This window comes from Pseudomonas putida, from assembly GCF_028682455.1.
Lineage (GTDB): Bacteria > Pseudomonadota > Gammaproteobacteria > Pseudomonadales > Pseudomonadaceae > Aquipseudomonas > Aquipseudomonas putida_AA.
This window is the reverse complement of record NZ_JANHLD010000002.1, coordinates 803377-918719: the sequence shown is the minus strand read 5'-3', so window position 1 is coordinate 918719 and position 115343 is coordinate 803377. Positions and strand designations below refer to the sequence as shown.

The 115343-nt window shown below is 64.0% G+C and carries 96 protein-coding genes and 1 pseudogene (2 of these 97 only partly in view); 80 read left to right on the top strand and 17 right to left on the bottom strand.

All coding sequences use genetic code 11. The features are described from left to right. The 3 genes from NPS58_RS14665 to NPS58_RS14655 form a co-directional block, all read left to right on the top strand. A protein-coding gene (locus NPS58_RS14665; protein ID WP_274116075.1) for an electron transfer flavoprotein subunit beta/FixA family protein crosses the window boundary here: on the top strand, window positions 1–215 show its end. It extends 535 nt beyond the left edge of the window; the window shows 215 of its 750 coding nt (coding positions 536–750); its start codon lies beyond the left edge, outside the window; the stop codon is at window positions 213–215. Next, entirely contained in the window at window positions 215–1162 is a 948-nt protein-coding gene (locus NPS58_RS14660) for an electron transfer flavoprotein subunit alpha/FixB family protein (protein WP_274116074.1), read from the top strand. Before NPS58_RS14665 ends, NPS58_RS14660 begins: the two co-directional genes overlap by 1 nt. Before the next feature lie 61 nt (window positions 1163–1223). Further along, complete coding sequence (locus NPS58_RS14655) at window positions 1224–2552, top strand: MFS transporter (protein WP_274116073.1); 1329 nt, start codon at window positions 1224–1226, stop codon at window positions 2550–2552. A 45-nt stretch (window positions 2553–2597) separates the two neighbouring features. Here the strand turns inward: NPS58_RS14655 and NPS58_RS14650 are convergent, their stop codons facing one another. Then, window positions 2598–5279, bottom strand: coding sequence for a LuxR C-terminal-related transcriptional regulator (locus NPS58_RS14650; RefSeq protein WP_274116072.1), 2682 nt, complete (start codon window positions 5277–5279; stop codon window positions 2598–2600). 294 nt (window positions 5280–5573) lie between these two features. Here NPS58_RS14650 and NPS58_RS14645 point away from each other — a divergent pair, with 294 nt between their 5' ends. From NPS58_RS14645 to NPS58_RS14625, 5 genes are all read left to right on the top strand, one after another. After that, entirely contained in the window at window positions 5574–6497 is a 924-nt protein-coding gene (locus NPS58_RS14645) for an acyl-CoA dehydrogenase family protein (RefSeq protein ID WP_274116071.1), read from the top strand. Continuing rightward, the gene (locus tag NPS58_RS14640) at window positions 6494–7681 is read left to right on the top strand and encodes a lipid-transfer protein (RefSeq protein ID WP_274116070.1); all 1188 of its coding nucleotides are present in this window, start codon (window positions 6494–6496) and stop codon (window positions 7679–7681) included. Before NPS58_RS14645 ends, NPS58_RS14640 begins: the two co-directional genes overlap by 4 nt. 88 nt (window positions 7682–7769) lie before the next feature. After that, window positions 7770–8339, top strand: a complete 570-nt coding sequence (locus NPS58_RS14635; RefSeq protein WP_274116069.1) for a DUF2889 domain-containing protein — start codon at window positions 7770–7772, stop codon at window positions 8337–8339. Between the two features lie 24 nt (window positions 8340–8363). After that, window positions 8364–9548 carry an acyl-CoA dehydrogenase family protein gene (locus NPS58_RS14630; protein ID WP_274116068.1) on the top strand — a complete coding sequence of 395 codons (1185 nt, stop codon included), beginning with the start codon at window positions 8364–8366 and terminating at the stop codon, window positions 9546–9548. A gap of 9 nt (window positions 9549–9557) precedes the next feature. Further along, complete coding sequence (locus NPS58_RS14625) at window positions 9558–10040, top strand: FAS1-like dehydratase domain-containing protein (protein ID WP_274116067.1); 483 nt, start codon at window positions 9558–9560, stop codon at window positions 10038–10040. Between the two features lie 40 nt (window positions 10041–10080). Here the strand turns inward: NPS58_RS14625 and NPS58_RS14620 are convergent, their stop codons facing one another. After that, on the bottom strand, window positions 10081–11235 hold the full coding sequence (locus NPS58_RS14620) for a CaiB/BaiF CoA transferase family protein (RefSeq protein ID WP_274116066.1): 1155 nt from the start codon (window positions 11233–11235) through the stop codon (window positions 10081–10083). A 118-nt stretch (window positions 11236–11353) separates the two neighbouring features. On the opposite strand from NPS58_RS14620, the gene NPS58_RS14615 reads away from it, so the two are divergent. After that, window positions 11354–12250 (top strand): LysR family transcriptional regulator, encoded by an 897-nt coding sequence (locus NPS58_RS14615; protein ID WP_274116065.1) that lies wholly within the window; start codon window positions 11354–11356, stop codon window positions 12248–12250. A 176-nt stretch (window positions 12251–12426) separates the two neighbouring features. Here the strand turns inward: NPS58_RS14615 and NPS58_RS14610 are convergent, their stop codons facing one another. After that, the gene (locus NPS58_RS14610; protein ID WP_274116064.1) at window positions 12427–13632 is read right to left on the bottom strand and encodes a CaiB/BaiF CoA transferase family protein; all 1206 of its coding nucleotides are present in this window, start codon (window positions 13630–13632) and stop codon (window positions 12427–12429) included. A gap of 184 nt (window positions 13633–13816) precedes the next feature. On the opposite strand from NPS58_RS14610, the gene NPS58_RS14605 reads away from it, so the two are divergent. Further along, on the top strand, window positions 13817–16555 hold the full coding sequence (locus NPS58_RS14605) for a LuxR C-terminal-related transcriptional regulator (RefSeq protein ID WP_274116063.1): 2739 nt from the start codon (window positions 13817–13819) through the stop codon (window positions 16553–16555). On the opposite strand, the gene NPS58_RS14600 is transcribed toward NPS58_RS14605, so the two are convergent. From NPS58_RS14600 to NPS58_RS14590, 3 genes are all read right to left on the bottom strand, one after another. Then, window positions 16556–17002, bottom strand: a complete 447-nt coding sequence (locus NPS58_RS14600) for a PaaI family thioesterase (protein WP_274116062.1) — start codon at window positions 17000–17002, stop codon at window positions 16556–16558. Further along, window positions 16999–17802, bottom strand: coding sequence for an enoyl-CoA hydratase/isomerase family protein (locus tag NPS58_RS14595; RefSeq protein ID WP_274116061.1), 804 nt, complete (start codon window positions 17800–17802; stop codon window positions 16999–17001). Before NPS58_RS14595 ends, NPS58_RS14600 begins: the two co-directional genes overlap by 4 nt. Window positions 17803–17865: 63 nt before the next feature. Beyond that, window positions 17866–19014, bottom strand: coding sequence for an acyl-CoA dehydrogenase family protein (locus NPS58_RS14590; protein WP_274116060.1), 1149 nt, complete (start codon window positions 19012–19014; stop codon window positions 17866–17868). Window positions 19015–19442: 428 nt separating this feature from the next. Between NPS58_RS14590 and NPS58_RS14585 the strand changes: the two genes are divergently transcribed. From NPS58_RS14585 to NPS58_RS14545, 9 genes are all read left to right on the top strand, one after another. Continuing rightward, entirely contained in the window at window positions 19443–20627 is a 1185-nt protein-coding gene (locus NPS58_RS14585) for a lipid-transfer protein (RefSeq protein WP_274116059.1), read from the top strand. Window positions 20628–20663: 36 nt separating this feature from the next. After that, entirely contained in the window at window positions 20664–21101 is a 438-nt protein-coding gene (locus NPS58_RS14580) for a MaoC family dehydratase N-terminal domain-containing protein (RefSeq protein WP_274116058.1), read from the top strand. 10 nt (window positions 21102–21111) lie between these two features. Further along, window positions 21112–21540: a MaoC family dehydratase gene (locus NPS58_RS14575; RefSeq protein ID WP_274116057.1), complete on the top strand. Its 429-nt coding sequence runs from the start codon at window positions 21112–21114 to the stop codon at window positions 21538–21540. Window positions 21541–21573: 33 nt separating this feature from the next. Continuing rightward, window positions 21574–22407, top strand: a complete 834-nt coding sequence (locus NPS58_RS14570) for an SDR family NAD(P)-dependent oxidoreductase (protein ID WP_274116056.1) — start codon at window positions 21574–21576, stop codon at window positions 22405–22407. 68 nt (window positions 22408–22475) lie between these two features. Continuing rightward, complete coding sequence (locus tag NPS58_RS14565) at window positions 22476–23618, top strand: acyl-CoA dehydrogenase family protein (RefSeq protein ID WP_274116055.1); 1143 nt, start codon at window positions 22476–22478, stop codon at window positions 23616–23618. 96 nt (window positions 23619–23714) lie between these two features. Further along, complete coding sequence (locus NPS58_RS14560; protein ID WP_274116054.1) at window positions 23715–25277, top strand: long-chain-fatty-acid--CoA ligase; 1563 nt, start codon at window positions 23715–23717, stop codon at window positions 25275–25277. A 117-nt stretch (window positions 25278–25394) separates the two neighbouring features. Next, window positions 25395–27443, top strand: coding sequence for a DUF1302 domain-containing protein (locus NPS58_RS14555; protein WP_274116053.1), 2049 nt, complete (start codon window positions 25395–25397; stop codon window positions 27441–27443). Further along, window positions 27361–28611 carry a DUF1329 domain-containing protein gene (locus NPS58_RS14550; protein ID WP_274116543.1) on the top strand — a complete coding sequence of 417 codons (1251 nt, stop codon included), beginning with the start codon at window positions 27361–27363 and terminating at the stop codon, window positions 28609–28611. Before NPS58_RS14555 ends, NPS58_RS14550 begins: the two co-directional genes overlap by 83 nt. An 84-nt stretch (window positions 28612–28695) precedes the next feature. After that, a complete protein-coding gene (locus tag NPS58_RS14545) occupies window positions 28696–29886 on the top strand; it encodes a lipid-transfer protein (protein ID WP_274116052.1) in 1191 nt (396 codons plus the stop codon). Between the two features lie 858 nt (window positions 29887–30744). On the opposite strand, the gene NPS58_RS14540 is transcribed toward NPS58_RS14545, so the two are convergent. Then, entirely contained in the window at window positions 30745–32466 is a 1722-nt protein-coding gene (locus tag NPS58_RS14540) for a hypothetical protein (RefSeq protein ID WP_274116051.1), read from the bottom strand. 161 nt (window positions 32467–32627) lie between these two features. Here NPS58_RS14540 and NPS58_RS14535 point away from each other — a divergent pair, with 161 nt between their 5' ends. Together NPS58_RS14535 and NPS58_RS14530 are read left to right on the top strand one after the other, a co-directional pair. Next, window positions 32628–33743, top strand: a complete 1116-nt coding sequence (locus tag NPS58_RS14535) for a CaiB/BaiF CoA transferase family protein (RefSeq protein WP_274116050.1) — start codon at window positions 32628–32630, stop codon at window positions 33741–33743. A gap of 42 nt (window positions 33744–33785) precedes the next feature. Next, window positions 33786–34619 carry an SDR family NAD(P)-dependent oxidoreductase gene (locus NPS58_RS14530; RefSeq protein ID WP_274116049.1) on the top strand — a complete coding sequence of 278 codons (834 nt, stop codon included), beginning with the start codon at window positions 33786–33788 and terminating at the stop codon, window positions 34617–34619. Between the two features lie 212 nt (window positions 34620–34831). Here NPS58_RS14530 and NPS58_RS14525 read toward each other — a convergent pair whose 3' ends face one another. Further along, a complete protein-coding gene (locus NPS58_RS14525) occupies window positions 34832–35677 on the bottom strand; it encodes an IclR family transcriptional regulator (protein WP_274116048.1) in 846 nt (281 codons plus the stop codon). A 152-nt stretch (window positions 35678–35829) separates the two neighbouring features. On the opposite strand from NPS58_RS14525, the gene NPS58_RS14520 reads away from it, so the two are divergent. The 5 genes from NPS58_RS14520 (at window position 35830) to NPS58_RS14500 (ending at window position 41257) form a co-directional block, all read left to right on the top strand. Further along, window positions 35830–36984 (top strand): acyl-CoA dehydrogenase family protein, encoded by a 1155-nt coding sequence (locus NPS58_RS14520; RefSeq protein WP_274116047.1) that lies wholly within the window; start codon window positions 35830–35832, stop codon window positions 36982–36984. Between the two features lie 40 nt (window positions 36985–37024). Beyond that, the gene (locus NPS58_RS14515; protein WP_274116046.1) at window positions 37025–39199 is read left to right on the top strand and encodes an acetate--CoA ligase family protein; all 2175 of its coding nucleotides are present in this window, start codon (window positions 37025–37027) and stop codon (window positions 39197–39199) included. 84 nt (window positions 39200–39283) lie between these two features. Further along, window positions 39284–40609 (top strand): MFS transporter, encoded by a 1326-nt coding sequence (locus tag NPS58_RS14510; RefSeq protein WP_274116045.1) that lies wholly within the window; start codon window positions 39284–39286, stop codon window positions 40607–40609. Further along, the gene (locus tag NPS58_RS14505) at window positions 40602–40961 is read left to right on the top strand and encodes a YidH family protein (protein ID WP_274116044.1); all 360 of its coding nucleotides are present in this window, start codon (window positions 40602–40604) and stop codon (window positions 40959–40961) included. Before NPS58_RS14510 ends, NPS58_RS14505 begins: the two co-directional genes overlap by 8 nt. After that, complete coding sequence (locus NPS58_RS14500) at window positions 40958–41257, top strand: DUF202 domain-containing protein (protein WP_274116043.1); 300 nt, start codon at window positions 40958–40960, stop codon at window positions 41255–41257. The genes NPS58_RS14505 and NPS58_RS14500 overlap by 4 nt, the downstream gene beginning before the upstream one ends. Before the next feature lie 62 nt (window positions 41258–41319). On the opposite strand, the gene NPS58_RS14495 is transcribed toward NPS58_RS14500, so the two are convergent. Beyond that, on the bottom strand, window positions 41320–41502 hold the full coding sequence (locus tag NPS58_RS14495) for a hypothetical protein (RefSeq protein WP_274116042.1): 183 nt from the start codon (window positions 41500–41502) through the stop codon (window positions 41320–41322). Between the two features lie 478 nt (window positions 41503–41980). Here NPS58_RS14495 and NPS58_RS14490 point away from each other — a divergent pair, with 478 nt between their 5' ends. Further along, window positions 41981–43312 carry an MFS transporter gene (locus NPS58_RS14490; RefSeq protein ID WP_274116041.1) on the top strand — a complete coding sequence of 444 codons (1332 nt, stop codon included), beginning with the start codon at window positions 41981–41983 and terminating at the stop codon, window positions 43310–43312. Here NPS58_RS14490 and NPS58_RS14485 read toward each other — a convergent pair. Beyond that, on the bottom strand, window positions 43309–44205 hold the full coding sequence (locus tag NPS58_RS14485; protein WP_274116040.1) for a LysR family transcriptional regulator: 897 nt from the start codon (window positions 44203–44205) through the stop codon (window positions 43309–43311). The genes NPS58_RS14490 and NPS58_RS14485 overlap by 4 nt on opposite strands. A gap of 126 nt (window positions 44206–44331) precedes the next feature. Between NPS58_RS14485 and mdlC the strand changes: the two genes are divergently transcribed. From mdlC to NPS58_RS14460, 5 genes are all read left to right on the top strand, one after another. Then, the gene (gene mdlC / locus NPS58_RS14480) at window positions 44332–45918 is read left to right on the top strand and encodes a benzoylformate decarboxylase (protein ID WP_274116039.1); all 1587 of its coding nucleotides are present in this window, start codon (window positions 44332–44334) and stop codon (window positions 45916–45918) included. Between the two features lie 77 nt (window positions 45919–45995). Next, window positions 45996–47336 carry an MFS transporter gene (locus NPS58_RS14475; protein ID WP_274116038.1) on the top strand — a complete coding sequence of 447 codons (1341 nt, stop codon included), beginning with the start codon at window positions 45996–45998 and terminating at the stop codon, window positions 47334–47336. Window positions 47337–47362: 26 nt separating this feature from the next. Further along, window positions 47363–48838, top strand: coding sequence for an aldehyde dehydrogenase family protein (locus NPS58_RS14470; protein WP_274116037.1), 1476 nt, complete (start codon window positions 47363–47365; stop codon window positions 48836–48838). A 119-nt stretch (window positions 48839–48957) separates the two neighbouring features. Then, on the top strand, window positions 48958–50211 hold the full coding sequence (locus NPS58_RS14465) for an OprD family porin (protein WP_274116036.1): 1254 nt from the start codon (window positions 48958–48960) through the stop codon (window positions 50209–50211). 223 nt (window positions 50212–50434) lie between these two features. After that, window positions 50435–51148 (top strand): GntR family transcriptional regulator, encoded by a 714-nt coding sequence (locus NPS58_RS14460; protein ID WP_274116035.1) that lies wholly within the window; start codon window positions 50435–50437, stop codon window positions 51146–51148. A gap of 7 nt (window positions 51149–51155) precedes the next feature. Here NPS58_RS14460 and NPS58_RS14455 read toward each other — a convergent pair whose 3' ends face one another. Then, window positions 51156–52106 carry a PDR/VanB family oxidoreductase gene (locus tag NPS58_RS14455; RefSeq protein WP_274116034.1) on the bottom strand — a complete coding sequence of 317 codons (951 nt, stop codon included), beginning with the start codon at window positions 52104–52106 and terminating at the stop codon, window positions 51156–51158. 23 nt (window positions 52107–52129) lie between these two features. Further along, a complete protein-coding gene (locus tag NPS58_RS14450) occupies window positions 52130–53197 on the bottom strand; it encodes an aromatic ring-hydroxylating oxygenase subunit alpha (protein ID WP_274116033.1) in 1068 nt (355 codons plus the stop codon). A gap of 136 nt (window positions 53198–53333) precedes the next feature. Between NPS58_RS14450 and NPS58_RS14445 the strand changes: the two genes are divergently transcribed. Continuing rightward, entirely contained in the window at window positions 53334–53513 is a 180-nt protein-coding gene (locus tag NPS58_RS14445; RefSeq protein ID WP_274116032.1) for a hypothetical protein, read from the top strand. 90 nt (window positions 53514–53603) lie between these two features. Here the strand turns inward: NPS58_RS14445 and nhaA are convergent, their stop codons facing one another. After that, window positions 53604–54812 (bottom strand): Na+/H+ antiporter NhaA, encoded by a 1209-nt coding sequence (gene nhaA, locus NPS58_RS14440; protein ID WP_274116031.1) that lies wholly within the window; start codon window positions 54810–54812, stop codon window positions 53604–53606. Window positions 54813–55241: 429 nt separating this feature from the next. Between nhaA and NPS58_RS14435 the strand changes: the two genes are divergently transcribed. The 20 genes from NPS58_RS14435 to gspM all read left to right on the top strand — a co-directional run bounded on the left by NPS58_RS14435 (window position 55242) and on the right by gspM (window position 77586). Continuing rightward, window positions 55242–55739, top strand: a complete 498-nt coding sequence (locus tag NPS58_RS14435; RefSeq protein WP_274116030.1) for a CS1 type fimbrial major subunit — start codon at window positions 55242–55244, stop codon at window positions 55737–55739. Window positions 55740–55826: 87 nt separating this feature from the next. Further along, window positions 55827–58373, top strand: a complete 2547-nt coding sequence (locus tag NPS58_RS14430; protein ID WP_274116029.1) for a TcfC E-set like domain-containing protein — start codon at window positions 55827–55829, stop codon at window positions 58371–58373. Window positions 58374–58375: 2 nt separating this feature from the next. Next, window positions 58376–59623 (top strand): hypothetical protein, encoded by a 1248-nt coding sequence (locus NPS58_RS14425; protein ID WP_274116028.1) that lies wholly within the window; start codon window positions 58376–58378, stop codon window positions 59621–59623. Window positions 59624–60717: 1094 nt separating this feature from the next. Then, entirely contained in the window at window positions 60718–61311 is a 594-nt protein-coding gene (locus NPS58_RS14420) for a hypothetical protein (protein ID WP_274116027.1), read from the top strand. A gap of 287 nt (window positions 61312–61598) precedes the next feature. Further along, window positions 61599–62342 (top strand): molecular chaperone, encoded by a 744-nt coding sequence (locus NPS58_RS14415; protein ID WP_274116026.1) that lies wholly within the window; start codon window positions 61599–61601, stop codon window positions 62340–62342. A gap of 218 nt (window positions 62343–62560) precedes the next feature. Further along, on the top strand, window positions 62561–63256 hold the full coding sequence (locus NPS58_RS14410; RefSeq protein ID WP_274116025.1) for a response regulator transcription factor: 696 nt from the start codon (window positions 62561–62563) through the stop codon (window positions 63254–63256). A 2-nt stretch (window positions 63257–63258) separates the two neighbouring features. After that, entirely contained in the window at window positions 63259–65619 is a 2361-nt protein-coding gene (locus tag NPS58_RS14405) for an ATP-binding protein (RefSeq protein ID WP_274116024.1), read from the top strand. A gap of 433 nt (window positions 65620–66052) precedes the next feature. Continuing rightward, on the top strand, window positions 66053–67519 hold the full coding sequence (gbpA, locus tag NPS58_RS14400; RefSeq protein WP_425313071.1) for an N-acetylglucosamine-binding protein GbpA: 1467 nt from the start codon (window positions 66053–66055) through the stop codon (window positions 67517–67519). A gap of 82 nt (window positions 67520–67601) precedes the next feature. After that, complete coding sequence (locus tag NPS58_RS14395) at window positions 67602–68126, top strand: cytochrome b (protein WP_274116022.1); 525 nt, start codon at window positions 67602–67604, stop codon at window positions 68124–68126. Continuing rightward, entirely contained in the window at window positions 68123–68665 is a 543-nt protein-coding gene (locus tag NPS58_RS14390) for a type II secretion system protein N (protein WP_274116021.1), read from the top strand. The genes NPS58_RS14395 and NPS58_RS14390 overlap by 4 nt, the downstream gene beginning before the upstream one ends. A 4-nt stretch (window positions 68666–68669) precedes the next feature. After that, on the top strand, window positions 68670–70607 hold the full coding sequence (gene gspD, locus NPS58_RS14385) for a type II secretion system secretin GspD (RefSeq protein WP_274116020.1): 1938 nt from the start codon (window positions 68670–68672) through the stop codon (window positions 70605–70607). After that, a complete protein-coding gene (gene gspE, locus NPS58_RS14380) occupies window positions 70604–72085 on the top strand; it encodes a type II secretion system ATPase GspE (RefSeq protein WP_274116019.1) in 1482 nt (493 codons plus the stop codon). The genes gspD and gspE overlap by 4 nt, the downstream gene beginning before the upstream one ends. Before the next feature lie 3 nt (window positions 72086–72088). Further along, window positions 72089–73315 carry a type II secretion system inner membrane protein GspF gene (gene gspF, locus NPS58_RS14375; protein WP_274116018.1) on the top strand — a complete coding sequence of 409 codons (1227 nt, stop codon included), beginning with the start codon at window positions 72089–72091 and terminating at the stop codon, window positions 73313–73315. A gap of 3 nt (window positions 73316–73318) precedes the next feature. Next, on the top strand, window positions 73319–73771 hold the full coding sequence (gene gspG, locus NPS58_RS14370; RefSeq protein WP_274116017.1) for a type II secretion system major pseudopilin GspG: 453 nt from the start codon (window positions 73319–73321) through the stop codon (window positions 73769–73771). 3 nt (window positions 73772–73774) lie between these two features. After that, window positions 73775–74242, top strand: a complete 468-nt coding sequence (gene gspH, locus NPS58_RS14365) for a type II secretion system minor pseudopilin GspH (protein ID WP_274116016.1) — start codon at window positions 73775–73777, stop codon at window positions 74240–74242. Next, window positions 74235–74612, top strand: coding sequence for a type II secretion system minor pseudopilin GspI (gene gspI / locus NPS58_RS14360; RefSeq protein WP_274116015.1), 378 nt, complete (start codon window positions 74235–74237; stop codon window positions 74610–74612). The genes gspH and gspI overlap by 8 nt, the downstream gene beginning before the upstream one ends. After that, on the top strand, window positions 74605–75144 hold the full coding sequence (locus tag NPS58_RS14355; RefSeq protein WP_274116014.1) for a type II secretion system protein GspJ: 540 nt from the start codon (window positions 74605–74607) through the stop codon (window positions 75142–75144). Before gspI ends, NPS58_RS14355 begins: the two co-directional genes overlap by 8 nt. Next, complete coding sequence (locus tag NPS58_RS14350; protein WP_274116013.1) at window positions 75141–76004, top strand: type II secretion system protein GspK; 864 nt, start codon at window positions 75141–75143, stop codon at window positions 76002–76004. The genes NPS58_RS14355 and NPS58_RS14350 overlap by 4 nt, the downstream gene beginning before the upstream one ends. Further along, on the top strand, window positions 76001–77092 hold the full coding sequence (gene gspL / locus NPS58_RS14345) for a type II secretion system protein GspL (RefSeq protein WP_274116012.1): 1092 nt from the start codon (window positions 76001–76003) through the stop codon (window positions 77090–77092). The genes NPS58_RS14350 and gspL overlap by 4 nt, the downstream gene beginning before the upstream one ends. Next, the gene (gene gspM / locus NPS58_RS14340; RefSeq protein ID WP_274116011.1) at window positions 77089–77586 is read left to right on the top strand and encodes a type II secretion system protein GspM; all 498 of its coding nucleotides are present in this window, start codon (window positions 77089–77091) and stop codon (window positions 77584–77586) included. The genes gspL and gspM overlap by 4 nt, the downstream gene beginning before the upstream one ends. Before the next feature lie 554 nt (window positions 77587–78140). Here gspM and NPS58_RS14335 read toward each other — a convergent pair. Then, entirely contained in the window at window positions 78141–78776 is a 636-nt protein-coding gene (locus tag NPS58_RS14335; RefSeq protein WP_274116010.1) for a hypothetical protein, read from the bottom strand. 249 nt (window positions 78777–79025) lie between these two features. Here NPS58_RS14335 and NPS58_RS14330 point away from each other — a divergent pair, with 249 nt between their 5' ends. From NPS58_RS14330 to NPS58_RS29640, 20 genes and pseudogenes are all read left to right on the top strand, one after another. Further along, window positions 79026–79946 (top strand): ADP-ribosyltransferase, encoded by a 921-nt coding sequence (locus NPS58_RS14330; RefSeq protein ID WP_274116009.1) that lies wholly within the window; start codon window positions 79026–79028, stop codon window positions 79944–79946. Window positions 79947–80058: 112 nt separating this feature from the next. After that, on the top strand, window positions 80059–81072 hold the full coding sequence (tssA, locus tag NPS58_RS14325; protein ID WP_274116008.1) for a type VI secretion system protein TssA: 1014 nt from the start codon (window positions 80059–80061) through the stop codon (window positions 81070–81072). Window positions 81073–81102: 30 nt separating this feature from the next. Next, window positions 81103–81618 carry a type VI secretion system contractile sheath small subunit gene (gene tssB / locus NPS58_RS14320; RefSeq protein ID WP_274116007.1) on the top strand — a complete coding sequence of 172 codons (516 nt, stop codon included), beginning with the start codon at window positions 81103–81105 and terminating at the stop codon, window positions 81616–81618. 11 nt (window positions 81619–81629) lie between these two features. Beyond that, window positions 81630–83120, top strand: coding sequence for a type VI secretion system contractile sheath large subunit (tssC, locus tag NPS58_RS14315; RefSeq protein WP_274116006.1), 1491 nt, complete (start codon window positions 81630–81632; stop codon window positions 83118–83120). A 70-nt stretch (window positions 83121–83190) separates the two neighbouring features. Beyond that, window positions 83191–83661, top strand: a complete 471-nt coding sequence (locus NPS58_RS14310; protein WP_274116005.1) for an Hcp family type VI secretion system effector — start codon at window positions 83191–83193, stop codon at window positions 83659–83661. Window positions 83662–83757: 96 nt separating this feature from the next. Next, complete coding sequence (tssE, locus tag NPS58_RS14305; RefSeq protein WP_274116004.1) at window positions 83758–84246, top strand: type VI secretion system baseplate subunit TssE; 489 nt, start codon at window positions 83758–83760, stop codon at window positions 84244–84246. Beyond that, window positions 84239–86116, top strand: coding sequence for a type VI secretion system baseplate subunit TssF (gene tssF / locus NPS58_RS14300; RefSeq protein ID WP_274116003.1), 1878 nt, complete (start codon window positions 84239–84241; stop codon window positions 86114–86116). Before tssE ends, tssF begins: the two co-directional genes overlap by 8 nt. Further along, on the top strand, window positions 86101–87099 hold the full coding sequence (gene tssG / locus NPS58_RS14295) for a type VI secretion system baseplate subunit TssG (RefSeq protein WP_274116002.1): 999 nt from the start codon (window positions 86101–86103) through the stop codon (window positions 87097–87099). Before tssF ends, tssG begins: the two co-directional genes overlap by 16 nt. After that, window positions 87089–87784: a hypothetical protein gene (locus NPS58_RS14290; RefSeq protein WP_274116001.1), complete on the top strand. Its 696-nt coding sequence runs from the start codon at window positions 87089–87091 to the stop codon at window positions 87782–87784. Before tssG ends, NPS58_RS14290 begins: the two co-directional genes overlap by 11 nt. 143 nt (window positions 87785–87927) lie before the next feature. Next, window positions 87928–88623 (top strand): hypothetical protein, encoded by a 696-nt coding sequence (locus NPS58_RS14285; RefSeq protein ID WP_274116000.1) that lies wholly within the window; start codon window positions 87928–87930, stop codon window positions 88621–88623. Between the two features lie 32 nt (window positions 88624–88655). Further along, window positions 88656–89351 carry a hypothetical protein gene (locus tag NPS58_RS14280; RefSeq protein WP_274115999.1) on the top strand — a complete coding sequence of 232 codons (696 nt, stop codon included), beginning with the start codon at window positions 88656–88658 and terminating at the stop codon, window positions 89349–89351. 144 nt (window positions 89352–89495) lie between these two features. Further along, a complete protein-coding gene (locus NPS58_RS14275; RefSeq protein WP_274115998.1) occupies window positions 89496–89885 on the top strand; it encodes a DUF4280 domain-containing protein in 390 nt (129 codons plus the stop codon). A gap of 15 nt (window positions 89886–89900) precedes the next feature. Beyond that, window positions 89901–91976, top strand: coding sequence for a type VI secretion system Vgr family protein (locus tag NPS58_RS14270; protein ID WP_274115997.1), 2076 nt, complete (start codon window positions 89901–89903; stop codon window positions 91974–91976). Further along, window positions 91963–92496 carry a type VI secretion system lipoprotein TssJ gene (gene tssJ, locus NPS58_RS14265; protein ID WP_274115996.1) on the top strand — a complete coding sequence of 178 codons (534 nt, stop codon included), beginning with the start codon at window positions 91963–91965 and terminating at the stop codon, window positions 92494–92496. Before NPS58_RS14270 ends, tssJ begins: the two co-directional genes overlap by 14 nt. Beyond that, a complete protein-coding gene (gene tssK / locus NPS58_RS14260) occupies window positions 92486–93826 on the top strand; it encodes a type VI secretion system baseplate subunit TssK (protein WP_274115995.1) in 1341 nt (446 codons plus the stop codon). Before tssJ ends, tssK begins: the two co-directional genes overlap by 11 nt. Further along, window positions 93823–94998: a type IVB secretion system protein IcmH/DotU gene (gene icmH, locus NPS58_RS14255; RefSeq protein ID WP_274115994.1), complete on the top strand. Its 1176-nt coding sequence runs from the start codon at window positions 93823–93825 to the stop codon at window positions 94996–94998. The genes tssK and icmH overlap by 4 nt, the downstream gene beginning before the upstream one ends. A gap of 40 nt (window positions 94999–95038) precedes the next feature. Next, window positions 95039–98278, top strand: a complete 3240-nt coding sequence (locus tag NPS58_RS14250; protein ID WP_274115993.1) for an ImcF-related family protein — start codon at window positions 95039–95041, stop codon at window positions 98276–98278. A 100-nt stretch (window positions 98279–98378) separates the two neighbouring features. Further along, on the top strand, window positions 98379–100544 hold the full coding sequence (locus NPS58_RS14245; protein ID WP_274115992.1) for a TonB-dependent receptor: 2166 nt from the start codon (window positions 98379–98381) through the stop codon (window positions 100542–100544). Between the two features lie 11 nt (window positions 100545–100555). Next, window positions 100556–102088: a PepSY domain-containing protein gene (locus NPS58_RS14240; RefSeq protein ID WP_274115991.1), complete on the top strand. Its 1533-nt coding sequence runs from the start codon at window positions 100556–100558 to the stop codon at window positions 102086–102088. 20 nt (window positions 102089–102108) lie between these two features. After that, window positions 102109–102216 (top strand): annotated as a pseudogene (locus NPS58_RS29640) (ferric siderophore receptor protein); the annotation flags it as partial. Between the two features lie 12 nt (window positions 102217–102228). Here NPS58_RS29640 and NPS58_RS14235 read toward each other — a convergent pair. After that, window positions 102229–103965, bottom strand: a complete 1737-nt coding sequence (locus NPS58_RS14235; RefSeq protein ID WP_274115990.1) for a hybrid sensor histidine kinase/response regulator — start codon at window positions 103963–103965, stop codon at window positions 102229–102231. Window positions 103966–103994: 29 nt separating this feature from the next. Between NPS58_RS14235 and NPS58_RS14230 the strand changes: the two genes are divergently transcribed. Both NPS58_RS14230 and NPS58_RS14225 read left to right on the top strand, forming a co-directional pair. After that, complete coding sequence (locus NPS58_RS14230) at window positions 103995–104648, top strand: response regulator (RefSeq protein ID WP_274115989.1); 654 nt, start codon at window positions 103995–103997, stop codon at window positions 104646–104648. 188 nt (window positions 104649–104836) lie between these two features. Next, a complete protein-coding gene (locus tag NPS58_RS14225; protein WP_274115988.1) occupies window positions 104837–105463 on the top strand; it encodes a LysE family translocator in 627 nt (208 codons plus the stop codon). A 52-nt stretch (window positions 105464–105515) separates the two neighbouring features. Here NPS58_RS14225 and NPS58_RS14220 read toward each other — a convergent pair whose 3' ends face one another. Together NPS58_RS14220 and NPS58_RS14215 are read right to left on the bottom strand one after the other, a co-directional pair. Beyond that, a complete protein-coding gene (locus NPS58_RS14220; protein ID WP_274115987.1) occupies window positions 105516–106475 on the bottom strand; it encodes an endonuclease in 960 nt (319 codons plus the stop codon). A 126-nt stretch (window positions 106476–106601) separates the two neighbouring features. Next, entirely contained in the window at window positions 106602–107120 is a 519-nt protein-coding gene (locus NPS58_RS14215; RefSeq protein WP_274115986.1) for an RNA polymerase factor sigma-70, read from the bottom strand. 218 nt (window positions 107121–107338) lie between these two features. Here NPS58_RS14215 and NPS58_RS14210 point away from each other — a divergent pair, with 218 nt between their 5' ends. The 5 genes in view from NPS58_RS14210 to NPS58_RS14190 are tightly spaced (at most 11 nt apart) and all read left to right on the top strand, a layout consistent with a single transcriptional unit that may run on beyond the window. Then, complete coding sequence (locus tag NPS58_RS14210) at window positions 107339–107554, top strand: MbtH family protein (protein ID WP_274115985.1); 216 nt, start codon at window positions 107339–107341, stop codon at window positions 107552–107554. Continuing rightward, a complete protein-coding gene (locus NPS58_RS14205) occupies window positions 107551–108330 on the top strand; it encodes a thioesterase II family protein (RefSeq protein WP_274115984.1) in 780 nt (259 codons plus the stop codon). The genes NPS58_RS14210 and NPS58_RS14205 overlap by 4 nt, the downstream gene beginning before the upstream one ends. Beyond that, a complete protein-coding gene (locus tag NPS58_RS14200; RefSeq protein WP_274115983.1) occupies window positions 108327–111752 on the top strand; it encodes a condensation domain-containing protein in 3426 nt (1141 codons plus the stop codon). Before NPS58_RS14205 ends, NPS58_RS14200 begins: the two co-directional genes overlap by 4 nt. Further along, complete coding sequence (locus tag NPS58_RS14195; RefSeq protein WP_274115982.1) at window positions 111752–112807, top strand: TauD/TfdA family dioxygenase; 1056 nt, start codon at window positions 111752–111754, stop codon at window positions 112805–112807. The genes NPS58_RS14200 and NPS58_RS14195 overlap by 1 nt, the downstream gene beginning before the upstream one ends. A gap of 11 nt (window positions 112808–112818) precedes the next feature. Next, window positions 112819–115343 carry the 5' portion of a non-ribosomal peptide synthetase gene (locus NPS58_RS14190; protein WP_274115981.1) on the top strand. It continues 523 nt past the right edge of the window, so 2525 of the gene's 3048 nt are visible here — the first part of the coding sequence; the start codon lies at window positions 112819–112821; its stop codon lies off the right edge, out of view.

Sequence of the window (115343 nt, the reverse complement as noted above, 5' to 3'; positions counted from 1 at the left end):
GCCTGAACGAGCCGCGCTATGCCTCGCTGCCCAACATCATGAAGGCCAAGAAGAAGCCCCTCGACACCACCACCCCCGAGGCGCTGAGCGTCAGCACCGCCTCCAGCAACACCGTTGTGAAGGTCGAGGCGCCTGCCAGCCGCAGTGCCGGAATCAAGGTGAAGTCGGTGGCCGAACTGGTCGAAAAACTCAAGAACGAGGCGAAGGTGATCTGATGGCGATCCTGGTTATTGCAGAACACGCAGGCGGCGCACTCGCCTCGGCAACCCTGAATACGGTCACCGCTGCAGCGCAGGTCGGTGGCGACATCCATGTGCTGGTCGCAGGGCACGGCGTAGGTACGGTGGCCGAAGTGGCCGCGAGCATCGACGGCGTCAGTCGCGTACTGGTCGCCGACGCTGGCGCCTACGCCCACCAGCTGCCGGAAAACATCGCCCCGCTGATCGCCAGCCTGGTGATCGACCAGACGGTGATCTACACCCACGTGCTGGCCCCGGCCACGGCCAACGGCAAGAACATCCTGCCCCGGGTGGCGGCGGTGCTCGATGTCGACCAGATCTCCGAGATCATTTCGGTGCAATCGCGCGATACTTTCAAGCGGCCGATCTATGCCGGCAATGCCATTGCCACCGTGCAGTCGAATGCCGCGATCAAGGTGATCACCGTCCGCGCCACCGGCTTTTGCGCGGCAGGCGTGGGCCTGCCCGGTGACCGCGCCGTCATCGACCCTGTAGCACCCCCCCATGACGCCGGCATTTCACGCTTCGTCAGTGAACAGCTGGCAACGTCCGACCGGCCCGAACTCACCGCCGCCAAGATCGTGGTCTCCGGCGGGCGCGGCATGCAGAACGGCGACAACTTCAAGCACCTCTACAGCCTGGCCGACACCCTCGGTGCAGGCGTCGGCGCCTCGCGCGCGGCGGTGGACGCAGGCTTTGTGCCCAACGACATGCAGGTTGGCCAGACCGGCAAGATCGTCGCCCCGCAGCTGTACATCGCGGTGGGCATCTCCGGGGCCATCCAGCACTTGGCCGGCATGAAGGACTCCAAGGTCATCGTCGCCATCAACAAGGATGAGGAGGCGCCGATCTTCCAGGTGGCCGACTACGGCCTGGTCGCCGACCTGTTCGAGGCGGTACCCGAACTGCAAGCAGCACTCTGATTCGCCACCGCGCCACCTGCAGGCCCGCCTGGCGGGCCTGTCAGCCTGCCAGGAGAACTCAATGAACGACGCCGTCGCACTGCCTGCTGTCACCGATACAGACGCCCTGGAAACCCGCGAGGTGTTTCGCAAAGTCATCCTGCGTTTGCTGCCTTACCTGTTCCTCGCCTATGCCCTCAATACCATCGACCGCCTCAACGTGTCGTTCGCCAAGCTGCGCATGGCCGAAGACATCGCCCTGACCGACGCTGCCTATGGCGTCGGCGCCGGTATTTTCTACCTCGGCTATATCCTCTTCGAAGTGCCGAGCAACATGTACCTGCAACGCATCGGGGCACGCGCCACGCTGACACGGATCATGGTGTTGTGGGGCATGGTCACGGTGGCGACGGCCTTCGTCACCACTGCCAACCAGTTGATCGTCGCGCGTTTCCTGCTGGGCGTCGCCGAGGCCGGGTTTTTCCCCGGCGTAATTCTCTACCTCACGTACTGGTTCCCGCCGGCCTTGCGCGCACGCATCACCGCCGTTTTCCTGATGGCGGCGATGATCGCCGGGATCGTCAGCGGGCCTCTGGCCGGCTGGATCATGTCCCACCTGCACGGCTGGATGGGCCTGCGCGACTGGCAGGTACTGTTTGTGGTCGAAGGCATCCCGGCCATGTTGCTGGGGCTGTTCGGCTGGTTCTGGCTGGTCGACAAACCGGCCGATGCGCGCTGGCTGACCGCGCGGCAAAAGCAGCTGCTGGCACAGGCCCTGGCGCAAGGGCAGGGGCCCGATACCGCCAGGGCGACCCTGGGCGAAGTACTGCGCAACCCACGGGTGTACATCGCAGGGCTGGTGTTTTTCTGCATCTACAGTGGTTCGAACACGGTGTCGTACTGGATGCCGACCTTGATCCGCGGCTTCGGCGTCGAAGACCTCAAGACCATCGGCTCACTGGCCAGCCTGCCGTACCTGGCGGCGCTGATCGGCATGTACCTGCTGGCGCGCAGTTCCGACAAACGCCTGGAGCGGCGCTGGCATGTCGCCATCCCGGTGCTGGTCAGTGCGTGCTGTTTTGCCCTGTTGGGCCCGGCCCAGGGGAGCCTGGCGTTCTCGGTGGTACTGATGACCGTGGGGGCAGCCTCGGCCATGGCCTCGTTGTCGATGTTCTGGACCATTCCGCCGGCGTTGCTCACGCCGGCGGCCGCTGCGGTGGGCATCGCCGTGATCAGTTGCATCGGTGGCATGGCCGGGATCATCAGCCAGGTCGTGGTGGGCGCGATCATGTCGGCGACCGGCAGCCTGTACCTGGCCTTCAATGTCATCGCCGCGGTGCTGGTGGTGGGGGCGGTGTTGCTGGTGGTGGCCATTCCGGCCTGGCAGTTGAAGGAGCGTTCCGGCCACTGAATGCCGCGCGGGGTGGCTCGAGCGAGCCGCCCCGCGTCATGGCGTTCAGGCGATCCAGCCCTTGGCCCGGGCGATGGCCAGGGTTTCGGTACGGCCCTTGGTGTCGAGCTTGGCGTAGATCTTCTGCAGGTGCGACTTGACCGTGAACTCGGACAAGAACACTTTCTCGGCGATGTCGCGGTTCTTCAGGCCAACGGCCAGTAGCTGGAGAATCTGGTACTCGCGGGCGGTCAGGACCTTCTGGGCGCCGTTGTCGTTCTGTAGCGATTCGCCGTCGCCGGTTTCGGCCCCCAGGTACTGCAGCAGTTCCTCGACGAAGTTGGGCTCGATCCCAAGCTCCCGGCAGCGCGGCCTGCCCGCCACGGCCCAGCGTTGCATCAGGCCGGCCAGGCGCTCGCCTTCTTCGATGAAAGTCCCCAGGAAGCCCTCGTGGCTGGCCAGGCGCAAGGCGTCGTTGAGGGCCTGGAACGCTTCCTGCGGTTGCTGCAGGCTATCCAGGGCCATGGCCAGGAGGATGTGCAGCTTCAGCTCACGGCGAACATGCTGCCAATGCCGGGCCTGCTCGATGGCCGTGCGCAAGGCCTGGGCCGCTTGTGCGCCGTCGCCCTGGGCAATGCGCAGGCGCTGGCGGGCAATGCTGGGGGTATCGACCTCATTGGCGAAGCGGATGAAGTCCGGCCGGTCCCAGTCGCCATGCTGGTCGGCGGCGTGCAGCGCCTGGCTGGCGACATCCAGGCGCTGCTCGAGAATCGCCACCCGCGCACGCTCGAGCCAGGCCGAGCACTGCAGGCGGTGCGAGCCGACCTGCTGGCCAATCTGTTCGAGCTCCACCAGGCAGCGCATCCAGGTATTGCGATCGCCCTTGTTGTAGGCGATGCGCGCAGTGAGCACGTGGGTAATGATCTGGTTTTCCGGCGAGATCACCTGCTTGGCGAAGAACAGGCAGCGCGACAGGGTTTTCCCGGCCTGATCGAAAGAGGCGATTTCGTACATCAGCAGGCCGTAGAAGATATCCAGCGACAGCTTGGCCTCGTGGGTCTTGCGCTGGCCAACGCCCAGGGGCGCATCGACGGTGCTCTGCATGCGCACCAGGGCATTGCTCAAGCGGCCCTGGATCAGGTCCAGGATGCTTTCGTTGACGCTGAAGGTATGGCGCAGAAAGCTGTTGGTTATGTACGGGGCGCGCTGCATCGCCTCGGACAGCAGGCTGCGGGCTTCGTCGTAGCGGCCGTTGGCGACCAGGTTCTGGGCCACGGAACTGGCCACCACCATGTACAGGTTCACCTCGTCGGCGGGCATCTGGGCCAGCAGCTCGAGCCCCAGGGTGCAGCAGGCCTCGGCTTGATCGGTGGCGCCCAGTTGCAGGCAATGCAGCACCTGCACCACGTAGGCGTAGTCGGGGCCGCAGACGCGCTCCAGGCGCTCGGCGACCAACATGGCATCCTTCATCCGGGTGGTGGTGGCCAGCAACCAGGCGTAGGTCTTGCTCAGGTAGGGATAGCCGTCGAGGGTTTGCTGGGCGATACGGTCGAACCAGCGCAACAGCAGGCGGGTACGGCCGCTGTTGATCAGCGTGCCCATGTGCTGGTTGAGGCGCCGGGCGGCTTCCTCGAGCAAGCCTGCACTGAACAGGTGCTCGATGGCCGGGATCGGCTGGTCGTTGTCGAAGAACCATTGTGCGGCGGTTTCGTGCAACGCCTTGGCCATCTGCGGATGCAGGCGGTCCAGGGCATGGCGCAGGAAGCTGGCGAACAGGTGATGGTAGCGGAACCATTGCTGTTGGCTGTCCACCGGTACCAGGAACAGGTTGGTGCGGTCCAGGTGCTCGAGCATCGCGCCGCTGTCGCTGCGACCGGTCACCGCCTGGCACAGCGGTACGCAGAACTGCTCGAGGATACTGGTCTGCATCAGGAACAGCCGACAATCCTCGCTCTGGCGCATGAGGATGTCTTCGGTGAGGTATTCGGCAAGCTCGAGGTTGGAGCCGGAAAACGACGCGATGAAGTCGGCGTGATCGTCGCGATCCTTGAGCGACAGGCTGGCCAGGTACAGGCCGGCAATCCAGCCTTCGGTACAGCGGTACAAGGTTGCCAGTTCGTTGTCGCGCAGCGGGATCTGGCGCTTGTCGCGAATGAACGCTATCGACTCCTCAGGGGTGAAGCGCAAGTCGCCAGGCTTGATCTCCATCAGCTGGCCACGAGCGCGGATGCGGCCCAGGCCAATGGCAGGGGAGGCGCGGGAAGCCATCGCCAGTACGCAACCGGCGGGCAGTTGCTCGACCCATTGCTGGAGAAAATCGAGCACCTCGACGTTCTGGATCACCTCGACTTCATCGAGCAACACGACAAACGGCACGCTGCAGGCGGCAACCTGCTCCAGCAGGGCCTCGACGCCGTCCGGGGCGGTGGCGTCGAAGCAGGCCGGCAGTTGGCAGGCCAGGCCTGTGCTCAGCACCCGGAGAAAGCGCGGCAGGTCGTTGTCGGCAGGCTCCAGGTTGACCCACAGCACCTGCTTGCCCGCTGCCTGGCAACGCTCGCGGTATTGCTGCAGCAAGGTGGTCTTGCCGAACCCCGCGGCAGCGCGGACCAGGATAAGGCGGGTGGTGGTGGCACTGGCCATCTGGTCGAGCAGCCGCAGGCGCGGCAAATGGCTCTCGGCGGATTTTGGGCTGGCGTACTTGGTAGAGGTGGTCTTGGGGATAGCAACCTCGTCCCGCTGAACTGGCATTTAGAACCTCCGCGCGTGCCGCCTGCCGCACGTGAGTGTCGGTGCAGGCGATCAGATTATTATTCTGCTGGGCCGCATTCTGCCACGGGTGGCAAGCCTGCGGTGCGGCACTCGACCATCGTCGGCGCCACAGGTCGACCCCGATTATTGTTCGCCGCGACCGAGCTTGGATACCGGCCCACCCGGTGAGGGTGGCTCTCGCCCCCCCAAGCCCCATGCAACGATTGCTGCAACACGTTGAAGCGCGATTGTGTCGCTTCGTTCTTGCACTCTTGTGGCGGGCAAAGGTTTCGTATGGATACACAGCGTACGCTCTACCGCGAGGATCACGAGCTGTTTCGTATCGCGGTGCGCCGCTTCCTGGAACGCGACTACCTGCCGCTGCAAGGACGCTGCCGGGGCACCGGTGCGCTGGACCGCCAACTGTGGTTGAAAGCCGGACGCCAGGGCTTGCTGTGCGTGACCTTGCCGGCCCAATACGGAGGGGGTGGCGATTTCGGCCATGCCGCCATCATCCGCGAAGAGTTCGCCCGTTTGAGCCTTCATGACCAGGCGCTGTTCCTGCACTCGGACATCGTCGCGCCGTGCATCTGCAGCCTGGCTAGCGATGAACAGAAGCAGCGCTGGTTGCCTGGCATCTGCAGCGGCGAGCTGATCCTCGCCCTGGCGTGGGCCGGGCCCGACAGCCCCGATGGCCAGGTACAGGCCCGCGCTCAACGCGAACAGGACCACTACCGCATTGACGGCAGTGCGTGCTCCATGGGCAATGTCGCCGATTGCGACCTGCTGTTGCTGGCCTGCCCGGTTGACGGCGAGGGCGGCGAGCCGGGGGTGAGCCTGTTCATCGTCGAGACCCAACGCCCGGGCGTCGCCCTTGCGAGCCGGGCCCGAGCGTCTTCCAGCGGCTGTCCTGGCGAAGGCGAACTCCGTTTCGACCAGGTATGCGTGCCCCACGCCAACCGGCTCGGCGCAGCGGGCACGGGCCAGGATTCTCTTGACCAGGCGCTGCAGCATCGCCAGTTGCTGGCGACCATTTTTGCGGCCAGCGAGCTTGAACAATTGCTCGGGCCGGCATTGGGGCAGGCACAGCAGGCCTGGGACCCGTACCCCGCACGCCAGGCCCTGGCCAGCATCAAGACCCGTGCCTTGAGCCTGGGTCATGACCTCGCTCGCGACGCCCAACCCGTTCTCCCTACCCGTCAGGACATACAACCATGAGTGAAAACGTAATCGTCGCCGGGGTCGGTATGATCCCGTTCAGCAAGCCAGGCGCCAGCCCCAGCTATATCGACATGGGCTCCCAGGCCGTGCGCCTGGCCCTGGCCGATGCCGGCCTGGACTACAACCTGGTGCAGATGGCCTTTGCCGGCTACGTGTACGGCGACACTACCTGCGGCCAGGCCGTGTTGTACCGGGTGGGGCGCACCGCGATACCAGTATTCAACGTCAACAACGCCTGCGCCACCGGCTCCAGTGCCCTGTACCTGGCCCGCGCCGCGGTACAGAGCGGCCAGGTCGAGTGCGCCCTGGCAGTGGGCTTCGAACAGATGCGCGCGGGCCCGACCCGTTCCAACTTCGACGACCGCCCGTTGCCACGCGGCGACTACCTGCCGATCCAGGACGAGCTGTGCGCGGACGCCGGTGAAATCCCGCGCAACCTGATCACCTTCGGCGGCGCCGGACGCGAGCACATGCGCAAGTACGGCACGCAAATGAGCACCTTCGCCGCGATCCGCGCCAAGGCCAGCCGCCATGCCGCCAACAATCCCCTGGCGCTGTTCAAGAAGGTGGTCAGCACCGAAGAGGTGATGAACGACCAACTGATGTGGGAAGGGGTGATGACTCGGATGATGGCCTGTCCGCCCACCTGCGGTGCCGCCGCGGCGATCATCTGTTCACCGGCGTTTGCCCGCAGGCACGGCCTGCGCCGCGACGTGGCGATTCTCGGCCAGTCGCTGGTGACTGACCCGGTGGAGTCCTTCGAGCCCAGGACCATGATCGGGTTTGTCGGTGCGCACATGACCGAGCGCGCCGCTGGCGCGGTATACGAGCAAGCCGGCGTCGGGCCGCAGGATATCCGCGTGGTCGAGCTGCACGACTGCTTCGCGCACAACGAGCTGCTCACCTACGAATCCCTTGGCCTGTGCCCCCAGGGCGGCGCCGAAAAATTCGTCCTCGACGGCGACAACACTTACGGCGGCCGCGTGGTCACCAACCCGTCGGGCGGCTTGCTGTGCAAGGGCCACCCGCTGGGCGCCACCGGTCTTGCCCAGTGCTTTGAACTGACCCACCAGTTGCGCGGCACCGCCGGGGCGCGCCAGGTCGAAGGCTTGCGCCACGGCCTGCAGCACAACCTTGGCCTGGGCGGCGCCTGCGCGGTCACCTTGTACGGCAAGCAATAGGCAATTGCCCCCCGTGCTTTAGCCCCGGGAACGAGCAGTCGTTCCCGGTACACCTCACCGTGCGACCCGGCCCAAAGAGAAGCAGTCCATGACGACTACCACGCCAGCACTCACCCGTACCCTGCTGCACACCCGTGAAATCATCTGCCGCGGCTACCAGCGCAGCGACGGCTTCCTCGAGATCGAAGGACGCCTGCAGGACCTGACCAACGCGCCCACCGACCTGCCGTTTCACAGGGTGGGCGAGGGCGGCACCATCCATGACATGCGCCTGGTCATGACCGTCGACACCGACATGGTCATCCAGCACATCGAGGCGACCACCGAGGTGGGGGCCAGCCCGTTCTGCGCTGAAATCAGCAGCGCCTACGCAGGCTTGCAGGGGCTGAAGATCGCCGCAGGCTTCAAGCGCAAGATGAAAGACATCGTCGGCGGTGCCAATGGGTGCACCCACCTGACCGAACTGCTCGAACGCATGGCCAACACCGCCATGCAAACCCTGTTTTCTACCTACCGGGCCCAGGCCAGCCTGCGCGCCGTCACTGGCGAGCAGCGCCCGGTCGCCGTGCGCCCGTGGGTGGTCGGCACCTGCCATGCCTATCGCGAAGAGGGCGATGCCGTGCGCTTGCTGTGGCCCCAGGGCCTGCCCAAGGCCTGACCTCGAACATTCTGGAGACTGTTTATGTTGCCCTTGCAATCCACTGCGTCAAGCCTGTCGGCGGAGCATCAGGAAATCCGTCAGGCGATCCTGAAAATCTGCGAGCGTTTCGACGCCGACTATTGGCTGGAAAAAGACAAGCACGGCGGCTTTCCCGCCGAGTTCCACCAGGCCCTGGCCCGGGACGGCTGGCTGGGTATCTGCATTCCCGAAGCCTACGGTGGTTCGGGGCTGGGCATTACCGAAGCCACCATCATGATGCAGGCCATTGCCGAATCGGGTGCCGGCATGAGCGGCGCCTCGGCGGTGCACATGAACATCTTCGGCCTCAACCCGGTGGTCGAGTTCGGCAGCGAGGAGCAGAAGCTGCGCATGCTGCCGCCGCTGATTGCCGGCGAGCACCGCACCTGCTTCATGGTCACCGAACCCAACACCGGGCTGAACACCACCCAACTCAAGACCCGCGCCGTGCGCGAGGGCGACCATTATGTGCTGCACGGGGTCAAGACCTTCATTTCCACCGCCAGCATCGCCGAGAAAATGCTGATCCTGGCGCGTACCACGCCGCTTGAAGAGGTGAAGAACAAGAGCGACGGCCTGAGCCTGTTCTATACCGACTTCGACCGCAGCTGCATCGAGGTGCATGAAATCGACAAGATGGGCCGCAAGGCCATCGACACCAACCAGGTATTCATCGATGGCCTGCGGGTGCCGGTGGCCGACCGGATCGGCGAGGAAGGCAAGGGCTTCAAGTACATCCTCCATGGCATGAACGCCGAACGTATCCTGGTGGCTGGCGAAGCGGTGGGCCTGGGCCGTGCCGCGCTGGCCCGGGCGGCGAACTACGCCCTGGAGCGCGAGGTGTTCAACCGGCCGATCGGTTTGAACCAGGGTATACAGCATCCGCTGGCCAAGTGCTGGATGGAGCTGGAAGCCGCCAGCCTGATGGCTTTTCATGCCGCCGGCCGCTTTGACCGCGGCGAAGAGTGCGGGGTGGAAGCCGGGGCGGCCAAATACCTGGGGGCCGAAGCCGGCTACCAGGCCTGCGAAACCGCAGTGATGACCCATGGTGGCTACGGCTATGCCAAGGAGTATCACGTGGAGCGCTACCTGCGTGAGTCGATGATCCCGCGCATCGCTCCGGTCAGCCGCGAAATGATCCTGTGCTTCATCGCCGAGAAAGTCCTCGGCATGCCCAAGTCGTATTGAGGTGCGCGCATGAGCAACGTTGAACCTGCGGTGCTGTCGCTGGAGGTCGGGATCTACTGCGACGACCTGCCGGTGGGTACCCGCTTCCACAGCAAAAAGCGCACGGTGACCGAAACCGACCTGGTCAACTTCGCCAACCTGACCTGGCTCACCGAAGAACTGTTCACCAACGCCGAGCCGGCCGACCGCGCGCAGATGGGCATCACCGGCAGGGTCGTGCCTGGCGGGCTGGTGTACACCTTCGCCGAAGGGCTGGTGGCGCCGTCGTTCCAGGCTTCGGGGATGGCGTTTCTCAATGCCGACCTGAACATGCAGGGCCCGACCTTTGTCGGTGACACCCTGCAGGTGCGCTGCGAGGTCATCGAGCAGCGCATCAGCTCCCGGCCCGACCGGGGCCTGGTGCGCACGCGCAACGAAGTCGTCAACCAGCGGGGTGAGACAGTGATGGTGTACACGCCGCTGCGCATGATGCGGGTGCGGCCCGCGCGGTGAGGTGAAGGCGCAGGCCCCGCAAGGCGGCCCGCGCCATCGTTTATTGCGGGTTGTCGCCCATCACGCCCTGCTCGGTCCAGTGGGCGATACGCGCGGCGGGCAGCCAGCCGCTCAGCGCTTCAGGGATCCCGGCAACGGTGGCGGCCCGAGGCGGGGTGGGGGGTGACGGCGGGGTTCGGCTGAAGCGCGGCGCCGGGGCGGGTTGGACCACACCGTCCACTTCGATAAAGGTGCCACGGGCCTTGAGGTGCGGATGCTCCGGCGCCTCGGCGAACGACAGTACCGGGGCAAAGCATACGTCGGTGCCCTCGAGCAATTCACACCACTGCGCCCGGGTACGGCGGGCGAAGGCCTCGGTGAACAACGTGCGGGCTGCGGGCCAGTTGCGCGGGTCGTTCTGTTCGCCGATCAGCTGCGGGTCGATGTCGAGGTGGCGCAACAGGTCGGTGTGAAAGCGCCCCTCGATGGGGCCGATGGAAATCAACTGGTTGTCGGCACAGGGGTACACATCATAGAAGTAGGCACCGGAATCAAGCAGATTGCTGCCGCGCCGTGGGTTCCAGCTACCGGCCGCGACCAGGCCGTAGAACAGCGTCGCCATGGAGGCTGTGCCATCGACGATGGCGGCGTCCACCACCTGGCCCAGGCCAGAACGACGGGCTTCGAAAATGCCCGCGAGCACGCCGATGGTCAGGTACAGGGCGCCGCCACTCATGTCGCCGAGCAGGGCCAGGGGTACGGCAGGCAAGTGGTCGTTGCGGCCGATGGCATTGAGCACGCCGGTCAGGGCGATGTAGTTGATGTCATGGCCGGCCGCCTTGGCCAACGGGCCACTTTGGCCCCAGCCGGTGATGCGCCCGTAGACGAGGCGCGGGTTGAGCGCCAGGCACTGCTCCGGGCCCAGGCCCAGGCGTTCGGTGACGCCGGGGCGAAAGCCTTCGATCAGCGCGTCGGCATCGGCCAGCAGCTCCTTGACCAACTCGACGGCCTGCGGGTCCTTGAGGTCCAGGGCAATGGCCTGGCGGTTGCGCAGCAGCAGGTTGAACTCGAGGGGTTTGCTGACCCCAAGTTGCACCGCCTCGCGCCGCTCGATGCGCAGCACCGTGGCGCCCAGGTCGGCGAGCATCATCGCTGCCATGGGGCCGGGGCCGATACCGGCCAGCTCGATAATTTTCACACCTGCAAGTGGGCCCATCTGCGTCTTCCATCCGGGTGGAGTAAGGGTCCAGGCATGATTCTCCAGCCGGCAGCGGGCGTCCAATACCTGATCCGGATCGACCGATACACGGGGCCTTTGCCCCGAGAGAGGCAGTATGGAATTACGTCAACTCAAGCAAGTCCTGGTGCTGGCCCAGACCCTCAACTTTCACCGTGCCGCCGAGCAATTGCACATGGCCCAGCCGCCGTTGTCGACCTCGATCAAAAAGCTCGAGGGCGAGCTGGGTGTGTTGCTGTTCGAGCGTTTGCCCTCGGGGTTGAAACTGACCGCGGCGGGCGAAGCGGTGCTGGGTCATGCCCGTCGCTCGCTGTTCTTCGCCGACGAAATACGCCGCGCCGCCCGCGAGGGCCAGCGCGGCGAGCAGGGGCGCTTGCGGGTCGGCTTTGTCGGTTCGGCCGCCTTTTCGCTCATGCCCGACCTCATCCGCAGCTATCGCAAGCGGTTCCCGGCGGTGGAGCTGCAGATCGAGGAGTCGACCACCAGCGACCTGCTGCGCAGGATCGGCGAGCACTCGCTGGATGTGGCGCTGGTGCGCTTTCCGGTGTTGGAGCCGACCGCGGCGAAAATCACCTTGCTGCAGCGCGAGCGCATGGTCCTGGCGGTGAGTGCCGGTTCGCCGCTGGTGGGGCGGGTGGGGTTGCGGCTTGGCGATCTGGGCGACGAGCCTTTCATCGTCCATTCGCGCAGCCTGGTGCCGGGCATGCATGCCTTGACCCAGTATGCCTTCCAGGCGGCCGGCATCCAGCCGCCGATTGCCCAGGAAGCGGTGCAGGTGCAGACCATCCTGGGGTTGGTCGAAGGAGGGTTGGGGGTGGCGTTGTTGCCGGATGCGGTGTGCCGTTGCAGCGGTCCGGGGGTGGTGTTCCTGCCGCTCGAAGAGCTGGACGAGCGTCTTGTGGTGGGGACCGCCCTGGCGGTGCTGGAAGATGCGCTGACGCCTACGGCACGACACTTCATCGAGCTTTGTGGGAGTGGGCTTGTTCCGCGATGAGGTCTTGTGTGTTGATCCGTACACCGCCCCACCAGGGGCCCTACGCTGGTTGACGGGGCCTGAAGTTCAAGATCAAGAGCACAATTCGCTACGCTCTTGCTGGCTTGCCCGGTACCTCTGGGAGGGGGCTTGCCCGCGATCGGCCGCAACGCGGCCATCGTTGGGCAAGCCCACTCCTACAGGCGGGTGATGCCGCGGGTGGCGAGGGTGTTGATTTGTTCGGGGGTGTAGCCTGCGGCGGCGAGGATTTGTGCGCTGTGCTCTCCCAGCCGCGGTGCATGGCGGGTAAGGGTCGGTTGTGTCGCCGACCAGGTGGAGGGGATGCCCAGGGAGCGGATGCGGCCTTCGCTGGGATGCTCCTGGTAGTCGAAGAAACCCACGGCCTGCAGGTGCGGGTCTTCCAGCAGGGATTCCACCGTGTGCATGGGCATCACGGGGATGTCCGCCGCCTCCAGCCGTTCGAGCCATTCGGCGCTGGTGCCGGTGGCGATGATCCCGGCCACCATGCGGTACAGCTCATGGATATGTTCGGTGCGCCGTCCGATGGAGCCCAGGCGTTCATCCGTATCGAACTCGTCACCCCGGCCGATCAGTTCGAAAAAGCTGCGCCACTGTTTGTCGCTGTAGATCATCACGCACAGAAACCCGTCAAGGGTGGGGTAGGGCTTGCGGTGCTCGTTGAGCAGGCGGGCATACCCCGACGGCCCCTGGGGCGGATCGAAGCTCAGCCCGCCCAGGTGATCGCCCAGCACGAACTGGGCCATGGTCTCGAACATGGGAATTTCGATCGACTGGCCCTCACCGCTGCACTGGCGATGATAGAGCGCAGCGGTGATCGCGCTGACCGCGCTCATGCCAACGATACGGTCCGCCATGGCACTGGGCACATAGCGCGGGGTGTCGGCACCGGCCGCCAGGGTCAGCGCCGGCAAGCCCACGGCGCCCTGGATCAGGTCATCGTAAGCCGGCTTGGCGGCGTAGGGGCCCGCCTGGCCGTAGCCGTAGACGCCCACGTAGATGATCGTCGGGTTGACCGCCGCCACCGCGGCATAGTCCAGGCCCAGGCGCGCCATGGCCTGTGGCCTCACGTTGTAGACCAGCACGTCGACGTCGGCGGCCAGGCGCAGCAGGGCTTCGCGACCCTCGGGCTGCTTGAGGTCGAGGACAATGCTGCGCTTGTTGCGGTTGGCCTGCAGGAAAATACCGGCCATGCCGTGGTTTCTGCGCGGGCCGATATCGCGCACGGTGTCGCCCTCGGGCGACTCGACCTTGATGACGTCGGCGCCCATGTCGCCGAGCATCTGGGTGGCATAGGGGCCCATCAGCACGGCGGTGATATCCAGTACCCGGACCCCGGCAAGCGGCCCCTTGCATGTGTTCATCGAAACCTCCATTGGCAGGGCTTCGATGGTAGGCAGGGGGCGGGCCCGGCGAACAATACTTTTGCGGTCTGGCCCGATACCGATTGTGTATCGGGCCCGCGGGGAGACAGCAAGCCCCCACAAGCGCTGCGTTAGCCCTTACACTGTGGTCCTGCGCTGTCCGCCATTCTGGATGTCTTCGCTCATGCCGCTATTGTCCGATGCAGAAACCGACACTGATCCCTCCAATGTCCAGACCAAAGTGCTGCCGCCCCGTGGGGCGCGCGTGCTGTTGGCCCGCGAGGGCCTGCTGGCGCGCTTGCTGGAGGCCCGCCGCCAGCGCTGCGTGGTGATCCAGGGGCCGGCCGGCAGCGGCAAGACCAGCACCCTGCTGGGCTGGCGCCGCGAGTTGCTGGCGCTGAATTACGATGTGGCCTGGCTGTCGCTGTCGGCCGAAGACGATGACCTGGAGCGCTTCTGCCATTGCCTGCAGGCAAGCCTGGCCGAAGTCGACCCCGCGCTGGTGCGCGAGGCCGGTTTCCTGCTCGGTCGCGACAACGGCGAAATGGCCCTGGAACACTGGGTCATCACCCTGGTGCAGAGCATCGACCGGCATGGCCGCGAGCTGGTGCTGATGCTGGACGACCTGCACCATGTGCAGGACCCGCACATCATCCAGGCGCTGCACTGGTTGCTCGACTACGCACCGGCCAGGTTGCACCTGGTGCTCTGCTCGCGGGTCGCCTTGCCGGTCGCCCTCGCACGTTTGCGCGGGCGTGGCCAGGTGAGTGATTTCGACCTGCGCGACCTGCGTTTCAGCGCCGAGGAATCGGAACGCTTCCTGCGTGAGCAGCTGGGCAGCATCGACCCGCGCGATGCGGCCGTGCTGCACGAGTTGACCGACGGCTGGGTGGCCGGCCTGCAGCTGTTTGCCGTCGACCTCAAGGCCAAGCAGGGCGGGCGCTTCGACCGGGTGCAGGTGCGCGATCCGGGTGCCTTTGCCAGCTATTTTGAACGGGAAGTGCTGGTACGCCTGGCGCCCGAAGACCTGCGCCTGCTCACCCGGGTGTCGATCTGCGAACGCTTTTGTGCCTCGCTCTGCGCAACCCTGATGGGCCAGCCCCATGCCATCGCCCGGATGTTCACCCAGCTCACCCGCCTGGACAGCGACAACCTGTTCATCACCCAGATCAAGAGCCACGACCAGGAAACCTGGTATCGCCTGCATCCGTTGCTGGGCAAGGTCCTGCACAGCCGCCTGGCGGCGCAGGCGGACGAAAGCCTGGCAAGCCTGCACGCCACGGCGCGAGGCTGGTTCAGCAGCCATGGTCATCTCGACGAAGCGGTGCGCCATGCAGTAAAGGCGGGCGATGCCGAAGCCGCCGCCGATATCGTCGAAGCCTGCGCCTACGACCTGCTGAACAAGGGCAACCTGAGCCAGGTATCGGGGCTGTTGCGCAGCCTGCCGGCGGAGCAGACCGCCAGCCGTATCGGCCTGCAACTGGTCATGGCGCACCTGTCGCTGTATGCCCGCAACTACCCTGCGGTGGAGCAGAGCCTGGCGCACTTGCGCCGCCAGTACGCCTTGCTCGACCGCAACCAGCAGCATGTGTTTACCGTGCTGCAGGGCAGCCTGGCGCTGTTTCGCGACGATACCGAGGCCTTGCTGGCAATGCGCCCGGCGCTGCTGGCCATTCCTGAGGATGCCGACGATTTTGCCTATGCCGGGCGTAGCAACACCCTGGCGTGGCTGTACATGTACCAGGGCGAATTCGAGCAGGCCCGGGCCGTGCTCAAGGACGGCGAGCGCCTGCAGGGGTCGCCGCGACGCAGCCTGGTGGGGCGATGCTTCAGCGGCATGAGCCTGGCGCTCGAGGGTCGCGTTGCGCAAGCCGAACACCTGTACCGCGAAGTACTCGAGCAGGCGCAAAGCCAGGGAGTGGCGTACCTGATCGTCAGCAGCATGGCCGCGGCCTTGTTGGGCGTGGCCCTGTACGAGCAGGGCGACTACGAGGCGGCGTGCCAACTGCTGGAGCCGCGCATGAAGCTGTTGCAGCGCGTGGCCCTTGCCGACAGTGTGCTGCAGGCGATGCAGACCCTGGCCACGGCCCATTGGCTGGCCGGTCGCCCTGTCGAAGCCTGGAGCTGGGTCGAGCGACTGGAGCAGTTTGCAAGCAGCTACAACCTGGACCGGCTGTTGGCCTCGGCGTTGATGCTGCGCATGCGCTGGGCACAGCAGGGCGGCGATGAACAGCAGGCCGATGCGGTGCTGCAGCGCATCGAGCAACTGGCGGCCGGCGATCAGCCACAAGGCCCGGGGACGGCCCTGGAGGTATGGGTCATCGCCCGCCGTGCTGCCTGTGAGCGGTATCTGCACAAGGGCAACCTGGGCGATGCTGCGCAGCAGCTGTATGAGCTGGTCGACACCTCACGCGCTCATCGACGCTGGCGCCGGGTGGTCCCCATGCTCCTGCAACTGGCGATCTGCGAGCAGGGCCAGCAACGACCACAGGTGGCCCGTGAACTCTTGGTCGAAGCGTTGCGCCAGGGCCATCGACTGGGCCTGGTGCGTACCCTGCTCGATGCATGGCCCGGGATGGCCGCACGATTGCAGGCGTTGCTGGAGCACGACAAGCCGGACCCGGTGCTGGAGTTCTACACCCGGCGTCTGCTGGACATCGCCCGCAGCACGGCGTCAACCCAGCAGCAGGCTGAAGCGGGCGACAGCCCCAAAGTGCTCAGTGCCCGCGAGCTCGAGGTACTGAGCCTGGTAGCTCGGACGCTGCCGAACAAGAAGATTGCGCGGGTATTGAACCTGTCACCGGAAACGGTGAAGTGGCACATGAAAAACATTTTCTACAAGCTTGCGGTCACCGGCCGCGACGAGGCCATTGCCAAGGCTCGCGACCTGGACCTGAAGCTGCCCGACAACACCGCGCTGTAGTCAGCGCGCCTTGACGGCATTGCCGATAAAGGTCGCCTTGCCACGGGCGACCAGGCGCTCGCCGTCGCGCAGGTCGAGGCTGGCGTGGTACAGGCTGCGCCCGATACGATGAACCTGCACATGGGCCTCGACCCATGCACCCAGCGGCGCCGGGCACAGGTAGTCCATGCTCAGGTTGATGGTGACCGGGGGCGTTTCGCTGCCGGCGGCGAGCTTGATCGCCCGGCCAAGGGCGGAGTCGGCCAGGGTCGCGAGCAACCCGCCATGGGCAATGCCCAGCGGGTTCAGGTGTTCAGGGCGGATCCGGGCCGCCAGCAGGGTGCTCTGCGGGTGGTAATAGAGGCCGGTGCACTGGGCGATGAAGCCACTCGCTTGCAGCGGTACAAAACCAGCCAAGGGCGCGTCCTCATCGGTGAGCGCCAGGTCATGCAGGGAGGTGCTGCTCATGGCTGCTCGCTCCTGGCTGGCCGCGGCCAGCGGTACGGCAACGGCTCCTTGCGCATGAAGCGCGCGGTCGCGTCCTTGAAATAGTCGCCCGACATGGCAATCGCCTGTGCCCAGGCTTCATCGTTCAGCTGGCTGCTCCAGTCGTTGTTCAACGATTGGGCCAGCAGGCGCTTGGTCATGGCGAATGCCGCCGGTGACAGATTGCTCAGGCTGCGCGCCAGCTCGTCGGCGCGGGCGTGCAGGCCGCCGTCTGCCACGACCTCCAGCAACAGGCCCATCTCCAGCGCCTGGGCGGCATTGAGTTCGCGGGCCGAGTAAATCAGCTCGCGGGCCTTTTGCAGGCCAACCAGCCGGGGCAGGATGTACGTGGCGCCCATGTCGGGCACCGCACCGATACGCGCGAATGCCATGCTGAACCGCGCGCGTTCCGAGGCCAGGGTGAAGTCTGCTGCCAGGGCCAGGCTGAAACCGGCGCCGGCGGCAACGCCATCCACCGCCGCGATCACCGGGCAGGGCAGTGCGACCAGCTCGGCAACCACCCGGTGGTTTGCCTCCATGCGCGTGCGCAGCTGCGCGGTCGAATAGTCCATGCTCGCCATGCTGCCGACATCGCCGCCGGCGCAAAAGTCTTCGCCGGCACCGGTGAGGATGACGGCGCGTATCTGCGGATCGCGGCGAATCTCGTCCAGCGCTTGCAGCATGGCCAGGCGCATTTCGCTGTTGTAGGCGTTCTTGACGCCTGGGCGTGACATCACCAGGGTGGCGATGTTGTCTTGCCGGGAAAACTCAAGTACCGACATCGGATTCTCCGATCCAGAGTAGCGCCCGCCCGGGGCCTTTGCGCCTGCGGGCGGGCCGGGGGGCTAGAAAGTGCGCGCGATCAGCTCTTTCATCACTTCGTTGGAGCCGCCGTAGATACGCATCGGGCGAGTGTTGATGTACAGGCGGGCGATCGGGTACTCGAGCATGTAGCCGTAGCCACCGTGCAACTGCAGGCACTCGTCGATGATCTGGCAGGCCTGGGTCGAGGCCCACCACTTGGCTTTCGCCGCGGTGGTTGCATCGAGTTGGTGATTGACCATCTTGGTCATGCACGCATCGATGAAGGTCTGGGCGATGGTCACCGTGGTCTGCATTTCGGCCAGCTTGAAGCGGGTGTTCTGCATGTCCATCAGCGGCTTGCCGAACAGCTTGCGGTCCTGGGTGTATTGAATGGTTTCTTCTACCGCCCGCTCCATTGCGCCCAGGGCGTTCATGGCGATGAACATGCGTTCTTCGGGCAGTTGCTGCATCAGCTGGTAGAAGCCCTGGCCCTCTTGCGGGCCGAGCAGGTTCTCCACCGGCACGCGCACGTCGTCGAAGAACAGCTCGGAGGTGTCCTGGCCTTTCTGGCCGAGTTTTTCGAGGATGCGACCGCGGCGAAAACCTGGCAGGTCCTTGGTTTCCAGCACGATGATCGACATGCCCTTGGCGCCCAGGGTCGGGTCGGTCTTGCACACCAGCAGCACCAGGTCGGCGTGGTAGCCGTTGGTGATGAACGTCTTGGAGCCGTTGATCACGTAGTGGTCGCCGTCACGGATGGCCTTGGTCTTGACGTTCTGCAGGTCGGTACCGGCGCCGGGTTCGGTCATGGCAATGGCGGCGACCAGCTCGCCGGTGGCCATGCGCGGCAGCCAGCGTTGCTTTTGCGCTTCGCTGGCGTAGCGCAGGATGTAGTGGGCCGTAATGGCGCTATGCACGTTGGTGCCAAGGCTGGTGGCAATGGCATGGGACAGCTCGTAGCCGATGATCGCGTTGTGGGCGTGGCTACCGCCGCCACCGCCGTACTCTTCGGGGATGCCGGGGCAGAGCATGCCCATTTCACCGGCCTTGAGCCAGGTCTGGCGGTCGACGTGCTGCTGCTTGGCCCAGCGTTCTTCGTTCGGCACCAGTTCTTCGGCGGCGAAGCGGCGGACTGATTGCTGGAAGATGGCCATGTCTTCGGTTAGCCAGGAGGGTTTATAGGCGCTCATTGCGGTCCTTCGTTTGGTGGGGGACTGTGCAGCCATGCTAGGTGGCTGGTCGCAGGGCCAGGGAGCGCCGAAGGGATGATGCTGTGGAGTATGCGTGGCGTCGTTCGAAGGGAGGGGGTGGGGTAGGGCTGCGCAACCCGGGGGGCGTGATCCGTCGACTCGGTGGCAGCGGGCTTGCCCCGCGACAAGGCCGGTACAGCCTGCACTTTCGAACGGCAGCTTCGCACTGGATCGCGGGACAAGCCGGCTGCCACAGGGTACTCACTACTCCCGTCCCTCGTTCCTTCGAACGCCTCCCGTGTTGATCCGCAACTTCATCCCTTCGACGGTCGTAGCACCACCCTTGCCACTCCTACGATGGGCACCAACAACCACCGGCCAGCCGGGCGGGTTCCCCTCTGAAAGTGCATGGCAAAGGATACGAATCGATGAACGACAAAGTGGTGGTAGCCGGGGTTGGCATGATCCCTTTCTCCAAGCCAGGTGCGAGCCCCAGCTACACCGACATGGGCGCCGAGGCCACCCGCCTGGCTCTCAAGGATGCGGGCATCGATTACGACAAGGTGCAGATGGCGTTCACCGGCTATGTCTACGGTGACTCCACCTGCGGCCAGACCGCCCTGTATGAAGTCGGCCGCACCGGTATCCCGATTGTCAACGTCAATAACAACTGCTCCACCGGCTCTACCGCGTTGTACCTGGCCCGTGCTGCCGTGCAGAGCGGCCAGGCCGATTGCGTGCTGGCCCTGGGCTTCGAGCAGATGCAGGCCGGTGCGCTGAAATCCCACTGGGACGACCGCCCGCAGACCCGCGCCAGTGTGGTCCATGTGCTGGAAGGCCTGACCCGCGATGTCGACCTGCCTCGTGCCCTGAAGACCTTCGGCGGCGCCGGCCGCGAGCACATGCAGAAGTACGGCACCCGCATGGAGACCTTCGCCGCCATCCGCGCCAAGGCCAGCCGCCACGCCGCCAACAACCCGCTGGCACTGTTCAAGAACATCGTCAGCACCGAAGACGTGATGAACGACAAGTTGCTGTGGCCCGGTGTCATGACGCGCCTGATGGCCTGCCCACCTACCTGCGGCGCGGCCGCGGCAGTGGTCTGCTCGCCAGCCTTCGCCAAGAAGCACGGCCTGCGCAGTGATGTGGTGATCCTGGCCCAGTCGATGGTCACCGACCCGGTGGAGTCGTTCGACCCGCCGTCGATGATCGCCTACGCCGGATTCTACATGGCCCAGCGCGCCGCCAACCTGGTCTACGAGCAGTCCGGTTTCGGGCCGCAGGATGTGCGCGCCGTGGAGCTGCACGACTGCTTCGCCCAGAACGAGTTGCTCACCTACGAAGCCCTGGGCCTGTGCCCGGTGGGCAGTGGCGAACAGTTCGTGCTCGATGGCGACAACACCTACGGCGGCCAAGTGGTGACCAACCCCTCCGGCGGCCTGCTTTCCAAGGGTCACCCCCTGGGCGCAACGGGCCTGGCCCAGTGCTACGAGCTGACCCATCAGCTGCGCGGCAGCGCCGATAAGCGCCAGGTCGAAGACCTCAACATTGCCTTGCAACACAACCTGGGCCTGGGCGGCGCCTGCGTGGTGACCATGTACGGTCGCAACTGAGCCCGACAGCCCCTTACAACAAGAGGAACGAGACACATGGCTGACAAGAACCTGATCGGGCACAAGCTCGATAGATTCCACACCGAAGTCGAGAAGGGCCGCTTGCGCTTCTTCGCCAAGGCAATCGGCGAAACCGACGCCGTCTACACCGACGAAGCCGTTGCCAAGGCCGCCGGCTACAAGTCGCTGCCGGTACCACCGACTTTCCTCAAGTGCCTGGAAGGCGAGGGTCGCGACCTGAACACCTTCCTCAAACTGGTGAACTTCGACCTGGGCCGCATCCTGCACGCCGAGCAGTCGTTCGTGTACCACAAGATGGCCTACGCCGGTGACGTGCTGACCTTCGACGGGCGCATTTCGGATGTCTACGAAAAGAAGGGCGGTGCCTTGCAGTTCGTGGTGATGGAAAGCCGCGTGACCAACCAGGATGGCGAGCACATCGCCGATATCCGCTCGTCTCTTGTCCAGCGCTGAGGAATTGCCGATGTCCCTTGCCAACCACGTTCAGTTTTCCGATATCCAGGTGGGCGACGACGTACCGCTGCTCAAGCTGCAGCCCGTCAACCGCACCACCCTGGCCCTGTATTGCGGGGCCTCGGGCGACCACAACCCGATCCATGTCGACATCGACTTTGCCCGCAAGGCGCGCATGCCCGACGTGTTTGCCCACGGCATGCTCTCGGCCGCCTACCTGGGCCGCCTGCTGACCCAGTGGGTGCCACAGCCGCAAGTGCGCAGCCTCTCGGTGCGCTTCACCGGCATCACCCAGTTGGGTCACGTGCCGAGCTGCAGCGGCAAGATCACCGAAAAATTCGAAGAAAACGGCGAAAAGCGCGTGCGTCTCGCCATTCGCTGCACCAACCAGTACGGCGAAGACAAGCTGCTCGGCGAAGCCGTTGTCGCCCTGGCCTGACTCCACACCCACAGCATTTTAAGGATCTGACTGATGAAAAAGCTTGAAGGCAAAGTAGCGCTGGTGACCGGTTCCGGTCGTGGCATTGGCCGTGAAGTGGCGCTGCAACTGGCTGCGTATGGCGCCAAGATCGTGGTCAACGACCTGGACGCCGAGCCTGCCGAAGAAGTGGTCGCGACCATCCGCAACGCCGGTGGCGAGGCCGTGGCGTGCGTCGGCAGCGTAACCGCCGCCGATTTCGCCGAGCGCCTGGTGAAGACCGCGGTCGACAACTACGGCGCCATCGACATCATCATCAACAACGCCGGCTACACCTGGGACAACGTGATCCAGAAGATGAGCGACGAGCAGTGGTACGCCATCATGGACTGCCACCTGACCGCGCCGTTCCGCATCCTGCGCGCCGCCCAGCCGGTGATCAGCGCCGCTGCCAAAAAAGAGGCCGCCGAAGGCCGTGAAGTGCTGCGCAAAGTGGTCAACATCTCCTCCGGCGCTGCCGGTGGCAACGTCGGCCAGAGCAACTACTCCTCGGCCAAGGCCGGCATGCTGGGCCTGACCAAGACCCTGGCCAAGGAGTGGGGCCGCCTGAAGGTCAACGTCAACTCCGTTGCCTTTGGCCTGATCGAGACCCGCCTGACCCAGGCGCTGGCCGGCGAAGACAGCAAGACCGTGAACATCGAAGGGCGTGAAATCAAGGTTGGCGTCCAGCAGTCGCGCCTGGACAACGCGGCCGTGACCATCCCCCTGGGCCGCCCTGGCAAACCCCAGGAGGCAGCAGGTGCCGTGGTGATGTTCTGCCTGCCCGAGTCGGACTTCTGCTCCGGCCAGGTCATCTACTGCGGTGGCGGCCCAGGCTCCAACTTCTGATCGCTTTATTGCCCTGCAGCCCCTGGCGTCGCTGACGCCAGGGGCGCTTCCTACTAGAGGTCCGTGCAATGCTGGAAAACTACCGCTCACCCTGGATGACCGAAGACCTGGAGCAGTTTAGCGACATGGTCCAGCGCTTTGCCAAGGAGTACATGGAGCCCAATGAGCTGCACTGGCGCGAGCAGCACTACGCCGACCGCGCGGCCTGGCTCAAGGCTGGCGAGCTTGGCCTGATCCTGCCGGACGTGGCTGAAGAGTACGGCGGCGCCGGTGGCACCATCGGCCATTACGCCTGTGTGGTGCAGACCATGAACGCCTTCGGTGGCGGCATCGGCCTGGGCCTTAGCCACATCGTGGCGCACTACATTCTGGAGTCCGGCACAGAGGCGCAGAAAAAGCACTGGCTGCCGAAAATCGGCTCCGGCGAGATCATCTGCGCCATTGCCATGACCGAACCGGGTGCCGGCTCCGACCTGCAGTCGGTGCGTACCCGCGCGGTGAAGCAGGGTGACAAGTACGTCATCAACGGCGCCAAGACCTTCATCAGCAATGGCCAGACCTGCGACATGGTCCTGGTGATCGCCAAGACCGATACCAGTCAGGGCGCCAAGGGCGTCTCGCTGTTCATGGTCGACACCAATACCCCGGGTTTCCGTCGCGGCAAGCTGCTGAGCAAGATCGGCATGCACGCCCAGGACACCTCCGAGATGTTCTTCGATGACGTCGAAGTGCCGGCCGATTGCCTGCTCGGCGAAGTGGAAGGGCGGGGCTTCTACACCCTGATGAGCCAGCTGCCGTACGAGCGCGCGCAGATCGGCGTCGGCGCCGTCGCGGTGATGGAGCGTGCATTGCGCCTGACCATCGAATACACCAAGGACCGCAAGGCCTTTGGCAAGCCGGTGATCGACTTCCAGAACAGCCGCTTCGTACTTGCCGACGTCAAGGCCACGGTGCTGGCCGCCAAGACCTTCGCCGACCTGATCGTGCAGCGCTGGATCGACGGCACCCTGGACACCACCCTGGCGTCGATGGGCAAGTTCTGGCTGACCGAACGCCAGGGCGAGGTACTTGACCGTTGCCTGCAGCTGTTTGGCGGCTACGGCTACATGAACGAGTACCCGATCGGCCGGATGTGGGCCGATGCCCGGGTCGCGCGCATCTACGGTGGTTCCAACGAAATCCAGCGCGAAGTGGTTGCCCGCTCGCTGTAACCCTGATGGCCGGCAGGGCCGACCTGGCGTCGGCCCGCCGCACAGCGCGACACGATCCAAATCAATCCAAAAATAAAAAGCAATTTGGAGTTCAGCATGTACATCACTCAAGGGCTGCATCGTCATATGCAGAGCCGACCGCATGCAGTGGCCATCCGTGCCGAGGGCCGCAGCACCACCTACGCCGAGTATGGCGACCGGGTGGCGCGGCTTGCCGGTGCACTGAAGGGTCTGGGCGTTGCCAGCGGCGATCGTGTGGCGATGCTTGCACTCAACTGCCAGCGATACCTGGAGTACTACCTGGCGGTGCCGTGGGCCGATGCGGTGGTCAACCCGGTGAACTTTCGCTGGAGCGTGGCCGAGATCGTCTACTCGCTGGACGACTCGGAAACCACGGTGCTGATCGTTGACGACCAGCACAAGGACATCGGCCGCACCATCCTCGAACAGGCCCAGACCCTGCGCCACGTGATCTACGCCGGCAACGGCCCGACCCCGGCCGGGATGCTCGACTACGAAACCCTGATTGCCAACAGCGCCGCGGTGGAAGATGCGCGGCGCGGTGGCGATGCCTTGCTGGGTATTTTCTATACCGGCGGTACCACGGGCTTCCCCAAGGGGGTCATGCTCAGCCACACCAATGTCGGCTTCTCGGCCATGAACTCGGTGTGTAGCGGCAGGTGCGGCGCCGATGCACGCTTCTTGCATTCGATGCCGATGTTCCACCTGGCCGACTTCGCCGCCATGGTGTCGCTGTTCATCACCGGCGGCACCCACATCATACTGCCCGGTTTCACGCCAAAGAGCGCGCTCGAGGCCATCGAGCAGGAGCAGGTCACCGAGGTGCTGCTGGCGCCGACCATGATCCAGATGCTGCTCGACTGCCAGCAGCGTGAATGCGCGCATATCGATCTCAGTGCCCTGAAGCGGGTCGGCTATGGCGCTTCGACCATTACCCCGTCGCTGCTCGACCGCGCCCGCACCATGTTCCCCAACGCCGAGTTCTCCCAGGGCTACGGCATGACCGAACTGGCACCGGTAGCCACCACCCTCGGCCCCGCCCACCACACCGCCGAGCACCAGGCCAGCGGCAAGATGTACTCGGCCGGCCTGCCCGGCGTTTGTGTGGAAGTGCGCATCGTCGACGCCCACGACAACGAAGTGCCACGTGGCACCGTGGGCGAGATCATCGTCCGTGGCCCGAACGTGATGCTCGGCTACTGGAAAAAGCCCGAGGCTACCGCCGAGGCCCTGCGCGGCGGCTGGATGCACACCGGCGACGGCGGCTACATGGACGACGACGGGTTTGTCTACGTCTGCGACCGGCTCAAGGACATGGTGGTCAGCGGCGGCGAAAACATCTACAGCGCCGAGGTCGAGACCGCCATTGCCAGCCACCCGGCGGTGGCGCAAAGCGCGGTGATCGGTATTCCCTGCAAGAAATGGGGCGAGAGCGTACACGCGGTGATCGTTCTCAAGCCGGGCATGACGGCCAGCGGCGAAGAAATCATCGGTCACTGCCGCGAGCGCATCGCCGGCTACAAGGTGCCGCGCAGCATCGAGTTTCGCGACGGGTTGCCGCTGACCAGTGTCGGCAAGGTCTTGAAGACCGAGCTGCGCAAGCCGTTCTGGAAAAACCAGACCCGCGGGATCGCTTGAGTTCCTGAGCACGGCGTGGCCAGGGAAGGCCACGCGCTTCTTGCGTTTTCGCAGAGACCAGAACCGCACCCCTGAGTGCGGCACGCCTTCCTCGCGCACCTAAATACCGGAGTCATCATGAACCTGACGAGACTATGTGGAGGCCGCGCCCCACACCTGCTGGCCGTCGCCGTTGCCATTGCCGTTCAATCACAGGCCAATGCCAAGGATTTCAGCATTGGCGAAATCCAGGGCAGCTTCGATTCGTCGCTGTCGATCGGCGCCAGCTGGGCAGTGCGCGGCCCCGACCCGGACTTCATCTCCAACTTCAACTCCCAAGGGGTGCGCGGCAACTCGGCCTCGCGCACCAGCGACGACAACCGCCTGAACTTCAAGAAGGGCGAAACTTTCTCGAAGATCTTCAAGGGCGTGCATGACCTGGAACTCAAGTACGGCCAGAGCGGCGCGTTCGTGCGCGGCAAATACTGGTACGACTTCGAGCTCAAGGATGAAAGCCGGCCGTTCTACGACATCGACGACAGCGGGCGTGACCGCGCGGCCAAATCGTCCGGGGCCATGTTCCTGGACAGCTTCGTCTACCACAACTACAACCTGGGCTCGCTGCCCGGCAACGTGCGGGTCGGCAAGCAGGTGGTGAGCTGGGGCGAGAGCACCTTCATCGGCAACTCGATCAACAGCATCAACCCCATCGACGTCGCTGCCTTGCGCCGCCCTGGCGCCGAGGTGAAGGAAGGCCTGATCCCGGTCAACATGTTCTACCTGTCCCAGGGACTGACCGACAGCCTGACCGCCGAGATGTTCTACCAGATCGAGTGGGAAAGCTCGGTAATCGACAACTGCGGCACCTTCTTCGGCAACGACGTCATCCCCGAAGGCTGTACCGACCGTGTCGTGCTGGCCGGCCTTGACCTGCCGCCGGGCGTGGCCAACAACACCGGCACCCCGGGTGTGACCGACAATGCCTACGTTCCACGTGCCAAGACCCGTGACGCCCGCGACAGCGGCCAGTACGGCCTGGCACTGCGCTGGTACGTGCCGGAGCTGAACGAAACCGAATTCGGCTTCTACGCCATGAACTACCACAGCCGTAACCCGAACCTGAACTTCACGCGCGCCACCGACACCAGCAACCAGGTCGCGGCCATCCGCAGCGCCAGCTACAACGCGGTCTACCCCGAAGACGTGCGCCTGTACGGGGTGAGCTTTGCCACCAACGTCGACGGCATCTCGGTGGGTGGCGAGGTCAGCTACCGGCCGAACATGCCGCTGAACCTCAACGGTGGCGACCTCAACCTCGCGGCCCTGGGCAACGTGGCCTCGCCGCTGTTCCTGAGCGGCAATTCGCAGAACGTCGCCGGTGCCGAGCTCCAAGGCTACAAGCGCATGCCGGTGCTGCAGGCGCAGGTCAGTGCCACGAAGTTCTTCGATCAGGTGCTGGGCAGTGACCGCCTGACCCTGGTGGGCGAGGTGGGCTACAACCACATCAACGGCCTGGGGTCCAGCGACGGCACCGACCTGCGCTTTGGCCGCAGCACCGTGTTCGGCGCCGGCCAGTTGGTCAACCAGGCGGTGTGCGTGGGCTCCATCCAGCCCGTGCCAGGCCAGCCTGGCGTGACTGCGGCCAGCAACCCGCAGCAGGAGTGCAACAGCCACGGTTTCTACACCAGCAGTTCCTGGGGCTATCGCCTGCGCGGCAAGTTCGACTACCCCAACGTGATTGCCGGCATCAACCTGTCGCCCAACATTGCCTGGTCCCATGACGTGGACGGTGTTGGCCCGAACTTCGAGGAAGGCACCAAGGCCGTGAGCCTGGGGCTGGATGCCGAATACCTGAACACTTACACCGCCAGTCTCAGCTACACCGACTACTTCGGCGGCAAGTGGAACACCAACACTGATCGCGACTACGTCGCCCTCAGCTTCGGCGTGAACTTCTGCCCCCCATCAGAGAGGAAAAACAACAATGAAACCTGCACGTCTTCTATTCACCGCTTGCACCCTGAGCCTGTCCCTGGTGGCCGCCAGTGTGATGGCTGCCGTTTCCCCGGAAGAAGCGGCCAGGCTTGGCACCAGCCTCACCCCGGTGGGCGCGGAAAAAGCCGGCAACGCCGACGGCAGCATCCCGGCCTGGACCGGCGGCCTCAAGGCCGATGCCGCCCCGGTTAAAAACGGCTTCATGGGCAACCCCTATGCCGATGAAAAGCCGCTGTTCGTCATCACCGCCGCCACGGCCGAGCAGTACAAGGACAAGCTGACCCCCGGCCAGCTCGCCCTGTTCAAACGCTATCCCGACACCTACAAGATGCCGGTGTACAAGACCCAGCGCAGCGCGGTCATGCCGCAATTGGCCTATGACGCAGCGAAGAAAAGCGCAGTGACCACCGAAGCGGCCAACGATGGCTACTCGCTGAAGAACTTCAACCAGATCCACTACTATGCCTTCCCGATCCCCAAGAATGGCCTGGAAGTGGTGTGGAACCACCTGACCCGCTACCGCGGCCACAACTACATCAACTCCCAGGTCCAGGCCACCCCGCAGGTCAACGGCAGCTTCACCCCGGTGCAGATCGAAATCGCCACCGGTTTCCCGTGGATCATGGCCGACGCCAAGCCCAAGGACATCGACAACATCCTGTTCTTCGCCAAGCAGACCGTAACGGCACCTGCACGCATGGCCGGCAACGTGACACTGATCCACGAGACCCTCGACCAGGTGGCCGAGCCGCGCATGGCCTGGGCCTACAACGCCGGCCAGCGCCGTGTGCGCCGGGCGCCACAGGTGGCCTACGACGGCCCGGGTACGGCCGCCGACGGCCTGCGTACCGCCGACAACGCCGACATGTACAACGGCGCGCCGGACCGCTACGACTGGAAGCTGGTGGGCAAGAAGGAGGTCTACATTCCCTACAACAGCTACCAGTTGCAGTCGCCGTCGCTCAAGTACAGCGACATCATCCAGCCGGGCCATATCAACCAGGACCTGACCCGCTATGAGCTGCATCGGGTCTGGGAAGTGGTGGGCACGCTCAAGGCTGGCTCCCGGCACATCTATGCCAAGCGCCACATGTTCTTCGACGAAGACACCTGGACCGCGGTCGAGATCGACCAGTACGACGGCCGTGGCCAACTGTGGCGGGTCAGCGAAGGGCATACCTACACCGACTATGTGCAGAAGCTGACCGCGTTTGCCGGCATCGGCACCTACGACCTGATCGCCGGGCGCTACGTGGTGTCGAACCTGGGCAACGAAAACAAGCAAGGCATCAATTACGCCTATCAGCCAAGCGTCAACGAGTTCACCCCGGCGGCGCTGCGTAACGCCGGTATTCGCTAAACCTGTTGGTATCGGCTGATCGTCCCGCCGGGGCGGTCAGCGCCGAAGTTCCCTTGAAGCTGTCTGAAATTCTGGAGATCCGTGATGTCGCAAAAACCTTACGTTGTGGGCGTCGGTATGATTCCGTTCGTCAAACCGGGCACCAGCGGTACCTATATCGAAATGGGTTCGCAAGCCATCCGCCTGGCCCTGGAAGATGCCGGCCTGGATTACGGCCTGGTGCAGCAAGCCTTTGCCGGTTATGTGTACGGTGACTCCACCTGCGGCCAGGCGGCGCTGTATGAAGTGGGCATGAGCGGTATCCCTGTGATCAACGTCAACAACAACTGCGCCACAGGCTCCAGCGCGCTGTTCCTGGCGCGCCAGGCGGTGGAGAGCGGGGCGGTCGAGTGTGCCCTGGCCTACGGCTTCGAGCAGATGCAGCCCGGTGCGCTGAAATCGGCGTGGGGCGACCGTCCTGGCGCGACCACGCACATGACCCAATCGGTGATCGACGAGCTGACGGCCGAAGTGGTCGGCATGCCAAGCGCATTGCGCATGTTCGGCGGCGCCGGTCGTGAGCACATGCAGAAGTACGGCACGCAGATGAGCACCTTTGCGGCCATTCGCGCCAAGGCCAGCCGCCACGCCGCCAACAACCCGTTGGCGCTGTTTCGCAAGGTCATCACCACCGAGGACGTAATGAACGACCAGGTGATCTGGCCGGGCGTCATGACCCGGCTGATGGCCTGCCCACCGACCTGCGGTGCGGCGGCGGCGATCATCTGCTCCGAAGCCTTCGCCAAGAAGCATGGCCTGAACACCGACGTGGTGATCCTGGCCCAGGCGTTGAGCACCGATACCGCGGTTTGCCACGAAAGCATGTCGATGATCGAAGTGGTTGGTTTCGACATGGCGCAGCGGGCGGCCAAGGCGGTGTACGAGAAGGCTGGTGTCGATCCGCAGGATATTCGTGTGGTCGAACTGCACGACTGCTTCGCCCATAACGAGTTGCTGACCTATGAATCGCTGGGGCTGTGCCCGGTGGGTGGGGCGGAGCGTTTTGTGCTCGATGGCGACAACAGTTATGGCGGGCAGGTGGTTACCAACCCGTCGGGTGGGTTGCTGTCGAAGGGGCATCCGCTGGGGGCGACGGGGCTGGCTCAATGCTATGAGCTGACGCATCAGTTGCGCGGTACTGCTGACAAGCGTCAGGTGGAAGGTACCAGTCTTGCACTGCAGCACAACCTGGGGCTGGGTGGTGCTTGTGTGGTGACGTTGTACGGTCGTGGCTGATATCGCGCTGTAGTGTTTGCCGGGCCTTGTGCCCGGCTTTTTTGTGGCTGCAGGTTGTATTGTGTGTTGATCCATTTTGGTTGGCCCAGCCCGAAGTAAGCTTGCGCGGTACCTGTGGGAGCGGGCTTGCCCGCGATCGGCCGCAAAGCGGTCGTAATCCAGGCCACACCTTTGTTTGGGTCTTAAGGGGGGTGAGCATATCCATTTGCCAAGGGGATGCCGATTCACCTTTGCGCCCTTACGGCGCCTTATTTTTTTCAGTCGAAAAAAAAGTAAGCTTGCGCGGTACCTGTGGGAGCCCGCGATCGGCCGCAAAGCGGTCGTAATCCAGGCCACACCTTTGTTTGGGTTTCAAGGGGGGGGAGCATATCCATTTGCCAAGGTGATGCCGGTTCACCTTTGCGCCCTTACGGCGCCTTCCTTTTTTTCAGTCGAAAAAAAAAGTAAGCAAAAAATTCTTGCCCCACCAGGGGCCCTACGCTGCGCTCCGGGTCCCCTCACTGCGGTGTCGCTACGGGGCATTGCGAGCTACGAGTTGCAAGCAACTCTACGCTTCGCATCTTCGGCATTCGCCGAAGGCGCTGCGCGCTAGCCCCTCCACGACACCTCCGTTCGGCCCTTCTGGTTAACGGGGCCTGAAGATCAAAAGCAAGGTCAAAAGCAAGATCAAGATCAAGAGCACAATTCGCTGCGCTCTTGCTGGCCTGCGCGGTATTTGTGGGAGCGGGCTTGCCCGCGATCGACCGCAAAGCGGTCGTAATCCAGGCACCACCGCCAGCAAGCCAGCACTCACCCCCCGCCAAAACGCAGAACGCCCAGTGCAAGGCACCGGGCGTTCTGTTTGTTGCTGTGTGGCGCTTACTGGCGCTTCGCAACCTGCTCGATTTTCTGCATGCGGTGGGTGTCCATCAGTACCAGGCCGAAGGCCATGCCATACATCAAGCGGCCCTGGGCATCGACTTTGATCGGGGCATACATGCCATTGAACACCGGGTCGCTGCCGGTGGCGATTTCCAGGACGGTCTTGCCAGTGTCCAGGTCCATGCCGATGTGGTACCCCTCGCCCTGGCGTGCGGTGTAGACGCCGTTGATCAAGGCCATGCGGCTGCCACCGCTGATCATTGGCACCACCGACACAGAGCCGACGTCAGTACGGGTCCACAGGGTGTTCCACTGGTCCTTGGCGCTGTCCCACTTGAGCATGGCCACGCCCTTGGCGGCCGGGCGGGTCATGCCGTTGAGCATGGTGACGTAGTAGCCCGACTTGTCCAGGGCCGGTTTGTCTTGCGCCGGGATGTTGTTGACCACGAAGGCATGGCCGTCATACACCGCCACCGATTGCTCCGATTGCACGACCGGAATCGCGTCCCCCAGGTCGACCGCACGCTGGTCGGCTACCCGTGGCGACAAGGTCCCAGGCTTCTGTTTCCAGCCAGCCGGGATCTTGTCGCGCCACATGGCCACCAGGTTCATCTTCTTCGAGCCGTCGGTGAACACCACCAGCTTGTCTTCGTCCGGCCCATAACCCATCAGGGTCGGGGTAGAGCCGGTGCCGTCGCCGACTTTGACCGAGGTGAAACGCAGGCCGCGCTCATACGGCGCTTTCCAGGCGCCGCTGGCGTCGTCGGCGTGGATCTTGCCGTGCTTGTCGACCACCAGCCGGTACATGTTCTGGTTGGAGGCGACGTACACCGCACCGCCATCCACTTCAGGACCGGTTGCGAAGGAGTTGAGGAACACTTCGTCGGTGCCTTCGATACGGTAGCTGTCGATCAGTTTCAGGGTGGTGCGGTCAAGGGTCGCCACGGTGCCGCCCATGGTGTTGACCACCAGGTAGCCGTTGAGGGTCATGCCCATGCCAAAGGCGGTGTCCACCGGGATGCGGACGCTGCGCTTGGTCTTCTCGTTGTCGAACAACGCGTCGGGCAGTTGTACTTCCTGGGTCAGTTTCATGCCCGAAGACGGGTCCCCGGGGTCGTTCTGGTCAATGCGGAACACCCGGCGGGCACTGGCGCCGATGAAGGCGTTGTCGCGGGTCAGCAGCGAGTAGATCGCGCCGCCCAGCAGCTGGTCGGAGGTGCCGGTCAGCATGCGGTTGGGTTGTGCCTGCATGTAGTCCAGCAGGCCTTTCTCATCCTTGGCATCGAGGAACTTGCGGGTCTGCGCGGCTTGCTCCAGGCGTTGCTCGGCGGTCACCGGCGTGTAGTTGGGCAGTTTGACCGGCAGGTCGACGCGGGCGATCTCGGTGATTTTGAAGTCATCGGCGATCTTGAGTTTGCGCAGCGAAAACCCGGCCCAGTACCAGTACACGTCGGTGCCGTTCACCTTGTCGGTGTACTGCATCAGGCTGCCCGATTCGTTGGGCACCACCCGGTAGGCATCCGGGGTCATCTTGTACGAACCCCGTGCCACGCTGAGGGCGGTGCTGTCCGAGGCGCCATCGTTCCAGTGGGTCTGGTTGTTGTAAGACTGGGCCAGGTACGGGTTGGGTGGCGCGACCTGGGGTTGCGCGGTGGCCACCGCTGGAGCGGCGAGGCAGCAGGTTGCCCACAGGGCCCAGTGGGGAGGTAACTCGAACATACGCTCATTCCTTCCTTTTGTTGTTATTGCCGACGGCGTTGCGGGCCCAGAGTAGCCCGCTGCCTGGGCAGCCATAGCCACCCGTGCCGGGGGGCAGAATTGCAGCGCGTTCCTCTGCTAGCGTGAAAACACAAAAACACGCTCAACAATGAGGAAACCACATGCTTTCAGGCATCAAAGTTGTCGAGATCTGCGGTATCGGCCCAGGGCCGTTCTGCGCCATGCACCTGGCAGATCTGGGGGCGGATGTGATTGCCGTGGAGCGGGGGGCGTCCACCTCGATCACCGGCGAGGCGAATGCCGCGACCAACCCGCTCAACCGTGGCAAGCGCTCGGTGGTGGCCGACCTTAAAACCGCCGAAGGCCGCGAGTTGGTGCTGCAACTGATCGAAAGCGCCGACGTGCTGATCGAAGGCATGCGCCCGGGTGTCATGGAACGCCTGGGCCTGGGCCCGGAGCAGTGCCAGGCGCGCAACCCCAAGCTTGTGTACGGGCGCATGACCGGCTGGGGCCAGCACGGGCCGATGGCCAATGCCGCCGGCCACGACAACAACTACATCGCCTTGTCGGGCGCCCTCTACCACAGCGGTACCGAGGGCGAAGCACCGTCTGCGCCCATCACCCTGATCGGTGATATCGGTGGGGGTGCCCTGTACCTGGCCATCGGTGTGCTGGCCGGGGTGCTCCAGGCGCGCCAGACCGGGCAGGGCAGTGTGGTGGACGCCGCCATCGTCGATGGCTCGGCGCACATGATGCAACTGATGATGACGCTCGGTAAAAGGGGCCTGCTCAACGAGCAGCGTGGCAAGAGTGTCCACGACGGTTCGCACTTCTACGGTACCTACCGCTGCGCCGATGACCATTATGTCGCCCTGGGTTCAATGGAACCGCAGTTCTACGCGCTGCTGCTGAACAAGCTCGGCCTGCAGGATGACCCGCGCTTTGCCCGTCAGTGGGACACCAAGCAGTGGCCTGCGCTGCGTGAAGCCTTTGTCGCGCTGTTCGCCACCCAGCCGCGCCAGCACTGGTGCGACCTGCTTGAAGGCACCGATGTCTGCTTTGCCCCGGTGCTCAGCCCCCGTGAGGCCTCCCGCCACCCGCACATGGTCGAGCGTGACGTGTACTTCGAGCGTGACGGCATGCTGCAGGCGCATCCGGCCCCGCGCTTCAATGGGCAAGTGGTCACGCCTGGGCCTATTCCCACCCGTGGAGCGCATACCGCGCAGGTGCTGGAGGCCATCGAGGCGCGTGACCTTGCCGGGCTCTGGGGCCAGTAAACCGATTATTCCCTGATAACAACAATGCAACAGGAAAACGCAATGAACATGCTTGAAGGCAAAGTCGCCCTGGTGACCGGCTCCGGTCGTGGTATCGGTCGTGAAGTGGCGCTGCAACTGGCCAGCTTCGGCGCCCGGTTGGTGGTCAATGACCTCGACGCCGAGCCCGCCGCGCAAGTGGTCGCGGCCATTCGCGAGGCGGGCGGTGAAGCGGTGGCCTGCGTCGGCAGCGTAACCGCCCCCGATTTCGCCGAGCGCCTGGTCAAGACGGCCGTGGACAACTACGGGTCCATCGACATCATCGTCAACAACGCCGGCTACACCTGGGACAACGTGATCCAGAAGATGACCGATGAGCAGTGGTACGCGATCATGGACTGTCACCTGACGGCGCCGTTTCGCATCCTGCGCGCGGCCCAGCCGGTAATCAGCGCCGCGGCCAAGAAAGAAGCCGCCGACGGCCGCGAAGTGTTTCGCAAGGTGGTCAATATCTCCTCGAGCTCCGCAGGCGGCAATGCCGGGCAAGCCAACTACGCCGCCGCCAAGGCCGGCATCCTCGGCCTGACCAAGACGCTGGCCAAGGAATGGGGTCGGTTGAAGGTCAACGTCAACGCCGTCGCCTTCGGCCACATCGAAACCCGCCTGACCGTGCCGTTCGCCGGCAAGGACAGCGCCACGGTGGACATCGAGGGCCGGCAGATCAAGGTTGGCATCAGTGAGCAATTGGTCGAGGCTTCGCGCTCGGCAATCCCCTTGGGCCGTCCTGGGCATGCGCGCGAGGCGGCGGGTGCGGTGGTGCTGCTGTGCCTGCCGCAGGCCGACTACCTGTCGGGGCAGACGCTGTACTGCGGCGGCGGGCCGGGCCCGGCGTTCTGACGACCGTTCATCCCCTGCGTGGCACTTGGGCATGGCGGCATTCTCCAACGGGAAACACCATCGAGGAATGCCGCCATGCCCCGGGGAAGCAAAGCCAGGTACACCGACAAACAGAAGCGCAAGGCCCTGCACGCCCATCGTTAGGTGGGTTCAAACCTTGCCTGGATGACGGCCGCCGGCAAGTCCGGTTCCCACATTGTTCGCCCAGCCGCTCAATAGATCCCCATCATCCCCTCGATGCTGCGCACCATCGACACCAGCCTTGGCCCGACATCCTTGACCAATTGCCCTTCGCCGAGCATGAACGAGGGAATGCCGCAGTTGAACACCAGGATCTCGCCGTCGCCCATCGCCCGCATGGGCACCGCCACGGCGTGGATTTCCTTGCGCAAGTCCCCGTAGGACACGCAAAACCCACGGGCCTGGAACTCCTGGATGCTTTCCTCGATGCGGGTGTGGAACGCGCTCCAGTCCTCGGGTGTCCTGACTTTTATCTCATTGAGCAACGCCGTGCGCTCGTCCCGCGAGGAGGCGGCGATGATCGCCCGGCCCATGGCCGTGCGCACGATGGGGTAGCTCAGGCCTACGTCCGGCGGATGGCTCATGGGCGCTGCGCTACGGCTGCTTTCCAGGTAGACAACGCTCAGGCGGTCACGCATGCCCAGCGATACAGAACCGCGAATGTAGTCGGCCAACTCCTTCATGAAGGGCCGGGCGATCTGGCGGATATTGAGGCTGGCGAGCAACGGATAGCCCAGCGAGAGCACAGCCGAGCCCAGCTGGTATTTGTTGTTCATGCGGTTGATGCGCAGGTAGCCCAGGCGCACCAGGGTGTAGGTAAAGCGCGAAATGGTTGCCTTGGGCATGCCGGTGCGGGCCACCAGCTCGGCGTTGCCCAACTGGGTATCGCGCGCGGTGAAACAGTGGAGGATCTCCAGGCCGCGGGCGAGGGTGGAGGCGAACTGTCGGTCATCGGCGAACTCGTCTGCCAGGTAGTGCCTGGAGGGTGTGTGCCAGTCGCCCGGCGAGGCCGGTGTGTGCTTGTCGTGCGTTTCCATTGCCGCTCCCGGTTTCAACTGCGCATGGGCAGATAGTGCGATGCTTGTTCCGACTATTCAAACGCTGTTCTGCATAGCGGAACAATTATTGTGAGCACGCTGATTTCTAGGCCATATGTTGCCCAACAACTATAAAAACGCGGGAGGCAACAATGGTACGCAATCAGCAGGCGCTCGACGCTTTCTTGAGTGACGTGCGCACATTCGTGCGTGATGAGGTATTTGCCCGGGAAGCCGAGATCGAGCGACTCGACGAAGTCCCGGCCGATCTGGTGCAAACCCTGCGCGAGAAAGGCTTTTTCGGCTGGAGCATCCCGCAGGCTTACGGCGGTGCAGGCTTGAGCACCGAGGAGCTGGTGCTCGGCGCGCTGGAGTTGTCCCAGGCCGCCGTGGCGGTACGCGCCCGGGTGGGCACCAACACCGGGATCGGCGCCGAAGGTATCGTGGTCGATGGCACCGAGGCGCAAAAGCAGCAGTACCTGCCACGCCTGGCCAGCGGCGAGTGGACCGGCTGCCTGGCGGTGACCGAGCCCGAGGCCGGCTCGGAGGCAACCAACGTACAGACCACGGCCCGGCGCGACGGTGACAGCTACATCCTCAATGGCAGCAAGTGCTATATCACCAACGCCCCGATAGCCGACGTGTTCACCGTGACCGCTCGTACCGAGCCCGGCAGCACGGGCGCCAGAGGCGTGTCGGCGTTTATCGTCGAGCGCGGCATGCCCGGGCTTGCCACCGGCGCGCCGTACCGCAAGATGGGCCAGGCCGGCTCACCGGTCGGCGAAGTCCACTTCAACGAGTGCCGGGTGCCGGCTGCCAACCTGATCGGCGGTGTCGAGGGCAATGGCTTCAAGACCGTGATGAAAACCCTCAACAAACAACGTATCCACTTGGCGGCCCTGTCCACGGGCCCGGCCATGCGGATGCTGGAGATGGCCGTCGCACACACCACCACGCGCGCCCAGTTCGGCCAGCCGGTGGCCAACTTCCAGTTGGTCCAGGCCTTGATCGCCGACTGCCAGACCGAAATCTTTGCCGCCCGCAGCATGATCCTCGAGACCGCCCGCAAGCGTGATCGCGGCGAGGACGTGGTGCTCGAAGCGTCGATGTGCAAGTACTTCGCTACCGAGATGTGCGGTCGGGTCGCCGACCGCTGCGTGCAGATGTTCGGTGGCGCAGGCTATGTGGCCGACCACAGCCAGATCGAACGCTGGTACCGCGATGTACGGCTGTTCCGCCTGTACGAGGGCACCAGCCAGATCCACCAGCTGAACATCGCCAAGCAAGTGCTTGCCGCCCACCGCTGAGGCGGGTACCGGCCATTCTCCTTTGTTGCAGGAAATCGTCATGTCTACGTTCGATCTGTTCTTCACGCCGCGCTCGGTTGCCGTGATCGGCGCCTCGCAAGACCTTGCATCCATCAGCGGCCAGCCCATCGCCCACCTCAAGGCCAAGGGCTACGCCGGCCAGGTACTGCCGGTCAACCCGCGCTATGACGAGGTCGCCGGGTATCGCTGCTACCCCGATGTCGCCTCGCTGCCGGTCACCCCGGACGTCGCGGTGATAGCCGTCGGCGCCAAGCGTGTGCCCGAGGCGCTCAGCGCCCTGGGCCACAAGGGGTGCCGGTTTGCGGTGATCCTGTCGTCCGGCTTCGCCGAGGCGGGCGAGCAGGGCGCCGCGGCGCAACGTGCCCTCACCGCCATCGCCCGCTCGTTCGGCATGCAGGTGATCGGCCCCAACTGCCAGGGCTACATGAACATCAGCGAGGGCATCCACGTGGGCTTCGGCGCGCCTTATGGGCTCAGCTACCCCAAGGGCCACCTGAGCCTCACCTCGCAAAGCGGTGCGTTCGGCAACTCGATCGTCATGCTGGCCAGCCAGGAGGGCATCGGTTTCAGGCACTACGTGTCGACCGGCAATGAGTCGGTGACCACCTCGCTGGACTTCATGGAGGCGATGATCGACGACCCCGAGACCCGGGTGATCGCCGGCTACGTGGAGGGCTTCCAGGACGCCCGGCGCTTGCTGGGGATCGGCCGGCGCGCCTTGGCCGCGGGCAAGCCGATGCTGATCTGGAAGGTCGGCACCTCGGAAGCCGGCGCCCGCGCTGCGGCCTCGCACACGGCCAACCTCGGTGGATCGATGGCGTTGTACCGCGCCGCCTTCCGGCAAAGCGGCATCATCGAAGTCAATGACGTGGGCGACCTGGCCGACTGCGCCAAGGCGCTGCTGCCGGGCCGGGTGCCCAAGGGCAATCGCCTGGCGGTGGTGACCATCTCGGGTGGCGCAGGCATTGCCATGGCCGACGGTGCGGCCCTCGGCGGCCTGGTGTTGCCCGAGCTGGCAGCGACCACGGTCAGCGCGCTCAGGGAGGTACTGCCGTCATTCGCGGCGGTCGCCAATCCGCTGGATGTCACCGCGAGCCTGCTCACCGATGCCAGCCTGCTGCGAGTGACCCTGGAGCGGCTGGCCGACGACCCGAACGTCGACATGATCGGCCTGGCCCTGGCGGCAGCCAGCGGCGCCCTGGCCCGCGAACTGGCCGACGAGATCGTACGCATCCGCGACGAGCGCGGCATACCCGTGCTGGTTGCCTGGAACGCTGACCCGGCCACTGTGCAGGCGGCGTACGACATTCTCGATAGCGCCGGCATCCCGCGTTACCAGTCGCCGGTACGCTGCGCGCGGGGCGCCAGTGCCTTGTGGGCCTTTGCCGAGGCCCGCGGGCGTGTGGCGCAGGTCATGGACGAGTCGCCCCTGCAATTGACGGCTGCACCGATGCGCGAGCTGCTCCGGGCAAGCCGCACGGACCTGACCGAGTTCGAGGCCAAGAAAGTGCTCGCAGCCTATGGCATTGAAGTGACCCAGGAGGCGCTGGCCGGCGATGCCGAGCAGGCCTCGCGCATCGCCCTGGCCATGCAGCGGCCGGTGGTGATGAAGATCCAGTCGGCCGACATTCCCCACAAGACCGAAGCCGGCGGCGTGCGCGTCGGCGTGCAGGGCAGTGCCCAGGTGAAGGCCGCATTCGAGGAAATCCTTGGCAATGCCCGCGCCTATGCCCCCCGGGCGCGCCTCGATGGCGTGCTGGTGCAGGAGATGGTCTGCGGGGGGACCGAACTGATCCTGGGGATCAACAATGACCCCTTGTTCGGGCCGGCGGTGATGGTAGGGTTTGGCGGCATTTTTGCCGAGGTGATGAAGGATGTCAGCTTCCGCCTGGCGCCGATCACCCGCAGTGAGGCGCAGGCGATGCTCCGCGAGTTGCGTTCGTTCCCGATCCTGGATGGCGCCCGTGGCCGACCCAAGGCTGATGTGCAGGCGGTGGTCGATACCTTGATGCGCCTGTCGGCCATGGCCGTGGACCTGGCTGACGAGCTGCAGGAGTTCGACATCAATCCGCTGTTCGTGCTCCAGCAGGGAGAGGGTGTGAGGGCAGGGGATGCGCTGGCCAAGCCGATTGCGGTCGAGGTCGGCACGGCTGCCCGGCACCTGCCGGACGGGGAAGCACTCGTCTACCCCTGACGGTGCGTTTTCTGCAATTCTGGCGGTCGGCGCAGTGCTGACCGCTCCTGGGTATCGACTTCACCTTTGAGTCACGAGGGTCACATGAATATCACTCAACCCGCTTTTGTAGAGACGTACTCGTCCGACGAGGTCGAGCGCACGTACCGCAAGATTGCCCTGCGGCTCATGCCGTTCCTGATCATCTGCTACATAGTGTCTTACCTGGACCGCGCCAACATCAGCTTTGCCAAGCTGCAGTTCATGAGCGACCTGGGGTTCTCGGAAACCGCCTATGGCCTGGGTGCCGGTTTGTTCTTCGTGGGTTATGTCCTGTTCGAAGTGCCGAGCAACCTGTGGATGCAGCGTATCGGCGCACGCCGTACCTTGCTGCGGATCATGATCCTGTGGGGGCTGATCTCCAGCGCCATGATGTTCGTCAACACACCCACCCAGTTCTACGTCATGCGCTTCTTCCTGGGCGCGGCCGAGGCGGGGTTCTTTCCGGGCGTGATCTTTTACCTCACCTACTGGTTCCCGGCCTCGCGCCGGGGCCGGGTGACCGGCTTCTTCATGATGGGCGCTGCCACCGCCGGGATCATCGGCGGGCCGTTGTCGACCTGGATCATGGTGCACATGGCCGACCTGCATGGCCTGCGCGGCTGGCAATGGCTGTTCCTGCTCGAAGGGCTGCCGGCGGTGTTCCTCGGGGTGGTGGCCTTCTACTACCTGTGCGACAAGCCCGGTGACGCCAAGTGGCTGAGCGCGCGTGAAAAAGCCATCGTGCTGGGCGACCTGGCCGCCGAGGAACAGGGGCAACCCAGGGGCCGTGGTCATGGCCTGGGCGAAGCCCTGCGCAACCCCAAGCTGTACGTCGGCATGGTGGGATACTTCTGTGTGCTGGTGACGTTCAACGCCATCGGCTTCTGGGCGCCCACCATCATCCGCGATGTCGGCGTGACGGACCTGGTCCAGGTCGGCCTGCTGTCGAGCGTGGTGTTCCTGGCCGGCGCAGCGGGGACCTATGTGGTCGGCTACAGCTCCGACATCAGGATGGAGCGACGCTGGCACCTGATGGCCTGCGGCGCGGTCATCGCCCTGTGCTTCGCCTTGCTGCCGCTGATCGCGCACAACATCGTCTATGCCATCACCTTGCTGTCGATTGCGGCGGCGGCCTCCTACGGCGGCTTCGTGGTGTTCTGGACCATCCCGGCGACCTTCCTCAGTGGCAACACCAAGGCCAGCGGCATTGCCTTGATCACCAGCCTTGGCGGCATCGGCGCGTTCGTGAGCCCGACCCTGGTGGGCTGGATGAAGTCCACCACCGGCAGCATTTACGCGGGGCTGGGGATTCTGGGGGTGATTACCTTGATCGGCGCGCTGGTCATTCTGCTGGCCATCCCGGCCAACAAAGGAGCCCGACATGGGTGAGCCGCACTGGCGCCAACAAGGTGAAGAGCCGGACTACCGGTTCTCGCTGGCCAACGAGCGCACCTTCCTGGCCTGGATCCGTACGGCGCTGGGGATGCTGGCGGGAGGGGTGGTGCTCGACCAGTTCTCTGGCAAGCTGGGGCCGCACGCAGTGGTGATCGGCCTCGCCGTCGCCTTTGGCGTGCTGGCGACAGTGTTGTGCGCATTGGCCTATTTGCGCTGGCGCGCCAATGAGATCGCCATGCGCCACGCGCGGCGCTTGCCGTCGACGCTGGCCATAGCCTTGATCGCCATGGCTACCGCCGGCATTGCCGCGGTCATGGTGCTGTTGTTCGTGGTCAAGCTGACGTGAGGGATCCAGGCCTGCAGGCCGAGCGTACCGCCCTGGCCTGGAGCCGCACGGGCTGGGCGGTGCTGGTCAATGCCCTGCTGGCATTGCGCTCGGGCTGGCTGCATCAGCAGTTGCTGGTCACGGTACTGGGGCTGGCCTTGTTGCTGGCCTCGGCGGTGACGTTCTACCTGGGCACCTGGCGCCGGCGGCAATTGCTCGATGGCCGGGGTGGCCTGGCGCCGTCTGCCCATGTGGTATCCGGGACAACGGCGGTGGCATTGACAGCCTGCTTCACCGCCGTGGTCTCGCTTCTGTAGGAGCGCCTTACCCCGCGATAACGACTTGTCTGTCACGTCGCTCTCGCGGGGCAAGCCCGCTCCTACCGGCGTTTCAGCCCTTGGGCCGGTTTAGCCGGGTCGTGCATCTGCATGACCCAGGCCAGGCTCCTGGCTTCTTCTTCCTCCTGCGCGGCCATCAGTGCTGCGCTGGCGTTCCTGGCGGTCATGTCACTTCGGCAGGCTTGGACAATCCTGTGCCAGATCACTCGAATTCGTGTGCCCATGTTGGCTCTCCTCGACCCGTGGCGTGATGAGCGCCATGGTCGGGGACGGGCAGGGTGCTGGGGTATCGGGAATGCACGAAAGCGCTGTAGGGGGAGCACTACAAAGTGGTGGTGGATACTTATGGATCCATTATCGGGCGATAATCGAACAGAATTAATAGCTTTAAGTTTATTATTCAAATCATTGAAATATAAGAATATTAACTATTAATGATCGACGAATGTAGTGGTGTGTATAGCGAAAGGCGCGTCATTTTCGAGAATCGTCTCGTTGTTTATGGATCCATTATCTGATTGATTAGCCCCTGGCAACGGCGGGAGCCCTCCCGACCGTAGGCGATAACAATTACAAAAAGGGTTCAGTCATGAATGGCTTACCAAGGGTGCGCAACTGCCAGGGTTCGCGCCGCTCGCTTTGCGTGTGCACACGTCTGTCTGTGATTTCGCCACGGGTCTCTTCCGGCCTGCAGGTGGCCCCATGAGCATCGATCTCAAGCATCGCGTCGACCATGGCCCGATGGGCAGCTTCCAGTGCCTGGCCATTGGCATTTGCATACTCCTGAACATGATCGACGGCTTCGATGTACTGGTGATGGCCTTCACGGCCGCGTCGGTTTCCGCCGAGTGGGGCCTGAACGGGGCGCAGATCGGGCTGCTGCTAAGTGCCGGGTTGTTCGGCATGGCCGCAGGCTCGCTGTTTATCGCGCCGTGGGCCGACCGTTTTGGCCGGCGACCGCTGATTCTGTTCTGCCTGGCGCTGTCGGGCGCGGGCATGTTGCTCTCGGCGCTGAGCCAGAGCCCGCTGCAACTGGCGCTGCTGCGCGGGCTCACCGGGCTCGGGATCGGCGGCATTCTTGCCAGCAGCAACGTGATCGCCAGTGAATATGCCAGCAAGCGCTGGCGTGGCCTGGCGGTCAGCCTGCAGTCCACCGGTTACGCCCTGGGCGCTACCCTGGGCGGCCTGCTGGCGGTGTGGCTGCTGGGGCAGTGGGGCTGGCGCTCGGTGTTTCTGTTTGGCGGCATCGTCACCTTGTTGGTGATCCCCCTGGTGCTGCTGTGGCTGCCCGAGTCGCTGGACTTCTTGCTGGCACGCCGCCCGGCCAATGCACTGGCGCGGGTCAATCGCCTGGCGTTGCGGCTGGGTCAGGCGGCACTCGCGCAGTTGCCAGCGCCGCAGGTAAAAGTCGCCGGTGCGGCCACCGGCTTCAGGCAGTTGCTGACCCCCGCCATGCGCCGCACCACCTTGCTGATCTGGTTGTTGTTCTTCCTGGTGATGTTCGGCTTCTACTTCGTCATGAGCTGGACCCCCAAGCTGCTGGTGGCCGCCGGCTTGTCGGCCCAGCAAGGCATTACCGGCGGCGTGTTGCTCAGCGTCGGCGGGATCCTCGGTGCCGCGCTGATCGGCGGCCTGTCTTCGCGCTGGCCGCTGGGGCGGGTGCTGTCGCTGTTCATGCTGATCACCGCCGGGCTGCTGGTGCTGTTTGTCGGCAGCGGTTCATCGGCCAGTGCGGCACTGGGCCTTGGCCTGCTGATCGGGCTGTTCTCCAACGGCTGCGTGGCCGGGCTCTATGCGCTGTCGCCGGTGGTCTACGACGCGTCGGTGCGCGCCACCGGCGTGGGTTGGGGCATCGGTATCGGGCGGATCGGCGCGATCCTCTCGCCGACGGTGGCCGGGGTGCTGCTCGATGGCGGCTGGCAACCGCTGCACCTGTATGGGGTGTTTGCCAGCGTGTTCGTGCTGGCCGCGGCTTGCCTGCTGTTGCTCAAGCCTGCGCACACGCCTGTGCAACCGATGATGGCCGGCGCCTAGGCCTGGCCGTCGATGATCGCTTCGGCGACGGTCGTGCAGAACCACTGCAAGGCGGCGGAGCTGTCGCTGTTGGGGTGCCAGTTCAGCGAGACGTTGAACTCGGCCACCTGGAACGGCAGCTCGAGCATCTTCAAGCCGCCTTCCTGGATGAACAAACGGGCGATCTGCGCCGGCAGCACCGCGAGCAGGTCGGTGCCGGGGATGATCTTGGGCAGCACCGAGAAATGCGGCACGTGCAGGCTGATCCGGCGCTGCACGTCCATGGCGGTCAGCACATCCTCGACGCTGCCGTGGCCGGTAGTGCGGGTGACGGTGATGTGGCGCTCGGCGATGAACTGCTCAAGGCTCAGGGCCTGGTCTATGCGCGGGTGATCGATGCTCAGCAGGCATACGTAGCGCTCGCGCATCAGCACCTGGCTGCGGGTGCCGGCCACTGGCGGGCGGCAGATGGCGGCGTCGATCTTGCCGCTGGCCAGCCATTCGCCGACCTGGTCGACCTGCAGGGGCAGCACTTCGACTTCAGCATGGGGCGCCTCGCGGTTAAGGCGCGCCAGGATCAGCGGCAGGAAGCCCATTTCGCCGAGGTCGGAGAGGGCGATACGAAACCTGCGTTCGGTGCTGCACGGGTCGAACTGGCGCGTGCTCTGCACGGCGCCTTCGATGCGGGTCAGCGAATCGCGCAGGGTGGCGTACAGCTGTTGGGCGACGAAGGTCGGCTGGATACCGTCGCGGGTCCGGCTGAACAACGGGTCGTCGAACAGTTCGCGCAGGCGCGCCAGGCCATAGCTGACCGAGGGTTGGGTGACGAATAGGCGCTCGGCGGCGAGGGTGACGCTGCGGGCCTCGAAGAGGGTGACGAAGGTGCGGATCAGGTTCAGGTCGATGTGGCTCATGGGGCCTCGGCGTACAGTCAGTGATATAGACCAGTTTTATTTTTTATAGAGATAGTATCAATTTGATCAATCTGGCGGTGACTGCAAAAGTAACCCAACTACAAAAAAACAGCTGCAAGGGTCTTTATGAAAACTGTTCACCGCGCCACCTACGACATTCTTCGCCAGCACGGCCTGACCACCATCTTTGGTAATCCCGGCTCCAACGAGCTGCCGTTTCTCAAAGGCTTCCCGGACGATTTTCGCTACATCCTCGGCCTGCACGAAGGCGCGGTGGTGGGCATGGCCGACGGTTACGCCCTGGCCACCGGCCAGCCGACCTTCGTCAACCTGCATGCCGCCGCCGGTACCGGCAATGGCATGGGCGCGCTGACCAATGCCTGGTACTCGCACAGCCCACTGGTGATCACCGCCGGCCAGCAGGTGCGCTCAATGATCGGCGTGGAGGCGATGCTCGCCAACGTCGATGCCGCGCAACTGCCCAAGCCGCTGGTCAAGTGGAGCCACGAGCCTGCCTCGGCGCAGGATGTGCCGCGCACCCTCAGCCAGGCTATCCACATGGCCAACCTGCCGCCGCGCGGCCCGGTGTACGTGTCGATTCCCTATGACGACTGGGCCTGCGAGGCGCCGGCCGGGGTCGAGCACCTGGCCCGTCGCCAGGTGGCCAGCGCCGGCCTGCCTTCGGCGACGCAACTGGAGCAGCTGTGCGAGCGCCTGGCGGCAGCACGCAACCCGGTGCTGGTGCTGGGGCCGGATGTGGATGGCAGTGGCGCCAACTCCCTTGCGGTGCAGCTTGCCGAGAAACTGCGCATGCCGGCCTGGGTGGCGCCATCGGCCTCGCGTTGCCCGTTCCCTACGCGGCATGCCTGTTTCCGTGGCGTGCTGCCGGCGGCAATTGCCGGCATCAGTCGCTGCCTGGCGGACCATGACCTGATCCTGGTGGTAGGGGCGCCGGTGTTCCGCTACCACCAGTACGCGCCGGGCGACTACTTGCCTGCCGGCTGCGAACTGCTGCACATCACCTGCGATGCCGGGGAGGCTGCGCGTGCGCCGATGGGCGATGCCCTGGTTGGCGACATTGCCCTGACCCTGGCGGCACTGGTCGACAGCGTGCCGCACGTCGACCGGCCCATGCCCACGGCCCTGCCCAAGGCGCAGCCGGTAGCCGAGGAAGGCGGCTTGCTGCGCCCCGAAACAGTGTTCGACCTGATCAACGCCCTGGCCCCCAGCGATGCCATTTATGTGAAGGAATCCACTTCCACCGTCGGTGCGTTCTGGCAGCGCGTGGAAATGCGCGAGCCGGGCAGCTACTTCTTCCCGGCCGCCGGCGGGCTTGGCTTCGGCTTGCCCGCGGCGGTGGGCGTGCAACTGGCGAAAACCGATCGACGGGTGATCGGCATCATCGGCGACGGTTCGGCGAACTACGGCATCACCGCGCTGTGGACCGCCGCCCAGTACAACATCCCGGTGGTGTTCATCATTCTGAAGAACGGCACCTACGGTGCCCTGCGCTGGTTCGCCGATGTGCTCAACGTCAGCGATGCGCCGGGGCTGGACGTGCCCGGCCTGGATTTTTGCGCCATCGCCCAGGGCTACGGGGTGCAGGCGGTGCAGGCGGCCACTGCCGAGGCATTTGCCAGCGCATTCAGCGAGGCCCTGGCGGGCAACCGCCCCGTGCTGATCGAGGTCCCCACCCAAACCATCGAGCCCTGAGCTGTCTGCGGGAGCGGGCCTGTGGGAGCGGGCTTGCCCCGCGAAAGCAATCACAATAAAAACAACAAGAGGTGGCTATGAAAACAACTTCCGTCAGTGAAGTGATCGACGCTGCACCCTTCAATCGCACCCATCTGCTGATCCTGATGTGGGGCTGCTTCATCATGCTGTTCGATGGCTACGACATGGTGATTTACGGCTCGGTGGTGCCGCGCCTGATGCAGGAGTGGCAACTCACTGCCATCGAGGCCGGAACCCTGGGCAGTTGCGCGCTGTTCGGCATGCTCTTTGGCGGTACCTTGCTGGCACCGCTGGCCGACCGCTTCGGCCGCCGCAAGCTGATCATCGTCACCACCTTGATGGCCAGCCTCGCCGCGTTCATGACCGGCCACGCCAGCACGCCCATCGAGCTGGGCGCCTGCCGCCTGGTGACCGGGCTGGCTCTGGGCGCACTGGTGCCCAGCGCCGTGAACCTGATCAGCGAGTTCGCCCCGCAAGGGCGGCGCAGCACCATGATCACTGTGATGTCGAGCTTCTACTCGGTGGGGGCGGTACTGTCGGCCTTGCTGGCGATCGCGGTGATCCCGCAGTGGGGCTGGCAGACGGTGTTCTACGTGGCGGTGCTGCCGGTCCTGGCGGTGCCGTTCATGCTGCGCTACCTGCCGGAGTCGGCCGCGTTCCTGGAACTCAAGGGCCGCCGCGCCGAACTCGATCAGTTGCTGGTCAAGGTTGACCCGGGCTTTCGTCCCGGCACCGAGCTGCGCCTGCCCCGCAACGACTCGCAGGTGCGTGCGGCACGCTTGCCGCAGTTGTTCAGCAAGGGCCAGGCCCTGGCGACCCTGCTGCTGTGGGTGGCGTTCGCCATGTGCATGCTGATGAGCTACGGCCTCAACACCTGGCTGCCCAAGCTGATGGCGCACGGGGGCTACCCGCTGGGGTCGAGCCTGGCCTTCCTGGTGACCCTGAACATCGGTGCCACGGTGGGCGCGCTGTTCGGCGGCTGGCTGGCCGACAAGCTGGGCGTGCAACGCACCCTGGCGCTGTTCTTCGTGCTCGCGGCGGTGTCGCTGGCGGCATTGGGCTTCAAGCCCGGCCCGCTGGTGCTCAACCTGCTGTTGCTGATTGCCGGCGCCACCACCATCGGCACCCTGGCGGTGATCCATGCCTATGCCTCGATTGCCTACCCTGCGCACATCCGCTCCACCGGGGTGGGTTGGGCCGCCGGTATCGGTCGCCTGGGCGCCATCGCGGGGCCGATGCTCGGCGGCAGCCTGCTGTCGCTGGAGCTGCCGTTCCAGCAGAACTTCCTCGCCTTCGCCCTGCCGGGGGTGATCGGCGCACTGGCCATCGTCTGTATTCAGGTGCGTGCGCCGCAGCAGGCTTGCGAGCCTGAAGCCGCCAGTAAACCCACTGTTTGACATTTACCCTGTCCAAGGAGCGTTTTATGTCTGATCTCTGCCCACGTTACAGCGACCTTCACCTGCAACCGCTTGCTGGCCAGTGGCGCACTGGCGGTGCCGGTAAAAACCTGCGCGTGACCAATCCGTTCAACGATGCGCTGCTGCTGGAGATTCCCCAGGCCAACCGCGACGACCTCGACGCCGCCTACCGCGAGGCCGCCCGGGTGCAGCCGCAGTGGGCCGCCCTGGGCCCGTCGGCCCGCGCGGCGGTGCTGCACGAGGTTGTGGCGGTGTTCGACCGGCGCCGTGATGAAATCATCGACTGGATCATCCGCGAGTCGGGCAGCACCCGGCTCAAGGCCCAGCTGGAATGGGGTGCGGCGCGGGCCATTGCCCTGGAGTCGGCGTCGTTTCCGTCGCGGGTCCACGGGCGGATCGTCGAGTCCAATGTGCCGGGCAAGGAAAGCCGGGTGTACCGCAGCGCGCTGGGCGTGGTGGGGGTCATCAGCCCGTGGAACTTCCCGCTGCACTTGACCCAGCGCTCGATTGCCCCGGCGCTGGCGCTGGGCAACGCCGTGGTGGTCAAGCCGGCCAGCGACACCCCGGTGTGCGGTGGCTTGTTGCTGGCGCGGATCTTCGAAGAGGCCGGCTTGCCGGCGGGCGTGCTCAGCGTGGTGGTGGGTGCGGGCAGCGAGATTGGCGACGCCTTCGTCGAGCATGAGCTGCCGTCGTTGATCACCTTTACCGGCTCGACCCCGGTAGGGCGTGGTATCGGTCGCATCGCCAGCGGCGGCGAGCACCTCAAGCACGTGGCCCTGGAACTGGGTGGCAACAGCCCGTTCGTGGTGCTGGACGATGCCGACCTCGAGCAAGCGGTGAACGCTGCGGTGTTCGGCAAGTTCCTGCATCAGGGGCAGATCTGCATGGCGGTCAACCGCATCATCGTCGACAACAGCCTGTACGACGCCTTTGCCCTGCGTTTTGTCGAGCGGGTCAAGGGCCTGGCGGTGGGCGATCCGAACCTGCAGGAGACCGTGATCGGCCCGGTGATCAATGCCCGCCAGTTGCAGGGCCTGCAGGAAAAAATCGCCCTGGCCCGCCGCGAAGGCGCCGAGCCGCTGTACGAGGGCGGGGTGGATGGCAACCTGCTGGCGCCGCATGTGTATGGCGAGGTGACCATCGACATGGACCTGGCCCGCAATGAAATCTTCGGGCCGCTGGTGGGGCTGATCCGCGCGCGCGATCAGGACCATGCCCTGGAGCTGGCCAACGCCAGCGAATTCGGGCTCTCCAGCGCCGTGTTCAGTACCAGCCTGGAGCGCGCGGTGCGCTTTGCCCGGCAGGTGCGGGCGGGTATGACGCACATCAACGACATTCCGGTGAACGATGAAGCCAATGCGCCGTTCGGCGGCGAGAAGAATTCGGGGCTGGGGCGTTTCAACGGCGATTGGGCTATTGACGAGTTCACCCGTGATCACTGGATCAGCGTGCAGCATTCACCGCGCCAGTATCCGTTCTGATGCCTTGAGTCACTGAGTGCCGCCCGGCGTTTGCCGGGCTTTTACGCAGCCTCTGATGGACGGGCCCTTGCGGCCTGTCGGGGAGCGGCTGCGCCCATGAAAAGCGGAGAACAATAATAATGATCCACACTCCTTGCAGCCTGGCGCGTTCGGTCGCCACCGCTACCTTGATCCTCGGCATGAGCCTGCCGGCCTGGGCGGAAGAGGGCGGCTTCTTCGAAGGTGCCAAGACCGACCTGCTGCTGCGCAACTACTACTTCAATCGCGATTTCCGCGACCCGGGTGCGGCCAAGAGCAAGGTCGACGAGTGGGCCCAGGGTTTCATCCTCAAGTTCACCTCGGGCTACACCCCGGGCGTCGTCGGCTTTGGCCTGGACGGCATCGCCATGTTTGGCGTGAAACTCGACAGCAGCCGGGACGTCAGCGGCTCGGAACTGTTGCCGGTGCATGACGATGGACGTGCGGCAGACGACTACGGCCGGGCTGGGGTGGCGGCCAAGATGCGTGTCTCGGCCACCGAGCTCAAGGTGGGTGAGCTGTTGCCCGACATTCCACTGCTGCGCTACGACGATGGCCGCTTGCTGCCGCAGACGTTTCGCGGCGGCATGCTCGATTCGCGCGAAATCGAAGGCCTGAGCCTGCAGGCTGGCCAGTACCGCGAGGTGAGCCTGCGCAATTCCTCCGACATGCAGGACCTGTCGGCCTGGGCGGCGCCCGGGGTGACGTCGGACGGGTTCAACTATGCCGGTGCCGAGTACCGTTTCAACCAGCAGCGCACGCTGGTGGGCGTGTGGCATTCACAGCTCGAAGACATCTACCAGCAGAGCTATTTCAACCTGCTGCACAAGCAGCCGGTGGGCAACTGGGTGCTGGGTGCCAACCTGGGCTACTTCATCGACCGGGACGATGGCCAGGCGCGCATTGGCGATATCCAGAGTCGAACCGGCTACGCCTTGCTGTCGGCCGCCACGGGTGGCCATACCTTGTACCTGGGGTTGCAGAAAGTCAGTGGCGACAGCCAGTGGATGTCGGTGTATGGCAGTAGCGGCCGGACCCTGGGCAACGACATGTTCAACGGCAACTTCAGCAACGCCGACGAGCGTTCCTGGCAGGTACGTTATGACTACAACTTCGCCGCCATGGGCGTGCCGGGGTTGTTGGCGATGGTGCGCTATGGCCACGGCGAGAACGCCACCACCAATGCGGGCAGCAACGGCAAGGAATGGGAGCGCGACACCGAAGTCGGCTACACCATCCAGAGCGGCACCTTCCAGCGCCTGAGCATCCGCGTGAACAACGCCACCAACCGACGCAGCTTCAACAGCGATTTCGACCAGACCCGGTTGATCGTGAGTTATCCATTGTCGTTCTAGGTAGCACCTGTGGGAGCTGGTCTTGGCAACGATCGGCCGCGAAGCGGCCGTGATTGGGGCGACACCGAAATTGCCAGCCGTACTGGCCTCATCGCTGGCAAGCCAGCTTCCACAGGTTCAGCGCAGCGAATTGTGCTTTTGATCTTCAGCTTGATGGCGGGGCAAGCCCGCTCCTGCAGGTTTGCGGTAGTATGACGGTCCATGTTTTCTGGAAGTTGCGTGGATGAGTAAGCCCGGTCAATTGGTTCTGGTCGCGTTGCGCAAGATGATCGCCTCGGGCGAGCTGGCCGCCGGCGCGCGGTTGATGGAAATTCCCACCGCCGAGCTGTTCGGCGTTTCACGCATGCCGGTGCGCATGGCGTTTCGTACCCTGGAGCAGGAAGGGCTGCTGGTGCGCTTTGGTGGGCGCGGGTTCCAGGTGCGCTCGGTGAGTGCCGACGATATCGCCGGGGCGGTCGAGGTGCGGGGGGTGCTCGAGGGCCTGGCCGCACGCCAGACCGCCGAGCGCGGGTTGTCGCAGCAGGCGCGGGAAACCCTGCAGCGCTGCCTGTACGAGGGCGATCAGTTGTTCGCGAAGGGCTTTGTCACCGAGGAAGACCTCGAGGCCTACCACGACCTCAACATGCGTTTTCACCAGGTGATCGTCGAAGGCAGTCACAACCCGGCGATTGCCGATGCCCTGGCCCGCAACGACCACCTGCCGTTCGCCTCGGTCACAGCGCTGGCGGTCGACCGTCATGACATGGCACGCGAATACCGCCGCTTCAACTACGCGCACATGCAGCACCATTCGGTGTTCGATGCACTGGTCAACGGCCAGGGCGCCCGCGCCGAAGCGATCATGCGCGAGCACGCCAATGCCACCTTGCGCTACGCCGAAACCTTCGGTGCGGCCACCACCGACGCGCGCATGAAGGTCATCCTGCCCGCGTCGTGACCCTTGTTCAGATATCGAGCACCAGCAGCGGTGTCTTCGACCGTGAGCAGCACGGCGTGAACTGATCGTTCAGCGCCTGTTCCGCTTCCGTCAAAAACAGATCGCGATGCTCCGGCACCCCCTCCAGCACCCGGGTCAGGCAGGTGCCGCAAATACCTTGCTCGCACGACATGGCGATCTCGATGCCATGGCGCTCCAGCACCTGCACCACGCTCTGGTCGGCCGGCACCTCGAACACCTGGCCCGTGCTGCCCACCTGTACCGAGAAGCTGCCATCGTTGCCGGTATCCACCGGCGCGGCGGCGAAGTATTCGCGGTGCAGGCAGTCTTCCTGCCAACCCTGCGCCCTGGCGCTGTCGAGCACATGCTGCATGAAGCCGCCTGGGCCGCACACATACAGATGGGCATCGGCCTGTGGGTTCGCCAGTACCCGGGCAGTATCCAGGGCGGTTTCGGGCTGTTCGTCGAAATGCAGGAACAGCCGATCGGCAAACGGCGCATTGCGCAGGCGCTCGACAAACGCTGCGCGCTCGCTGGAGCGGGCACAGTAATGCAGCTCGAAGTCCGCGCCGGTGTGGGCCAGGCGCTCGGCCATGCACAGGATCGGGGTGATGCCGATGCCGCCGGCAAACAGCAGGCTGCGCCGGGCACCGTGGACCAGCGGGAACAGGTTGCGCGGTTCGCTGATGCGCAGCCGGGCGCCGCCGTGGACCTGCTCGTGCAGGCTGCGCGAGCCGCCCCGCGAGGCGGGGTCGTCGAGCACGCCAATCAGGTAGCGATGGCGTTCCTCGGGGTGATTGCACAGCGAGTACTGGCGGATCAGCCCGTCGGGCAAATGCACATCAATGTGCGCGCCGGCACTGAACGCCGGCAGCGGGCTGCCATCGACCGCCGCCAGTTCAAAGCTGCAGATGCCTTGCGCTTCGTTGTTACGGGATACCACCACGACATCGATCATGTTCGGTCCTCGGAGTAGGTGGGTCAGGCCGGGGTGGCGGTGGTTGCGATCAGCTCGGGCTGGGGCGCGCGTTCCTTGGCGATCAGGCGCTCGAGGACCTTGCGCGACTGTACGCCGCCCGCATCGATGTTGAGCTTGAGCAGGTTGCGCTGCGGGTTGTCGAGCAGGTTCTGCTGCTGGCGCTCGAGCATCTCCAGGTCTTCGCTGAAGATCTGGCCCTGGCCCTCGCGAATGTTCGCGGTCAAGGCTTGGTCCTGCGGGGCGAAGTTGCGCGCCATGCCCCAGAAGTACCAGATCGAAGTTTCGGTCTGCGGGGTGATGAAGTCGACCACGATGCTCGATGCCTTGTGCTGCGCCTCAGCGTGGTAGCCGCCTTTGCCCGCATGGGCCACACCCACTTCGATCAATACATGGCTGGGGGGCGTGAAACGGCAGATCTGCCAGCGGTCCACCGGCACGTCGTCGGCCAGGCCGTTGCCGCGCAGGGCCATGCGCCAGAACGGCGGGGCCATGATGTTTTCCATATGGCGGGCGGTGACCACCTCGTCACCGTTGACGGTGGTCACCGGCGGCGCCTCGTCGATTTCCTTCTGGCCGATGCTGGAGGCATGCACGTAGGTTTCGTGGGTCAGGTCCATCAGGTTGTCGATCATCAGGCGGTAGTCGCAGCCGATGTCGAACAGCCCGCCGCCGTAGGCCCACTGGTCACTCACGGCCCACTCCAGGTGCGGGATCAGGCTCGGGTCGGCCAGCGCCTGGTCACCGGGCCAGACCCAGACAAAGCCATAGCGCTCTTGCACGGCGAACACCTTGTTGCACGGAAAACCGCGCACCCGTTGCCCGGGCATCTCTACCGTCTTGCCATCGCAGCCCATCACCAGGCCGTGGTAGCCGCACACCAGGTTGCCGTTCTCGACATAGCCCAGCGACAGCGGCGCGCCGCGGTGCGGGCAAAAGTCTTCTACCGCGGCGACGCGGTTTTCCTGGCCTCGGTAGAAAACCATACGCTCGCCGCAAATCTGCCGGCCCAAGGGCTTGGCAGCGATTTCGTCGGGGGTGCAGGCTACATACCAGGTGTTCTTGAGGTACATGGAGGCTCTCCGGTCAGCGATTGTTGTTATTTAATGGATCCATTAAATTCGCTTTGCGGAGCCTTAGTCAACGGCAATGCAGATCTTAGTATGGTTTTTCGGGCGGTAATCGAACGTCTTGGGTTTTAATGGATCCATGGGATGCCTGTCGCACTCGCCAGCACGACAGGCCGCCGAGCACGCCCAGGCCGAAGGCCCAGCCAACGAGTTGGCCCAACTGTTTTGCGACCTGCGCCACAGCGGCAAGTTGCGGGCAGACCTTGGCACCGACGCCGCCGCCTTTCTGTTCAGCGATTACGGGGGAATGGTGGAGTAGAAACCAGACCGGGTGAACATCGACGCTTGCAAGCGCCGATGTTCACCCGGTTTTTTCAGGCCTGTATTGATGCCTGGATTGTTCTCAGGTTCAGCTGGCGGCTTTTGTTCGCGCGGCCTTGAGCAGCACCGCGATACCCAGCAGGGCACACACGAACGAGCCCATCAGCACGCCCACCTTCACGGCATCGACCAGGTGCGGGGCAGCGGGGAAGGCCAGCGCGCCGATGAACAGGCTCATGGTAAAACCGATGCCGCACAGCAGGGCGACCCCATACAGCTGCATCCAGTTGCAGCCCTCGGGCAGCTTCGCCAGCCCCGTGCGAATCGCCAGTGCTGCCAGGCCGAACACACCCACCTGCTTGCCCAGCAACAGCCCCAGGGCCACGCCCAGCGGAACCGGTTCGATCAGGTTGCCGGGGGTGATGCCGGCCAGCGAGACGCCGGCATTGGCAAAGCCGAAAATCGGCACCACCGCGAAGGCCACCCACGGGTGCATCTTTTCTTCGAGGTAGAGCAGCGGCGAGCGCCGCGTGGTGTCGGCGTTGCCCAGCGGGATGCACAGCGCCAGGATCACCCCGGCCAGGGTTGCATGCACGCCCGATTGCAGCATGAAGAACCACAGCAGGCCGCCGGCCAGCAGGTACGGCAGCAGGCGTTTTACCCCGCAGCGGTTGAGCACCACCAGCAAGGCGATCACGGCCAGCGACGCAAGCAGCATGCCCACCGACAGGCCGCTGGTGTAGAACAGGGCGATGATCACCACCGCCCCCAGGTCATCGAGAATCGCCAGCGCCGACAGGAAGATCTTCAACGACAGCGGTACCCGCTTGCCCAGCAGCGCCAGCACCCCGAGGGCGAAGGCGATATCGGTGGCTGCCGGAATGGCCCAGCCGCCCAGGGTCTGGGCATCGCCCCAGTTGATGGCGACATAGATCAGGGCCGGTGCCAGCATGCCACCGAGCGCGGCGAAGCCGGGCAGGGCGCGCTGGCTCCAGGTCGACAACTGGCCGGCGAGCATTTCGCGCTTGATCTCCAGGCCCACCAGCATGAAGAAGATCGCCATCAGGCCATCGTTGATCCAGTGCTCGATCGAAAGCCCGGCGGCTTTCACCTGCAGGGTCGAGAAGTAGACATCGGCCCACGGCGAGTTGGCCACGATCAGGGCGGCCAGCGCCGCGACCATGAGGATCACGCCGCCGGCGGATTCAGCGGCAAAAAAACGGGTGAGAAAGGCCAAGGCGGCAGGCGACTGACGAAGCTCGTTGGCAGTGTGCGGGCGTGATGGGTCCAGGCTCATAGGCAAGGCTACTCCGCGCGGCGGCCCGACCTGCGCTGAATGAAACCTGCCCTGCCGCAGTATTGCGGTGGCACCCGGGCGGCATTCTACACAAAGTGAGGTTACAAAGTGAATGAAGTTTCAAATCGCGTTATCAACGCTCAATCGGTACTGCACTAAAGACAAATAACAAGTGCGGTCAATCGGAATCGTCCTAGAACCGCTTAGTTGCAGTGCGAGTCATTGACCGTTCGTCGTCGTAGTGACCATTTGGCGAAAAAGCCAGTACCTCATTTGTTTTTAGGAGCATTCCGATTCGTGGTGCTCAGGGGGTTCTATAAATTGCACGCATTCGCCGACGCTCATCATTATCGTCGCGGGGCGAATAAGGTGTATGCCGCAACATTGAGCGCTATACGAAACCACCAATAAAGCAAATGGATCTACAACATGAGTGCACTTAAGAAAATCATCCTCGCCCCTGTCGCCCTGGTAGCCCTGGCTGTTTCCGTCCAGGCAATGGCCCAGCAAGAACGTAAAACCATTCAACTGGAAGCCACCATTCCATCGCTCGAGTTCCACGTCGAGCCGGTGGACAACAGCTGGATCGGTACCCCTCAGGTACTGGGCTGGAACCCGATTGCCGGGAGCCTCGACACCCTGCGCAAGCAGTTCTTCGCCAAGCACACCGCGGGTTCCATCGAAGCCAGCCTGCTGAATACCGCTGAACTGCAGAGCATCGTCGGCAACGACAAGATCGATCTGGAAGTTTCGTTCAACAACAAGGCGCTGAGCACCACCGGCGTAGAAGTGCTGACTGAAGCAGAAGCCGAGCAGGGTTCCACTGTATGGCTGGAAATCAAGCCAACCACACCGGCCGGCGGCTATGTTGCCGGTAACTACGAGGGCAACGTCCAGTTGGCCTTCGATGCCGTTCTGGCACCGTAACTCAGCTATTTAGCAAGTGTACCGCTGAGCGTTCAGCGACTCCCTGGAGTCGCTGAATACTGTTTCACTATCAGGCCCGGTTTATTTATGTTTCGATCAGTCCTGCGTCCAGCTGTTATTGCATGGACATTGGTAGGCGTACTGCCGTCGTATGCAGCAAGTTCTCCTTCGTCAACTAATGTGAGCCTCCTGACCCAGGCCCAGGGGCTGCCCAAGGATTTCCACGAGCATTTTTTTGACGTTCCCCTGGTGGTCCGCATGACGTTGGACGGCGAGGCACTGGGCGAGGCTATCGTGGTCTTGAGCCGGGACGAGCGCATCGAGCTGATCGAGTTCACCGACATCCGCGACAGCCTTATCGATGCGAGCGAGCGCGATGCCTGGCATGCGCTGCTGCAAAAAGGCGTCCCGCTGGGGGCGTGCAACACCGCGTGCAACAACGGATTGGTGGCCGTGCACTACAGCCTGGCGAACTCCGAGGTCGCGATCCTGAGCAGCAACGCCGAGCGCGATCTTGCCGCCAAGCAGCATTTCGACCTGCCGGTGGGCGGCAGTACCGGCATCATCGTCGCCAACAACCTGAATATTTCCGGCGGCCAGGAGCAAGACTTCAATGGCCGCTATGCCCTGCAGGCCATGAGCAGCCTGGGGGACTGGACACAAACCGTCAACGGGCAACTGACCAAGACGGGTGGCCCCGACGGCCGCACCCTGCATTCGATCAACGAGCTGCACACCCAGACCGAATGGCACGATCATTTTTTTCGCCTGGGTTACTACGCGCCGAGCTCGCAAGGCCTGACCCGCCAGTTGCGCAACTTCGGCGCCAGCCCCGATACCGCCCTGGGCATGATGTTCGGCAGTTCCGACAGCCTCGCGATGGATGTGGCCCGGCCCTCGGTGTACCCGATCTACGTGACCGCCAACCGCGAGGCGGTGGTCGAGGTGTATCGCAATGGTTCGTTGATCAACACCCAGCAAGTGCAGGCCGGCCTGCATGCCCTCGACACCCGGCCGCTGCCCGGCGGCATCTACGAGATCGAGGTGCGCTTGCTGGAAGATGGCCAGGTGACCTCCACCACCGAGGAGCTGGTCTACAAGCCCATCAACTGGAGCGACACCAGCAAGCGCTGGCGCTACAACACTTTCATCGGTCGCGAAAGCAAGCTGCTGAGCAACTGGGAAGAGCAATCCGAGGGCGGCATGACGGCCGGCGCTGCCGTCAACTACCTGCTGCACCCGCGTGCCGTGGTCGGGCTGTCGGCCCGGCAGGTCAAAGGCAAGAACCAGCTGGGCAGCTCGCTGGACCTGGGCCTTGGCGCCAGCACCACGGCGTACGCCAATGTCTACCAGACCAAGGACCACGGCACCGGCATGGACCTGCATGCCATGCACAACTATGGTCAGGGCAACGTGATCTTCAGCCACAACCGCAGCTGGCTCGACAACCGCGATACCTGGGAGACCCTCGACGACGGCACCCGCGTGCGCCAGCGCAGCCCGTATGCCGGGCAGGTCAGCAACTCGTCGCTGGGTATCAACCATCGCCTCGACCCTCAGAACAGCCTGAGCGCCCGCGTGTCGCACAGTGACGGCCAGGTCGAAGGCGTCGGCCTGGACCTGGGCTGGATGCGCAACGGCAAGTTGTTCGGCAGCGACGCCAACTGGCGCCTGTCGGTGTTCGACCGGCCCGGCACCAGCAGCAGCGGCAACCAGCGTAACCGTGGCGTGGACCTGAGCCTGAGCATGGCCCTGGGCCGCGAGGGTAAACGGGTGTCGGCGAGCCTGGGCACGCGCACCTCCCGTGACGGCAGCGCCGATCGCAACGCCAGCGTTGGCTACCAGCAGGACGTCGACGTGGGGCCTTTGACCTCCGTGTCGGCCACGGCCATGGCCGACACCTATGGCGTGGGTGTCAGTGGTTCGGCGCAATTCGCCACCGCTGCCGCCGGCGGTGATGTGTTCATGCAGCAATCGTCGTACAACAAGGCGCTTTCGGGTGGCTTGAACCTCAACAGCACCCTGGTGGTGGGCGGCAGCAAGGCCATGCTCTCGAGCGCGCACGGCAACGAGCAGGCCGGCATGATCGTCGACGTGATCTCCGATATCGACGCCATCGAACTGCGCGCCGATGACCTGAGCGGCGCGGGTGCGGTGCTCAAGCCGGGGCGTAACTTCGTGCCGGTAACCGCGTACCGCAACGGCACCGTGCGCTTCGACTTCGAGGGCGTGCATGCGCCGGCCGCCACCATCCAGCCGTCCAGCGCACGCTACCACCTGAACAAGGGCGGCGTGGAGTATCGCCAGGTGCACATCATGAAGACCGTCACGGTGCTGGGGCGCCTGCTCGATGGCAACGACGAGCCGCTGCGTGGGCACCACGTGATCAACCACGCCTCGCGTGGGGTGACCGAAGCCGATGGCTTCTTCTCCATGGAGTTGAGCGAGGGCACGCCGACCTTGGAGGTGCGCCGCAATGACCAGGTCAAATGTCGATTTGCATTGGACTCATCCATGCTGCGCCGCGAGGGCGATGTATTGATGGCGGGGGATTTACGCTGTGTAGAAGGGACCGGTAAAGACCGGCTTGCCAGCGCGGACAACCTTGTTGACGTAAAAACGGCCAGGAACTGAACATGCAATACTCATTCAAAAAACAAGGCCTGGGCGTGTTGCTTGTATGCCTGAGCGTCGCATCGTCCTATGCCACGGCGGCTGAAAATACCGTGACACTTGAGTTCTCTCCCAACCCCTCGAATGCGGACTCAAACAGATTCATCAATACAACGGAAAACTACGGGATTTGCAGGGGAAGACCTTCTTCCTGCGGCCCTAACGAAAAAAGCATGCGCACGAATATAACCAATAGAACGGTTGCGCCTATGGTGGCGGAACATGCAAATCCCCGGGACGGGGCGGTACTCAGTGTTCCCGTCGGCTGGCACGATGTTCAAGTGACCAATGGCGTCGATGTCGCTACGGTGAGGTTTCGTGTCAAGGGGTTTGGCGGGCGTTATGAGACAACGCCGCTTGTAACCACCATCGTCGGTCATAGCCATGCTCACACCGCACACGGGCTATTATGGCATGGCGGTCGATGGTTTACAGCGCCTAGCCCATGCACGAATTCAGGGCATGAAAATGCTGCGGCTAATTATTATGAATTTTCCTGGAACTTTCCCACGTCGGGAAGTGGAGTCTGTGCCAAGACTACTCGCCACGACTTCAATCAATTATATATACAAATGCAATACATCAAGTACGAGGTAGAAGGGCCTAACCCGCATTCCATGGCGTCCGGTGAATACACAGGGTCTATCGACTTCTCGTACGGCCCTGGAGGGGACTTTGACTTTGGTGACAACCTGCTGCCCAGTGATAATCTTTATCGAGTCAACATCATTGTTAATGTCAATCATGTACTCGAGGCGAAATTCCCCTGGGGCACCAGTTCATTGGCACTTCGCCCCCAAGGCGGCTGGATGCAGTGGATTCAACGCGGAAGGCGCCCCGAGAAACTGAGCATCGATCAGGGCTTCCAGTTTTCCACCAACAATGCCTTCAAGATGCACCTCGAATGCCAGTACCCCCTCGGCAATCACTGTGGCATTGAAAACGGCAGCGGCCATCAGGTGCCGGTAGACACCCGCGTCACCTTGCCAATGGGCATCAACGACGCCAGTGGCCAGCCGGTCAATCGCCAGCTGTTGAGCCCCATCGACAAAGCCGTTTTTACCCCCACGCAGTTTGTGACGAACAGCAAGGCCAGCCTGCACTTCGAAGTCGGTCGTGATGACGTGCAAGAGATGACCGACAACCATGCCGGCAGCCAGTACTCCGGGGATGTAACGGTGGTTTGGGACTCCGACATCCTGGCACCGTAGCGTTCATGGGCGGCGGCCATCGGCCGCTGCAGTGGAAGCAGCCTCACCGCCGCGGCTACACGACAGCCCCGGCGGGCGGTACAGGAACGCTTTTAGGAGGATTCCGATTTTTACCTCGCGCGGCTTGCGCTAGATTGGCGCCATTCCAAACCACCATTTGTTGGAGGCGGAAGTGCGTGAATTCGTTTATTTGTCAGCGTTTGTTGTACAGGCTTGTCTTCGCCGGTCGTGGGTGTTGACTCGTCTGCCTATCCTTCAGTCTGTGTGCCGTGGCGGTAATTGCCGGCACTCCTCAAGCAGAACAGCTTGAACACCCGCCAGTCGCGCCAGGGTGTCATGCGTATGTCCTCACTATCCAGTCTGCACGTTCGTACTGCCGCCTGAACAAGACGGTGTGAACCACGCGCACCTGCAGATAAGCGCATTGATGTTGAAGTAACGAGGTGTTTTTAAATATGGGGCTTGACTTTAATAAGGTACGCAAAGGGATCTTGTTGGTTTTCCTCACTATGGCAGCGCAGTCCGTACTTGCGGCGGAGAGAAGTCTCACGTTTGTGTACTCTCCCGATCCCGCTAATCCGGCTTCAAATAGTTTTGTAGATACCTCGGCCGGGCCCGGGTACTGCCCGAGTGGGCGCCGCTGTGTTTCAGGGCTAGGTTCTCCGGGTGCAAGTCCAATCACTGCCAGCCATGCGACCCGACGCGAAGGGGTGATGTTCAAGCTCCCGTCCGAGTGGCGTGATGTACAAGTCACTGACGGAGTCGATGTTAAAACGGTGAAGTTTCGACTGGCAGGGTTTGGTGCTCGTGTCAACCTTCCCAATGTTCTCACTGTAACGGGCAGTTCAAGTCTCGCTGCCGCGCACGATGCCTTATGGGTGGGTAACAATTGGAAGATCTATACTAATTCGGCATGCTCGACAGCTAGTAGATCCTACAACGATACAACTGCGCGATTTGAGTTTTTTTGGCATGCGCCGGGGGGTAGCGCAGCGCCGGCAGAGTGCGGAAAAATATCCCGTTTCAATATATCGAATGTTCGATATACGGGTGCTGTTTATAGCTACGAAGTCCAGTTGCCCGAGCCGCAGTCCATGGCATCTGGCGTATATCAAGGCTCCATCAGCTATTCGTTCGCCCCGCACGGCGATATCGACTATGGCGATAAGCTTCAATACCCGGACAGTGTATTTACAGTCAACCTGAACCTGACCGTCAACCATATGCTGGTTGCGAAGTTTCCCTGGGGTGGGCACACCCTGGCGTTGCGACCCGAAGGCGGCTGGATGCAGTGGATTCAGCGGGGCAGACGGCCCGAGAAGTTGTACATCGACCAGAGCTTCCAGTTCTCCACCAACAATGCCTTCAAGATGCACCTCGAATGCCAGTACCCCCTTGGCAACCGGTGCGGCATCCAGAACGGCAGCGGCCACCAGGTGCCGGTAGAAACCCGGGTCACGCTGCCCGCAGGCATCAACGACGCCAGTGGCCAACCGGTCAATCGCCAGGTGCTGAGTGCCGTGGACAAACAGGTGTTCACGCCGACACGGATGGTGACGGACAGCAAGGCCAGCCTGCACTTCGAAGTCGGCCGCGATGAGGTGCGAGAGATGACCGATAACCACCCCGGCAGCAAGTACTCGGGGAATGTAACGGTGGTCTGGGATTCCGACATCCTGGCGCCGTAGTCTTGAAGAACGCTGGTTTCAGCGGGTTCCCGGAGCGCTAAACAAACTCTGCGATTGATGTGTAGCGGACAGTAATTACTTCGGATATCACGTGCGCCGATTTAGGAGGATTCTTATTTTGGCCCCTTGTAACTTCCGCTACATTGGCGCCATCCCCCAACATGGTAAGTTGGACGTGGTGGGGTGCGTGTGCTTTTTATTTGTGGGTCTTTTCCTCGCAAGCTCGTCTTCGACGTTCGTGAGTGTTGGTGTTGGCGTTGACCTTTCAGCATTGAGTAGGATTGGTTTTGAAAAAATTCATAGTTTTCGCATTATTTAATCTGTATGCCGTGGCAGCATTCGCCGGCCCCAATATCAATGTGGGCACCATTTATGACTACCTCGACGGGGACAAGAGCACCTACCTCAAACGGGTGTACAACGGCGGTGCGAGCACCGCCTTCGTGCGGGTCAATATCTATGAAATCGTCTTCGGCGCCGATGGCAAGACGCGCGAAATACCGCTTGCTGAAAAGGGCGGGGCCGCCACGCCCGAAGGCCTGATCGCAAGCCCCGCACGCTTGATCGTGCCGTCCCAGGGCATGCAGGCCACGCGCCTGCTCTATATGGGCAACCGCGATCGCGAGCGCTACTACCGGGTGCGTTTCGTGCCCGTGGTGCCAGAGAAAGAAGACCAGTTCGCCCTGAGCGACGAAGAGCGCGAGGCCTATAAAGAGGCCATGTCTGCCGGTGTCAATGTGCTGACGGGCTACGGCATCATGTTCTTCGTTCGCCCGCAAGACAGCCGCTTCGATACTAAAATCGACGATACCCAGGCGCAATACAAAGTGACCAACGCGGGCAACTCGACCATTGTTCTGGACGAATTCAAGGACTGTGCAACCGACAAGGCGCGCACCTGTTACCCCACCAAAAAGCACCATGTATTGCCAGGTAAAAGTTTCAGTTTCGATAAGGTGCCTAACCGGGAATACACCTTCGACTTGATTGAAGGCGGTGCCCCCAAACGTATCAAAGTTGCCAAGGGCTAACAGGCATATCGTTGTACGTGTTGTTCAATTACAACTATAAAGTCGGTGAGGCGCGACGCTGAGCCGGGCCCGTGGGTGAGTTGCTAAAAATCTGGACTATTCTTGTATCTACTAGATATCGGCTTGGATGCCGCACGCTCGCATCAAGCCCGGCCGCGTACATGCTTGGCTGGACGCCCGTCCGTTCACCCGACAGTTCAGAGGTTCCGGAGGCTTCGATGTACGCTAAGCGGCTGATACGCATCATGATATTGGACGACCATCCGGTCGTGTTGCATGGGATTGAACTGATCCTCGGCAGCGAGCCCGACCTGCAAGTGGTGGGGGTCTTCAGCAGCAGCCAGCACATGATGGCCGCCCTGCACAAGCAAGAGGTCGACTTGATCCTGATGGACTACCTGCTTGGGCCTGATGAAATCGATGGGCTCAACCTGATGCGCGGGTTGCGGGTGCGCTACCCCAATGTGCGCTTGCTGGTGATGTCTGCGCTGCACACGCCGGCGGTGGTCGCCCTGGTGATGCGCCGCGGCGCCCACGGCTTCGTCGGCAAGGACCTCGACACCGCCCGGTTGCCGGAGGCCATTCGCAAGGTGGCCGGCGGCAAGATCTACCTTCACGAGGCAATGGCCGAGCAACTGCGGGAAAACCAGGGGACAGTGCCTGCCGGGCCTGCCACAGTGGAAAACGCAGAGGCGGCAGACGTCAACCGCCTTACCCAGAACTGCGAATTGACCGCTCGCGAGCACGATGTGCTGCGCTGCTGCCTGGATGGCATGTCGGTCACCCAGATCGCCGCCAAGTTTTCTCGCAGCGTGAAGACCATCAGTACCCAGAAGCAGGCGGCCTTCAAGAAGCTCGGGCTGCGCAGCGACAACGAACTGTACAAAGTGCGTTACTTGCTCGAGGGACGCTAGCCATGCAGGGGCTGCTGGCCGGGGTGATGCTGGCGCTGTCGTTGTGTGCGGCCGGGGTGCAGGCCCAGCACGCCACGCTGTTTACCGCGGCCGAGCAGCAATGGATGCGCGAGCACCCGGTGGTGCGCTATGCCATCGACCCCTATTGGCCCATCGAATACGAAGAATTTGGCCAGCACCGCGGCTTGACCCGCGAGTACATCGCGCAGATCGAGCGCATCAGCGGCTTGCGCTTTCGCCTGGTCGAAACCGCTAGCTGGAGCGACACCATCGCCAGCATCCAGCGCGGCGAAATCGACCTGAGCAGCGCCGTGTCGGTACACCTGCTGGCCGACGAAATGCGCAAGAAGATCCTGCTGTCGGATGTGTATTTCGTCAGCTCCACCGTGGTGGTCACGCGCTCCTTCGAGCCCATCATGTTCACCCCCGACAAGCTCAATGGCAAAACCGTCGCCGTCAAGGGCGGTGGCAGTTACGAGCGCTACCTGCGTGCCCAGTTTCCCGACATCAAGCTGCTGCTGATCGCCAACACCGAGCAGGCCCTGGCCGCGGTCGACGAGGGCCGCGCAGACGCCGCGGTGGGCCTGGATATCGCCCTGCAGCCGGTGATCCGGCGCAAATACTTCGATACCTTGCACCTGGCCGGCGTGCTCTCGGAAATGCCGGCAGTGGCCGCGATGGGCGTTGCCGCCGGCAACACGATGCTGGTCTCGATCATCAACAAGTCCCTGGGGCAACTGAACTCCAAGGACACCGACCGGATGATGGAGCGGTGGATCGAAAGCACCGATTATGGTGCGCCTTCCTGGTCGTCGATCGGTCGCTACTATGCTCTTGAAATCGGCCTGCTGGTGGCGGGCTTGTGCGCCCTCGTCTATATGGCCCGGCGGGCCAGGAGGGCCCAGCGCGAGGCGCAGCGCAGCGAAAGTGAAAAGTCTGCTTTCCTGGCGATGATGAGCCATGAAATCCGCACACCCATGAACGGGGTGATTTCGTCCATCGAGCTGCTGCAGCGCACGCCCCTGGACAGCCACCAGCAAGAGCTGGTCAGCATGTCGAGCGTGTCGGCCAGCAGCCTGCTGGCCCTGCTCGATGACGTTCTGGACATCTCCAAGCTGGACGCCAAGAGTGTCGAGCTGGAGCGCTTGCCTACCGACATGGCGGTGCTTGCCAAGGGCCTGGCGGATGTGCATCGGCTCAATGCCGACGCACGGCATACCACCCTGACCCTGCACCTTGAAGGCCTCGACGACGTGCTGTTGGTGCTGGACCCGCTGCGGCTGCGGCAAGTGGTGTCCAACTTGCTCTCCAATGCGGTGAAGTTTACCGAGCATGGGGAAATCACCTTGACCTTCAACTACCAGGCGGCGGCCCCCGACTCGGGGTGGCTGCGGATCAGGGTCAGCGATACCGGCATCGGTATCAGCCCGAGCCAGCAAAAGCGCCTGTTCAACGCATTCGTGCAAGCCGACTCGTCGATCACCCGACGCTATGGCGGCACGGGCCTGGGGCTGTCGATCTGCAAGCGCCTGGTCGAGTTGATGGGCGGGCGCATTCAGTTGTCCAGCGAGGTTGGCCGTGGCACCCATATCAGTTGCCTGTTGCCGGTGCTGGCCCAGGGCAAGGGCCACGTACCCGCGCCGGTGCAAGGCCCCTCGGCCCCCGAACCGCACGGGCTGTGCAAGCAGACGATCCTGATCGTCGAAGACCACCCGCTCAACCAGAAGGCATTGAGCCTGCAATTGCATGAGCTGGGCTATGTGGCCAAGGTGGTCGAGGATGGCCCGGCGGCACTGCAGGCCCTCGAGCAACGGGAGGGCATTGCCATCGTCTTGCTGGACTGCCATCTGCCAGGCATGGACGGCTACGAAGTGGCCAGGCGCATTCGCCAGCAGGAACACGGCCACGGGCTCGAGCACCTGCCGATTATCGCCACGTCGGCCTCGACCGATGAGCAGCACACCTTGAGGTGTATCGAGAGCGGTATCGATGGAAGCCTGGCAAAGCCCTTGCGCCTGGTCGAGCTCAAGCAACTGTTGGCGTTCTGGTTACTGCCTGCGGAGTCGACCTTGGTGCCGGCAGCCGCCGACGATTTCGAGCAGAGCATGCGCCAGATTTTCCTCGATGCCAGTCGTGATGACCTGCAGGGGCTGCGTGACTCCCTGGCGCGTGATGACCTTGCCCTGGCGCTGCATCATTCCCACCGCATCCACGGCTCGGCCCTGACGGCCGGGGCAACCGAAATGGTCGGGGTGGCCTGTGAGCTGGAGCAGCAACTTCGCACCCGCGCCTGGCCCAACGAGCATGTAGAAACACTGTTGAACCAGTTGGAAGAAGCACTGGCCTGTTATGGTCAACGTTGACTGTCATGGGTATTTACCGACGAACGGTTGGTTGATAGCGTAATGAAGTGCCAGTTGTTTAATTGAAGTCATTCATCATGTGTTTTAAGAGTATTCCGATTCGAAGAAATACATGAGTCTGTAGAATCCTAAAACAAGTATCAGGGCGCTTCGGTGTTCTGCCCCATATCCTCGCTGCGCTGCACCCCTATCTAACTTCTGTTTATTGCCGCCGGCCGTGGCCTGCGCGGGGGGCGCCTGTGTATCCGTTATTTGAACCCGGGCGGGATATGTGCGCGGCGAATCAATGCCAGCTTGTTGAGTTTTGCCTCGTTTAACGAGTGTGAAAGTCTGGGGGCCAAGGAGGTCGCTGGGAGTAAAGAAGTGCCACTTGTTATGGCCGGGGAGAGGGCGGCAAGTGGTCGACAAGATAAACTAACTAGGAAGTTTGAACTTGAAAAAAACAATGTCGAAAAACAAAGTGTTGGCCGGTTGCGCAACTTCGATGACGCTGCTGGCCGCAATGATGGCTGCGCAGACTGCCTCTGCTCACGGCTTCTTGAGCGAGCCACCGTCGCGTGCCTTCCTGTGCCAGAAAGGCGTGAACACCGGGTGTGGTGGTGCTCAGTACGAACCGCAGAGCGTGGGTGAAACCTTCAAGGGCTTCCCGGCCGGTGTGGGCGGCGCGCCGATGCAAGGCCCGATCGATGGCCAGATTGCCAGCGGTAGCACCAGCCGGTTCACCGCGCTGGATGCCCAGTCGGCCAATCGCTGGCACTTGAATGAAATCAAGTATCGCGCCATCGATTTTGTGTGGACCTACACCGCCAGTCACCCCGCCACCAAGCATGAGTATTTCATCAGCAAGAATGGCTGGAACCCGAACCAGCCGTTGGCCCGCGCCACGTTCGACAGCACCCCGTTCTGCACCATCGATGGCGGCAATCAAAAGCCCAGCAACGGTACCAAGCATGCGTGCACCATTCCGGATGACAAAACCGGCCAGCATGTAATCCTCGCCCTGTGGACCGTTGGCGACACCGCAGCGGCGTTCCATAGCGTCACCGACGTCAACATCCTCGCCGAAGCTGCACTGCCGGGGGGCTGGACCAACGCCGGTACAATCACCGCCGATACCGAACTGCTGCAGGGCGACAAGGTCAAGGTCCGTGCCTTCACCGTCAACGGCGAGAGCCCCCAATACAGCACCGAGATCAGCATCGACTCGGAGCAAGAGGGCAAGGCCGAGAACTGGTCGTTCAAACTGGCCGAAGCCATCAATAGCACCCACACCCTGGTGCGTGCCGGTCTGCGTGACGACGATGGCAATATCGAGCCGGTAAAAGGCGCGAACAACCTGTATGCCCAGAAGGACAGCGGCGTGGTGCGTTTCGAAGTCTCGCTGGAGATGAAGGAAGACGCCGCTGCCCGCATGGATCTGGCCGAACTCAATGCGCAGTACGAGCTTGACGCGGGCCTGGGCCAGGTCACCTTCCAGGTGGACGCCAATCGCCCCATGAACGTCGAAGCGACCGTGTTCGATGCCAACAACAAGCAAGTGGGCCAGACCAAGCAGCTGGCTGCCGACGGCAGCACCCGGATGAGCGTAGACGTTCGCACCGCGCCGGGCGTACACGGGGTGAAGCTGGTCGGTACCACCGAAGACGGCCGCACCATGCGCCAGGACTTCAAGGAAACCGAACTGACCGGTGAGGGCGGCGCCGTGGACTTCGACTTCGTCTTCCCGGAGCACCTGCATGCCTACACCGCGGGTACCAAGGTGCTGAACCCTAAAACCAACTCGGTTTATGAGTGCAAGCCCTTCCCGTACTCGGGCTACTGCAAGCAGTACAGCCCGAGCGCCAACGGCTTTGAGCCAGGCGTGGGTCACAGCTGGCAAATGGCCTGGGATCAGAAATAAGTTGATCCAGTAGTACTCCAGGCGCATGTGATGTGCGCCTGGAGCTGCAGGCAACTTGCAAGTTCAATCGAGTTTATCGTGTATGAAAGATCATAGTTATTCCCACTTGCAGAAGGTTTTACATTGGCTGTCGGCTGTCGTTATTTTGTGGGCGTTGATCAGTGGCTTTTATGTTGCGCTGTTTGAAGTCAGTGCTGCCAGCAAGGCGTGGGTGGCGTTTTTCAATGTATCCCTCACTACCGTGTTCATTCCGTTGTTTATCTGGCGGTTTTACCTGGCACTAAGAACGCGCTCGAGCCATGTCGGGCAACCCCGTTCATTCGCCGAGTCCCTGGCCGTTATCGCCCACCAGGCTATTTACCTGGCGGTGATCATTGTTTTGATCACGGGAGTGTTGATGATGGATCGCCCGATTACCGTGTTCGATTTGTTTTTTATTCCTCAGCCACTGCAAGACCCTTATCTGATCGGTCTGTTTTTTACTGTCCATGTTGTTTCGTGTGCCGTGCTTGGCCTGTTGGTCGCCCTGCATGTGGCCGCCGTCGTCAAGCATGAAGTCGCAGGGCGCCGGGTGCTCAAGCGCATGTTATGGAGCGCGCCCAAGTGAGCGTGCTCATGGCGCCCTGGGTTGGCCATTGGCCCTCATGGGTCAAGGCGGCCTGCTGGCTCGCGCCCCTCGGCCTTGGCGCGTACCTGGGCTGGAGCGAGTGGGCGCTGCGCAAGGCGCTGGTTCCCCCTGCCGAAGTGAGCCGCGCTGCTGCCGTGGCGCCGCCGCTCGCCCAGGTGAACCCGGCCGCGATTGCCACCGTCATGGGCCTGGGTAGCGAGGTCGAGGCGCTGCGCAGTGCCGAACCGCTGACGCTGCGTGCAAGTTTTGTGTCCAGCAGCGGCCTGTCGCGGGCCTTGCTGGCGGACGCCGATGGCGAGCGTATCTACCAGGTCGGTGAACGCCTGCCCGGTGGCAGCGTATTGCGCCGCGTCGAAGCCCGGCATGTGCTGCTGTGGCGCCAGGGCCGGGAAGAACTGCTCCCCCTGCAACTGGCGGGTGAGCGCACCTTGCAGCCTGCCGTTGCCCAGGGCGCCGGCCCGGCACCGCTACGCCCGTCCTTTCTTCGGCCTGCTGCCGAGCCGTTTCAGAGTGATTGATCGAATGAAGCCTATTTTTCCAAGGGGGGCCTTGCGCCGCACGCTGGGCGCCACCGCGTTGGCATCGGTGCTGTTGCACGGCGCGGCGCAGGCCGAGCAACAGCAATGGCAGCTGGCAATGAACGACGCCGAGCTGCGGGATGTGGTGGGAGAGATGTCGACGATACTCGGTACCACCGTGGTGCTCGACCCCCGGGTGCAGGGGCGCATCACCGTGATGTCCAACGACACCCTGGACCGCGAAGGCGTGCGCCGGTTGTTCTACTCGGTGCTCGATGCCCATGACTTCACGGTGATCGACCAGGGCGACCGCATCCTTATCACCCCGGTGACCGAAGCCAAGACCCGCGCAGGCACCGGCAACGCCAAAACCTCGTCGGCGTCGCAGTTCGTCACCGAGGTGATCGAACTCAACAGCAGCACCGCTGCCGATATCGCCGGGTTGATCCGCCCGCTGGTGTCGACCCACGGCCATGTCGGGCCGTCGGTGTCGGCCAACGCGCTGGTGATCTCCGATACCGCCAGCAATGTGCGGCGTGTCTCGCAGATCGTGCGGCAACTGGACAGCGGCACCAAGTCCAACCACGACGTGGTGGTGCTGCTGCATGGCCTGGCCGCCGACATTGCCAGGATCATGGAGCCGTCGCTGGGCAAGGCCGGTGCCGAGGCAAGCGGGCAGGTGATCGCCGATACCCGCGGCAATCGCCTGGTGATCATCGGTACCCAGGCCACCCGGCAACGTCTTGCGCGCCTGGCGCGCTCGCTGGACGTACCGGCGACCGCCAAGTCCGACAACGCCCGGGTCATTCGCCTGCGCCACAGCGATGCCCGGCAGTTGGCCGACATTCTCGACTCGATGGGGCCCGGCCTGACCCCCGATGCCAGCGGCGGCGTGGCCAGGGCAAGCATGCCGGCAAGCTCCGCCGGGCAGTTCATGGTCAAGGCGGATGAAAGCCAGAACGCCCTGGTGCTGGTGGCCGAACCCACCCAGATCCGCATGATCGAGAACATCGTCCGCCAGTTGGACCAGCCGCGTGCGCAGGTATTGATCCACGCGGCCATCGTGGAAATTTCCGGCGACGTGGTCGAGGCCCTGGGGGTGCAGTGGGGGCTCAACACAGGCGATGCCAAGGGCTTGATCAACTTCCCCGGGGTGGGCCTGTCGATCGGCAACGGGCTGAAATTCGACGACAAGTTGCAAGCCCCCGAAGGCGCCTTGCTGAGCCTCGGTAGCGACCGCTTCAATGCATTGATCTCGGCCTTGGCCAGCAACACCCGCAGCAACCTGTTGTCGACGCCAAGCCTGCTCACTCTGGACAACCAGGAAGCGGAAATCATCGTTGGCCAGAATGTGCCGTTCAAGACCGGCTCCTACGCCACCACCAGCAGCGGGGCGGAAAACCCCTTCACCACGGTGGAGCGCAAGGATGTGGGGATCAGCCTGAAGATCAAGCCGCATATCAACGATGGCACGACCTTGCGCCTGGAAGTGGAGCAGGAAGTGTCGGACATCGCGCCGGCGCTCTCAGGCGTGGATTCCGCTGACCTGATTACCAACAAGCGCGCCTTGAAGAGCACGATCCTGGCCGAGGATGGCGACATCATCGTGATCGGCGGGCTGATGAAAGACACCGTGCGCACCCAGGAAAGCGGCGTGCCGCTGTTGCGCAGCGTCCCTTACCTGGGGGCGCTGTTTCGCTGGAACCGGGAGACCCAGACCAAGAGCAACCTGATGGTGTTCCTGCGCCCGACCATCGTGCGCAGCAAGCAGGACATCGAGCAGGTCAGCCAGGACCGCTACAACGTCTTGCGCGGCCTGAGCAAGCCCGCCGCCCGTCAGAGCAACTCGCTGCTGTTGCCGAGCGATCCGCACCAGCTGTTCGATGGCTACGACAACCCGCCGGCCGATAACCCGCGCGCACACAAGACGGGGGCTCCATGACGGGGCAGGTCGGCCATTGCGAGCAGCTTCCATTCGGCTTTGCGCGACGTTTCGGGGTGCTGCTGGAAGGCACGGGCGCCGAGTTGAAGCTGTTCGTTCGCGGCGATGCGCCGCTGGCCGCGCTGGCCGAGGTGCGCCGCCTGAGTGGCCGGGACGTGCCGGTCGAGGTGCTCGGGGCCGACGCCTTCGCCACACGGCTGGCCAGTTGCTACCGCGACGGCCAGAGCGCTGCCGAGCAGTTTGCCCAGGGCCTGGACAACGAGCTCGACCTGCTGACCCTGGCCGACCAGGTGCCGCAGACGGCCGACTTGCTGGAACAGGAGGGCGACGCGCCGATCATCCGATTGATCAATGCGCTGCTGGGCGAGGCTGTGCGTGAAAAGGCCTCGGACGTTCACCTGGAGATTTTCGAGCAGGCAATGGTGGTGCGCATGCGCGTCGACGGCCAGCTGCGTGAAGTGCTCAGGCCCAAGCGTGAACTGGCCAACCTGCTGGTGTCGCGGATCAAGGTCATGGCACGTCTGGATATCGCCGAGAAGCGCGTGCCCCAGGACGGACGGATTGCCCTGCGCCTGGCTGGCCATGAGGTGGATGTGCGGGTCTCGACCCTGCCTTCGGCCCACGGTGAACGGGTGGTGCTGCGCTTGCTCGACAAACAGGCCGGGCGCCTGGACTTGCAGCGCCTGGGCATGCCAGACGATACCCTGGCGCGCTTTCGGCAGACCTTGGGCAAGCCCCACGGCATCCTGCTGGTGACCGGCCCCACCGGGTCGGGCAAGACCACCAGCTTGTATGCGGCGCTCACCAGTCTCAATGACCAGACGCGCAACATCCTCACCGTCGAGGACCCCATCGAGTACCACCTGCCGGGCATCGGCCAGACCCCGGTCAACCCGAAGGTGGAAATGACTTTCGCCAGGGGGCTGCGGGCGATCTTGCGCCAGGACCCGGACGTGGTGATGGTCGGCGAGATCCGCGACCGGGAAACCGCCGAGATTGCCGTGCAGGCGTCGTTGACCGGCCACCTGGTGCTGTCGACGCTGCACACCAACAGTGCGGTGGGTGCCGTCACGCGGCTGGTCGACATGGGCGTGGATGCCTACCTGCTGTGCTCGTCGCTGGTGGGCGTGCTGGCCCAGCGCTTGCTGCGCACGCTGTGCCCCCGCTGCAAGACCGCGTATGTCGCCGACGCCGCTACCTGCCTGCGGCTTGGGCTTGGCAGCGAAGCGGCCGTGCAACTTTTCAAGGCCAACGGCTGCGAGCACTGCCAGCAAGGCTATCGCGGGCGTATCGGCATCTACGAGCTGGTCACCATGACCCCCAGCCTGGCGGCGCTGATTCACCGCGGCGCCAGCGAACAGGCGCTCGCGCTGGAGGCGCGTACAGCGTCGCGCAGCCTGTTCCAGGATGGCCAACGCCTGGTGCTGACCGGCAGTACCAGCCTTGACGAACTGCTGCGGGTCACCCAGGAGGACTGAGCGATGCCGTCATTCGAGTACCAGGCCCAGGACCGCGATGGCCGGCTGCGCCGGGGCGTGCAGGAGGCCGACAGCCCGCGCCAGGCGCGGCAACTGTTGCGCGAGCGCGGTTGGTTGCCGGTGCATGTGCAGGCGACCCGGAGCCGGGCATCCGCCGGTGCGGGCTTTGCCAGCACGGCCTTCGCCAGTACGGCAAGGCTGAGTGCCGGCGAGCTGGCGTTGCTGACCTTGCAACTGTCGACCTTGGTTCAAGCCGGGCTGCCGCTCGAGGAGGCGCTCAAGGCCGTTGCGGCGCAAAGCGAAAAGCGCAAGGTCGGCGCGCTGTTGTCGGCCGTGCGCTCACGGGTGATGGAGGGCCAGGCACTGGCCAGTGCACTGGCCGGTTTCCCCCAGGCATTCCCGGAGCTGTTTCGCGCCACCATCGCTGCGGGGGAACGCTCCGGGCACCTGGGCCATGTGCTCGAGCAATTGGCCGCCTACACCGAGGCCCGCCAGCTGTCGCGCCAGAAGATCCAGCTGGCGATGGTGTACCCGATGATCCTGATGGTTGCCTCGCTGGCCATCGTGGGGTTTCTGCTCGGCTATGTGGTGCCGGATGTGGTGAAGATCTTTGTCGACAGCGGCCAGGCGCTGCCGCTGCTGACCCAGGCGATGATCGCCGTGAGCGATGCCTTGCGTAGCCACGGCCTGATGCTGCTGGGCATGCTGCTGGCGGGCGCCCTGATGATGCGTTGGGCGCTGCGCCAACCGCGCTTGCGCTTGCGCTGGCATGCCCTGCTGCTGGGGCTGCCGCAGCTCGGTGCGTTGTTCCGCGCCATGGAGGCGGCGCGTTTTGCCAGCACGCTGGCGATCCTGGGCAAGAGCGCCGTGCCCCTGGTCGATGCCCTCGAAATCGCCTCTGCGGTGGTCGGCAACCTGACCATTCGCGCGCGTATGCATGAGGTGGCGCGCGCGGTGCGAGAAGGCGGCACGCTGACGCGCAGCCTGGAGCGCAGCGGGGATATCCCGCCAATGATGCTGCACATGATCGCCAGCGGCGAACGCGCCGGCGAACTGGACAGCATGCTCGGGCGCGCGGCCGAGCAGCAGGAGAAGAACCTCGCGGCCCGCATCGCGCTGGTGGTGAGTTTGTTTGAACCGTTGATGCTGGTGCTGATGGGGGGCGTTGTACTGCTGATCGTCATGGCCATCCTGTTACCCATTCTTAGCCTTAACCAACTGGTGAGTTGAGTCATGAACCCTCTGCAGAACAAAACGGCCAAGCGCCAACGCGGATTCACTCTGATCGAAATCATGGTGGTGGTGGTGGTCATCATCGGTGTGCTGGGTGCGGTGGTGGTGCCGCAGTTCATGAGCCGCCCCGACCAGGCCAAGGTGACGGCGGCCAGAACCGATATCCAGGCGATTGCCACCAGCCTGGAAATGTATCGCCTCGACAACTTCAGCTACCCCTCGACCCAACAGGGCCTGGAAGCCCTCAGCAGTCGGCCGGTCGGCGTCCCGGCAGCGAGGAACTGGAACGCCCAGGGTTACCTGAAGAGCGTGCCGGTCGATCCCTGGGGCACGCCGTACCAATACCTCAACCCCGGCATCAAGTCGCCCCTCGGCTATGACCTGTACTCCCTGGGGGCCGATGGTGCAGCGGGCGGTGAAGGCCATGCCGCCGACATCGGTAACTGGGACTGACGGGTGCACAGGCGCTCACAGGGGTTCACCTTGCTGGAGTTGATGGTGGTGATCGTACTGCTCGGTATCTTGCTCGGCATGGTCAACCTTGCCGCCGGCAGCAACCCGGCGCGCCAGGCACGGCAAGAGGCCGGCGCCCTGATCCAGTTACTGACCACGCTGCGCGAACAGGCGGTGCTGGAAGGGCGCGAGTACGGCGTGCAGCTTGAAGCCGACAGCTATCAGGTGTTCAGGCTCGACAGCTCGAACTGGCAACCGGCGGGCACGCGGTATCGCTTGCCTGACGGGCTGCAGATACGCCTGGAACAGTACGGACGGGCGCTGGTGCTCAAGGACTCTCCGGGCCAGCCGCAACTGATGCTACTCAGCAGCGACGAGGGCAGCGCCTTCACGCTGTACTTCGAAACGGCCAGCCAGACGTGGTTGAGTGTATCCAGCGATGGCCTTGGCGAGCCGGCGGTCGATGAATAGCCGGGCCCGCGGGCAACGCGGCTTTACCCTGCTGGAGATCATGATCGCCCTGGTGGTGTTCGCCACCCTGGCGGCGGCGGTGATGACCGCGAGCCAATATGCCCTCAAACAGAACGTGCGCCTCGAAGAACAGCTGATCGGTGCCTGGCTCGCCGACAATCATTTGAATGAACTCCGCTTGCAGGCCGCGCCGCCCTTGGGGCGTCAGCAGATGAGCCGGCACTTCGATCGCCGCGACTGGACCCTCGACCAGCTGGTGGCGGTGAGCGCTGACGCGCACATGCTCCAGGTGGACCTGGCTGTCCGCCCGGCGGGTGGCGAGCGTGTGGTGTATCGCAGTCTTGGCTGGTTGGCGGTACACGATGAGTAGGCAACAGGGCTTTACCTTGCTGGAGCTGGTGATCGCCATGGCGATCTTTGCCCTGCTGGGGCTTGCCTGCTGGCGGCTGTTCGATGGCGTGGTGCGGGTCGAGCGCAGTACCTCGGCCCATGAGCAAGCGCTGCGCGGCTTGCAGCGCGCACTGGCGGTGATCGAGCGCGATGCGGTGCAGGTCAATCGCCATCCGCTGGTGCTCGAGCAGGGCGTCTTGCAACTGCAGCGCGGCAATTGGCGCAACCCGCTCGACCATCCGCGCAGCGAACTGCAGAACGTCAGCTACCACCTCGACCAGGGCACGCTCTGGCGCGTCAGCGCGAGCGTCGAGCAGCCACTGGTCCAGCGCCAGAAACTGCTCACCGAGGTCAGCGAGCTGAGTTGGCGCCTGCATGATGGCCAAACCGGCTGGCGCACTCACTGGCCCGTGGCGGCGACCGCACCGCCCCAGGCCCTCGAGGTGGTGCTGTCGACCGGGCGTTTCGAGCAGATTCGCCGCGTGATCCTGCTGCCCGGACATGCGCCATGAGCGCGCGTCAACGGGGTGTCGCCCTGATCAGCGTGCTGCTGGTGATGAGCCTGGCGCTGTTGATCACGGCGGGCATGCTGCGCAGCCACCGGCTGATCGTCCACAGCAGTGCCCAGCAGCTGCACCACGTCCAGTTGCGCCAGCTGGGGTTGGCAGGCGAGGGGTGGGCCTTGCAGTCGCTCGGCCGCCTTGCCCAGGAGGAGCAGCAGACTGTCCACCTGGCGCAGGCGTGGGCCAGGGCAACGCCGGGGTTCGCGCAGGAGCACGGCGAGATTCGCGTCGGTATCGAAGACCTGGCCGGGCGCTTCAATCTCAACTCGCTGTTCAGGGGCGGGCAAGTCGATCAGCTCACGCTGGAGCGCTGGGCCCGCCTGCTCGAGCATCTGAAGCTCCCGCCAGTGGATGCCCACGCCTTGCGGGCGGCGGCGCCGGGCGGGCTGAGCGACGTCAGCCAGCTGCGCGTGCTGCCGGGAATCGATGCCCGGGTGCTGCAGCAACTGCAACCCTGGGTGGCGGTATTGCCCCCGGATGCGAGCCTCAATATCAACACGGCGCCGCTGCCGGTACTGATGACGCTCGACGGCATGACCCTGGCCACCGCCAGGCAACTGGTCATGCAACGCCCCGAACAGGGTTATCCCTCGGCCCAGGCCTTCACCCAGCAACCGCTGTTGAGCGGGTTGGGGGTGGGGAGTCATGGCCTGGGTGTCGATAGCCGCTGGTTTCGAATCACCGTGGAGGTCGCGCTCGGGCAGCGCCAATTGCGCTGGGTGGCCGATGTCGAGCGCGACCTGGACAGCCACCGGTTGAACATTCTGCAACGACGCCTCCTGGCACCGATAAGTGAACCCATCCTATGAATACCTGGCTCTACCTGACCGCCCAAGGGCTGGCCGACCCCTCGCCCGACTGGCCGTGCTGCCTACTGCGCGAAGACGGCCAACAGCAACCCGCGACCCTCGCCGAGGCCGCCCGGACCCTGGCGGCACAACCGGTGCGGTTGCTGCTGCCCATGGAGATGTGCAGTTGGTTTCGCACCGAAAAATGGCCGTCCAGGCGCCAGCCCAGTGTCCAGGCCATCGGCTTTGCCATTGAGGAGCAGCTGGGCGAAGAGCTCGATGCATTGCACCTGTGCCCGGGCAGGCGCGACCCCCAGGGCCGTTATCCGGTGCTGGTCATCCACAAGGAGCTGTTCAATGACCTGCTCGACCTCCTGGCGGCGGTGGGCATCGAGGTGTCGGCCATCCATGTCGACGCCGACCTGCTGCCCAGTGACCAGCTCGATGCCGTGTGGTGGTTCGGCCGCTGGCTGCTGGGCGGCGCGCTCGACGCACGCCTGGCTGTGCCGGCAGAGGCGCTGGTGACCTTGCGGCCGCTGCTGGGCGCAACGGTGTGCGGGCCGGGGGAGGGCAGCAACAGCTGGCTGCCGGGCCCCGCCGACCACGCCATCAACTTGCTCCAGGGGGAGCATCGCCAGGCTGGCCAGCGCTGGCCCTGGGCAACGACCTGCCTGTCGGGCGCTGTGCTGTTCGTTCTCTCCTGGGGCTTTACCGAGGCCCGCAGCGTTCACTACGAGCAGGAGGCCCGGCAGCTGTACGCTCAAAGCGTCGAGCGATTCCAGGCGTTGTACCCGGAGCAGACCCGCATCGTCGACCTGCCGGCGCAACTCAAGGCCGTACAGGGCAGTGACGCTGCCGAGCACACCACGCAGATCTCGCGGCTGGTCAGCGTGACCGACCAGGTGATTGGTGCCAGCAGCGTTGAAGTGCAGCAGATCGAGTTTCGCGCCGGCGAGGGCTGGAAGATCCAGCTGACGGCCTCAAGCTTTGCGCAATTGGAACAACTGCGTGAGCGCGGCCAGCAAAGCGGCCTGCCGATCAAGCTGGGCAGCGCCAACAAAGTGCAGGAGCAGGTTCAGGCGGTGCTCACCCTGGAGGAGAAATCATGACTGCCACAGCCAAGGCAATCGCTGCGACGGTGACTGGGCACTGGCTGCGCCAGTCGCCACGAGAACGGCGATTGTTGAGTGGGCTGGCGGTGTTCCTGCTTGCCGTGCTGGCGTTCAGCGTGCTCTGGCAGCCTGCGCAACAGCGCCTGGTGCAGGCCGAACGAAATTACCAGCAGCAACGCCTGCTGGCCGTGCAGGTCCAGCAGGCGCAACCGGCCAGGGCCGGGGGTGTGGCGCACCAGCCGCTATCGGTCCAGGCCAGTGAGAGTGCGGTGGCGGCGGGCCTTGAGCTGCATCAGCTGGATGTCGAGGGCGACTTGCTGCGCATGACGGTCACTGGTGATGCGCTGGCCGTGTTGCTGTGGCTGGATCAGGTCGAGCAACAAGGTGGCCAGTTGCAGTCGCTGCTGTTGAACAAGGTGGAAAAGCGACTGCAGGCGCGCCTGGTGCTGCAGTCGGCTGAGTACGGTAGGAGCGGGCTTGGCCCGCGATGAGGCCTTGCGCGGTGCCTGTGGGAGCGGGCTTGCCCGCGATCGGCCGCAAAGCGGTCGTAATCCAGGTCACACCTTTGTTTGGGTTTTAAGGGGGGGTGAGCATATCCATTTGCCAAGGTGATGCCGAGTCACCTTTGCGCCCTTACGGCGCCTTACTTTTTTTCAGTCGAAAAAAAAAGTAAGCAAAAAATTCTCGCCCCACCAGGGGCCCTACGCTGCGCTTCGGGTCCCCTCACTGCGGTGTCGCTACGGGGCATTGCGAGCTACGAGTTGCAAGCAACTCTACGCTTCGCATCTTCGGCATTCGCCGAAGGCGCTGCGCGCTAGCCCCTCCACGACACCTCCGTTCGGCCCTTCTGGTTAACGGGGCCTGAAGATCAAAAGCAAGATCAAGATCAAGAGCACAATTCGCTGCGCTCTTGCTGGCCTTGCGCGGTGCGTGTGGGAGCGGGCTTGCCCGCGATCGGCCGCAACGCGGCCGTAGGCCAAGTAACCCCCGAAAGTGCAGGCTGTACCGGCCATAGGCGAGGCAAGCCCGCTCCCGCAGGGGGGAGTCAGAAGGTTAGTTGCAGTACGCCAAATTGGTGGAATGTGGCGCCAGCCAGCAGTAGGTTGAGGCAGTGCATGAGGTGTGCGTTGTCCAGGGCTTCTTCGACGCTGTAGAGGGTGAGGCCGGTGTTTGAGTCGAACAAGGCGATTTCACCCCGGCGCATGGCCAATCCCAGCGCGTGACCTGCAGAGGTGAGCAGGTAGGTTTTTGTCTCGCCGGCCCGGCATCCGTTCAGGTGAAACAGGATCCGATAGGTACTCAGTTCGCCCAGGTAGGTTGGCCGGAAGCCTTGTAGCTGGCAGCAGTGCAGCAGTTCTGGATCCTGCACCCACGATCCCGGTGAAGTGCCTTGGGCGATCTCGGTCAGGTCTGCCGATTCCTGCGCTAGGTTCCAGTCGTTGCGGGCATAGGGCCGCGTTGAGTGGCCGTACGCATAGAGGTGCTGGCCAAGCATCGCCTCCAGCCGCGAGGGCAGGCTCGTCCAGGTGCGGTCCATTTGGATGTTCTTCAGCCAGGCAAGGGTAAACCCGAAGCAAAGGCCAGGCGCATAGACGTGTTTGCCGGGGCGCAGCGAGCGCTTCGTATAGTGTTGGCCACAGTGCATATGACTATTGATAGGGGCAGCTATGAATTGCGGCATCTTAGGCCAATCTCCCTGGCAACTTGCTTGATGGCGGTATGGCATGGACTGCAAACAATACGCCTGCTTGCAGGGCATCTGTAATCGATAGGCACGGTAGTTGGAAAAGTTGCAAGGCGTCAATATAACTATTGGTGTGGGTGATGATGTGTTAGTTGGCGTGTCGTGACTAACTTATTAGGAGGTTTCTTATAGCAGGACAATATTGGCGGTGTTATACGACCTGCTTGATTAATGGAGCAGTTGATCATGGCCTCTGGTGCCGGGCGCAACAGGTGCGGTGAATGGCTTATGGAAAACAATGCAACTCACTACGCTGTGAAAAAGCCACGCCTGGGGCGTCAGGAAACGGCTGCAGGCAACTCCGCGGGGCTGGGTGGCTTGTTCGATGCGATCGGCCCGCCGGGAAGCGATCGCCAGCCCGCTGCGCGCAGCGCGCAAACAACCGATCTTGCCGGCAGCCATTTGCACGAAGGGTTGTTGGCGCTGGGTGCAAGTACCGATCGAATCAGGAAGATGATGGCGATCTTCGAGCCTGCCTTCAGTGTGCGGCAGGTGGGCGTCATCGCTGCGCTGGCGCACAAGGATCAGGACCGTGCCCCGCGTGCGGCAGCCCTGAGCGACAGTGAGTACCTGGCACTGCGCTATTACCTGGGGCCGGACCACTACACCTCGATCAACCAGTATTTGAGGCAACCACAGGTGTCGCCGTCGCTGGAGCGTGTGGTCACGCTGATCAAGGAGGCGCTGACCCGGCTGGAGAGCCCTGCGACGCGCATCAGTTTTCGTGCCGTCAAGCGTCGATATGCACCGCTGCCCGGCGTCTACACGGAGCCGGCATTCTTGTCGGCCAGCGAGGTCATGGGCCGGGCCGATGCGTTCATGAAGGCCGTCTATGGCGTGGACGACGGGCCGGACAAATCCATGATTGTCATCTTCGGCCTGGCGGCGCGGCAGGTGCGTTCAGGGATAGACGAGGGCGGGAATGGCTTGAAGGAAGTCATCTATCCGCCGGGTACTCGATTCAATGTGATATTTCGCGGTATTTCGACCAGGAAGAACGGTACGCACATGCTGGTCATGGAACAGGCCGCTACTAACAATGCGGGTACCGTAAAACGCCAGGTCGAGGCCCTGGCACTCGCAAGTTTGGGGTTTCAATCAATCTAAGAACTTTCCTAGTGCTGTTGGGGGTGGGCATTGTTAATGTAAGTTCATTGTTATATGTGCGAACACAAGACGCTTAGCGCTGCGCTCTGTTTCGTGTATCCAGGCGTAGATCATGATAGACATATCCTTATTTATCGATGAACTTGCCGCGCGCGAGTGCGGCGACAATCTTGAATATGATGCGGATTTTCTGGAGTTGTTTCGCCAGGCAACCGAGCAACAAGACACCCAATACGGGGAGCATATCTACACCCCCGAACCGATTGAGTGGCGCGTCGTTGAATTGCTGTGCTTGAAGTTGTTCGAGCGTACCCAGGATTTGCGCGTGGCTGCCTGCCTGGTCCGGGCGTGGCTCGAGCGCGAAGGGTTGCCTGGGCTGATCGGCGGTTTGCGCGTGTTGCGCTACTTGCTGCAGGAGCGTTGGGAGACGGTGCACCCGCAGCTCGATCCGCTCGATCAGTTCGATCCGATCATGCGTATCAACGCACTGGCCGAGCTGGCGGTGCCAGGCGGCGTGTCGTCCACGCTTGGGCGCGAAGTGCTGGCGTGCGCCCCTGGCAGCGAGCCTTTCAGCGTGGCCGACCTGGCAGTGATCGCTGCCGGTGGCGAGTCCAGCCAGCGCGCCGAATGTCTGTTGCGCCTGGGCAGCCTGGTCGAGCCCGGGTGCTCCACCGAGCTTGAGAGCAGCCTTGGCGTGCTCGATCAGGTCAAGACCTTGCTGCTGGATATCGGCCACAGCCTGGATGCACACACCGGTCTTTTCAGTGTGTCGCCGTTGCAACCGCTGGCCTTGCAGATGACCACCTGGGTCGAGGTGCTTGAAGCTCGGGTGGGCGGCCGCAAGCCCGCGCAGTCGAGCGGCACACAAGAGCATCCGCGGGACGGCAGGCAGGGCGCTGAACCGGCTGAAGGGGTGCCGGGTGAGTGCCACAGCAGAGAGCAAGTGCTCAGGGCGCTTGAAGCGGTCGAGCGTTACTACGGGCATTACGAACCCAGCAGTCCGGTGCCGGTGTTGCTCCAGCGTGTGCAGCGCCTGGCAATGATGGACTTCATGCAGATCATTGCCGAGTTGACACCCTCAAGTATTGAAGAAGTCCGCCAGCTGGCCGGGATCAAGAACGATTGATGTGTAGATCTTTTAATTGAGGATGAAATGATGTCCAGCAACAGTGGTGGTCAGAAGTTTATCGCCCATAACCGTGCGCCGCGTGTTCAGATCGAATACGAGGTCGAACTCTATGGCAATGACAAAACTATCGAGATTCCCTTCGTCAACGGCGTCCTCGCCGACTTGTCGGGGCACAAGACCCGGTCGCTGCCGCCGGTAGCAGAGCGCGAGTTCCTGGAGATCGATGTAGACAACTTCGATGACCGCATGCGCGCCATCAACCCGGGCGTGCAACTGCGCGTCGCCAATGAGTTGACCGGCGAAGGCAATATGGAAATCGAACTGGATTTTCGCAGCATGGCGGACTTCAGTCCCGGTGCGATTGCCCAGAACATCGAGCCGCTTCGCAAGTTGCTCGAGGCCCGTAACCAACTTGCCAACTTGCTGACCTACATGGATGGAAAACGCGGTGCCGAACAATTGGTCGCCCAATTGCTTCGCGACGGCGCGCTGATGAGTGCCGTGTCGGAGCGCGCGCAACTACCGAATGAATCCAACGAGTAAGGTCATTTGTCATGTCTTTAACCGAACAGCAGCAAACGACGTTTCAAGAGCCCGTATTGCTGGATGCCGATGCGTTCGATCACATGCTCCTGCAGGAGTTCAAGCCGCGTACCGAGCAGGCCAGCCTCGCCATCCGCAGCGCGGTCAACACGCTGGCCACCCAGGCCATGAGCGCCACCGAGCTGATCTCGGACGATACCTTGAACACCCTGGAGGCGATGATCGCGGCGATCGACAGCAAGCTGTCGAGCCAGATCAACGCGATCCTGCACCATCCGGAGTTGCAGAAGGTGGAGTCGGCCTGGCGTGGCTTGCATCACCTGGTGAGCAACACCGAGACCGATGAAAAACTGAAGATTCGTTTCTTCAATATTTCCAAGGCCGACCTGGCGCAGGAACTGAAGAAATTCAAGGGTGCCGCCTGGGACCAGAGCCCGGTGTTCAAGAAGATCTACGAGCACGAGTACGGCCAGTTTGGCGGCGAGCCGTACGGCATGATGATCGCCGACTACTACTTCGACAACAGCCCGCCCGATGTGGAGTTGCTGGCGTCGCTGGCGAAGATTTCTGCCGCCGCCCACGCGCCCTTGATCAGTGGCACGGCCCCTGGGGCGCTGCTGATGGATTCGTGGCGCGAACTGGCCAACCCGCGCGAGCTGGGCAAGCTGTTCCAGACGCCGGAGCATGCGGCCTGGCGCAACCTGCGCAACTCCGAAGATTCCCGCTACGTCGGTTTGACCCTGCCACGCTTCCTGGGGCGCATCCCTTACGGCGCAAAGACCGCGCCGGTCGAGGAGTTCAACTTCGAGGAACTCACCCAGGGCGATGCCGACAACTACCTGTGGGTCAATGCGGCCTATGCGATGGGCCTCAACGTCAACCGCTCGTTCAAGCAGTACGGCTGGTGTTCGCAGATCCGTGGCATCGAGTCGGGCGGGGCGATCAGCGGGCTGCCGGTGCATACCTACCCGAGCGAAGACGGCGGTGTCGACACCACGTGCCCCACCGAGATCGCCATCAGTGACCGGCGCGAGCTGGAACTTGCCAACAACGGCTTCATGCCGCTGGTGCATTGCAAGAACTCCTCGGTCGCAGCGTTCATCGGCGCGCAGTCCCTGCACAGCCCGCAGCGCTATGACGATCCGGACGCCTCGGCCAATGCGTTGTTGGCAGCACGGCTGCCATACCTGTTCGCCACGTGCCGCTTCGCCCATTACCTGAAATGCATCGTGCGCGACAAGGTTGGGTCGTTCAAGGAGCGCGCCGACCTCGAGACCTGGCTCAACAGCTGGATCAATCGCTACGTCGAGATGAACCCGGCGACCGCGACCGACATCGACAAGGCCCGCAAGCCGCTGGCCGCCGCAGAAGTGAACATCGAGGAAGATCCCGCCGCGCCGGGCTTCTACCGGGCGAAGTTCTTCCTGCGCCCTCACTACCAGCTCGAAGGGCTCACCGTCTCGTTGCGCCTGGTGTCGAAGTTGCCGTCGATCAAGGGTTGAGCAACACCCCGGGACCGTCGTGATGCACAGCCGAATTTATTGAGCAGTAATCATTGAAAGGAGTAAATCTATGATCTTGGTTAAGTTTGAAAAAGAAGTGAAGGGTACCGTCACGGTCAAGGGGCATGAAGACTGGATCGAGTTCAGCTCCTATTCGTTGAGCGTTACCCGACACATCCAGGTTCAGGGCGCCGACCGTGATGTCAGCCAGGCAAACATCTCGGAGCTGATGTTGACCAAGGGCGCCGACAAGACCTCCCCGGAGTTCTTCATCCAGGCCCTCAAGGGTCGCGCGTTCGACAAGGCGACCATTGTCGTCATGCATGCAGCGGGCAGCGAAAAGCCCTCCCAGCGGCTGTTGACCATCGAGTTGACCAAACCCATCGTGAGTTCGTTCTCTACCCAGAACTCGACCAACAATCGTCCGGAAGAGCACATTAGCCTCAACTACACCGCGATCAACTACAAGTACTACCACTTCGACGGTGACATCGAGAAAGGTTCGGTCGAGAAGAGCTACGACGTGATCGCCAAAGCCTGATTTCGACATCGCGACACGGCAACACACCGAGGTGCGGCCAACCTGGCACGCACCTCGGTCCACGCCATGGCCTATCGGCAGTTGAAGGCATACGTCATGACCAGTTTTACCTCTACCTTGCTCGAACGCTTGAGTGCCGATGACACGCCCTCTGTTTATTCACCGGGAAGGGCGAGCAAAAGCGAGGTGCTCGATAAACTGAGGGTCGATCTCGGCATGCTGTTCAATGCGTCCGGACTGTTTCCCGCGCCGGGGCGCGACATCCCCCCGTACGTGGCGCGCTCGGTACTCAACTACGGCATTGGCAATATTGCCGGCAAGACCTTGTCCAGCCTCGAGCCCAATGTCCTCGAGAAGCGTATTCGCCAGGCCATCGCGGCATTCGAGCCGCGTATCGTGCGGCACAGCCTGCATATCACCCGGCTCAATCGCAGCCATGCCTCGACACCCCAGATCGAGTTCGCCATCCAGGGCGAGCTGCGCGATGTGGCCAATGTCTATCCCTTTGTGTTCCGCTCGGCCTGGAACACCGAAAGCGGGGAAGTCCGCCTCGCTGTCTCCGATACCTACGCCCACCATGGATGAGCGCCTGCTGCGCCTGTACGAGCGCGAATTGCAATTCTTGCGTGAAGGCGCCGACGAGTTCGCCCAGGCCTATCCCAAGGTAGCTGGCCACCTGGGCTTGAATTCGCAAAGCATGGGCGACCCCTTTATCGAACGCCTGCTCGAAGGGCTGGGGTTCCTGACGGCGCGTATCCAGCTGCAGCTGGAGTCCGAGTTTCCACACTTCACCGAGAACCTGCTACAGCAGGTCCAGCCCCAGGCACTGGCGCCGCTTGCGTCCATGGCCGTCGTGCAAATGACCCCCGACCTGCACCAGGGCAGCCTGGTCGCGGGCTTCGAGGTACCCGCCGGCAGTGCGCTGAGTGGCAATGCCGCGGTCGACGGCCGAAGCGTGCGCTGCGAGTGGCGTACCACCGCGCCGGTGACCTTGTGGCCGCTACAGGTCGAGTCGGCCGACTACCTGCCCAACGCGAGCCTGCTGCCAGCGTTGCCTGCGGCCTGCAGGGGGCAGGCGCACTCGGCAGTGCGACTGCGGCTGCGGACCAAGGCGGGGTTGAGCTTCGACCAATTGGCACTGAGCCACTTGCGCGTGTATATCGCCGGCAATGCATCGTCGTCCCTGGCCCTGCACGAAGCCCTGCTGTCACGCACCCAGGTGATGCTTGCCCGGCCCGCGGGAGCGGAGCCGGGCTGGTGTGAGATCATCGACGCGGGCCAGCTGGCCCACGCCCACCCGGACGCCGGCGAAAGCCACCCGCTGCATGGCGCTGCTGCCGGGCATGCCGGGACCGGCACGCTCAAGCGGTTCCTGGCGTTCCCGCAGGGCCAGCGTTTCATCGATATTGGCGGCCTGGGCCCGGCAGTGCGTCGCCACGCCGGCGATTGCCTGGAGCTGGTGTTCCTGCTCGCGCCATTGAACCAGCCCCTGCCGCCAGGGCGGATCGATTCGATGTTCGCGCTGTTCTGCGCGCCCGCGCAGAACCTGTTCAGCAAGCGCACCGAGCGTATCAACCTGGTACGACACACGCAGGACATTGCCCTGGTCGTCGAACCCTCCAACCCCCAGGCCCATGAAATCCATCAGGTGCTGGAGGTGCAGGGTTATCGCATGGGCAGTCGCGAACCACATCGTTACCTGCCGCTGTATTGCCCCCCAGGCGAAGCCCACGATCGCACCTGCTCGGGCTATTTTCAGATCCGTCGCAGCCCCAGTCGGATCAGGCCCGCGGCCAACACCGCGCACGCCCCTTACAGTGGCAGCGACCTGTCCATCTCGTTGGTCGAGGCGGGCGATTCGCCCGGCCATGGCGAGCTGCACCAGTTGGCGGCGCACGTGCTGTGCTCCAACCGCGATTTGCCGCGGCTCATGCCGTTTGGCAAGGGCGCGACCGATTTTGTCCTGGACATCAGTGCGCCGGTGCTGGCCGTTCGGTGTCTGGCCGGCCCTTCGCGGCCGTGGCCGAGCCTGGCGTCGGGCGAGCGGCAATGGCAGGCGATCCAGCACCTGTCGCGCAACTACCTGCCGCTGTGCAGCGAGGATGGCGAGCGGGGCGCGCAGGCTTTGCGCGAGCTGCTGTCACTGCATGTGCCCGCGCAGGATGCGGTGTTGCAGCACCTGTGCAGTAGCGTGGTGTCGGTGCGCACCCAAGTGCTGACCCGGCGGCTGCCGGGCGATGGGCCGGTGGCGGTCGGCCGCGGCTTGCTGATCCAGCTGACCCTCGATGATGCCGCGTGCGAAGGTACCGGTGCCTTTGCCCTGGCCTCGGTGCTGGAGGCGTTCTTTGCCCGCTATGTGGCCCTGAACACCTTCACCCAGACCGAGCTGTATTCCAAGGACCGGGGCTTTATCAAGCGCTGGCCGGTGCGAGGTGGGCAATGCATGTCGCTCTGAGCCGCTGGCAGCAGTTGCAGCACCAGGCCTGGCGCTTCGATTTTTTCAGTGCCTTGCGCTGTATCGAGTCACTGCATCCGCAGTGCCCGCGATTGGGCACCGCGCGGCGGCTGGCGCAAGATCCGCTGCGCCTGACCCAGGCGGTGTCGATGGCCTTCGAGCCCGGGATGCTGCGCAACCTCGAGCTGCGCGAAGGCTGCGCGCCACGTCTGGCGGTGACGTTCTTCGGCATGACCGGGGTCAATGGCCCCATGCCGTTGGCCTTTAGCGAGGAGGTGGTGTCACGCCAGATCAACCACGATGACTACGTGCTGACCCATTTCATCGACATCTTCCATCACCGCTTGCTCACCTTGTTGTACCGGGCCTGGGCGCAAGCGCGGCCGGTGGTGGCGGCAGACCGGCCGGATGAAGACCGCTTCATCGAGCAGGTAAAGGCCTTTGCCCCGCGCAGCGAAGTCTTCTACGGGGGGCTCTACGTCGATCAGCGGCGCAGCGCCGAAGGGCTGCTGGCGTTGCTGCGTGACTATCTGAAGGTAACGGTCGGCATTCGCCAATGGCATGGGCGCTGGTCGGCCCTCGGCCCGGACGAGCACCTGCAGTTGAGCGCCCGGTGCCCCGGCGCCCAGCTGGGCACGGCGTCGCTGCTGGGCAGGCGCAGCTGGAACGTGCAGCACAGCGTACGCATCGTCCTGGGGCCCTTGTCGCTGGTGCAGTGGCGGCGTCTGTTGCCAGGCACCCCCTTGCTCAGGGGCGTCACCGGCCTGGTCAACGACTATGTGGGGAACAGTTTCGAGTGGGATGTGCAGTTGCTCCTGGACGCCTCGGCACGCCCCGAGTCGAGCCTGGGCGATGGCACCCGGCTGGGGCTGGACACCTGGCTGAACAGTCGCCGCGCCCCGGTCGGGACGCGGTGTTGTGTACTGGGGCCTGAGCGGTTGGGCTCCCTGGGTAAATCAATGAGGAAACAATATGCCGGGTAAAGGTTGGGCTGCACTGCGTGATCGAGTCGTTCGTTCCTCGCTGTATGCAAGCGTGGATAAAGTCTACTTTTCCGAATGGTCCAAGGGACATGTCGTTCACCTGCCTGAAGATCAGCGCAGCGAACATGCCGTGGCGTTGCGTGCGGGCAAGGTATGGCGCGACGGTCGACCGCTCAATCCGCTATCGAACTTCGTGACGTCCAGTGATACCTGGTTCGATCCGCTGCAGCGATTCGCCTATGTGCTGAGTTTCGATGCCTCGCACAAGATGACCCTCTATGTGCATCGCCATGAAATACGCCTGCTTCATCACTCCACCACCTTTGCCGCACGACCGGTGATCGATGCCGGCATGATGTCGATCGTCAATGGCAGGATCGTGTATATCGAGCACAAGAGCGGCCACTACAAGCCTGACTTTTCGCGTGTGCTGGCAACGCTGATGTTTTTGCAGCGCGGGGGCATCGATCTGAAAACGATATTCGTTTCTCCCCATGTTCCTTCGCTAATGGTGTTCAGCCTCCGGGTGATGAAACACTACCTCAACAGGGTGCTCGAAAATGGCCTGGTCGATGTCTACGTCGCAGAGAATGTAGTGAATGCACGGGATTTGAATTCAATCCCCGTGGTGCCCGTCAACAGCGACCAGTTTTTCTGCGACCTGACAAAAATAACCTGCAATTGACGAGGCCGGACAATCACCGGGCTGGGGTGTTTTAAGACAGTTCCGAGTGTTGCCGATAGTGCCCCTCGGTAGGATCGTTGCAGGTGATGCAGGTGGGGTTATCTATCCAGCCTGGGGAGGGAGTTTGTTTATGAGGGAACATAATGCCGGGTAAAGGTTGGGTCGCACTGCGTGATCGAGTCGTTCGCTCTTCGCTGTATCTGAGCGTGGGTAAAGACTACTTTTCTGAATGGGGTCGGGGGGCGGTCGTCCATCTGCCTGAAAGCCTTCGCGGCATCCATTCCGTGGGGGTGCTGGGGGGCAAGGTGTGGCGCGAGGGGCGGCCGCTCAATCCAGTGTCGAATTTCGTGTCGTCCAGCGATACCTGGTACGAGTCGAAGCAGCGGTTTGCCTATGTGCTGGGTTTCGATGCCGCGCACAAGATCACCTTATATATGCACCGCCATGACGTAGGCGTGTTTCATCACTCCACCACGTTTGCCGCTCGGCCGGTGATCGACGCCGGCATGATGTCGATCGTCAATGGCAGGATCGTACATATCGAGCATAAGAGTGGCCATTACAAGCCCGAATTTCCGCGTGTGCAGGCAACACTGCAGTTTTTGCAACGGGCCGGCATCGACCTGAAGAGCGTGTTTTTTTCTCCCAGTATTCCCCTGGCCTTACGGTTCGACGTGATATGCGACCCGAGGACGTTTAGCAGGTTTTTGCACGATGGAAAACTCGTTCTCTATGTCGCAGACGATGTAGTCAATGCGCCCGATGTGTATGCAACCCCCGTGGTGACTGTCAGTAAAGGTCGGCTTTTTCGCGACCGAACAAAGATCGTCTGCGATTGATTGTATTCAAGTGAACCGCCAAGGAGTAACAAATGCCTGGAAAGGGTTGGGCTGCATTGCGTGATCGGGTGATCCGTTCCTCCGTGTATGCCAGTGTGGACAAAGACTATTTTTCTGAGTGGGCGGAGTGGAAAGTCACGCACCTGTCGGCGCAGCAGCGTAGCGCCTACGCGGTCGTGGTCAAGGGCGGAAAGGTGTGGCGCGAAGGCCGGGTGCTCAACCCGCAGTCGAACTACCTGGCCTCCAGTGAAACCTGGTTCAAGCCGCTGCAGCGATTCGCCTATGTGCTGGGCTTCGATGCCGCGCACAGAATTACCTTGTACGTACACCGTCATCGAGTGGGCTCGCTGCATCATTCGACGACTTTCGCAGGTCGGCCGGTGATCGATGCCGGCATGATGTCGATTGTCAACGGCAGGGTCGTTTATATAGAACACAAGAGCGGCCACTATAAACCTGAGTTGTCACGCATGGTGGCAACGCTTCAGTTTCTAAAAAGAGCGGGGGCCGACCTCAAGACGATTTTTGTTTCTCGCCATGTTCCGCCGCCTTCGTTCATCGACCCTGTGGTGACGCCGGAGCACTTCGATATTGTGCTTGAAAACGGCGTGGTTGCACTCTACACCGCTGAAAACGTTTTGAATGCACGGCAGTTTGATTTCATGCCGAGGGTGAAAGTCGACAGTAATACGTTTTTTGCAGACGTCACTGAAGTGTCGTGCATTTAGAGTTTTTATTGGAAGTTCCCGCGCTCGGTCATGTTGGATTATGACTTTCAGAGCTTTCCGATTGGGTATTCGCTGTTTTCCGTCAAACTTGATTTGTCGAGGGTGATCAGCCATCGACTAAACATTGACGTGAGCGGAGTTGCCATGCCGGAACAGGTTGTGATGGGCGCATTGTTGAAGTGTTCATTTGGCGCCGCACCGGCACCCTTGATGGTGTTGCCAGTGAACCGTTACCTGGCCGAGGGGCGACCTTGCGCCAACATCATGGACCACAAGCCGTTCGTCAACATCACCCCGTTCGGTCTGTGCAAGTCCATGGCCAATCCCATGGTGGCGGCCGCCACGGCCGCGGCGATGGGGGTGCTGACGCAGATGCCGTGCATACCGATGACGGTGTCGCCCTGGTTGCCCGGTGCCCTCAAGACTCACGTCGCCGGGTTTCCGGGGCTGCACAAACAGTGCACGTGCCTGTGTACCTGGGGCGGGATGATCAAAGTCGATCAACCCGGCACGACAAAGACAAAAATTGCATGAAGGGAAGTCGAAACCATGGCGGGATCGTCGCGCTGCAGTTTTAGCGGTCCGGCTGGCGCGCAGGCATTGTTGTTTGCCGGGCTCGTCGGGGAGGAAGGGCTGGGCCAGTTGTTCGAATACAAGGTCAAGGTATTGAGCCTCGATGCAACCCTCAGCGCCGACGACTGGCTGGGCAAGCCCCTGGGTGTCAGCTTGCCGTATGCGGCCCAGGGGCCGCTGTCGCGCCATCTTCATGCGCATGTCTGCAGCTTTCGCATGCTCGCCGACGAGGGGCGGATGTACGCCTACGAAATGCTGCTCAGGCCCTGGCTGTGGTTTGCCACCTGCGTCAGCGACTGCCGCATCTTCCAGAACCAGAGCGTGATCGAGGTGCTCAAGGCGATCTTCTCCAAGTACCCCGGCGAGGTGCAATGGGCGACCATCGAGACCTATCAGCCGCTCGAGTACTGCGTGCAGTACGGCGAGACCGATTTCGCCTTTGTCAGCCGGCTGATGGAAGCTGCGGGGTTGTACTACTTCTTCCGCCACAAGGCGGATGGGCACGTTCTGGTGATCGCCGACGCCAGCGCAGCGCACGACTCGATCGAGGTCAATGCGCCGATGCAGTGGCGGGCAGGCGACGACGGCCTGTTCGACAGCCTGTGGAACTGGACCGCGCAAAGCCATTTGTACAGCGGTCGCGACAGCGCGGTGGACTTTGACTTCACCAAGGCCAACACCCGCGACGCCAGCGTGCAGCGGGCCGAGGCCAGGCTGGCACTCAAGCATGTCCAGGGCGAGTTCGAGCACTACCGGTACCCGGGGCATTTTGCCAATGTTGCCGAGGGAGAGGCCGCCAGCAAGATCCAGTTGCGGGCCCGGCATGCCGAACAACACCTGTTCGAGGCGTCAGGCTGCGCACCCTACTTGCTGCCTGGCGCGCACTTCAAGCTGGTCGAGCACCCCGACGATGGGCAGAACGGCACCTACCTGATTGTTCGCGCGCACTTGCAGGCGCACTGCGCACCTTCGACCACCGGTGTCGGTTCGCCGTATTTCAGTTGCCAGGTCCAGGCCATTCGCAGCAGTACCCGCTACTTTGCCGCGGTGCGTACCCCGCGCCCGAAAATCGTCGGGCCACAGACTGCGTTTGTGGTCGGCAAGCAGGGCGAGCCGCTCTGGGTCGATGAGTTCGGGCGGATCAAGGTGCAGTTTCACTGGGACCGTGGCAATCAAATCAATGAGAACTGCTCCTGCTGGGTACGTGTGGCTCAGCCGCTGGCGGGCCAGCGGTGGGGGGCGATCTTCCTGCCGCGGGTCGGCCAGGAAGTGCTGGTCGAGTTTCTCGACGGCGACCCGGATCGCCCCGTGGTGACCGGCAGCCTGTACAACGGCGGCATGCGGCCGCCCTATCCGTTGCCGGCGCAGGTTGCCCGCAGCGGTATAAAGAGCCAGTCCCTGGGGGCCGAGGATATCTACAACGAGTTGCGCTTCGAAGACAAAGGCGGCGCTGAACAGTTGCTGTTCCATGCCGGGCGCAACCAGGACGTAACGGTACGCAACGATGCGCTGGAGACCATCGGCAATGATCATCACCTGAAGATCGGCGCCAGTGCGTTTTGCCAGGTCGGCAAGGATGCCCACGAACAGGTCGGCGGCAACTGCCATCGGCGCATCGACGGCGAGCATTCGCTGGAGATCGGCGCCGATCACATGTGCTCGGTGGCCGGCGGCTATTCCCTGGACGTCGGCGCGGAGCTCAACGCCAAGGTGCAAGGCGCCTGCTCGCTGGACCTCGGTGGCAACTGCGACACCAAGGTGGGCGGCAAATACAAGGTCGGCGCCAAGGGTATCGATTTGAAGGGCCAGCAGAACGTCACCCTGCAGGCCGGGACGACACTGACCCTCAAGGCCGGCGCCAATACCCTGGTGCTGGGCCCGGCGGGCGTTGCCATCAATGGCTCGCTGGTGACTATCAACGCCAAGGGCCTGGTCAATATCAACGGCGGGGGCGGCGCCAAGGCGGCCTCGGCCGAGGCGCCGAAAACCACCTCGCCAAAGAAGGCCAAGCAGCCCCAAGCCCCCAAGGAGGCCGATGATGGCCGCAGCTGACCCCCGCTGTCGCCTGCGTTGCGTGGCTGGCGGCATCGCGATGCTGGCCTGCCTGATGCTTCTGCAGGGCTGCCAGCGGCAGGCCCCGGCTGAGCCGCTGCCGCCCTTCACCCCGGTGAAAAGCCTGTGGCTGGAGGCGGCCCTGGACGTCAATCCGAACCTCTACGGACGCCCGTCACCGGTACTGCTGACGGTGTTCCAATTGAACGACGCCAGCGCCTTCATGCAGGCGGACCTTGCGCAATTGCTCGGCGATGCACCGCCCCACGAGGCTGCCTGGCGGGTTCAACGTACCTTTCAACTGCGCCCCGGCGAATCGCGGATATATCACTTCGAGGCCGAGGCCGGGCTACGCCAGATTGGTGTGGTGGTGCACTACCAGGACCCGGACAGCGCCCAGTGGCGCGCTACGCAGGATTTCCAGGCGCGTAGCCCCGAAGCCCTGCGGGTCAGCCTTGCGCGCCAGCACGTGGCGATCCACACCGTTTCATTAGAGGAGATGCTCTCCCGTGTTCAATGACGACCGGGTTGTATGGTCTGAAGGCATGTTCCTGCAGCCGCAACATTTTCAGCAGCAGCAGCGCCATGTGCGTGGGCAACAGGTCCGCGGCCTCAATGCGTTGCAGGCCGACAGCTGGGGCTTTACCGCGCTCAGGATCGATCCCGCGCAACTGGCCATGGGCCGGATCAGGCTGCTGGAATGCGCCGGGATACTGCCCGACGGTACCTTGTTCGAGCTTGATGCCCAGGCCCTGGTCGATGTGTCGTTCGTGGTTGGCGAAGGCGCGCGCGAGCTGGACATCGTGCTGGCGCTGCCGGCGCTCGATGCGTCGAGCCGGGAGGTCGAGCGCGACCCCGCTGCCGGCAGCCTTGTCCGCTACCGACTGTACGAAACCGCCACCGCGGACAATACCGTCGAAAGCAGCGAACAGGCGACGCTGCAACTGGCCCGGCTGAACCTGCAACTGGCGCTGCGCACCGACGTCGCCAGGACCCACGAGTACCTGGGGGTTGCCCGGGTGCTGGAGCGCAGCCCCAACGGCCAGGTCAGACTCGACCCGGTGTACATACCGCCGATTCTTGACTGGCAGCTGTCCCCCCAGCTCACCGCGGGTGTCGACGACTTGCTCGGGCGGATCAGGCAACGCGGCTTCATGCTGGCCAAGCACATGGGCACGCCCGGGTTGGGCGGGGTGGCCGAGGTGCAGCATTTTCTGATGTTGCAGTCGATCAATCGCGCCGAGGCGCTGCTGGCCCACCTGACCCGATACCCCGGCGCGCACCCTGAGGCCTTGCTGCGCGAACTGCTGGGGCTGGCGGGCGAGCTGGCGATTTTTTCCGACACCAGCAAGCGGGTGAAGACCTACCCCAGCTACCGTCACGACCAATTGGCCGAAAGCTTTGCTGCCTTGATCGAAGACTTGCTGCACTGTGTCAGCGAGCATGCCACTGCCGATGTGGTGCCCCTGGTACTGAAGGACCGCGAGCACGGTATTCGCTTCGCCGCGGTGCATGACAGCGAGCTCTACGGCATGGCGCGCTTCGTGCTGGGCGTACGGGCGCAGATTCCCGACGACGAACTGCGCGCGGTGTTCCCGGTGCGTCTCAAGATCGGGCCTGCCGAACAGGTGGGCGATCTGGTGGACCTGCAACTGCCGGGGCTGAGCATCGGTGTGTTGCCAGCGGCCCCGCGCGAGCTGCCGTTCTACGCCGGTTTCACCTACTTCGAAGTGCACCGCGACCACCCGCTGTGGCAGGCGCTCACGTCCAGCAGCGGCTTCGGCCTGCATGTCGCCGGTGATCTGCCTGGCTTGCAGCTGGCGTTCTGGGCGATCAAGGAGGGGCAATGAAGCGCGGCCTGCATGCTCTTTTCGGTCGACTCGGCGTGCTTGGGCACGGTACCGATACAGCGCCGCGAGGCCCGTTGTGGTTGAGCCGTGACGGCCTGTGCAGACACGCCGGTGGGCTGCTGTATGAGGCGGTGAAGCTGCGTGAGCGGGAGCAGGGCCCGGACCTGGATGCGCTGCGCGGGCAGTTGATTGTCGAGGTGCGCGCCTTCAACCGCCGGGCGCTGGAAGCAGGCATCGAGGCGGTCACCGTTGAGCGTGCCCAGTATGTGATCTGCACGCTGCTCGATGAGGTGATCTCCAGCTCCGAATGGGGCAGGGGAGGCTGGTCGAAACACAGTTTGTTGATGAACTTTCACGGGCAAACCTTTGGCGGCGATGGCTTTTTTGCCTACCTCGACAGCGCCGAGCTCTACCCTCAGGAAAACCTTGCGCTGCTGGAGTTGATGTACCTGTGCCTGGTGCTTGGCCTGGAGGGGCGCTACCGCATTCAGCATGAGGGCCGCGCGGCGTTGGCGCTGCGCCGCAATCAACTGTACGAGACCCTTCGCCAGCAGCATGTGTATCGATCCGGCCCACAGCAGCGGTCGACCAGCGCCGGCCTGCGCCGAGTGGTGCACCGCTGGGGGGCAGGGGCTTTGCTGATGGTCCTCGCTGTTGGCCTGGGCTTTCAGCTCGAGGCGCGCGCCTACGACACCTTGCAGCGCTTGCAGAGCGTGGAGCTGGCGCAATTGACAAGCCTGCCCCAGCAGTTGGCCGAGCGGCTCTCGACCGATATCAGCAGCGGCCGCTTGAGCCTGCAGCAAGAGGGTGCGGGTGTGCGCATGGTGATCGACTCATATGGCCTGTTCGCCTCGGGCAGCAGCGAGGTGGCCGAAGCCTACGGCCCGGTGCTGCAGCGCATTGCCAGGGCGCTGGCGCTATGGCCCGGCAGCATCGAGGTGATCGGCCACAGTGACGACACGCCGGTCACCGGCAGCTTGAACTCCAACCTGGCGTTGTCGCTGGCCCGCGCCGAAGCGGTGCGCGGCTGGCTGGCGGCAGACCAGGCCGATGCCCAGCGCTTCAGCGCGCAAGGGCGCGGCGCTACTGAGCCCCTGTATGCCAATGACAGCGCCGACAACCGTGCCCACAACCGGCGCGTAGAAGTGCTCCTGTACCCCGCCGAATCCTAGCGGTCCTGATCCACGTATCCCCCTGAATGCGGATGTTGCCATGCGCCCACGCGCCCTGAAATTGCTGCTGCGTACGTTGTTGTTGCTGCTCCTGGCAGTGATGGTCTACCTGATCGCCGGGCATGGTCCGCGCCTGGCAGTCGATGGCTACCACCCGTTGGCCAGTATCACGTCGCGTGGTGTGCTGGGTGGCGGGCTGGCGTTGTTCGGGGTGCTGATGGTGCGCCGCTGGCTGCGCGCCCGCGCGGCAGCGTTGCGCCAGCGCCTGGAACAGCGGGCAACCGAGGCGCAGGACGCCACTGCGCCAGCGTCGCCGCCCTCGGCCCGCGAGCTCGCGGTACACGAACAGTTGTGCGCGCATGCCAGGCACGCGCCACGCCGGCTGCCGACGTTTTTGCTGATCGGCCCTTACGCGGTGAACAAGCGCCAGTTACTGGGCCTGGGCCCGGCCGACGCGTATGACGTGCACTACCTGACGCTCGAAGGCATTGCCGTGTTCGATGCCAGCGCCAGGCTTGCGCTGCAGTCCCAGGGCGAGGATGCGCGGTTGTGGCGGGCACTGCTCGATGGCATTCGGGCAAAAAACCGTCACGCCCGCCCGCTGCGCGGCGTGGCACTGGTGCTGGACGCCAGGCAGCTGCTGCGAATGAAAGCGCCGGCACGGGAAACTTTGGCGATGACCCTGTGCCGGCGTTTCGAAGAGCTGGCCCAACGATTTGGCAATGGGTTGCCGGTGCAGGTGGTGGTCACCGGCTGCGAGCAGTTGCCCGGGTACACCACGGCATTGTCTGCCCTGCAGCGTGAGCTGATCGTCGGGTGTGCACCGGCATCCGGCAATCGGCGCGCACTGGCCGCACTGGTGCAACGCATGGACGGGTTGGTCGCCTGCGATGACGCTGCGCTGCTCGAACGCCTGCAACTGGAGCCTGATGTCCAGGTGCGCTCCCGGTTGTACGGTTTCGCGCCGATGTGGCATGGCTTCGGGGTGACCCTGCAGGGCTTTCTTCAAGCGGCCTTTGCCCAGGAGCGCGGAGTAGCGCAGGTTGGCGTGCAATCCATTCGCTTCACTGTGCAGCCCTCGACCGATGGCGTGTCATCGCCGGCCCTGATGCGGGCGTTGCAGGCCTGTCGACGGCAGGGGCCTTTGCGTGCACCGCTACGTCGCGGCTTGTCCTGGTGTCGAGCGCAGGCCTTCCAGCTGGCCTGGTTGGTTGCGCTGGCGGCGTGCGTGGCGCTGGTCGCCGAGCACCGCGGGCAACTGCGTGGCTTCGAGCAACTGGACGCTCAGCTTGCCCTGCTCGAGCGCGCGGCAACCCCCGCCGATTCGAGCCACGGGCACGGCACCTTGCGGCGTCTCGACCTGCTGGCCGAGGTCGAGCGCCTGGCGTTGCAGCAGCGCTGGCTGCCTGCCGGCGAACAGCTGCAGGTCGAGGCGGCCGAGCGCTACACCCAGGCCCTGCAAGGGCATTGGCTGCCTGAACTGGTGCAGGCTGCAGAGGCGAGCCTGCGCCGTGCAGCCGACATCGACGAGCAGGTGTTGGCCCATCGCCTGGGGCTCTATCTGATGCTGGGCGGCAAAGCGCCCTTCGACGCGCAGGCACTGGCCGACTGGTACGCCGATTTGCATGAAGGTGTATCGAGCGGGCCTCAACGACAGCGGCTGGACGGGCATCTGCAGCGACTGCGCCCGCTGCTGGCCGAGGCACAGCCTGTGGCCCTGGACAGCGTGTTGATCGACAAGGTGCGCGCGCAGCTGGCTTCGCAGCCCCTGGCCCAGCGCCTGTACGACAGGTTGCTGGCGCACCTGGCCACGGACCCGCTGCCGGCGTTCAGTATCGTCTCGGGCGCCGGCAGCGAAGGCCTGCTGTGGTTTACCCGGCGCAGCGGCGAGGCGCCGACCGCCGGTGTTCCCGGTGTATTCAGCCCCGCAGGCTACCAGCTGCTGCACCACAAGCTCGAGCCGTTCGTGATCGCCGAACTGGCTCGGGAGCACCGCCTGATGGGGCTGGCAACAGCGCTGGAGACAGGGCCCGTCAGGGATGAGGTACTTGCGCGATACCACCGTGGCTACATTGACAGCTGGCAGTCGTTTTTCGACGACCTGCAAGTGGCAGGCCTGGAACATGCCCAGGATCTGCCGCGCCATTTTCAGCAATTGGCCAGGCCCGACTCGCCGTTCCTCGCACTGCTGCGTGCCGCCAGCCGGCAAACCACGCTCGACTACCCCGAGGACGCTGCCGGCTGGATGAGCCTGGCTCAGCGCCAAGGCCTGCGTCTGGCGGGCCTCGGCCAGGGCGATGTGGCTGACAGCCCCGGCTTGCACCCGGTCACCGAGTACTTCCAGGCGCTGCACCAATGGGCCGCCGCGCCTGAGGGGGGACCGGCGCCATCGCAGCCTCTGCAAGGAGCACTCAAGGACGCCGGCCAGTTCATCCAGGCCAGCCAGCAAGCGCTGATGCTCAATACACCGCTGCCCGCCAACGATGCGCTGCAGCGGTTGAACGATGCAATCGAACAGGTGCCCGGCCAGTTGCAGCCGCTGCTGCTGGACATCGCGGAGGCCAGTGAGTACTGGCTGCAGCAACGCCGGACGCAGTCATTGCAAGCCAGTTGGCTGGCCGAAGGGCAACCGTTGTGCACCCAGGCGCTGGAGGGGCGCTACCCCTTCGTGCGGGATGCATCGGTAGACGTGACCCTTGAGGACTTCAACAACCTGTTTGCCGACGATGGCGTCTTCAACCGCTACTTCGAGCATCACCTGGCTGGCCAGGTGGACACCACGTCGAGCCCCTGGCGCCTGGCGGACCCGGCACTGGCGCTTGGGCCGGAGCACCCGGAACCGGGCTTTTTCGAGGCGGCCGCACAGGTGCGCAAGGCCTTTTTTCGCCGCGGCCAGAACCAGGCCCGCATCGACTTTGAAGTCACTGCGCTGACCATGAGCGAGAACATCGGGCATCTGGCCCTTGAACTGGGCGGCACCCGCCTGGACTACCGGCATGGGCCCCGTGTGCCGGCTGTGTACCAATGGCCCGGCAAGGTGTTCGGCCCCGGCATTCGCGCCGAGGTGACCCTGCTCGATGGTCGCACCCTTGTGCACAAGGTCGAAGGCCCGTGGGCCTGGTTCAAGTGGGTGGACCAGGCGCAGCGGGTACCCACGCAACATCCGCAGGTCCATCACATTGTGCTGGCGTTCGAGGGCAATGAGGTGCTCCTGCAGGTACGCACCGACCGCTCGCACGCACCGATTACCTGGCCGGGGATGGGCCGCATGAAGTGTTGAACGACGCAGGAAGCTCCTTATCAGCCTGGCATTGCACGCGTACCTCGTCGTGATCGCAATGTTCAGGTTTAACCTTTACATTCTTGCGTAACTAATTGTAATGAAAAATAAATTTACTACACTGGCACTGATGATCGGTGCCTCAAGTCCGGCCTGGGCCGAACACGACCTGTTCCAGTTGCCTGCCACCCGCATCACCGCAGCCGAGGCGCCGCTGACCGGCATCGTGCTCGACGAGGCGATCCAGACGGGCTCGCGCCTGGGGCTCACGGCCCGCCAGACGCCTGCCTCGGTCAGCGTTGCCGACCGCGCGATCATCGAGGCGCGGGGCGCCGAGGACACCCAGGACGTCGTCAACACCCTGACCGGCGTCAACGCCTCGGCCAACCCCGGCCTTGGCGGCTTTGTGTCTTACCGTGGCTTCAGCGCCGGACAGATCACCCAGTTGTACAACGGCATCGGCATGAGCTACACCGCGGCGGCGCGCCCCGTGGACGCGTGGATCTATGACCGCGTCGAACTGATTGGCGGGCCGTCGACCTTTCTCTATGGTGCCGGTGCCGTGGGCGGTTCGATCAACTACATCACGAAGTTGGCGAGCCGCGAGGAACAGGCGGTGCAAGCCCGCCTGCGCTACGCCAGCCATGACACCTCGGAGGTCGCGCTGGGGGTCAACCATGCCCTGGGCGATGGCCCCGACCCGCGTCACTTTGCACGCCTGGATATCAGTCGCACCGCCAGCAACGGTTACATGGACCGCAACCGGCGGGAGGCGACCAGCACCGCGTTTTCCCTGCTCAGCGACCTGACGCCCCGGCTCAGCCACACCCTGGCGCTGGAGTACCTCGAAGAGCAAGAACACAGCCCCTACTGGGGTTCGCCGATCCTCAACCCGGTCGGCGGCACGATGAAAATCGACAAGCGCCGGCGCTTCGACAACTACAACGTTGCCGACGGCCGCTACGAGCAGCGCGTGCACTGGCTGCGCTCGATCATCGACTACCAGCTCGATGACGCCACCAGCCTGCACAACACCCTGTATCAGTACGCAGGCCAGCGGGACTATCGCAATATCGAGAACTACCGCTACAACGCCGACAACAGCCAACTGAGCCGTTACTCGGCGTTCCTGCAACGGCATGATCAGCAGGTCAACGGCAACCGCTTCGAAGTGCGCCACGACAACAGCCTGTTCGGGTTGCACAGCCAGTGGACGGGGGGCCTCGATTTTTCGTTCAACCAGCAGCGGCTGTACCCCGGCAGCGCGTTTGCCGACCTGCCGTACGACACCCAGGACCCGGATCACTTCGATCCCGGCGAGTTCGGCGAGATCCCCGGGGTCAACCGCGGGCTGCACAAGGGGCGCAAGAACGAGGTCACCACCTGGGCAGGGTTTCTTGAAAACCGTCTCGAGCTGACCGAGCGACTCTCGCTGCTCAGTGGTTTGCGCTATGACCACCTGAGCCTGGAGGTGACCCACTACGGCACGGTCACGCCGAGCAACCCGGCCTACTTCAAGGAGACCTGGCAGCCGCTCACCGGCCGTCTCGGCCTGGTCTACGAATTGACCCCCGCGGCCAACCTGTACGTGCAGTACAGCACGGCGGCCGACCCGCCCGCGGGCTCCCTGGCGACAGCGACGGCATCCAGCCTGCAACATGCCCGGCTGAGCACGGGCGAGCAGTTTGAAATCGGCGCCAAGTTCGACTTTCTCGACGGCCGGGGCGCCGCCACCCTGGCCGCCTACCAGATCGTGCGCAAGGACTTCTCGGTCGCCGACCCCGACAATCCGAACAGCACCCTGCAAGCGGGCCGACAAACCTCCAGGGGCCTCGAACTGGCCGGCCGGCTGAACGTCACGCCGGTGCTGGCGCTCGAAGGCAACTACGCCTATGTCGATGCCCGGTACGACGACTTCATCGAAATCGTCGCCGGCCAGCCGGTATCGCGCCGGGGCAATACGCCGACCAACGTGCCCGACCAGGTCGCCAACCTGTGGATGACCTATGACCTCGACCCGGCATGGCAGGTGGGCCTGGATACACGCTATGTCGACACGGTGTACGCCAACACGGCCAACAGTCTGAAGGCGCCGGCCTACACGCTGTATGGCGCCTTCGCTCGCTTCAAGGTCGACCGCCACACCGCGATCACCGCCCGGGTACGCAACCTGACGGATGAGATTTACGCCAGGCAGGCCTACGGCGCAATGTTCTATCAGGGCGCCCCGCGCACCTTCGAGCTTGCAGTGGATACCCGGTTCTAAGGCGCATTGCAGTGAAACGCTACCTGTACCTCTGGCACCGCTGGCTGGGGATCGTCCTGTGCCTGTTCATGGCCCTGTGGTTCGTCTCGGGCGTGGTGATGCTGTATGTCGGCTATCCCAAGTTGACGCCCGCCGAGCGGCTTGCACCGTTGCCGCCATTGCCGGCGAAGTCGTGTTGCGTGGGGCTGGAGACGGCGCTTGCGGCCAGCGGCGAGCACGCTGCGCCGCAGAGCGTGAAGCTGACCAGCATCGCCGGTGCGCCGCACTACCTGCTGGGTTATCCGGGCAAGCCCCACGTGGCCATCGATGCCCGCAATGGCCAGCGCATCGCCGCACTGGACGAAGCCGATGCCCTGGCCGCTGGCAAGGCATTCGCCAACGGCGCAGCGGTGCAGTACCTGGGGTTGGTACAGCAAGACGCGTGGAGCCACTCCCGGGCGCTGGACACCGAGCGACCGTTTCATGTGGTGCAGGTAGCGGATGCCGAGCGGCGACGCTTGTACATCTCGCAGCACAACGGCCGCGTGGTCCGCGATGTGACGGTGCAGGAGCGCCGCTGGAACTGGCTCGGCGCCTGGCTGCACTGGCTGTATCCGCTGCGCGGCGGCGTGTTCGATCACTGGGCGGCGGATGTGGTCATCTACCTGTCGCTGGCCGGCACGCTGGCCGCCATTCTGGGCCAGGTGATCGGCCTGATGCGCTGGCGCTTCGCCAAGCCCTATCGCAGTGGCTCGCGCTCGCCGTATCCTGGCGGTTTTGCCCGTTGGCACCATATCGGCGGCTTGCTTTTCGGCTTTGTGCTGATCGCCTGGATCTTCAGCGGCCTGGTCTCCATGCGGCCCTGGCAGCTGTTCGCCAGCCAGTCGACGCTGTCCCATGCCGCCTACCAGGGCGCCGAGTTGCGGCCCGAGGCGTTTGCCCTGTCGGCCGGGCAAGCCCTGGCGCGCTTCGAGCAGGCCGGCTTCGCGCCCCGTGAACTGGACTGGAGGATCACCGCAGGGGTGGCGTACCTGGTGGCTCATGAGCGCAACGGCATCCGCCGGGTGCTGCCGGCAGCCGGCATGGCCGAGCCTTCCCTGCAGGTGGCGGGCACGCTCCTTGAACACGCCGCCCTGGCCATGCAGGCGGATGCGCACGCGAACTTCACCTGGCTGACCGGCTACGACTTCTACTACTTCCCCCGGGCCGAACAGAGTCTGTATGGCCATATGAGTAGACCGTTGCCCATGCTCAGGGTACGTTTTGACGACCCCGCAAGTACCTGGGTGCATATCGACCCCTACAGCGGCGAGGTGATCGAGCAACTCGACCAGCGCATGCGGGTCTATCGCTGGTTGTTCAACCTGCTGCACAGCTGGGACTGGCCGGTGTTGCTGGAGCGGCCGTTGTTGCGTGAAGCGCTGATCATCGTGTTCAGCGTGGGCGGGTTGCTCATCAGCGTCAGCGGCGCGGTGCTGGGCTGGCGGCGCTTGCGACGCTCGAGCGGCGAGCCGCGCAAAGCCCGGGGTGGCGGGCCGATTTGTCGCTTGCGGGGCGATTCGTAAGCAACTCAACATTGAAATAAGTCATCAATTACCACAACCGCGAGTACTGGTCGGGAGTGGCCTCTTGTGGCGCTATCTCGCCGGGCTACCCAGGGGCCCTGCAACTCTCGGCGACGGTCGACTTCTGAGTTGTGCCGCGATCACGCCAGGCATGCCTTGAGGCTTTCCTGCAGCAGCGCCGCATCCAGCGGCTTTTGCAGGACGCGGAACTCACGGTCGGCGGTGGCCTCGAGGCAGGCGCTGGACGTGTCGGCGGTGATGATGATCGCCGGCACATCGCTGTCGAGGTAGCGGCGGGCCTGGTCGATCGCTTGCAGGCCAGTCATGCCGTGCAAGCGGAAGTCGCAGAGCATCAGGTGAACCGGGGCCAGGCCGTTTGCTGCCGCTTCGCCGTGACGGGCGCAGGCTTGCTGCACCGACACGCCGGCGTACACCCCGTGGCCCCAGGCCTGGAGCAACTGGGTCAGGGCTTCGAGTACCGTGCTGTCGTCATCGACGATCAGAATCCCCAAGGCATCGCCGGGCACCGCAGCTTGAACGGGGCCTCGGGCAGTCGCCGGTGCGGTGAGCGGCACGCGAATGCAAAAGCGCGACCCACGGCCCGGCACCGAGGCCATGTGCAGTTCGTGGCCCATCAGCCGGGCGGTATGACGCACGATCGCCAGCCCCAGGCCGAGCCCCTGGCTGCGGTCGCGCTCGGGGTTATGCAACTGCACGAACTCATCGAATATCTGTTCGCGAAAGGCCTCGGCGATACCCGGGCCGCTGTCGACCACCTGGATCTCAAGGTGCTGGCCGCGACGGCGACAGCCGAGCAGCACGCCGCCTGTCTCGGTGTAGCGAAAGGCGTTGGCCAGCAGGTTGTCGAGCATTCGCTTGAGCAGCACCGGATCGCTATCGAGCCATAGCCGACTGGGTCGTACCCGCCAGCGCAGGCCGCGGGCGAGCGCCGTGGGCGCGAACTCGTCGGCAAGGTCGGCGAACAGCCGTTGCACCGACACTGCCTCGCGGTTGACCGTGACCACGCCCGCGTCCAGGCGCGAAATGTCCAGCAGGCCATTGAGCAGCCCACCCAGGTTGCCGACGACGGCGCCGAGCCGGGCCGCCACGTCGCGCGCCTTGCTGGCCGCCACGTCGCCACGCTCGGCCAGCGCGGCAAGGCCGGCAACGAACAGGCTCAGGGCATGGATGGGTTGGCGAAGGTCGTGGCTGGCGGCGGCAAGGAAGCGCGACTTGGCCTGGTCGGCGGCCTGGGCGCGGTCGCGCTCGAGCTCCAGGCGCCCGACCAGCTCGACGTTTTCAAGGCGCAGGCGGATGGTCTCGCACAGCGTGCGGTAGGTCACTCGGCTGTAGTAGAGGTTGACTGCGGCCAGGCAGGCGAGAAAGAACAAATAGGTGGTGTAGGTCTCCCCGGAACGCAACAGACACTGTAGAGTCACCGGCGCCAGCATGGCCACCAGCGAGCCGGCATAGGCTGCCGGGAAGGCCGACAGCGACGGCACGGCGCCGCACACCAGGCCTGTCAGCACCACGCAGGTAAAGGCTTGCAATTGTGGATCGCCGGTGGCGAAGCCGACCCAGCCGACCATGCCCCAGAGCAGGCTCGACAGCCACGACAGCACCGCCGCCTGCCAACCCCAGGCGTGCCAGCGGGCGGGCAGGGCGCGAGTGGTGGCGAAGTAGCGTTTTGCATGCAGGACCCGGCACAGCGTCAGGGCATACATCGTCAGGATCCAGCCAGCGATCCAGGTCGACGGCAGCGCATGGCGCAGGATGTAGGCGACTGGCAAGGGGATGACGAAGTTGGCGAACAACACCGCGTAGGACTGGCGAAACAACAGGTCGACAAAGTACTTGCGCTGGATAACCTCGGGCATGGCGATCTCTCAAAGAAGAGCAACTGACAATGGATGTTAAGCGCCTCAAGGTGTTGATCGCCGATGATCATAGCATCGTGCGGGACGGCCTGAAGTTCCTGCTCTCGACCCGTGACGACCTGCAGGTGGTCGGTGAAGCGGCCCACAGCGAAGAGATTCTCGCCGCGCTGGGCCAGCAGTTCGTCGACGTGTTGCTGCTCGACCTGGGCATGCCGGGCGTCAACAGGCTGGCATTCATTCGCGAGCTGCGCCGCGACTTTCCCGCCCTCAAGATCCTGGTGCTGACCGCCAATATCGATCTGACCACCATCCGCGGCGTGCTCGATGCGGGTGTCCATGCCTACATCTCGAAAGCCGACGACAGCCAGGAGCTGTTCGCCGCCCTCGATGCCATCGGCCAGGATCGCCTGTACCTGGCCGTCGCCGTGCGCTTCGTGGTCGATGGCCATGGCGCCAGCGCCGCCGATGCGCACCTGATTGCGCACACCGAGCTGACGGCGCGTGAACGGCAGATCCTTGCCTTGATCGCCCAGGGCGCCAGCAGTCCGGAAATTGCCGACCAGCTGTGCATCAGTACCTTGACCGTGCGCAAGCACCGGGAAAACCTGATGCGCAAACTCGACCTGCACAACACCGCGGAACTGGCGGCCTACGTGGTGCGGCTCGGCTTGCCCAGCGCCTGAGCCCTGGCCGCCAGCATCCTGCTTCAAGCCGCTCGATAAAATACGGCAACTGCCGTATTTCTTCGCCCAGGAGCCCGCCCTAACCTGCAGCCCTGGCATCACGCTGCTTGTACCACTCACCGGCCGATACCCCTTCAGCGTCTTCCAGAACCGGACCCTACGTTCCACTCAACTGGAAGCGCACTGCAATGTCTGCCCACCTCTGGATTCCCTTTGCCATCGCCACCCTGGCGTTTGCCTGCATGCCTGGCCCTGCGATCCTGTACATGACCAGCCAGACCCTCGCCCACGGTCGCAGCGCGGGCCTCAAGGCCGCGCTGGGAATCCACCTGGGCTGCTACGTGCATATCGCCGCCGCCACCTGCGGCCTGTCGGCGTTGCTGCAGGCGGCGCCGATGGCGTTCGATGTGATACGCCTGGCGGGCGCCGGCTACCTGATCTGGTTGGGGGGTGGGATGATCGTCAACAGTCGCCGGCCGCTGGCGGCGCAGGCCATCCGCGAGCCGGGGGTGCTGCGTGACAGCGTGGTAGTAGAAGTGCTCAACCCGAAAACGGCCTTGTTCTTCCTGACCTTCCTGCCGCAGTTCGTCGATGCCACCAGCGCAGCGCCGGTGTGGTTGCAGTTCCTGTTGCTGGGCACCTCCGTCAACCTGGTGTTTTCCCTGGCTGACGTGGCCGCCGTGCTGGGCGCCTCGCTGCTGCTGGGGCCATTGTCGGCACCGGGGTTCCAGCGACTGGTGCCGTGCGTGAGCGGGTCGATCCTGATCGGACTGGGCGGGGTGCTGGTGATGCAAGGCGGGATGCATGTGGGGTAGGGGCGTATCGCGATTCGGCGGGAGCCCGCAGGCCCCCGCCAGTGGTAGCACGCTACCTGCAGTTGCCTGCCTTGCGGTAGCCGGCCGCCTGAGCCTGTGCTTGCGAGTCGAAGGTGACCTGGTTCTTGGGCGACACCTGTGAATAGCCCGGGCAGCCGCTCGAGAGGTGGTACACGTGGCTGTTGCGGTTGCCGATGATCATGCCTTCTGCGCTGGCCAGGGTTGGCTTGGCCGATTGCTTGGGCACTTTCACCGTACCCGTACCGGCGACGCCGCCACCCACTGGCTTGTAGCCCAGCGTCCAGTTGCGTTCGCCGGTGACGAATGGATTGGCGTGGCCCATGATCGCGGCAATGCGTCGGTTGCGCTCGCGCTCCCAGGCGCTCACCGGGTGCTGCTTGTCCCAGGCCATGAGCAACTGTTGTTGCTGGCGCGACATGTTCAGTTGGTAGCGATCGAACATATAGAAGGTGGTCCTGGCAACCAGGCCCTTCACTTCGTCCCGGGGTTCGGCCGCCTTTTGCTGGAAATCCACCTTCGTGGTGCACTGGCCGTATTGCGGCGCCACGCCGGTAACCATTGCATAGTTGAAATGGCTGCGGTCGCCGTTCACTTCACCCACGGCCGGGTAGAGGTTGAACAGGTCGGCTTCCATGGCGCGAAACACCGGATCGGTATCCACGCACTGTTCCCGACCGCCGTTCTGCCAGCACTGGCGCTGGTGGCCAAAGGTCCAGGCCGGCACGATGTGTTCCCACTCGGTGCGTTCGGCCCGGCTTTGTTGCTTGCGGGTTTCATAACCACAGGATTGGGCATCGACCCGGCCGCCGGACTTGCCGACCCACGTCCATTTGCAACCACAGTACAGGTCGCCCATCGTGCTGGTGGCTTGATCGAGGTAGACCTTCTGTTTGGCGACGATCTTGGCTTCGGTGAAGGTGGCGGGGGGAGTGGCGAAGGCAGGGGTGGCAACGGCGAGCAAAAGGGTTGCTGCGTAAAGCAAGTTTTTCATCTGGACAGGCTGTGAAATTGAGAGCCGCGCAGTATAGCCATATCGCCGGCCAGAGTGGCTCTATTGCGCTGCCCAGAGCGGCGCGCACCACCCTTCAGACCCGAGGTGCTCATGGGATGCCTGTGTTCAGAGTGCCTTTTCCCGGCAATACAGCAAGGCTTCGCGGATCATCGCGTGGACCAGGGGCGGGGAGACGCCCAGGGCCTTGGCGATGTCCTTCTGCTTCATGCCATGGATCCTGCACATTTCGAATGCGTACCGGGTGCGCTCGGGCAGGTCGGCCAGTGCGCCGGAGACCCGCTCCAGCAGTTGCTGGTCCGATACCAGGGCTTCCGGTGTCTCGGCATGGACTACCGGCGCCTCGTAGCTGTCGGTGTCCTGGCTGATGAGCCGTTCCTCGAACTGGCGACGACGGTAATGGTCGATCGACAGGTTGCGCACCACGCGAGTGAGGTAGGACGCCTGGGAGCGGATCTGCTCGGTTTCCCCGGCATCCTCGACCTTCATGAAGGCTTCATGAACGATGTCTTCGGCATGGCTGCGGCAGCCGGTGATCCGTGCAGCAAGGCCGATCAGGCGTGAGCGCTGGTCATAGAAGACGTCAAGCAAGGGGGAACCACTTCTGGCTGCGCCGAGTTTTTGCATGAGGCACCTGATCTATTCTTGGGAAGTCTGCCAGCGAGGATGCAGAATCTAGACTTATTAAGAACTATTTGCAACAACTCTCCTATTCAGCCTTTCCTCGCCGTGATCCGTGCCGCAAAACACCTTCTGAAGTTCTCTCCCAGTCATTCGTCGATGTAGGAAACCACGCGACAGGGCGTCAGGCCAGTCGCTTTATTCGACAGATTGAGGGATCGGAAATGGCTTTCGACCGCGAAGATGCAACGTTCAAAGTACTCGTCAACGCAGAAGAGCAGTACTCGCTGTGGCCCGACTACAAGGCGCTGCCAGCGGGCTGGCGCGAGGCCGGCAAGAGCGGTTCGAAGCAGGACTGCCTGGACTACATCGAGACGGTCTGGACCGACATGCGCCCCCTGAGCCTGCGCCAGCACATGGATGGGCAGGCCGGCCGGTGAGCGCCGTGCTGACCCTGTTCTGCCTGCCCTACGCAGGTGCCAGTGCCATGAGCTATGCACGCTGGCGCCGTAGCGTGCCGGCCTGGCTGGATATCCGCCCCCTGGAGTTGCCGGGACGCGGCAGCCGCGCCGCCGAGCCGCTGGCGACCGACCTGGTCGACCTGGCCGCGCAACTGGCCCGCGAACTGCGCGGTGAAACCTACAAGCCGTACGCGCTGTTCGGCCACAGCATGGGTTCGCTGCTGGCCTTCGAGCTCGCCTGTGCCTTGCGTGCGCAGGGCCTGCCGGCGCCGCGGGCGTTGCTGGTGTCGGGCGGTTCGGCGCCCGCCCAGCGCGACTACCTGCGTTTTCGCCAACCCCTGGACGATGCGCAACTGATGGCCGAACTGGCATCGCTGCAAGGCACGCCCCTGGAAGCCCTGCAAGACCCCGAGCTGATGCGCCTGGCCCTGCCGGTACTGCGCGCAGACTTCCTGCTGTGCGGCCGTTATCGCTGCCAGCCGACGGCGCCCCTGCAGTGCCCGCTGCATGTGCTGGCCGGCCGCGACGATCGCGCAAGCGAGGCGCATCTGCTGGCCTGGCGCGAGCACGCCGGTGGCGGCTTCAGCCTCCAGTTGTTCGCCGGCGGCCATTTCTTCATCCAGGAGCAGGAGCAGGCGGTGCTCGACCACCTGGTGGCCTGCCTGGGGCCGCACGTGACAACGCCGGCCATGCCGATGGCGAGCATGGCCTCGGCACGCCCTGATTCTCACTTTCTTTGCAAAGGTGCGACATGACTGTCTTCCCTACGTCCCTGGTCGAGGCGCTGATCGCCCATGCAGCGCAGCAGCCCGACAAGCCGGCGGTGCACTTTCTGCTCGATGGCGAAGCGCAGCGCCTGACGCTGACCTATGCCCAGCTCGACCGCCAGGCCCGCGATCTGGCGGCCGAGCTGTCCCGGCATGCCGGCGTCGGCGAGCGGGCATTGCTACTGATGCAGAGCGGCCCGGGCTATGTGGTGTCGTTCTACGCCTGCCTGTACGCCGGCATTATCGCCGTGCCTGCGCTGCCGCCCGAGTCGCTGCGCCAGTACGAACTGAGCCGGGTGCGGGCGATTCTCGACGATGCCCAGCCAAGCCTGGTGCTGACCGAGGCGCACCTGTGCGAATCGCTGCTGCAGGCCTTCGACCAGGCCTTGCCGACCACGTTGTCGGTCGACACCCTGGCGCTGGAGGGTAGCCACGGCTGGCAGGTGCGGTACCCGGCCAATGACGACATCGCCTTCCTGCAATACACCTCCGGCTCCACCGCCACCCCCAAGGGCGTGGAAGTGAGCCACGGCAACCTGGTCGCCAACGAGCGGATGATGGTCAGCTGCTTCGACCTGCACCCAGGCGACACCTTCGTCAGCTGGTTGCCGCTCTACCACGACATGGGGCTGATCGGCTGCCTGCTGCTGTCGCTGTACCGGGGCGCGACCCTGGTACTGATGTCGCCGCGCCATTTCGTCGAGCGTCCGGCACGCTGGCTCGAAGCGATCAGCCAGTACCGCGCCACCCACACCGGCGCCCCGGACTTCGCCTTCCGCCTGGCGGCCGAGCGAGTCAACGAGAAGGTCCTGGCCACGCTCGACCTGAGCTGCCTGCGCGTGCTGTTCTCCGGTTCCGAGCCCGTGCGCCAGGACAGCCTGGACGCTTTCGCCCGGCACTTTGCTGTTACCGGCTTCGATCCGCTGGCGTTCCTGCCGTGTTACGGCCTGGCCGAGGCCACTCTGTTCGTCACCGGCACCACCGCCGACGAGCCCTTCGTCAGTACCTGTTTCGACAGCCATGCGCTGGGCGAAGACCGCGCCGAGCCGGGCGAGGGCAGCGTGCTGGTCAGCAGCGGCATCCTCCACCCTGGCCTTGAGGTAATGCTGGTGGACCCGCACACCGGCGATATCCAGCCCGACAGCCGCATCGGCGAGATCTGGACCAGCGGCGACAGCGTCGCGCGCGGCTACTGGCGCAATCGGCAGGCCAGCGCCCGGGCGTTCGTCTGCCGCGAAGGGCGTACCTGGCTGCGTACCGGCGACCTGGGCTTCCTGCGCGAAGGCCGCTTGTTCGTCACCGGCCGCCTGAAGGACATGATCATCGTCCGCGGCCAGAACATCTACCCGCAGGACCTGGAACGCGCCGTGGAATACAACGTGGAAGGCGCGCGCAAGGGCCGGGTCAGCGCATTCGTGGTGGAGCAGCCCCAGGGTGAAGGCATCGGCATCGCGGTCGAGATCGGGCGCACCACCCAGCGCAAGATCAGCGCCGCACAAGTGTGCGCCGAGATCGACCGGGTGGTGGCGGATGTCTGCCAGCAGACGCCGGTCTGGATTGCCTTGCTCAACCCCGGCGAGCTGCCCAAGACCTCCAGCGGCAAGTTGCAGCGTTCGGCCTGCCGGCAGATGCTCGAACGCGCAGAGCTGGACTGCTTCCATATGCGTCGCAACGACCGCCCCGTGGTGCGCCAGGGCCGGTGGCTTGCCAGCGACCATGAGCGTGCGGTCGCGGCGGTCTGGGCCGAGGTGCTGGGCCAGGATGAAGTCTTCGCCGACGACAGCTTCTTCGCCCTGGGCGGCAACTCCATCGCCGCCGCGCAGATCGTCGGGCGCCTGCGCGAACAGCTGGGTGTCGACCTTACGCTGGCCAGCGTGTTCGACAACCCCGGACTGGCGGACTTTGCCGAGCGCGTGGCCGAGGCCGCTGGCGGTGATGCACGGCCGGTACTGGCAGCAGCGGTAAGCGACGAATTGGTGCCGTCCTATGCCCAGGAGCGCATGTGGTTCGCCTGGCAGCTGGACCCGCAGAGTTCCGTCTACAACGTGCCGCTGGCGCTGCACCTGCGTGGCCCGCTGGATGTCGAGGCGTTGCGCGCTGCGTTCGCCGCGCTGCAGCAGCGCCACGAAGTATTGCGCACCACCTTTACCCCCCAGGGCGAGGGTGCGCGGTTGGTGCGGCACGCTGCCTTGCGGGTCGACTTTGCCGTCGAGGACCTGCTCGGCCTGTTGCCCTCGCAGCGCCTGGACCAGGCCCGCCAGCGCGCCGCTGCGCAGGCCCGGCAACCGTTCGACCTGAGCAGCGGACCGATGCAGCGGGTACACCTGCTGCGCCTGGACGAGCGCGAGCACGTGCTGTTGCTGACCACCCATCACATCGCGGTGGATGGCTGGTCGATGCGCAACCTGGTGGATGAGCTGGAAGTGCTCTACACCGCCCAGCTCACCGGTATCGAGCCGGTACTGCCCGCGCTGGTGGTGGGCTATGGCGACTTTGCCCGCTGGCAGCGGGCGTTGCTGGCCGGGCCCGAGCATGCACGCCAGCTGGACTACTGGCGCCAGGCGCTGGCCGGCGAGCAGAGCTGGCAGGAGCTGCACGGGCAACGGCCGCGTCACAAGGGCGCGCTGGCGGTCTGCGAACAGTTTGCCTTCAGTGGCGTGCAAACCAGCGCCTTGCGCAGCTTCGCCACGGCGCGCGGGGTCACCCCGTTCATGCTGTTGCTCGGTGCGTTCGCGATCACCCTGCGCGAGCACAGCGGCCAGTCGCGCATCCGCCTGGGCAGCGATATCGCCAACCGCAGTCACCCGGCCGCGGAGCCGTTGGTAGGGTTCTTCATCAATCAGCTGGTGCTGCAGGTCGATCTCGACCTGGCCGCCAGCAGCGATGCACTGCTCGAGCAGTGTCGTCGGGTGGTGCTGGGCGCCGCGCAGCACCAGGACCTGCCGTTCGAGCAACTGGTGGAGGCACTGCGCCCTCCGCGCCGCGCGGGCCGCTCGCCGTTCTTCAGCATCAAGCTCAATTACCAGGAAGGCGAGCCGCCGCTGCCGCGCTTGTGCGATGTGCGCGTGGAACCGTTCGAGGCCAGCCAGCAGGCCGCCGAGCTGGACCTGATCCTGGGCTTCTATAGCAGTGCCAGCCGCCTGGAGGCGCGTTTCGAGATGCCCGAAGGGCTGTTCGAACCGGGCGAAATCGCCCAGCTGTTCGCCCAGATCCAGGCCGTACTCGACCGCTGGCTGGCCAAGCCGGGGCAGACCCAGGCCGACCTGCTCGAGGCGGCCGCCCAGCTGCGCCGCGAAGCGCGGGCGATCGATAGCCAGCAACGCCAGAGCCTGCTCGGCAGCCAGCGCCCTTTGCGCCGGCGCGCCGCCCAGCCATCCACCTCTCAACCGCACAGCGTTCAGGAGCAATGATGAGCGACGCCAACGTCACGCCACTGCCGACCATGGGCCGGGCACGCCGAAGCATCACCGCAGGCCAGGAGGAGCGCGTCGTGTTCGCGCCCCTGTTCGAAGGGAACGCGCTGCCGTTGCTGTGTCGCCCGCGCTACGCCGGCACCGACCTGGTGGACTGGCTCGGGCAGCACCGCGAGCTGATCGAGGCGCGCTTGCTCGAGCACGGCGCGATCCTCATGCGCGGCTTCGACGTGGAGGGTATCGACGGTTTCGACCGTTGTGTCCAGGCGGTCTCCGGTGGCGCGCTGGAATACCTGTTCCGGGCTTCGCCGCGCACGCAGATCACCCGCCAGTTCAACATCTACAGCTCTACCGACTACCCGAGCAACGAACGGATCTTCCCGCACAACGAGCACTCCTACTCGCCGGTGTTTCCGCTGCACCTGTACTTCTATTGCGACCTGCCGTCGCTGACCGGCGGGGAGACGCCGCTGGGCGACACCCGCGCGCTGTTGCAGCGCATCGATCCGGCGGTGCGCGAGGAGTTTCGCCGGCGCCGGATCATGTACGTGCGCAACTACGGCGACGGCATGGGCCTGCCCTGGCAGACCGTGTTCCAGAGCGAAGATCGCGCCGAAGTGGAAGCCTACTGCGCGCGCATCGGCATCCGCCCGGAGTGGAAGAGCGGCAACCGCCTGCGTACCCGCCAGGTCGGGCCGGCCATCGTGCGCCACCCGCGCAGCGGCGAAGCGCTGTGGTTCAACCACGGCACCTTCTTCAACGCCCTGACCCTGCCCGAAACCCTTCGCGCGGCATTGATTGCCGAGTTCGCCCCCGACGACCTGCCGCAGAATACCTTCTTCGGCGACGGCGCGGTGATCCCCGACGAGATCATCCGCCACCTGCAACAGGCCTACCGCGACGTGATGGTCGAATTTCCCTGGCAGAAAGGCGATGTGGTCCTGCTCGACAACATGCTCTCGCTGCACGCCCGTAATGCATTCACCGGCCCGCGCAAGATTCTCACCGCGATGGCAATTGCCCAGAAAAGCGCCGACCTGGCACTCGATTGAGGTTCCCTTATATGCAACTGCCTGCCCACCAAGACGCTTTCCCTCTCTCTGCCCAGCAAGGCGCCGTACTGAACCGCCAGGACCGCCTCGGCCGGCCGCTGTACGCCTTTGTGCGGGTCCGCATCGTTGGCGCGCTGGACGCCTCGCGCCTGTGCACGCTGCTCGACGAGCTGCAGCGGCGCCATGAAATCCTGCGTACCCGCTACCTGCGTATGGACGGCTTGCGGCGTCCGGTGCAAGTGGTCGAGCAGGCCGTCGTGTCGCCGCTGCGTGCGGCACGTGCGGGGGAGGCCGGCGAGGTGGTGCGCAGCGCCCTGGCGCAGGTCGCGTTCGCTGCAGCGGTGGTGGAGGAGGCCGGCGATGCCCGTTCCTTCGTGGTGCTGCTGGGCGCGTCACTGGCCAGCGTCGACGCCTGGGCCTTGCAGCACCTTGCCCAGGTGTTGCGCCAGGGCTACGACAGCGGCTTGCCGGCTGCCGATGACGAGGCGCTGCAGTACATCGACTACGCCTCCTGGCAAGGTGAACTGATCGCCGAAGCCATCGGCGTGCAGGGCGCCGCCTACTGGCGCGGGGTGCAGGAGGCCGCGTCGCCACGGGCGCCGCTGCCGTTCGAGCGTGAAGCATCCGCGACCGGCGTGGACCATGTGGAGGTGCCGGCAGGCGAGTTGTTGCATGCGCTGGACCGTCGCGCCGGGGCGCTGGGCATGCCGGCCGACGACCTGCTGCTGTTCCTCTGGGGTGGCTTTCTGTGTCGCCTGGCCGACCAGCCACAGGTGGCCTTGACCGTGGTCCTGGACGGTCGCAACGACCAGGTGCAGCACATCCTCGGCCGTTTCGAGCGGCGCCTGCCGCTTAACCTGGCGTTTGCTGCCGATGCCAGCCTGGCGCGGCTGCTCGACGATATGCGTGGTCGCCTCGACGAGGCACGCTCGTGGCTGGAGTGCCTGGACGAGGTGGCGGTTGCCGGGCACGGCGAAGCCGACGGCTACGGGTTCAGCGCCGAGTGTCGCCAACTGGCGGGTATCGACGTCGAGCACGATGCCGCCTTCCTGCCATTGCTGAGCCTGGGCCGGCAAGGCCTGATGCTGCGCCTGGAGCACGCCGCCCAGCGCCTGGAAACCAGCGTGGCGGCGCTGTGGCTCGAGCAGTTCTGCGTGTTTGCCGGCAATGCGCTGGGCGACCTTGACCAGCGGCTTGCCCAGGTCTGCCTGCTCGGGCCGCAGGAACGTGCACGTATCGCGGCCTTCGAGCAGGGCCCGACCATGCCGCTGGCCTCGCCTGGGCTGTTGCACCGCCTGTTCGAGGCGCAGGTGGCCCGGCAGCAGCACCGCGAGGCGGTGCGCCAGGGCAACGAAAGCCTCGACTACGCCACCCTTGAACGGCGCGCCAACCAACTGGCGCGTGCCCTGCAGGCCGAGGGTGTGGGGCGTGAGCGGATCGTTGGCGTGTATGCGCGACGCTCGCTGTCGGCGCTGGTGGCGATGCTGGGGATCCTCAAGGCCGGCGGTGCGTACCTGCCGCTGGACCCGGACTACCCGGCCGAGCGCCTGAGTTTCATGCTCGCCGATGCCGGCGTGCATTGCCTGCTGAGCCTCGACCCGCTCGACGCCGAGCTGGCCTTGCCGGCCGGGCTGACGGTGCTCTCCCTGGCGCACGGCTCGTCCGTCTGGCAGGGCCCGGCCGAACCGCTGCCGGTGACAGTCGCCGGCGATGACCTGGCCTACGTCATCTATACCTCCGGGTCCACCGGCACGCCCAAGGGTGTTGCGGTCAGCCATGCCAACGCGCTGGCTTCGACGCTGGCCCGCTTCGTTCATTACCAGGCGCCGGTGGAATCGTTCCTGCTGCTCTCGTCGCTGTCCTTCGACAGCTCCGTCGCCGGGCTGTTCTGGACCCTGGGGCAGGGCGGCTGCCTGCACCTGCCCACGGCCGAGCAGGCCAGGGACCCACGCGCCATCGCCCGGTTGCTGGGCGAGCAGCGCATCTCTCATTACCTGGCACTGCCCGGCCTGCACGGCGAAGTGCTGGAGCAACTGGGCGAGCAGAGCCTGCGCGCGGTGGTGGTGGCCGGCGAGGCCTGCACGCCGGCGCTGGTGGCCCGGCATCGCGAGCGATTGCCCGCGACGTTGTTGAGCAACGAATACGGGCCCACCGAAGGCAGCGTGTGGTGCAGCGCCTGGAATGCCGACACGGGGCCGGTGTCGATCGGCCGCCCGGCGCCGGGCATGCGCGTGCTGGTGCTGGACGCCAACCTCGAACCGGTAGCGGTCGGCCAGATCGGCGAGCTGTATGTCGCAGGCCCGGGGGTCACCCGTGGCTACCTCGATCGCCCGGCGTTGACCGCTGAACGCTACCCGACGCTGGCCGACGGCAGTCGCGGCTACCGCACCGGCGACCTGGCGCGCTGGCGCAGCGACGGCCTGCTCGAATTCCTCGGGCGGGTCGATGCGCAGGTGAAAATCCGCGGTTATCGCATCGAGCTGGGTGAAGTGGAAGCCGTGCTGGCGAGTTGCGAGGGTGTCGGCGAGGCGGCGGT

Excerpts from the sequence above, each read along its gene's own strand:
- NPS58_RS14420 (WP_274116027.1), top strand. The coding sequence starts at position 60,718 with ATGGCATCTGGCGTATATCAAGGCTCCATCAGCTATTCGTTCGCCCCG.
- NPS58_RS14455 (WP_274116034.1), bottom strand. The coding sequence starts at position 52,106 with ATGATCGATGTCGTGGTGGTATCCCGTAACAACGAAGCGCAAGGCATC.
- NPS58_RS14530 (WP_274116049.1), top strand. The coding sequence starts at position 33,786 with ATGAACATGCTTGAAGGCAAAGTCGCCCTGGTGACCGGCTCCGGTCGT.
- NPS58_RS14495 (WP_274116042.1), bottom strand. The coding sequence starts at position 41,502 with ATGGGCACACGAATTCGAGTGATCTGGCACAGGATTGTCCAAGCCTGC.
- NPS58_RS14535 (WP_274116050.1), top strand. The coding sequence starts at position 32,628 with ATGCTTTCAGGCATCAAAGTTGTCGAGATCTGCGGTATCGGCCCAGGG.
- NPS58_RS14435 (WP_274116030.1), top strand. The coding sequence starts at position 55,242 with ATGAGTGCACTTAAGAAAATCATCCTCGCCCCTGTCGCCCTGGTAGCC.
- NPS58_RS14540 (WP_274116051.1), bottom strand. The coding sequence starts at position 32,466 with ATGTTCGAGTTACCTCCCCACTGGGCCCTGTGGGCAACCTGCTGCCTC.
- NPS58_RS14275 (WP_274115998.1), top strand. The coding sequence starts at position 89,496 with ATGCCGGAACAGGTTGTGATGGGCGCATTGTTGAAGTGTTCATTTGGC.
- NPS58_RS14460 (WP_274116035.1), top strand. The coding sequence starts at position 50,435 with ATGAGTAAGCCCGGTCAATTGGTTCTGGTCGCGTTGCGCAAGATGATC.
- NPS58_RS14290 (WP_274116001.1), top strand. The coding sequence starts at position 87,089 with ATGCCGGGTAAAGGTTGGGCTGCACTGCGTGATCGAGTCGTTCGTTCC.
- NPS58_RS14465 (WP_274116036.1), top strand. The coding sequence starts at position 48,958 with ATGATCCACACTCCTTGCAGCCTGGCGCGTTCGGTCGCCACCGCTACC.
- NPS58_RS14585 (WP_274116059.1), top strand. The coding sequence starts at position 19,443 with ATGAACGACAAAGTGGTGGTAGCCGGGGTTGGCATGATCCCTTTCTCC.
- NPS58_RS14425 (WP_274116028.1), top strand. The coding sequence starts at position 58,376 with ATGCAATACTCATTCAAAAAACAAGGCCTGGGCGTGTTGCTTGTATGC.
- gspD (WP_274116020.1), top strand. The coding sequence starts at position 68,670 with ATGAAGCCTATTTTTCCAAGGGGGGCCTTGCGCCGCACGCTGGGCGCC.
- NPS58_RS14570 (WP_274116056.1), top strand. The coding sequence starts at position 21,574 with ATGAAAAAGCTTGAAGGCAAAGTAGCGCTGGTGACCGGTTCCGGTCGT.
- tssJ (WP_274115996.1), top strand. The coding sequence starts at position 91,963 with ATGGCCGCAGCTGACCCCCGCTGTCGCCTGCGTTGCGTGGCTGGCGGC.
- NPS58_RS14210 (WP_274115985.1), top strand. The coding sequence starts at position 107,339 with ATGGCTTTCGACCGCGAAGATGCAACGTTCAAAGTACTCGTCAACGCA.
- NPS58_RS14235 (WP_274115990.1), bottom strand. The coding sequence starts at position 103,965 with ATGCCCGAGGTTATCCAGCGCAAGTACTTTGTCGACCTGTTGTTTCGC.
- NPS58_RS14445 (WP_274116032.1), top strand. The coding sequence starts at position 53,334 with ATGGGATGCCTGTCGCACTCGCCAGCACGACAGGCCGCCGAGCACGCC.
- NPS58_RS14285 (WP_274116000.1), top strand. The coding sequence starts at position 87,928 with ATGCCGGGTAAAGGTTGGGTCGCACTGCGTGATCGAGTCGTTCGCTCT.
- NPS58_RS14280 (WP_274115999.1), top strand. The coding sequence starts at position 88,656 with ATGCCTGGAAAGGGTTGGGCTGCATTGCGTGATCGGGTGATCCGTTCC.
- NPS58_RS14575 (WP_274116057.1), top strand. The coding sequence starts at position 21,112 with ATGTCCCTTGCCAACCACGTTCAGTTTTCCGATATCCAGGTGGGCGAC.
- tssC (WP_274116006.1), top strand. The coding sequence starts at position 81,630 with ATGTCTTTAACCGAACAGCAGCAAACGACGTTTCAAGAGCCCGTATTG.
- NPS58_RS14615 (WP_274116065.1), top strand. The coding sequence starts at position 11,354 with ATGGAATTACGTCAACTCAAGCAAGTCCTGGTGCTGGCCCAGACCCTC.
- NPS58_RS14560 (WP_274116054.1), top strand. The coding sequence starts at position 23,715 with ATGTACATCACTCAAGGGCTGCATCGTCATATGCAGAGCCGACCGCAT.
- tssA (WP_274116008.1), top strand. The coding sequence starts at position 80,059 with ATGATAGACATATCCTTATTTATCGATGAACTTGCCGCGCGCGAGTGC.
- NPS58_RS14330 (WP_274116009.1), top strand. The coding sequence starts at position 79,026 with ATGGCCTCTGGTGCCGGGCGCAACAGGTGCGGTGAATGGCTTATGGAA.
- NPS58_RS14590 (WP_274116060.1), bottom strand. The coding sequence starts at position 19,014 with ATGAGCGCCTATAAACCCTCCTGGCTAACCGAAGACATGGCCATCTTC.
- gspE (WP_274116019.1), top strand. The coding sequence starts at position 70,604 with ATGACGGGGCAGGTCGGCCATTGCGAGCAGCTTCCATTCGGCTTTGCG.
- NPS58_RS14505 (WP_274116044.1), top strand. The coding sequence starts at position 40,602 with ATGGGTGAGCCGCACTGGCGCCAACAAGGTGAAGAGCCGGACTACCGG.
- NPS58_RS14645 (WP_274116071.1), top strand. The coding sequence starts at position 5,574 with ATGGATACACAGCGTACGCTCTACCGCGAGGATCACGAGCTGTTTCGT.
- tssB (WP_274116007.1), top strand. The coding sequence starts at position 81,103 with ATGTCCAGCAACAGTGGTGGTCAGAAGTTTATCGCCCATAACCGTGCG.
- NPS58_RS14230 (WP_274115989.1), top strand. The coding sequence starts at position 103,995 with ATGGATGTTAAGCGCCTCAAGGTGTTGATCGCCGATGATCATAGCATC.
- NPS58_RS14225 (WP_274115988.1), top strand. The coding sequence starts at position 104,837 with ATGTCTGCCCACCTCTGGATTCCCTTTGCCATCGCCACCCTGGCGTTT.
- gspM (WP_274116011.1), top strand. The coding sequence starts at position 77,089 with ATGACTGCCACAGCCAAGGCAATCGCTGCGACGGTGACTGGGCACTGG.
- NPS58_RS14580 (WP_274116058.1), top strand. The coding sequence starts at position 20,664 with ATGGCTGACAAGAACCTGATCGGGCACAAGCTCGATAGATTCCACACC.
- NPS58_RS14520 (WP_274116047.1), top strand. The coding sequence starts at position 35,830 with ATGGTACGCAATCAGCAGGCGCTCGACGCTTTCTTGAGTGACGTGCGC.
- NPS58_RS14350 (WP_274116013.1), top strand. The coding sequence starts at position 75,141 with ATGAGCGCGCGTCAACGGGGTGTCGCCCTGATCAGCGTGCTGCTGGTG.
- NPS58_RS14200 (WP_274115983.1), top strand. The coding sequence starts at position 108,327 with ATGACTGTCTTCCCTACGTCCCTGGTCGAGGCGCTGATCGCCCATGCA.
- NPS58_RS14515 (WP_274116046.1), top strand. The coding sequence starts at position 37,025 with ATGTCTACGTTCGATCTGTTCTTCACGCCGCGCTCGGTTGCCGTGATC.
- NPS58_RS14250 (WP_274115993.1), top strand. The coding sequence starts at position 95,039 with ATGCGCCCACGCGCCCTGAAATTGCTGCTGCGTACGTTGTTGTTGCTG.
- gspL (WP_274116012.1), top strand. The coding sequence starts at position 76,001 with ATGAATACCTGGCTCTACCTGACCGCCCAAGGGCTGGCCGACCCCTCG.
- NPS58_RS14600 (WP_274116062.1), bottom strand. The coding sequence starts at position 17,002 with ATGAGCAGCACCTCCCTGCATGACCTGGCGCTCACCGATGAGGACGCG.
- NPS58_RS14220 (WP_274115987.1), bottom strand. The coding sequence starts at position 106,475 with ATGAAAAACTTGCTTTACGCAGCAACCCTTTTGCTCGCCGTTGCCACC.
- NPS58_RS14625 (WP_274116067.1), top strand. The coding sequence starts at position 9,558 with ATGAGCAACGTTGAACCTGCGGTGCTGTCGCTGGAGGTCGGGATCTAC.
- NPS58_RS14510 (WP_274116045.1), top strand. The coding sequence starts at position 39,284 with ATGAATATCACTCAACCCGCTTTTGTAGAGACGTACTCGTCCGACGAG.
- NPS58_RS14610 (WP_274116064.1), bottom strand. The coding sequence starts at position 13,632 with ATGAACACATGCAAGGGGCCGCTTGCCGGGGTCCGGGTACTGGATATC.
- NPS58_RS14525 (WP_274116048.1), bottom strand. The coding sequence starts at position 35,677 with ATGGAAACGCACGACAAGCACACACCGGCCTCGCCGGGCGACTGGCAC.
- mdlC (WP_274116039.1), top strand. The coding sequence starts at position 44,332 with ATGAAAACTGTTCACCGCGCCACCTACGACATTCTTCGCCAGCACGGC.
- NPS58_RS14270 (WP_274115997.1), top strand. The coding sequence starts at position 89,901 with ATGGCGGGATCGTCGCGCTGCAGTTTTAGCGGTCCGGCTGGCGCGCAG.
- NPS58_RS14640 (WP_274116070.1), top strand. The coding sequence starts at position 6,494 with ATGAGTGAAAACGTAATCGTCGCCGGGGTCGGTATGATCCCGTTCAGC.
- NPS58_RS14545 (WP_274116052.1), top strand. The coding sequence starts at position 28,696 with ATGTCGCAAAAACCTTACGTTGTGGGCGTCGGTATGATTCCGTTCGTC.
- NPS58_RS14335 (WP_274116010.1), bottom strand. The coding sequence starts at position 78,776 with ATGCCGCAATTCATAGCTGCCCCTATCAATAGTCATATGCACTGTGGC.
- nhaA (WP_274116031.1), bottom strand. The coding sequence starts at position 54,812 with ATGAGCCTGGACCCATCACGCCCGCACACTGCCAACGAGCTTCGTCAG.
- tssG (WP_274116002.1), top strand. The coding sequence starts at position 86,101 with ATGCATGTCGCTCTGAGCCGCTGGCAGCAGTTGCAGCACCAGGCCTGG.
- NPS58_RS14565 (WP_274116055.1), top strand. The coding sequence starts at position 22,476 with ATGCTGGAAAACTACCGCTCACCCTGGATGACCGAAGACCTGGAGCAG.
- NPS58_RS14470 (WP_274116037.1), top strand. The coding sequence starts at position 47,363 with ATGTCTGATCTCTGCCCACGTTACAGCGACCTTCACCTGCAACCGCTT.
- tssE (WP_274116004.1), top strand. The coding sequence starts at position 83,758 with ATGACCAGTTTTACCTCTACCTTGCTCGAACGCTTGAGTGCCGATGAC.
- NPS58_RS14555 (WP_274116053.1), top strand. The coding sequence starts at position 25,395 with ATGAACCTGACGAGACTATGTGGAGGCCGCGCCCCACACCTGCTGGCC.
- NPS58_RS14620 (WP_274116066.1), bottom strand. The coding sequence starts at position 11,235 with ATGGGCCCACTTGCAGGTGTGAAAATTATCGAGCTGGCCGGTATCGGC.
- gspI (WP_274116015.1), top strand. The coding sequence starts at position 74,235 with ATGAATAGCCGGGCCCGCGGGCAACGCGGCTTTACCCTGCTGGAGATC.
- NPS58_RS14450 (WP_274116033.1), bottom strand. The coding sequence starts at position 53,197 with ATGTACCTCAAGAACACCTGGTATGTAGCCTGCACCCCCGACGAAATC.
- NPS58_RS14485 (WP_274116040.1), bottom strand. The coding sequence starts at position 44,205 with ATGAGCCACATCGACCTGAACCTGATCCGCACCTTCGTCACCCTCTTC.
- tssF (WP_274116003.1), top strand. The coding sequence starts at position 84,239 with ATGGATGAGCGCCTGCTGCGCCTGTACGAGCGCGAATTGCAATTCTTG.
- NPS58_RS14245 (WP_274115992.1), top strand. The coding sequence starts at position 98,379 with ATGAAAAATAAATTTACTACACTGGCACTGATGATCGGTGCCTCAAGT.
- icmH (WP_274115994.1), top strand. The coding sequence starts at position 93,823 with ATGAAGCGCGGCCTGCATGCTCTTTTCGGTCGACTCGGCGTGCTTGGG.
- NPS58_RS14355 (WP_274116014.1), top strand. The coding sequence starts at position 74,605 with ATGAGTAGGCAACAGGGCTTTACCTTGCTGGAGCTGGTGATCGCCATG.
- NPS58_RS14410 (WP_274116025.1), top strand. The coding sequence starts at position 62,561 with ATGTACGCTAAGCGGCTGATACGCATCATGATATTGGACGACCATCCG.
- NPS58_RS14395 (WP_274116022.1), top strand. The coding sequence starts at position 67,602 with ATGAAAGATCATAGTTATTCCCACTTGCAGAAGGTTTTACATTGGCTG.
- NPS58_RS14215 (WP_274115986.1), bottom strand. The coding sequence starts at position 107,120 with ATGCAAAAACTCGGCGCAGCCAGAAGTGGTTCCCCCTTGCTTGACGTC.
- NPS58_RS14405 (WP_274116024.1), top strand. The coding sequence starts at position 63,259 with ATGCAGGGGCTGCTGGCCGGGGTGATGCTGGCGCTGTCGTTGTGTGCG.
- gspF (WP_274116018.1), top strand. The coding sequence starts at position 72,089 with ATGCCGTCATTCGAGTACCAGGCCCAGGACCGCGATGGCCGGCTGCGC.
- NPS58_RS14655 (WP_274116073.1), top strand. The coding sequence starts at position 1,224 with ATGAACGACGCCGTCGCACTGCCTGCTGTCACCGATACAGACGCCCTG.
- NPS58_RS14595 (WP_274116061.1), bottom strand. The coding sequence starts at position 17,802 with ATGTCGGTACTTGAGTTTTCCCGGCAAGACAACATCGCCACCCTGGTG.
- NPS58_RS14430 (WP_274116029.1), top strand. The coding sequence starts at position 55,827 with ATGTTTCGATCAGTCCTGCGTCCAGCTGTTATTGCATGGACATTGGTA.
- NPS58_RS14660 (WP_274116074.1), top strand. The coding sequence starts at position 215 with ATGGCGATCCTGGTTATTGCAGAACACGCAGGCGGCGCACTCGCCTCG.
- NPS58_RS14605 (WP_274116063.1), top strand. The coding sequence starts at position 13,817 with ATGCCGCTATTGTCCGATGCAGAAACCGACACTGATCCCTCCAATGTC.
- gspG (WP_274116017.1), top strand. The coding sequence starts at position 73,319 with ATGAACCCTCTGCAGAACAAAACGGCCAAGCGCCAACGCGGATTCACT.
- NPS58_RS14635 (WP_274116069.1), top strand. The coding sequence starts at position 7,770 with ATGACGACTACCACGCCAGCACTCACCCGTACCCTGCTGCACACCCGT.
- NPS58_RS14475 (WP_274116038.1), top strand. The coding sequence starts at position 45,996 with ATGAAAACAACTTCCGTCAGTGAAGTGATCGACGCTGCACCCTTCAAT.
- NPS58_RS14310 (WP_274116005.1), top strand. The coding sequence starts at position 83,191 with ATGATCTTGGTTAAGTTTGAAAAAGAAGTGAAGGGTACCGTCACGGTC.
- NPS58_RS14195 (WP_274115982.1), top strand. The coding sequence starts at position 111,752 with ATGAGCGACGCCAACGTCACGCCACTGCCGACCATGGGCCGGGCACGC.
- NPS58_RS14650 (WP_274116072.1), bottom strand. The coding sequence starts at position 5,279 with ATGCCAGTTCAGCGGGACGAGGTTGCTATCCCCAAGACCACCTCTACC.
- NPS58_RS14490 (WP_274116041.1), top strand. The coding sequence starts at position 41,981 with ATGAGCATCGATCTCAAGCATCGCGTCGACCATGGCCCGATGGGCAGC.
- NPS58_RS14630 (WP_274116068.1), top strand. The coding sequence starts at position 8,364 with ATGTTGCCCTTGCAATCCACTGCGTCAAGCCTGTCGGCGGAGCATCAG.